At 33.3% G+C, this 100890-nt stretch carries 104 protein-coding genes, 3 tRNA genes and 1 pseudogene; 40 read left to right on the top strand and 68 right to left on the bottom strand.

What is annotated here, in order from left to right; all coding sequences use genetic code 11:
• Together CAP47_RS02670 and CAP47_RS02665 are read left to right on the top strand one after the other, a co-directional pair.
• A partial coding sequence (locus CAP47_RS02670) for a transposase (RefSeq protein WP_100775272.1) occupies window positions 1-419 on the top strand: 419 nt, incomplete at its 5' end.
• A gap of 26 nt (window positions 420-445) precedes the next feature.
• On the top strand, window positions 446-646 hold the full coding sequence (locus CAP47_RS02665) for a helix-turn-helix domain-containing protein (protein WP_238140935.1): 201 nt from the start codon (window positions 446-448) through the stop codon (window positions 644-646).
• A 169-nt stretch (window positions 647-815) separates the two neighbouring features.
• On the opposite strand, the gene CAP47_RS02660 is transcribed toward CAP47_RS02665, so the two are convergent.
• The gene (locus tag CAP47_RS02660) at window positions 816-1484 is read right to left on the bottom strand and encodes a ZIP family metal transporter (protein ID WP_100775271.1); all 669 of its coding nucleotides are present in this window, start codon (window positions 1482-1484) and stop codon (window positions 816-818) included.
• Between the two features lie 158 nt (window positions 1485-1642).
• On the opposite strand from CAP47_RS02660, the gene CAP47_RS02655 reads away from it, so the two are divergent.
• The gene (locus CAP47_RS02655) at window positions 1643-2803 is read left to right on the top strand and encodes a class I SAM-dependent RNA methyltransferase (protein ID WP_100775270.1); all 1161 of its coding nucleotides are present in this window, start codon (window positions 1643-1645) and stop codon (window positions 2801-2803) included.
• A 12-nt stretch (window positions 2804-2815) separates the two neighbouring features.
• Here CAP47_RS02655 and CAP47_RS02650 read toward each other — a convergent pair whose 3' ends face one another.
• From CAP47_RS02650 to CAP47_RS02635, 4 genes are all read right to left on the bottom strand, one after another.
• Window positions 2816-3535, bottom strand: coding sequence for a DUF6048 family protein (locus CAP47_RS02650; RefSeq protein ID WP_100775269.1), 720 nt, complete (start codon window positions 3533-3535; stop codon window positions 2816-2818).
• Window positions 3501-3983, bottom strand: coding sequence for a DUF6452 family protein (locus CAP47_RS02645; RefSeq protein WP_100775268.1), 483 nt, complete (start codon window positions 3981-3983; stop codon window positions 3501-3503). The genes CAP47_RS02650 and CAP47_RS02645 overlap by 35 nt, the downstream gene beginning before the upstream one ends.
• 4 nt (window positions 3984-3987) lie before the next feature.
• Entirely contained in the window at window positions 3988-5400 is a 1413-nt protein-coding gene (gene rlmD / locus CAP47_RS02640) for a 23S rRNA (uracil(1939)-C(5))-methyltransferase RlmD (protein ID WP_100775267.1), read from the bottom strand.
• A gap of 69 nt (window positions 5401-5469) precedes the next feature.
• Complete coding sequence (locus tag CAP47_RS02635) at window positions 5470-6909, bottom strand: SLC13 family permease (RefSeq protein ID WP_100775266.1); 1440 nt, start codon at window positions 6907-6909, stop codon at window positions 5470-5472.
• Window positions 6910-7210: 301 nt separating this feature from the next.
• On the opposite strand from CAP47_RS02635, the gene CAP47_RS02630 reads away from it, so the two are divergent.
• On the top strand, window positions 7211-7594 hold the full coding sequence (locus CAP47_RS02630) for a rhodanese-like domain-containing protein (protein WP_100775265.1): 384 nt from the start codon (window positions 7211-7213) through the stop codon (window positions 7592-7594).
• Between the two features lie 84 nt (window positions 7595-7678).
• Here CAP47_RS02630 and CAP47_RS02625 read toward each other — a convergent pair whose 3' ends face one another.
• The 6 genes from CAP47_RS02625 to CAP47_RS02600 form a co-directional block, all read right to left on the bottom strand.
• Complete coding sequence (locus CAP47_RS02625; protein WP_100775264.1) at window positions 7679-8686, bottom strand: ornithine cyclodeaminase; 1008 nt, start codon at window positions 8684-8686, stop codon at window positions 7679-7681.
• Window positions 8687-8905: 219 nt separating this feature from the next.
• Complete coding sequence (locus CAP47_RS02620; protein ID WP_100775263.1) at window positions 8906-9448, bottom strand: RNA polymerase sigma factor; 543 nt, start codon at window positions 9446-9448, stop codon at window positions 8906-8908.
• A gap of 6 nt (window positions 9449-9454) precedes the next feature.
• Window positions 9455-10564 (bottom strand): glycosyltransferase, encoded by a 1110-nt coding sequence (locus CAP47_RS02615; protein WP_192869924.1) that lies wholly within the window; start codon window positions 10562-10564, stop codon window positions 9455-9457.
• Window positions 10565-10572: 8 nt separating this feature from the next.
• On the bottom strand, window positions 10573-10776 hold the full coding sequence (locus tag CAP47_RS02610) for a membrane or secreted protein (RefSeq protein WP_093241958.1): 204 nt from the start codon (window positions 10774-10776) through the stop codon (window positions 10573-10575).
• Window positions 10777-10798: 22 nt separating this feature from the next.
• Window positions 10799-11776 (bottom strand): UDP-N-acetylmuramate dehydrogenase, encoded by a 978-nt coding sequence (murB, locus tag CAP47_RS02605; protein ID WP_238140934.1) that lies wholly within the window; start codon window positions 11774-11776, stop codon window positions 10799-10801.
• A gap of 32 nt (window positions 11777-11808) precedes the next feature.
• Complete coding sequence (locus tag CAP47_RS02600; protein ID WP_100775261.1) at window positions 11809-12999, bottom strand: pyridoxal phosphate-dependent aminotransferase; 1191 nt, start codon at window positions 12997-12999, stop codon at window positions 11809-11811.
• Between the two features lie 210 nt (window positions 13000-13209).
• On the opposite strand from CAP47_RS02600, the gene CAP47_RS02595 reads away from it, so the two are divergent.
• Window positions 13210-13668 carry a DUF1456 family protein gene (locus tag CAP47_RS02595; RefSeq protein WP_100775260.1) on the top strand — a complete coding sequence of 153 codons (459 nt, stop codon included), beginning with the start codon at window positions 13210-13212 and terminating at the stop codon, window positions 13666-13668.
• Between the two features lie 13 nt (window positions 13669-13681).
• On the opposite strand, the gene CAP47_RS02590 is transcribed toward CAP47_RS02595, so the two are convergent.
• From CAP47_RS02590 to CAP47_RS02525, 14 genes are all read right to left on the bottom strand, one after another.
• Window positions 13682-14173: a hypothetical protein gene (locus tag CAP47_RS02590; protein ID WP_100775259.1), complete on the bottom strand. Its 492-nt coding sequence runs from the start codon at window positions 14171-14173 to the stop codon at window positions 13682-13684.
• 103 nt (window positions 14174-14276) lie between these two features.
• Window positions 14277-14804, bottom strand: a complete 528-nt coding sequence (locus tag CAP47_RS02585) for a hypothetical protein (protein WP_100775258.1) — start codon at window positions 14802-14804, stop codon at window positions 14277-14279.
• Window positions 14805-14807: 3 nt separating this feature from the next.
• Window positions 14808-15389, bottom strand: a complete 582-nt coding sequence (locus tag CAP47_RS02580; RefSeq protein WP_100775257.1) for a PhnA domain-containing protein — start codon at window positions 15387-15389, stop codon at window positions 14808-14810.
• A 63-nt stretch (window positions 15390-15452) separates the two neighbouring features.
• Window positions 15453-16448: a metal-dependent hydrolase gene (locus tag CAP47_RS02575; RefSeq protein ID WP_100775256.1), complete on the bottom strand. Its 996-nt coding sequence runs from the start codon at window positions 16446-16448 to the stop codon at window positions 15453-15455.
• Window positions 16449-16482: 34 nt separating this feature from the next.
• Window positions 16483-17490, bottom strand: coding sequence for a lipoate--protein ligase (locus CAP47_RS02570; protein WP_100775255.1), 1008 nt, complete (start codon window positions 17488-17490; stop codon window positions 16483-16485).
• A gap of 107 nt (window positions 17491-17597) precedes the next feature.
• On the bottom strand, window positions 17598-18452 hold the full coding sequence (locus CAP47_RS02565; RefSeq protein ID WP_100775254.1) for a hypothetical protein: 855 nt from the start codon (window positions 18450-18452) through the stop codon (window positions 17598-17600).
• A gap of 332 nt (window positions 18453-18784) precedes the next feature.
• On the bottom strand, window positions 18785-20461 hold the full coding sequence (locus tag CAP47_RS02560) for a sodium:solute symporter (protein WP_100775253.1): 1677 nt from the start codon (window positions 20459-20461) through the stop codon (window positions 18785-18787).
• 107 nt (window positions 20462-20568) lie between these two features.
• Complete coding sequence (locus CAP47_RS02555; RefSeq protein ID WP_100775252.1) at window positions 20569-23049, bottom strand: PIG-L family deacetylase; 2481 nt, start codon at window positions 23047-23049, stop codon at window positions 20569-20571.
• A 21-nt stretch (window positions 23050-23070) separates the two neighbouring features.
• Window positions 23071-23586, bottom strand: coding sequence for a mechanosensitive ion channel domain-containing protein (locus CAP47_RS02550; RefSeq protein ID WP_100775251.1), 516 nt, complete (start codon window positions 23584-23586; stop codon window positions 23071-23073).
• A gap of 71 nt (window positions 23587-23657) precedes the next feature.
• Window positions 23658-24254 (bottom strand): Maf family nucleotide pyrophosphatase, encoded by a 597-nt coding sequence (locus tag CAP47_RS02545; RefSeq protein WP_100775250.1) that lies wholly within the window; start codon window positions 24252-24254, stop codon window positions 23658-23660.
• A gap of 90 nt (window positions 24255-24344) precedes the next feature.
• The gene (locus CAP47_RS02540; protein WP_100775249.1) at window positions 24345-25247 is read right to left on the bottom strand and encodes a T9SS type A sorting domain-containing protein; all 903 of its coding nucleotides are present in this window, start codon (window positions 25245-25247) and stop codon (window positions 24345-24347) included.
• Window positions 25248-25434: 187 nt separating this feature from the next.
• Window positions 25435-26280: a UbiA family prenyltransferase gene (locus CAP47_RS02535; protein WP_100775248.1), complete on the bottom strand. Its 846-nt coding sequence runs from the start codon at window positions 26278-26280 to the stop codon at window positions 25435-25437.
• Between the two features lie 47 nt (window positions 26281-26327).
• The gene (locus tag CAP47_RS02530; protein ID WP_100775247.1) at window positions 26328-26834 is read right to left on the bottom strand and encodes a KdsC family phosphatase; all 507 of its coding nucleotides are present in this window, start codon (window positions 26832-26834) and stop codon (window positions 26328-26330) included.
• Window positions 26818-27576 carry a Rossmann-like and DUF2520 domain-containing protein gene (locus CAP47_RS02525; RefSeq protein WP_100775246.1) on the bottom strand — a complete coding sequence of 253 codons (759 nt, stop codon included), beginning with the start codon at window positions 27574-27576 and terminating at the stop codon, window positions 26818-26820. Before CAP47_RS02525 ends, CAP47_RS02530 begins: the two co-directional genes overlap by 17 nt.
• A 153-nt stretch (window positions 27577-27729) precedes the next feature.
• Here CAP47_RS02525 and ccsA point away from each other — a divergent pair, with 153 nt between their 5' ends.
• The 7 genes and pseudogenes from ccsA (at window position 27730) to CAP47_RS02495 (ending at window position 38776) form a co-directional block, all read left to right on the top strand.
• Window positions 27730-30987 (top strand): cytochrome c biogenesis protein CcsA, encoded by a 3258-nt coding sequence (gene ccsA / locus CAP47_RS02520; RefSeq protein ID WP_100775245.1) that lies wholly within the window; start codon window positions 27730-27732, stop codon window positions 30985-30987.
• Between the two features lie 103 nt (window positions 30988-31090).
• Window positions 31091-32755, top strand: a complete 1665-nt coding sequence (locus CAP47_RS02515) for an outer membrane beta-barrel protein (protein ID WP_317042674.1) — start codon at window positions 31091-31093, stop codon at window positions 32753-32755.
• 8 nt (window positions 32756-32763) lie between these two features.
• Window positions 32764-33555 (top strand): annotated as a pseudogene (locus tag CAP47_RS12550) (outer membrane beta-barrel family protein); the annotation flags it as partial.
• 137 nt (window positions 33556-33692) lie between these two features.
• Entirely contained in the window at window positions 33693-35651 is a 1959-nt protein-coding gene (locus CAP47_RS02510) for an endonuclease (RefSeq protein ID WP_100775244.1), read from the top strand.
• Between the two features lie 3 nt (window positions 35652-35654).
• A complete protein-coding gene (locus CAP47_RS02505) occupies window positions 35655-36692 on the top strand; it encodes an o-succinylbenzoate synthase (protein WP_100775243.1) in 1038 nt (345 codons plus the stop codon).
• Window positions 36671-37582 carry a CPBP family intramembrane glutamic endopeptidase gene (locus tag CAP47_RS02500; protein ID WP_100775242.1) on the top strand — a complete coding sequence of 304 codons (912 nt, stop codon included), beginning with the start codon at window positions 36671-36673 and terminating at the stop codon, window positions 37580-37582. Before CAP47_RS02505 ends, CAP47_RS02500 begins: the two co-directional genes overlap by 22 nt.
• Before the next feature lie 75 nt (window positions 37583-37657).
• Window positions 37658-38776, top strand: a complete 1119-nt coding sequence (locus CAP47_RS02495) for an AMP-binding protein (protein WP_317042673.1) — start codon at window positions 37658-37660, stop codon at window positions 38774-38776.
• Here the strand turns inward: CAP47_RS02495 and CAP47_RS02490 are convergent.
• Window positions 38757-40409, bottom strand: coding sequence for a M1 family metallopeptidase (locus CAP47_RS02490; protein ID WP_100775240.1), 1653 nt, complete (start codon window positions 40407-40409; stop codon window positions 38757-38759). The two genes, CAP47_RS02495 and CAP47_RS02490, sit on opposite strands and share 20 nt — an antisense overlap.
• Before the next feature lie 11 nt (window positions 40410-40420).
• On the opposite strand from CAP47_RS02490, the gene CAP47_RS02485 reads away from it, so the two are divergent.
• Complete coding sequence (locus CAP47_RS02485) at window positions 40421-40720, top strand: carboxypeptidase-like regulatory domain-containing protein (protein ID WP_100775239.1); 300 nt, start codon at window positions 40421-40423, stop codon at window positions 40718-40720.
• A gap of 2 nt (window positions 40721-40722) precedes the next feature.
• On the opposite strand, the gene CAP47_RS02480 is transcribed toward CAP47_RS02485, so the two are convergent.
• Genes CAP47_RS02480 through CAP47_RS02465 form a run of 4 tightly spaced genes read right to left on the bottom strand, consistent with a single transcriptional unit; the run spans window position 40723 to window position 43349 of the window.
• A complete protein-coding gene (locus tag CAP47_RS02480) occupies window positions 40723-41271 on the bottom strand; it encodes a porin family protein (RefSeq protein ID WP_100775238.1) in 549 nt (182 codons plus the stop codon).
• A gap of 30 nt (window positions 41272-41301) precedes the next feature.
• A complete protein-coding gene (locus CAP47_RS02475; RefSeq protein ID WP_100775237.1) occupies window positions 41302-42360 on the bottom strand; it encodes a TlpA family protein disulfide reductase in 1059 nt (352 codons plus the stop codon).
• 46 nt (window positions 42361-42406) lie between these two features.
• Entirely contained in the window at window positions 42407-42706 is a 300-nt protein-coding gene (locus CAP47_RS02470; RefSeq protein ID WP_100775236.1) for a rhodanese-like domain-containing protein, read from the bottom strand.
• A 10-nt stretch (window positions 42707-42716) separates the two neighbouring features.
• Window positions 42717-43349 (bottom strand): Crp/Fnr family transcriptional regulator, encoded by a 633-nt coding sequence (locus tag CAP47_RS02465; RefSeq protein WP_100775235.1) that lies wholly within the window; start codon window positions 43347-43349, stop codon window positions 42717-42719.
• Window positions 43350-43389: 40 nt separating this feature from the next.
• Between CAP47_RS02465 and CAP47_RS02460 the strand changes: the two genes are divergently transcribed.
• The gene (locus CAP47_RS02460) at window positions 43390-43989 is read left to right on the top strand and encodes a pseudouridine synthase (RefSeq protein WP_100775234.1); all 600 of its coding nucleotides are present in this window, start codon (window positions 43390-43392) and stop codon (window positions 43987-43989) included.
• Here the strand turns inward: CAP47_RS02460 and CAP47_RS02455 are convergent.
• The 7 genes from CAP47_RS02455 to lpdA all read right to left on the bottom strand — a co-directional run bounded on the left by CAP47_RS02455 (window position 43976) and on the right by lpdA (window position 49809).
• Entirely contained in the window at window positions 43976-44419 is a 444-nt protein-coding gene (locus tag CAP47_RS02455; RefSeq protein ID WP_100775233.1) for a copper resistance protein NlpE, read from the bottom strand. The genes CAP47_RS02460 and CAP47_RS02455 overlap by 14 nt on opposite strands.
• Before the next feature lie 6 nt (window positions 44420-44425).
• Window positions 44426-45055: a PAQR family membrane homeostasis protein TrhA gene (gene trhA / locus CAP47_RS02450; RefSeq protein WP_100775278.1), complete on the bottom strand. Its 630-nt coding sequence runs from the start codon at window positions 45053-45055 to the stop codon at window positions 44426-44428.
• A 109-nt stretch (window positions 45056-45164) separates the two neighbouring features.
• On the bottom strand, window positions 45165-45770 hold the full coding sequence (locus CAP47_RS02445) for a class I SAM-dependent methyltransferase (RefSeq protein WP_100775232.1): 606 nt from the start codon (window positions 45768-45770) through the stop codon (window positions 45165-45167).
• Between the two features lie 2 nt (window positions 45771-45772).
• Window positions 45773-46411 carry an SDR family oxidoreductase gene (locus CAP47_RS02440; RefSeq protein WP_100775231.1) on the bottom strand — a complete coding sequence of 213 codons (639 nt, stop codon included), beginning with the start codon at window positions 46409-46411 and terminating at the stop codon, window positions 45773-45775.
• Window positions 46412-46499: 88 nt separating this feature from the next.
• Window positions 46500-47210, bottom strand: coding sequence for a pirin family protein (locus tag CAP47_RS02435; RefSeq protein WP_100775230.1), 711 nt, complete (start codon window positions 47208-47210; stop codon window positions 46500-46502).
• A gap of 171 nt (window positions 47211-47381) precedes the next feature.
• Window positions 47382-48284, bottom strand: coding sequence for a sterol desaturase family protein (locus CAP47_RS02430; protein WP_100775229.1), 903 nt, complete (start codon window positions 48282-48284; stop codon window positions 47382-47384).
• A gap of 121 nt (window positions 48285-48405) precedes the next feature.
• The gene (gene lpdA, locus CAP47_RS02425) at window positions 48406-49809 is read right to left on the bottom strand and encodes a dihydrolipoyl dehydrogenase (RefSeq protein ID WP_100775277.1); all 1404 of its coding nucleotides are present in this window, start codon (window positions 49807-49809) and stop codon (window positions 48406-48408) included.
• A gap of 176 nt (window positions 49810-49985) precedes the next feature.
• Here lpdA and nhaC point away from each other — a divergent pair, with 176 nt between their 5' ends.
• From nhaC to CAP47_RS02365, 11 genes are all read left to right on the top strand, one after another.
• A complete protein-coding gene (gene nhaC / locus CAP47_RS02420; protein ID WP_100775228.1) occupies window positions 49986-51443 on the top strand; it encodes a Na+/H+ antiporter NhaC in 1458 nt (485 codons plus the stop codon).
• A gap of 6 nt (window positions 51444-51449) precedes the next feature.
• Entirely contained in the window at window positions 51450-52166 is a 717-nt protein-coding gene (gene bshB1, locus CAP47_RS02415; protein ID WP_100775227.1) for a bacillithiol biosynthesis deacetylase BshB1, read from the top strand.
• Between the two features lie 52 nt (window positions 52167-52218).
• Window positions 52219-52294: transfer RNA gene (locus CAP47_RS02410), tRNA-His, on the top strand.
• 188 nt (window positions 52295-52482) lie between these two features.
• Window positions 52483-52929, top strand: coding sequence for a DsrE family protein (locus CAP47_RS02405; RefSeq protein ID WP_100775226.1), 447 nt, complete (start codon window positions 52483-52485; stop codon window positions 52927-52929).
• Window positions 52930-53145: 216 nt separating this feature from the next.
• Window positions 53146-55566 (top strand): type I restriction-modification system subunit M, encoded by a 2421-nt coding sequence (locus tag CAP47_RS02395; RefSeq protein ID WP_100775224.1) that lies wholly within the window; start codon window positions 53146-53148, stop codon window positions 55564-55566.
• A 102-nt stretch (window positions 55567-55668) separates the two neighbouring features.
• Window positions 55669-56718 (top strand): YhcG family protein, encoded by a 1050-nt coding sequence (locus CAP47_RS02390; RefSeq protein WP_100775223.1) that lies wholly within the window; start codon window positions 55669-55671, stop codon window positions 56716-56718.
• On the top strand, window positions 56711-57979 hold the full coding sequence (locus CAP47_RS02385) for a restriction endonuclease subunit S (RefSeq protein WP_100775222.1): 1269 nt from the start codon (window positions 56711-56713) through the stop codon (window positions 57977-57979). The genes CAP47_RS02390 and CAP47_RS02385 overlap by 8 nt, the downstream gene beginning before the upstream one ends.
• Window positions 57980-58012: 33 nt before the next feature.
• Window positions 58013-58381, top strand: a complete 369-nt coding sequence (locus CAP47_RS02380) for a four helix bundle protein (RefSeq protein WP_100775221.1) — start codon at window positions 58013-58015, stop codon at window positions 58379-58381.
• A 469-nt stretch (window positions 58382-58850) separates the two neighbouring features.
• Window positions 58851-61886, top strand: a complete 3036-nt coding sequence (locus CAP47_RS02375; RefSeq protein ID WP_100775220.1) for a type I restriction endonuclease subunit R — start codon at window positions 58851-58853, stop codon at window positions 61884-61886.
• Window positions 61876-62610 (top strand): M48 family metallopeptidase, encoded by a 735-nt coding sequence (locus tag CAP47_RS02370; protein WP_100775219.1) that lies wholly within the window; start codon window positions 61876-61878, stop codon window positions 62608-62610. The genes CAP47_RS02375 and CAP47_RS02370 overlap by 11 nt, the downstream gene beginning before the upstream one ends.
• Window positions 62611-62812: 202 nt before the next feature.
• The gene (locus CAP47_RS02365) at window positions 62813-63163 is read left to right on the top strand and encodes a DUF1801 domain-containing protein (protein ID WP_238140933.1); all 351 of its coding nucleotides are present in this window, start codon (window positions 62813-62815) and stop codon (window positions 63161-63163) included.
• A gap of 19 nt (window positions 63164-63182) precedes the next feature.
• Here the strand turns inward: CAP47_RS02365 and CAP47_RS02360 are convergent, their stop codons facing one another.
• Window positions 63183-63926 (bottom strand): hypothetical protein, encoded by a 744-nt coding sequence (locus tag CAP47_RS02360; protein WP_100775217.1) that lies wholly within the window; start codon window positions 63924-63926, stop codon window positions 63183-63185.
• Between the two features lie 430 nt (window positions 63927-64356).
• Between CAP47_RS02360 and CAP47_RS02355 the strand changes: the two genes are divergently transcribed.
• Window positions 64357-64707 (top strand): hypothetical protein, encoded by a 351-nt coding sequence (locus CAP47_RS02355; protein ID WP_100775216.1) that lies wholly within the window; start codon window positions 64357-64359, stop codon window positions 64705-64707.
• Window positions 64708-65049: 342 nt separating this feature from the next.
• On the opposite strand, the gene CAP47_RS02350 is transcribed toward CAP47_RS02355, so the two are convergent.
• From CAP47_RS02350 to mutS, 3 genes are all read right to left on the bottom strand, one after another.
• Window positions 65050-65134, bottom strand: a tRNA-Leu gene (locus CAP47_RS02350).
• Between the two features lie 7 nt (window positions 65135-65141).
• Window positions 65142-65213 (bottom strand) — tRNA-Gly (locus CAP47_RS02345).
• A gap of 122 nt (window positions 65214-65335) precedes the next feature.
• Window positions 65336-67942, bottom strand: coding sequence for a DNA mismatch repair protein MutS (gene mutS, locus CAP47_RS02340; protein ID WP_100775215.1), 2607 nt, complete (start codon window positions 67940-67942; stop codon window positions 65336-65338).
• 82 nt (window positions 67943-68024) lie between these two features.
• Here mutS and CAP47_RS02335 point away from each other — a divergent pair, with 82 nt between their 5' ends.
• Window positions 68025-68549 (top strand): RNA methyltransferase, encoded by a 525-nt coding sequence (locus CAP47_RS02335; protein WP_100775276.1) that lies wholly within the window; start codon window positions 68025-68027, stop codon window positions 68547-68549.
• A 46-nt stretch (window positions 68550-68595) separates the two neighbouring features.
• Here CAP47_RS02335 and CAP47_RS02330 read toward each other — a convergent pair whose 3' ends face one another.
• The 8 genes from CAP47_RS02330 to CAP47_RS02295 all read right to left on the bottom strand — a co-directional run bounded on the left by CAP47_RS02330 (window position 68596) and on the right by CAP47_RS02295 (window position 73948).
• Window positions 68596-68985 carry a DUF302 domain-containing protein gene (locus CAP47_RS02330; RefSeq protein ID WP_100775214.1) on the bottom strand — a complete coding sequence of 130 codons (390 nt, stop codon included), beginning with the start codon at window positions 68983-68985 and terminating at the stop codon, window positions 68596-68598.
• Between the two features lie 117 nt (window positions 68986-69102).
• The gene (locus CAP47_RS02325) at window positions 69103-69534 is read right to left on the bottom strand and encodes a DsrE family protein (protein WP_100775213.1); all 432 of its coding nucleotides are present in this window, start codon (window positions 69532-69534) and stop codon (window positions 69103-69105) included.
• Between the two features lie 4 nt (window positions 69535-69538).
• A complete protein-coding gene (locus CAP47_RS02320) occupies window positions 69539-69943 on the bottom strand; it encodes a DoxX family protein (protein WP_238140932.1) in 405 nt (134 codons plus the stop codon).
• Window positions 69944-69957: 14 nt separating this feature from the next.
• A complete protein-coding gene (locus tag CAP47_RS02315; RefSeq protein WP_100775212.1) occupies window positions 69958-71601 on the bottom strand; it encodes a bifunctional metallophosphatase/5'-nucleotidase in 1644 nt (547 codons plus the stop codon).
• 90 nt (window positions 71602-71691) lie between these two features.
• On the bottom strand, window positions 71692-72075 hold the full coding sequence (locus CAP47_RS02310) for a hypothetical protein (protein WP_192869923.1): 384 nt from the start codon (window positions 72073-72075) through the stop codon (window positions 71692-71694).
• A gap of 65 nt (window positions 72076-72140) precedes the next feature.
• Entirely contained in the window at window positions 72141-72533 is a 393-nt protein-coding gene (locus CAP47_RS02305) for an OsmC family protein (RefSeq protein WP_100775210.1), read from the bottom strand.
• 178 nt (window positions 72534-72711) lie between these two features.
• A complete protein-coding gene (gene ric / locus CAP47_RS02300) occupies window positions 72712-73443 on the bottom strand; it encodes an iron-sulfur cluster repair di-iron protein (RefSeq protein WP_100775209.1) in 732 nt (243 codons plus the stop codon).
• 70 nt (window positions 73444-73513) lie between these two features.
• On the bottom strand, window positions 73514-73948 hold the full coding sequence (locus tag CAP47_RS02295; RefSeq protein ID WP_100775208.1) for an RrF2 family transcriptional regulator: 435 nt from the start codon (window positions 73946-73948) through the stop codon (window positions 73514-73516).
• 131 nt (window positions 73949-74079) lie between these two features.
• Between CAP47_RS02295 and CAP47_RS02290 the strand changes: the two genes are divergently transcribed.
• From CAP47_RS02290 to CAP47_RS02255, 8 genes are all read left to right on the top strand, one after another.
• A complete protein-coding gene (locus tag CAP47_RS02290) occupies window positions 74080-74589 on the top strand; it encodes a c-type cytochrome (protein ID WP_093241754.1) in 510 nt (169 codons plus the stop codon).
• A gap of 25 nt (window positions 74590-74614) precedes the next feature.
• On the top strand, window positions 74615-76573 hold the full coding sequence (gene nosZ, locus CAP47_RS02285) for a Sec-dependent nitrous-oxide reductase (protein WP_100775207.1): 1959 nt from the start codon (window positions 74615-74617) through the stop codon (window positions 76571-76573).
• 77 nt (window positions 76574-76650) lie between these two features.
• Window positions 76651-77259: a hypothetical protein gene (locus CAP47_RS02280; RefSeq protein WP_100775206.1), complete on the top strand. Its 609-nt coding sequence runs from the start codon at window positions 76651-76653 to the stop codon at window positions 77257-77259.
• Window positions 77260-77262: 3 nt separating this feature from the next.
• Entirely contained in the window at window positions 77263-77691 is a 429-nt protein-coding gene (locus CAP47_RS02275) for a nitrous oxide reductase accessory protein NosL (RefSeq protein WP_100775205.1), read from the top strand.
• Between the two features lie 39 nt (window positions 77692-77730).
• On the top strand, window positions 77731-78984 hold the full coding sequence (locus CAP47_RS02270) for a nitrous oxide reductase family maturation protein NosD (RefSeq protein WP_100775204.1): 1254 nt from the start codon (window positions 77731-77733) through the stop codon (window positions 78982-78984).
• Window positions 78977-79684: an ABC transporter ATP-binding protein gene (locus tag CAP47_RS02265; protein WP_100775203.1), complete on the top strand. Its 708-nt coding sequence runs from the start codon at window positions 78977-78979 to the stop codon at window positions 79682-79684. Before CAP47_RS02270 ends, CAP47_RS02265 begins: the two co-directional genes overlap by 8 nt.
• Window positions 79677-80459 carry an ABC transporter permease gene (locus CAP47_RS02260; RefSeq protein WP_100775202.1) on the top strand — a complete coding sequence of 261 codons (783 nt, stop codon included), beginning with the start codon at window positions 79677-79679 and terminating at the stop codon, window positions 80457-80459. The genes CAP47_RS02265 and CAP47_RS02260 overlap by 8 nt, the downstream gene beginning before the upstream one ends.
• A complete protein-coding gene (locus CAP47_RS02255) occupies window positions 80460-81671 on the top strand; it encodes a hypothetical protein (RefSeq protein WP_100775201.1) in 1212 nt (403 codons plus the stop codon). It abuts the gene before it with no gap.
• Here CAP47_RS02255 and CAP47_RS02250 read toward each other — a convergent pair.
• The 11 genes from CAP47_RS02250 to CAP47_RS02200 all read right to left on the bottom strand — a co-directional run bounded on the left by CAP47_RS02250 (window position 81664) and on the right by CAP47_RS02200 (window position 88782).
• Window positions 81664-82449, bottom strand: coding sequence for a formyl transferase (locus CAP47_RS02250; RefSeq protein ID WP_100775200.1), 786 nt, complete (start codon window positions 82447-82449; stop codon window positions 81664-81666). The genes CAP47_RS02255 and CAP47_RS02250 overlap by 8 nt on opposite strands.
• A 21-nt stretch (window positions 82450-82470) precedes the next feature.
• A complete protein-coding gene (locus CAP47_RS02245) occupies window positions 82471-82935 on the bottom strand; it encodes a hemerythrin domain-containing protein (RefSeq protein WP_093241715.1) in 465 nt (154 codons plus the stop codon).
• A gap of 11 nt (window positions 82936-82946) precedes the next feature.
• Window positions 82947-83267 carry a phosphoribosylpyrophosphate synthetase gene (locus CAP47_RS02240; protein ID WP_100775199.1) on the bottom strand — a complete coding sequence of 107 codons (321 nt, stop codon included), beginning with the start codon at window positions 83265-83267 and terminating at the stop codon, window positions 82947-82949.
• Between the two features lie 2 nt (window positions 83268-83269).
• Window positions 83270-83620: a DUF488 domain-containing protein gene (locus tag CAP47_RS02235; protein WP_093241703.1), complete on the bottom strand. Its 351-nt coding sequence runs from the start codon at window positions 83618-83620 to the stop codon at window positions 83270-83272.
• Entirely contained in the window at window positions 83620-84009 is a 390-nt protein-coding gene (locus CAP47_RS02230) for a group III truncated hemoglobin (RefSeq protein ID WP_093241698.1), read from the bottom strand. The genes CAP47_RS02235 and CAP47_RS02230 overlap by 1 nt, the downstream gene beginning before the upstream one ends.
• 72 nt (window positions 84010-84081) lie before the next feature.
• Window positions 84082-84672 carry a hypothetical protein gene (locus tag CAP47_RS02225; RefSeq protein WP_093242264.1) on the bottom strand — a complete coding sequence of 197 codons (591 nt, stop codon included), beginning with the start codon at window positions 84670-84672 and terminating at the stop codon, window positions 84082-84084.
• Window positions 84673-84767: 95 nt separating this feature from the next.
• Window positions 84768-85328, bottom strand: a complete 561-nt coding sequence (locus CAP47_RS02220; RefSeq protein ID WP_100775198.1) for a helix-turn-helix domain-containing protein — start codon at window positions 85326-85328, stop codon at window positions 84768-84770.
• A 155-nt stretch (window positions 85329-85483) separates the two neighbouring features.
• Window positions 85484-86104 carry a hypothetical protein gene (locus CAP47_RS02215; RefSeq protein WP_100775197.1) on the bottom strand — a complete coding sequence of 207 codons (621 nt, stop codon included), beginning with the start codon at window positions 86102-86104 and terminating at the stop codon, window positions 85484-85486.
• Window positions 86105-86114: 10 nt separating this feature from the next.
• On the bottom strand, window positions 86115-86933 hold the full coding sequence (locus CAP47_RS02210) for a universal stress protein (RefSeq protein WP_153043477.1): 819 nt from the start codon (window positions 86931-86933) through the stop codon (window positions 86115-86117).
• A 1-nt stretch (window position 86934) separates the two neighbouring features.
• Complete coding sequence (locus CAP47_RS02205) at window positions 86935-88419, bottom strand: potassium/proton antiporter (protein WP_100775195.1); 1485 nt, start codon at window positions 88417-88419, stop codon at window positions 86935-86937.
• A 21-nt stretch (window positions 88420-88440) separates the two neighbouring features.
• The gene (locus CAP47_RS02200) at window positions 88441-88782 is read right to left on the bottom strand and encodes a DMT family transporter (protein WP_093242329.1); all 342 of its coding nucleotides are present in this window, start codon (window positions 88780-88782) and stop codon (window positions 88441-88443) included.
• 273 nt (window positions 88783-89055) lie between these two features.
• On the opposite strand from CAP47_RS02200, the gene CAP47_RS02195 reads away from it, so the two are divergent.
• From CAP47_RS02195 to CAP47_RS02185, 3 genes are all read left to right on the top strand, one after another.
• Entirely contained in the window at window positions 89056-92508 is a 3453-nt protein-coding gene (locus CAP47_RS02195) for a pyruvate carboxylase (protein ID WP_100775194.1), read from the top strand.
• 65 nt (window positions 92509-92573) lie between these two features.
• A complete protein-coding gene (locus CAP47_RS02190; RefSeq protein ID WP_238140931.1) occupies window positions 92574-94475 on the top strand; it encodes a M1 family metallopeptidase in 1902 nt (633 codons plus the stop codon).
• 5 nt (window positions 94476-94480) lie between these two features.
• Complete coding sequence (locus CAP47_RS02185; protein WP_100775273.1) at window positions 94481-95143, top strand: uracil-DNA glycosylase family protein; 663 nt, start codon at window positions 94481-94483, stop codon at window positions 95141-95143.
• A gap of 35 nt (window positions 95144-95178) precedes the next feature.
• Here CAP47_RS02185 and CAP47_RS02180 read toward each other — a convergent pair whose 3' ends face one another.
• The 7 genes from CAP47_RS02180 to CAP47_RS02150 form a co-directional block, all read right to left on the bottom strand.
• Window positions 95179-95427, bottom strand: coding sequence for a Rho termination factor N-terminal domain-containing protein (locus CAP47_RS02180; protein ID WP_100775193.1), 249 nt, complete (start codon window positions 95425-95427; stop codon window positions 95179-95181).
• An 82-nt stretch (window positions 95428-95509) separates the two neighbouring features.
• On the bottom strand, window positions 95510-95722 hold the full coding sequence (locus tag CAP47_RS02175) for a hypothetical protein (RefSeq protein ID WP_100775192.1): 213 nt from the start codon (window positions 95720-95722) through the stop codon (window positions 95510-95512).
• A 58-nt stretch (window positions 95723-95780) separates the two neighbouring features.
• Window positions 95781-96149, bottom strand: a complete 369-nt coding sequence (locus tag CAP47_RS02170; protein WP_153043476.1) for a hypothetical protein — start codon at window positions 96147-96149, stop codon at window positions 95781-95783.
• A gap of 42 nt (window positions 96150-96191) precedes the next feature.
• On the bottom strand, window positions 96192-96446 hold the full coding sequence (locus tag CAP47_RS02165) for a hypothetical protein (protein ID WP_100775190.1): 255 nt from the start codon (window positions 96444-96446) through the stop codon (window positions 96192-96194).
• Window positions 96433-96729, bottom strand: a complete 297-nt coding sequence (locus CAP47_RS02160; RefSeq protein WP_100775189.1) for a chaperone modulator CbpM — start codon at window positions 96727-96729, stop codon at window positions 96433-96435. The genes CAP47_RS02165 and CAP47_RS02160 overlap by 14 nt, the downstream gene beginning before the upstream one ends.
• Entirely contained in the window at window positions 96726-97622 is an 897-nt protein-coding gene (locus CAP47_RS02155) for a DnaJ C-terminal domain-containing protein (protein WP_100775188.1), read from the bottom strand. The genes CAP47_RS02160 and CAP47_RS02155 overlap by 4 nt, the downstream gene beginning before the upstream one ends.
• A gap of 91 nt (window positions 97623-97713) precedes the next feature.
• Window positions 97714-98217 (bottom strand): CIA30 family protein, encoded by a 504-nt coding sequence (locus tag CAP47_RS02150; protein ID WP_100775187.1) that lies wholly within the window; start codon window positions 98215-98217, stop codon window positions 97714-97716.
• A 119-nt stretch (window positions 98218-98336) separates the two neighbouring features.
• On the opposite strand from CAP47_RS02150, the gene CAP47_RS02145 reads away from it, so the two are divergent.
• On the top strand, window positions 98337-99194 hold the full coding sequence (locus CAP47_RS02145; protein WP_100775186.1) for a M28 family peptidase: 858 nt from the start codon (window positions 98337-98339) through the stop codon (window positions 99192-99194).
• Window positions 99195-99317: 123 nt separating this feature from the next.
• Here the strand turns inward: CAP47_RS02145 and CAP47_RS02140 are convergent, their stop codons facing one another.
• Window positions 99318-100145 carry a hypothetical protein gene (locus CAP47_RS02140; protein ID WP_153043475.1) on the bottom strand — a complete coding sequence of 276 codons (828 nt, stop codon included), beginning with the start codon at window positions 100143-100145 and terminating at the stop codon, window positions 99318-99320.
• 264 nt (window positions 100146-100409) lie between these two features.
• Between CAP47_RS02140 and tnpA the strand changes: the two genes are divergently transcribed.
• Window positions 100410-100841, top strand: coding sequence for an IS200/IS605 family transposase (gene tnpA, locus CAP47_RS02135; protein WP_100775184.1), 432 nt, complete (start codon window positions 100410-100412; stop codon window positions 100839-100841).
• Window positions 100842-100890 lie beyond the last annotated feature (49 nt).

The following is a 100890-nucleotide window of genomic DNA, read 5'->3' as shown; positions in this document are numbered from 1 at the left end:
GGATGCACGGGGAATATTGTTACTTATCAGGCACAAAATCCATTAAAGATGGAAAAGTTGACTTTTGCATTATAGTATCATTCAACAAACCAGATGAGGCACTAGAGTATTATACTAAAAGATGGCAGATAGAGAGCTTGTTCAGGGCTCTTAAAACCAGCGGGTTCAATCTTGAAGATACTCACGTTACRCACCCTGAAAGACTGGAAAAGTTAATCATGCTCGTGATGATAGCATTTGTGTGGTGTTATAAAATTGGAGACTTTATTGATACTCAAATAAAACCAATAAGAATCAAAAAACACGGAAGAAGAGCTATATCAGTCTTCAGATATGGATTAGACTATATCTCAAAATGCTTGTTATCAGGAACTAATAAATATGACCTTAATCTAATTCAATTTTTGTCGTGTACTTAAATCGTTTATTTAAAAAAGATTTAGGTATGTCTTTTATTAAATATTATACGCGATTAAGGATATTTAAATCTTTGGAACTTTTGATGAATCCTAATTATAATATTTCAGAAATAGCAAATAGAGTTGGCTATAACAGTTTACCGACTTTCAGTAATACCTTTCATGAAATTATGGGGAAAAGACCATCAGAGTATAGGAAATCAAAACAGGTTTATTTTGATGACTAATTTTATCTGCTAACTATAGGGTATTTTATACTATCTGCTTTCAAGCAGGTAATTATATAATAAATGGTTACATGCTCATAGAAACTTTAATGAGCTTCGCTCTTGCGATATAAACTGGCTTATTTTATTTATTTTTTATAAAAAAATAATTATGATAACCTAAAGGCTTTTAAATCAATAAAGCAATCACGATTCCTAAAAGAATCATCCCAAATTTGGATAAATTGAATTTATGATCTTTTGAAGATTCAAATAAAATTGTGGTTGAAACATGCAGAAAAATACCCACAACAAGGGCGTCAAAATAAATACTGTAAGTACTTATGAAATCAAAAGATTGTTGCATAAAAGCACCAAGTGGTGTCATTAGGCCAAACAAAATCAAAAAGAAACTAATTTTTCCTTTACTCATTTCTGTTTTAAACAAAAAAGAAGCAATGATAATGGCAACAGGAACTTTATGAATAATAACGGCATACATTAAATGATGTCCGTGATGTAAAGGCAAACCTTCTAAAAATGAATGTAAACATAAACTAACAAATAAAACCCAAGGGAAAGTCGTTTTGCTTTTGTCAATATGCAAATGACCATGCTCGGCACCTCCTGATAAATACTCCAAAATAATCTGTAATAAAAGACCAATTAATATATAAAAGCCAACATCAGGGTTTTCGCTTTCATAAATACTGGGTAAAAACTCTAAAACAGTAATAGAAAGCAAGAATGCACCACTAAAAGCCAAAAGTAAGTTAACAGAAAAATCTTTTTTATTAAGAAAGTAAGCAGCGATAAAACCAATACCTACAGCTATTATGGGTGGTAAAATAATATTCATCCAGAAAGTTAAGTGTTTGAAAAAAAATGCTTGCAAAGATATTAATTAATTTTTTTCTATTTCTATTGAACTTCGTAAAATGAAAAATTTTATAAAGTATTATTTCTTAAATAGAAGGAAGATTAAAGATACAAATGTATTTTTGTGCAAAATTTATAATGATGGAAAACTTTTCAATGACCGCCAAGTCATTACACGGATTTGAATCTGTTTTGGCTAAAGAAATTAAGAACCTCGGCGGAATGAACGTGAAAGAAGGCGTGAGACACGTGAGTTTTGAAGGTGATACAGGCTTTATGTATAAAGCTAATCTTTGCTTAAGAACAGCAATTAGCATTCTTAAACCCATCAAATCTTTTAGAATTGATAACGAACAAGATTTTTATCAACGTTTGTATGAGTTTCCTTGGGAAGATTATATTGACAAAAACGGAAGCTTTGCTATTGATTCAACCGTCAATTCTGAAGTTTTTAATCATTCACGCTATGTTGTTTTTAGAGCAAAAGATGCGATTGTTGACCGCTTTCGTGATAAATTTTCAACCCGACCAAATATTGATACTAAAGAACCAGACTTTCGTTTAAATGTACATATTGATCGTTTTCAATGCAACTTGAGCATCAATACTTCTGGCGAACCTCTTTTTAAAAGAAACTATAAATCTGCGACCAATATTGCTCCAATTAATGAAGTCCTTGCGGCAAGTTTGCTTTTAGCTTCTGGTTGGGATGGTCAATGTGATTTTCTTGACCCGATGTGTGGAAGTGGTACAATTGCGATCGAGGCAGCGATGATTGCTTGCCAAATTCCTGCAAACATTAACAGAGAAGATTTTGCTTTTATGAAATGGCCTGAATTTGATCGCTCTTTTTACGAAAAAATAAAAGCTTCAGCTTTAAAGAAAATCAGACCTTTTCATTTTAAAATTAAAGCTTATGATAAAGCGCCTTCTGCTGTAGAAAAAGCAATTCAGAATGTGAAAAACGCAAACCTTTCAGAATTTATAAATGTTGAAAGGAAAGATTTCTTTGAAACAGAAAAAGAATCTGATCGCCACTTACACATGCTATTCAATCCGCCTTATGGAGAGCGTTTAGATATTAATATTCCTGAATTTTATAGTCAAATAGGAGATACACTTAAACAGGGTTATCCTGACACAACGGCTTGGTTTATTGCTGTTGTAGAAGGTGGTGCAATGAAACATGTTGGGTTAAGACCTTCTCGAAAAATAAAAGTTTTTAACGCAAAACTTGAATCCCGATTATTGCGTTACGATATCTATAAAGGTTCAAAGAAAGCTAAAAAACAAGATTAATCATCTTGTTTTTTAGTCACTGTCTATTTTCTGAGATTTTGTTTTCGTAAATAGGGGTATCAAGTAACTGATAGAGTAACCCCAGCCAGCCCCTATGCTTGAACTATCATAAGTTCTGTGGAAACCTGGAATATAAAGATTATCAAAATTATGAAGTTCAGTTGAAGAAACTCCTACTTTGAGTTGCACATGAGCACCGAGGTAGAGATTTCTGAGAACTTCAACACGTAATCCCGCTTTTAATTCAACCCAAGTCGCTGTCAGGTTATCAAATTTCTTTTCATCAACTCTGACATCTGGATCAAAATAATTTTGAGATGCTGAAATTGTATATTCTTTTAAAGTCTGATTAAAACTAGAAAAACCAACGCGGCCACCAACATAAATAATGTTTTGCATCCCAATCCAGTTTTGATAAACATTGTAATTAACACCAGCTTTGATATAGCTTCCATCGGCAGTTGAAACTAAGTTTTTCTCATTATAAGTATATTCTTCATTACCAATTTCAGCAGCGATATAGAGATCTTTTGTGAGACGATAATCACCAAATATTTCTAAACCTTCATAATCATCATCCAAAAATGAACGCCCAAGTTTACTTAAATCGACGCCTAATGTTAAACCGTATCGTTCCTTATAAGTAATGGAATCTTGTGTTTGAGCAAAACTCATTTGACTTAAAAATAGGAAGCTACTAATGATATATATTGAGATGTGTTTCATTTTCATTATTGATATTTGATTCTTCCACTAAAACGCCTTTAATCCATTCATTAGAGTCGTTGATAAGTGTTCCTTGAAAGTCAAGATAAACAACTCTAAATCCACATGCGCGACTGACAAATTCATTGGTTCTTGCGTAATCAAAAATTAACCGGTCAACATTTGGACTATTAGATAATGATTTCTGAATAAAATCATACTCAGTCATATTTTCGCTTGTCTTTAATGGTAGCTTGATTTCAGATGTTGTATCAAAATCCAAAGTATCATTTCCAGGAGCAACAATTTTGAGTTTTGGAACATTTTTTAGAATTTCAGGATTAGAAACATCAAAAAACTGAATGACTAGCTGAGGTGTTTTTGGCGCATCTTCAGGACAAATGTCATCGCGTTCGCAAGCGCTAAAAAGCAGAAGCGTTAATGCAGTAATAAACAAATATTTAAAAGCTTTCATGTTTTTATTTTAAACTTAATCGTACAACATTCTCAACATGATGTGTTTGCGGAAACATGTCAACTGGTTGAACTTTGTCAACTTTATAAAGTGAATCTAGCAAAGCCAAATCTCTTGCTTGCGTTGCAGAATTACAGCTGACGTAAACAATTTTTTCTGGAGCTAATTTCAGAATTTGTGCAACAACATCAGCATGCATACCTTCACGTGGCGGATCAGTGATGATCACATCAGGTTGACCGTTTTTAGCGATAATTTCATCAGTAAAAACTTTTCGCATATCACCTGCAAAAAAACTTGTGTTATCAATTCCATTGGCTTTTGCATTTTCTTTTGCAGCTTCAATTGCATCTGGCACAGCTTCAATACCAACGACTTTTTTCGCTTTTTGGGCAACAAACTGAGCAATTGTTCCTGTTCCTGTATACAAATCATATACGAGTTCATCACCTTTTAAATCAGCGTAATCTCTTGTGATTTTATATAGCTCGTAGGCTTGTTCTGAATTTGTTTGATAGAAAGATTTTGCTGTAATTTTGAATTTTAAGCCTTCCATGCTTTCAAAAATATGATCTCGACCAGCATAACAAACAATTTCTTGATCGTAAATTGTGTCATTTGCTTTTTGATTGATGACGTAAAGTAAAGAAGTTAGGTGAGGAAATTCATCTTTAATATAATCAAGAAGTAATTCTCTTTCTTCTTTTAAATCATCGTAAAACTGAATGAGGACCATGGTTTCACCAGTTGAAGTTGTTCTGATCATCATGGTCCTTAGCAAGCCTGTTTTGTGACGTGGATTGAAAAACTCAAGATTATTCTGATCAGCAAAGTCTCTCACCTTATTTCTTAAATCATTGCTAGGATCTGCTTGAAGGTGGCATTTTTCAATATTTAAAATTTTATCCCACATACCAGGAATATGAAAACCAAGTGCATTTTTGTCATTGATGGTTTCTTCACTATTGATTTCATCTTCAGTAAGCCAACGGCTATCGCTAAATGAAAACTCCATTTTATTTCTATAGAAATAAATTTCTTGGCTTCCTAAAATTGGTTGCGTTTCAGGTAAATCTATTTTGCCAATTCGGTTGAGGTTTTCTTCAACTTCTTTTTGTTTATAAAAAAGCTGATGTTCATAAGCCATATTCTGCCATTTGCAACCTCCACAAACGCCAAAATGTTGACAAACTGGCTCTGTTCTTTTATCTGAAGCTTTAACAATTTCAGTGGGTTTAGCCTGATAATAAGCTTTTCGTTTTTTATAAGTTTGTACATTGACAATATCGCCAGGGACAACCTTATCAATGATTAAGACACGACCATCAGGTGCTTTTCCAATACCTTTTCCTTTACTTCCTGCATCAATCACTTCAATATCTTCGAAGGATTTTCTTTTATTTTTCTTTCTTGCCATGCCGCAAAAATAAGGCATTGTTTGGATTTGCTGTTTTTTAGTGTAAAATTCTTTTTAAGCAAATGATATTTAAACAAATAATTGCAAGAGGAGTATCCATGAAATCACGATAATAGGGCCTAAAAATCCGATTAAAATACCACCAAACCTAAAGTCTGATTGTTGTAATTTTCCTGTACTGAATGCAATCGCATTAGGTGGTGTTGACACTGGGAGTAACAATGCACAAGAAGCGGTTAAAGCGATAATTAAAGGAATAATTTCATCTGAAATTCCTGGTAAAGCTGCCGTGACCGAAAGTGCTAAAGGCACCATAATAGTTGTTGTTGCTGTGTTACTCATAAAGTTTGAAAAAACAACACTAATGATGGCAAATACGAAAAGTAAAACGTAATAATTCAGAGACTCTAAATTGATAAAACTAATGAAGTAATCGGTTAAGCCTTGCTGTTGAACGGCAATACCAAGAGACAAACCTCCAGCAACTAGCATTAAGGTATCCCAAGGTAATTTTCGCATATCATCGGCATCGAGAATTCTAAACATTGTTAATCCAACAATAGGAATTCCAGAAACACCAGCAACTGGTATGCCTGTCCATTGCGAAGTTAGCCAAAAAAGCAAACTTGTGAGTATAATGATAATTGTAACTCGCGTTTGTAATTTAGTAACTTCAGTTTTTTCACTGTCAATTTCAAGTTGTTCGTTTGCAAGAAAATCAAGGGATAGATTACTAGTTTTGATTTTATATTTCTGAAGTAAAGCCTGCCAAAAAAATATAATTAAAATCATAGCAACTGGAATACCAAACATCATCCACTCAAGAAAACTAATGCGGATGCCAATGCCATCTAAGGCTCCGACGGCAATGGCGTTAGGCGCAGAACCAATAATGGTTCCCATCCCGCCAATTGCTGCTGCAGAAGGAATACCAATCAACAAAGCTTTTGTCAATGGCGCTTTTTTGCCAAGTTTATAAATAATAGGAGAGATGCTCGCAATCATCATCGCTGTCGTGGCTGTGTTACTCATCAACATTGATAAGAAAGCAGTAATGATCATTAATCCTAATAAAATATTTTTAGACTTATTTCCAAAATAAGGCACTGAAAATTTAAGTAAAGCAATATCAAGAGCCGTTTTTTTCATAGCTTCGGCTATAAAAAAACCACCTAAAAAGAGCCAAATCACAGAGTCTGACCAAGTTTGAATGTATTGTTTCACGTTTTCTGATTCGAGATTACTCATCGTAAAAACCAAATAACCAATGATGAGAATACCGACGGCAAAAGGCGGAATTGCTTCTGTTACCCACAAACCGATTGCAAAAATAAGAATGAAAAGTACGGAGCTTTGCGCTTCATTTAGAGCTTCACCGCTGATGAAATAATTTAAAACCAAAGCAATTAAAAAAGAAGTTACAAATTGTATAGATCTGCTTTTCCAATTAATTGTCGAGTTGATTTTATTGAAAAACTTTCGCGAATATGATCTTGAGTCTTGATTCATTGAAAACTTAATATTATACCAAAATTAAATTTTATTTTAATCTAAAAACATGACTAAAGCCAGTTATTTTTCAATATGTTTTTTTAATGATATAAATTAAGACTATTTCAAAAAAAAATACTGTCATTAAAATAAACATTGTCTTAACTTTTCATCAGCTATTAAATCTCTATTTTTGTTGATACAATATTTAGATAGAACATTAGGAAATTTAAAATCCTTTGCTGAAATACAATTGCATAAAACCATTGTTTAAATTTTATTTAAAACGACGTTATCAACCTGAAAAATTATAAAACCAATGAGAACTCTTATAACAATAGTCGCTTTTTTATCATTTGGACTTTTATCTGAAATCCAAGCACAGGAAAAACATGAAATTTTAAGTCCGCAAGAATTTTGTGATAAAATGAAATCGGATGATGTTCAGATTATCGATGTTAGAACTCCAAAAGAATACAAAAATGGACACATCAAAAATTCAACTTTAATCAATTTCTTTGATGATGATTTTAAAGAACAACTTAGCAAGTTACCTGAAGACAAAGAAATATTAGTGTATTGCCGTTCAGGAAACAGAAGTGGAAAAGCTTCTGAAATTCTTGAAAATTTAGGTTACAAAGATGTTTCTGATCTTAGGGGTGGCATGTTGCTTTGGGAAAAAGCAAAAACTGACTGTTATTAAATTTAATTTTGAAGAAATTTCACCATAAAAAAAGCTGTCTCAAATTAATGAGACAGCTTTTTTAGTAAATATCAATATATATATTTATGACATTAATTGAAATAAATTTTTCACATCATCAAGTTCAGGAATAAAATTCATTTCAGTTCCTATGTTTAATTCTTTTGCTAAATCATAAGTTAATCTCAAAGCAGAGTAATCTTCGATAGCAAAACCAACAGAATCAAAAAGAATAGTTCCATGTGTTTCAACATTTACTTTCTTTTCTCCTCTCACAACTTCATATAACTCTGTACAAGTAAAGTCGTCAGCCAATTGTTGGATTTCACCTTCAATTTTACATTGCTCTAAAAATTCACAAACAATATATGATGATTCAACTAAATCTTTACCAATTTCAGTTTTTCCTGGGCAGTCTCCACCAATAGCATTGATGTAAACATCAGAAGTAATCATGTCTTTAGTTAAGATTGTCTGATATCTTTTATCAGCAGTACATACTGTAATAATATCTGCACCTTGAGCAGCTTCTTTAGCGCTTTCGCAACGTGTTAGTTTCATATCGAAACTTTTCATGTTACGCTCAAACTTATCCATTGCTTTAGCATCAGTGTCATAGTAACGTACTTCCTCAAGTGGGAAATATTCTTTAAAGGCTAAGAATTGGAATTCACTTTGTGCTCCAGTTCCGATTAATGTCAAAACTTTTGATTCTTTTTTTGCCATATATCTAGCAGCCATTACTGAGTTTGCAGCAGTTCTTAAAGCTGTTAATAATGTCATTTCTGTGTACATCAAAGGTGCACCAGTTGAAATTTCAGACAATTGCCCTGTTCCCATAACAGTCATGTGATTTTGTAATGGGTTTTTTGGGTGTCCGTTTACATATTTAAAACTATATAATTTGTCGTCAGAAATCGGCATTAATTCAATAACACCATCAGGAACGTGATTTGCAAGTCTAGGCGTTTTATCAAATGTTTCCCAGTTTGAATAATCTTCTTCTAAGGTTTTGATTAGTTTTTTATAGAATTTTGGGTATCCTATCGTACTAACTATTTTTTTAATATCTTCAATCTGTAAAGCTTTCATTTCGCGTATTTTAATTTAATTATTCTGGTGCAAAAGTAAGAAAAATTAATCCTTTTGAGACAGTTTTAAGCTTTTTTAGCGTTTAAGGAGAGACATTCTATGATTTTTAAGATAAAATCAAAAACTTTTTTTAAGGAGCTTCATTCTTAAACAGTTTAACTGTTTTTTAGAGTTGATAATAAAGTTGCGTGATGATGGAACTAATAAGAAGAATTACTTTCAGTCGATTTTTTTGATGCTTTCAGCCAATAGTTTTTTTGCTCTTAAAAGCTTGACTTTAACATTGTTGATGGGTTGATTCAATTCTTCAGCAATGGCTTTATAACTCAACTCTTTAAAGTATCTTAGATGAATCACTTCTTGATAATGTGGTTTGAGAGTTTTAATATGCTCAAGTAGTTTTGATAAATTTTGCTCTGTAATTATTTTATCCTCAACAGTGGGTTCAATGTCAGCAATTTGATAGGCGTTATTCGCATCAATATCAGATGTTTTAATATTCTTTTTACGATGTAAATCTATTTGAATATTTTTCGAAATTGTCAACAACCATGTTTTGAAGTTATATTGTTCTTGATATTGATCTAACTTATCAAAAGCACGTGAAAATGTCTGAATACAAATTTCTTCTGTGTCATAAACATTTTGTGTACGTTTTAATTGAAAAGCATAAACACTATCCCAATACTTATCAAGTAATTTTTTAAACGCAGTTTGATTGCCTTCTTTAGCTTTTTTGATGTTGATTTCGTCGGATGCCATTCTTACTTAAGACCAGAATTTAGGTTTGTGAAACAAGTTTTGTAAAATTATTAATGTTTGAAAGATAACTAAATTTAAATCCAATAGCGGCCAATACCACTTAATTTCTTGTTGATTGTTCAGCTTATGATGCTTCTTAAAAACAAATGATTTTATGATGATAAAAATTGCTACAAACCATAATACATTCATTGAATAACATAATACATTCATTGAATAAAAAATTAAGAAAATGCTTGATAACCAAAATAATAATAAACTTAGACCATTTAAAGAAAGTATAATTTGATCTTTTGGTATATAAGATGGAGCAGTGGTGTAATGTCTTCTTTTCTGTCGCCACCAGTTTTTGAGGCTTTGTTTACCTTGACTAAAAGTAAAACTTTCAGGTAAAGTTAAGATGTCAATATATTTTTGAGGTACACGCTGCACAAACATATCATCATCGCCTGAGGTCATGTTTTTATCAACTTCATATTGGCTATATTTTTGGAAAACTTGCTTTGTAAAAGCCATATTTCGACCTAAACCCATATAAGCCATTTGTTTTTTGGCAAAGCTTAGAAATTGAATTGCTGTCTGAAATGTTTCAATTTGGATTAATTGATTAACATAAGTTTTTTCTAAATAGTAAGGAGAGGCTCCTAAAATCAATTGCTTTTCTTGAGTGATTTTATTCAGAAATAAACTAGCCCAATTTTCATTTGCAGGTTGGCAATCTGCATCAGTGACCAAAATATTTTCATATGTGGCAGCCTTAACGCCAGCAGTCAAAGCTTTTCTCTTTGATTTTTGATTAGAATTGAGTTGAATACATTTTAAAAAAGGATTCTTTTTTTGAAAGTCTTTTAAAACTGAAAAAGTAGCGTCAGTTGAATGATCATCAACGACAATAACTTCAAATGAAACTCCTTTCTGATTAAGGAGCGAGTTTAGATTTTTATTTAGATTGTATGCTTCATCGTGAGCACAAACGATTATAGAAATTCCTGAATTATCATTTTCTTTTAAAACTTGACTTTTTGAAGTTAGCTTTGTTTTTAGAAAAAAGAGATTTAAGGCTATTTGATATAAAAATACCCCAACATAAATGATGAATAAAAAATTAAGCCACAAGACAGCGCTTATTTTTTATCAGAACCGTCGCAGTCTATTTGTTCCTCAGGTGTTTTTCCACAAAAACTACAAGATTGCCCTTCCTTATTTAAGTAAGGACTTTGACTTGCACATGTTCCTGCAAATTTACCATCTTTTTTACCCCAAATTTTGATTGCAATTCCTGCAACTGCAAGGCCTAATAATACGAGTGTAATTAATAATAATTTCATAATACAAATTTAATGAATCTAACTAAAATATGTTGACTTCTGGTTGTAATTCAATGTTAAAACGCTCTTTTACTTTGTTTTGCACAAGTTTTGATAGATTAAGAATATCTTTACCTGTTGCGTTTCCATGATTAACAAGAACCAAAGCTTGATTTTTGTGAACACCTGCATCTTCATCTCGATAACCTTTCAAACCAACTTGATCAATTAACCAACCCGCAGGTATTTTATAAGTGCCATCTGGCAATTCATAATAACGTAAATCTTCTTTTTCTGATAATTTTTTAAATTCTTCAACAGAAATAATGGGATTCTTAAAAAAACTCCCAGAATTACCAAGCTCGTTTGGGTTTGGTAATTTACTCGAACGTATCGCTATTACAGCATCAGAAATATCTTTAATAGTTGGAGATGAAATAGCTCTATTTGCTAAAGTTTCTTTTATAGTTCCATAATCAAGTACTAGTTTGTGGTTCTTCTTAGAAAGTCTAAAATTAACACTTGTGATGATATATTGATCTTTCAGCTTATTTTTGAAAACAGATTGACGGTAACCAAACTCGCAATCCTCAGCTGTAAACGTTTTAAAATCTGATGTTTGTCTATGAATCGCTCTACAAGACAAAAAACAGTCTTTAAGCTCAACGCCGTAAGCACCGATATTTTGAATTGGAGAAGTCCCAACATAACCAGGAATTAAAGAAAGATTCTCCAAACCTCCATAATTGTGGTTAACACAGAACATCACGAATTGATGCCAGTTTTCCCCAGCAGCAACTTTTAAGTCAATGTAATCATCAGTTTCTTCAAGGATTTCAATGCCTTTTAGGTTGATGTGAACAACTGTTTTTTCTATATTTTTGGTAAGTAACATATTGCTGCCACCGCCTAAAATAAAAATCTCAGACGCGTAAATGCGTCTGAGAACTTCTTGTAATTCTTCCTCTTTTGAAATAGAAATATATTGCTCAGCAAGAACATCTATTCCAAAAGTATTCATCTCTTTAAGAGATTTTTTTCTGATGATTTCAATCAACTTTTGTATGCTTTTAAAGCTTCTTCTAAAATAGAAACAGCATCTAAAATGTGTTTTTCTTCTAAAACGTAAGCAATTCTGATTTGATTTAAACCTGTATTTGGTGTCGAATAAAAACCTGCAGCAGGCGCAACCATCACCGTTTTTCCGTTGTGATCAAAATCAGATAAAAGCCATTTAGCAAAATCCTCAGCATCATCAACAGGCAATTCTGCAATACAGTAAAAAGCACCTTTTGGCTTTGCTACTTTAACACCTTCAACTTTAGAAAGTGCCTCGATTAATGTATCTCTTCTGCTAACGTATTCTTTATTCACCTCTTCAAAATACTCATTCGTTGTATCAAGAGCAGCCTCACTTGCAATTTGTGCAAAAGTTGGAGGGCTTAATCTTGCTTGAGCAAATTTCATAGCCGTTTTCATCAATTCTTTATTACGAGAAACGATGCAACCAATACGAGCTCCGCACATGCTGTAACGTTTAGAAACAGAATCAACCATAATGGCGTGGTTTTCTAAACCTTCAACGTTCATGATAGAATGATGCTTTGCTCCATCATAAGTAAACTCACGGTATACTTCATCAGCAATGATGAATATATCATGCTTAATTGCTAAATCTGCTAATTGCTGAACTTCTTCTTTTGTGTATAAATAACCAGTTGGATTACCAGGATTACACATCACAATTGCTTTTGTTTTTGAAGTGATTTGCTCTTCAAATTTTTCAATAGCAGGTAAAGCGAAGTTGTCTTCAAAGTTTGATTTAACAGCTTTAACAGTGACGTTTGAAGCTGTTGCAAAACCATTATAATTTGCATAAAATGGTTCAGGGATAATAATTTCATCACCTGGATCAGTTACACTTCCCATTGCAAACATTAATGCTTCAGAACCACCAGTAGATACAATGAGCTCATCTTTTGTAATTCTGATGCCATTTTTCTGATAGTATTCAGCGAGCTTTGTTTTGTAAGAATCAAATCCTGATGAAGGACTGTAAGATAAAATATCAAGGTCGTGATTTTTTACCGCATCCAAAGCATGTTTAGGTGTAGGAATATCGGGTTGACCAATATTTAAAAAATATATTTCTTTGTTTTGAGCCTTTGCTTGTTCAGCGTAAGGCGCTAATTTTCTGATAGGAGATTCAGGCATTAAAATACCTTTCTTAGAAATCTTTGGCATCTGTCTGTTTTTATGCAAAAATGCAAAATATAAATCTATTCTAGAAGCTTTAAGAACAGATATAAATCAGTTTTTGGTCAATATTATCATTTCAATTGATGTCTTTAACATATAAAGATTTTAAATTGAAATAAAGTGATCAAATTATTCAATGAAAATCTAAATCTCTATTGAGATTATTAATTTAACTTTGTCAAAAATTCTGATAAAATGACAAATAACGATATTTTGAGACGCCTTCGCTATACTTTTGATTACTCTGATGATCAAATGATCGAGATGTTTGCTCAAGCAGATGCTGAAGTTACTCGTGCTCAAATTAGCGATTGGATGAAAAAGGAAGAGGATGAAGCTTATGTGAACTTAACGGATAAAAATTTGGCAACTTTTTTAAACGGAATGATTAATAAATATCGTGGTAGAAGAGAAGGAGAGCAGCCGAAACCAGAGCAAAGATTAGATAATAATTTAATCTTTAAGAAATTGAAGATTGCGCTTAACCTGAAATCTCATGACATTTTAGCATTGTTTGAGCTCGCCGAAATGCCAATTACTAAAAACGAGTTAAGCTCATTTTTAAGACAAAAAAAACAGCCGCAATATCAGCAGCTGTTAGATCAATATCTTCGAAATTTCTTAACTGGTTTGCAGTTAAAGCATCGAAAATAGTTATTTTATCAATTTAGAATTGGTAACGAATACCTAGAGCGATGTCAAAATCTAAGTCATCATAATGATTTCCGAAACCGATTTCTGGTCTAAAGTCTAGCGATAACAATAATGGAATATCGAAGTTGTATTCGATACCAACATCACCTGCTAGAAGGAAAAAAGTATCACTACCACTGTCATAATAGTAATCATCATCATAATCATAAGAACCTAAACCTGCACCAGCACCTGCGTACCAGTTAAATCCGCCTTCAATGTTCCAAACCCATTGGTAAATACCAGCAAGTTTAAATCCATCATAATGGCTACCGCTTCTCAAACCTAAATCGATCTCTAATCTGTTATTTTCAGATAGAGCACGTTGGTAAGAAACTTCAGCTCCAAAACCGTCGTTGTCACCAATTCTTAAACCTAATGCGTTTTGTGAAATTGATTGAGCAAAAGCTCCATTAAAAGAGAAGGCTAAGATGCCTAAAATTAATAAATTTCGAAAAATTTTCATGATTATGTGTTTTAAGTTAGGCTTCAAAACTATCTTCTATTCACGAGATTTTAGAATTTATGAAGCCAAATAATTCTTAAACTATCTTAAAGCATGTTAATAACTAAGAACTAATTTCAAGCAGTTTCTCAATTAACTCTTTCTTCTTCTTAATCTTTTTTTCTGAAAATAAACGCGGTGAGTATGGAATGATTTCTAAATAAAACTGATCTGTGTAAGTGTGTGGTTTTAAATAATAACCAAAACGAGATGATAGTTGAAAGTAGTCAAATTTTTCGTGAAACTTGTAGATTCTATTCTCATGATCAACTACCGTCAGATGAAAATATTTTTTTAAATTTTCTTGAAACTTGAATGGATTGATCTCAATAGGAGGGAAGTAAGCAATAGATGTTTCAGATAAAGTGGATTTTGAATGATCAGAAGAGATAATGTATTGGTATCTTTTTCGGGTACTAAAAATAGTAAATAAAGTCGTTACTATTGTAGAGGCAGTAATAATTACTGTAACCATCTTTAAACTCAAATAACTATTTGAACCTAAAGCAAATTTTAAGACAAGTTGAAAAATGAACAAAACAATAATAGCCAATAAAATGTGTGCTAAAACTGTTTTAATAACAAATCTCATAACTTAAAGTTTTTTGACAAATTTGGTTAAAATAACAATTTGCTGTCCCTCAACGCGGCCTTCAATTTGTTCTTCATTATCATGAACCAAGGAAACGCGTCTAACAGCTGTCCCTCTTTTTGCAACCATACTTGATCCTTTTACAGGAAGGTCTTTGATCAAAACAACACTATCACCAGCATCGATTTGAACACCGTTACTATCACGATGAATGATTTGATTTGCATTATCTTCTGCCTCTTCGAGCGTTGTTTTTGCCCAAGCTAAAGTTTCTTCATCAAGGTAAAGCATATCAAGTAAATCTTGTGGCCAACCTTCATCAATGAGTTTGTGCAGCATTCTGTAAGCAACAACTTGTACAGCTGAAACTTCACTCCACATACTGTCGTTTAAGCAACGCCAATGGTTTGGCTCAATCTTATCTTCGTCATTGAGTTGAGTGAAACAGGTATTACAAGTTAATACCGCGTTTTCTGAGCTGACATTTTCAACAGGTGGAACTTCGTATATTTCTAATTGTTCTTTACTTCCGCAGAATTCACATTTAGAATCTGCACGCTGCATTAAATCTTGCTCTAAACTCATTTTTATAAATTTTAAAATACAAAGATAACCTTATATAAAGGACTTATTCGGATTTGATTCAACTTAATTTCCTTTGAGGCGACCCCATAATTCTTTAACTAACTTCTTGCCATCTTCAGGTTTCTTGTCTCGTTCTTTAAAAAATATAGTATCGTTTTTTTCTGAAATTTCGTAACTAAAAACAAAAGTTTTGGCATTAGGCGATAAAGACATCAACCCGAATCTCAAATCATTAAAATAAAGCTTTTTATTTTCCTTTGAAATGGCAAACCAATTTTCCGAAATTTTGATCATGCGTTGCATTTTGGGCTTATCCTTGATTTCATTAATCAATTCGTGATTCTTTGGGTAACTTTCAAAACTGATGGGTTCAGAATCAAAAAATGAATAATGGCCAATTAAATAAGCGTCATCTGTTTTGACGTTTGCCGTCCATAAAACACTATTAAAAGCACTGGGTTTGGTTTGCATATCAACATAATCTATGTTTTGATCCTTCAGTGCATTTTGAAATTTAATATAAGTAATTCCTTTCAAAATAAGTGTTAAGGCTAGATATGAAGAGCTAATAATCAGTCCGATTTTATTATACTTTCTTCTTTTAGGCGAACTTCTTTTTTGACGCATTGCCATGATCAGAAATATCAAAAAGGGTAAAGTATAAAGCGGGTCAATGACAAAAATGTTTTTGTATGCCAATCTTAAATCTAATGGCCAAAAGAGCTGCGTTCCCCAAGTGGTATGTGCATCTAGAAGCGGATGTGTAACAAATCCCCAAAAAAATAACCAAGAAAGTTTTTTCCAACTCGCTTGTTTTTCGAATAATGAAAAAAGCCATCCAAAAACAGGAGCGAATAAAACAGAAAATAAAATTGAATGCGTAAAGCCTCTGTGAATTTCAAGGGCGGAAACTGTATCAGTAAAGTTAGAAGCAATAACATCAAGATCAGGAATAGTGCCTGCAATAGCACCATAAAGCATCGCACGATTTCCGATTTGACGACCAGCAACTACCTCACCAACGGCAGCACCTAAAACAATTTGTGTTAATGAATCCATTGTGAAATTCTAAGAGTGCAAAGCTAATTGAATTTTACAACTCGTCTGGACCATATATGAGATTAATAAATTCTTCTTTATCAATTTCACCAAAATATTCATAAAGGTTGAACTGGTTGACAACCTTAGTGATATCAGATTTATCATAGCGGATACCTTCAAGTGCATCTTCAATTTTTTCTACAGGTTCTTTTCCAAAAAAGTCACCGTAAATTTTCAAGTTTTCAATTTGTCCGCCTTTCTTGACTTTGATGCGTAAATCAATTTCTCCACCTTTAAATCTTTTTGTACGTTGGATATCAAACTTTGGTGATTTGCCATAGTTCCAATCCCAATTATCGTACTTTTCTTTTTTAAGTTGATGCACTGCTTTCCACTCATCGTCTGAAAGCTTATAAGTTTCAAAATCTGTTTTCTCCTCAAATAGACCATCAAGTATTTTCTGACGAAATTCAGTTGTTGACATAGGCTCTTTTAAAAACTCGGAAATATTTGCAACACGGCTCCTCGCAGATTTATGACCTTTAGATTTGATTTTACTCATCTTGACATTCAAAGCTTTTGTCACTTCGCTTAAATCACAATCAAATAATAAAGTACCATGACTAAACATGCGCTTAACAGAAGAAAACTGTGCATTACCAGAAATCTTTTTATCATTTGCGACAATGTCATTTCTTCCTTTCATTTCAGCCGGAATTCCCATGTCGTTTAGTATTTTGACAATAGGCGCAGTAAATTGCTTGAAATTATTGAGTTTATTAAACTCATAATCTGTCATAAAACTAAAATTTAGATTACCAAAATCATGGTAAACAGCACCACCACCAGAAATTCTTCTGACAACGTGGATGTTATTTTCTTCAATATATTCTTGATTAATTTCTTCTAAAGTGTTTTGATTTCTACCGATAATAATTGAAGGTTCATTAATATAGAACAATAAATAATCAGAATTATTTGAAAAATTACGCAAAGCATATTCTTCTAAAGCCAAGTTGAGTTTTGGATCTGTGACACCTTCGTTATCGATAAAAATCATAATAAATTTGTTTAAAACTTTATAATTGCAATTTAATGAAGTTTTGATTCTTACTCAAAAATTTATCAAATTTATAATTGAGTAAAATCAGCTGTTATTTTTTGAAATTATATCCTGAAAATTCCACCAACAGAGAAAATAGTTTCAAAGTAAGTGAAAGAATGAGAAGCTTTATCAGCGCTGTTATTTGTTGTCCGTACATCATTCATATTAATATAACCGCCTTTCAGATCTCCTCTAACAAAAAAATGTTTAAAGAAGTGAAGTTGGAGCCCAGCGTTTAATGAAATCCCATAACCAGCAATATGAAATTCGTCATAACGCTCTTTTGATAGTAAAGTCGTATTTGTTCTCGGGTAGAGTAAACCACCACCTATTCCTTCAGTGATATTCACTTGAAAAATATCAGTATTTTGAATATTGAATAATGATGAAATATCATCAAATCTTGAAAATTCTGCATAAATATAATTTAAGCCATCAGTATGTTCAAACTCCAAAAAATCTTTAGTCATTTCTTGCGGTATATTTTCATAAACACCATTAAAGGTTGAGCCTTCTTCGTCGCTAGGAAGGTCAATGAAACCACTCATGTTGACCATTTGATTTTGATCCATGACGTATTTCATGTGGTCCATACCGATAGCAACAGAGTAATGATCTGAGATAAAATAACCGATTTTTGCATTAGTTTGCGGAATTGTCATTCTGCCAGGATTGATGTAGTCAATATGCCAGCCTTTAGGTTTATCTGATGCCTTGACATCTGATAAAGTGAAATCATAACCTGGGCCTCTAAAATGGATATCAGAATCTGAGAATTTCGCTCTATTTCCGCCCCAACTCACAAAGAATTTACCTTTATTAGAATTTGTGTAAAGGTCTGTATCTGGGTTTTGGGCATTTATATTGAAAACAACAAACAGCAGGCAAATGCCTACAATTGATTTAATAGGTAGCATATATTATTTTTAAATTTTAGAAAAAGGAATCTGTTACATCAGTATTAATCGATGCGCTTATTTATCTTAGAAAATGAGATAGAGATAACTATCCGCTTGAATTAGTATTGGAGGAAGCGAAGTTTAGTTTTGAAACTGAATAAATAGCTTTAAAAACTATTTCATTAATATGAATTATTGGAAACATAATTTTAACTTACAAAAGTGTATATGTTAATCCTGTTTTGTTATGTAATGACAACAAATAACACTCTATAATTTGAGTACAAACCTACACTATAAAAAAGCCTTATTTCTTATTATTTTCATAATTAAAAATGAAGTTTTATAAATTATATTTTTTGTAAGTTTCTAAAAATTATTTCTAACAGAAAAGCGATGCTTATGACAAGTAAACATCCAAAAATATTGAGCCATAAATAAGGCATCCAATTAAAAGAATAACCTATAATAACAATGACTTGTGTTATCAATGCGGCAACAAAAACAGCGTTGCTTTTGATGTATTTAATGAAAAATGCCAATAAGAAAATACCTAGAACGTTCCCGTAAAAAATGGATCCGATGATATTGACCAACTGAATGAGATTATCAAATAAATTTGCAGTGCTAGCAATAGCAATGGCGAAAATTCCCCAAACAAGCGTCATTAATTTTGAAGTTTTTACATAATGCTTTTCTGATTTTCCAGAAACATTTCTTTTATATAAATCGATTGTGGTCGTTGAGGCTAAAGCATTGAGTTCAGACGCGGTTGAAGACATGGCTGCAGAAAGTATAACTGCGATGAGTAAACCGATTAATCCGCGAGGAAGATTGTTAAGTATATAATGTATAAACACATAATCTTTATCATTTGTTTCTACATCTGCATCAACTTGACTGATTAATGCTGTTCCAGATTCTCTGATATCAACTTCTTTTTGGTTCAAGTCTTGAAGCTGATTTCGTTGATTCACATTGAGTTCATCTTGCGTTTTTAAATAGCTCGTCAGAGTTTGTTTCTCTTGCTCAACTTCCTTTAATTGATTTTGTAAGTCAATATATTCTTCTTTTTGAGGAGAAGACATCACGGCTTCTTCAGCAGCTGGATTAAAATTAAGAGGCGCTGAATTAAATTGATAGAAAACGAAAACCATGACGCCAACCATCAGTATAAAGAATTGCATCGGTATTTTAAGCATGCCGTTGAATAGCATTCCCATTTGACTCTCTTTCATGTTTTTAGCAGAAAGATAGCGTTGTACTTGACTTTGATCGGTTCCAAAGTAGGAGAGAGCCAAAAAAGTTCCACCGATGAGTCCGCTCCAAAGTGTGTATCGATTATCAAAATCAAAGGATAAATCTATAGCTTGCAGTTTACCGTTTGCTCCAGCAATTTTTAAGGCATTTCCAAAAGAAACATCTTCAGGTAAATTGTAAATTATTAAGAAAAAAGTTGTGATTAAACCTGCAAAAATAACAGCCATCTGTTGTGTCTGCGTGACACTTACAGCTTTTGTACCGCCGGAAACTGTATAGATAATAACTAATGCGCCAATGATAATATTCAGGTAAAACAAATTCCAGCCTAAAACTGCTGAAAGAATAATAGAAGGCGCAAAAATTGTAATCCCAGCAGCCAGTCCGCGCTGAATCAAAAAAAGTAAAGCCGTTAAGGTTCTTGTTTTTAAATCAAATCGGCTTTCTAAATATTCATAAGCTGTGTAAACATTAAGTTTATGATAAATAGGGATAAACACCAAACAAATAATGACAACTGCGATTGGTAAACCAAAGTAAAACTGGACGAAGCCAATGCCATCATGAAAAGCTTGCCCTGGTGTTGATAAAAAAGTGATTGCGCTGGCTTGGGTGGCCATGACTGATAAACCGACTGTCCACCATCTGGAGGTATTTCCGCCTTTGATGTAATCTTGGACGTTATTTTGTTTTCTAGTCTTATAGACACCATAAATAACTATAAAACTAAGTGTAAAAATTAAAACTAAGCCATCGATTAACTCCATTTTCTATAGGTTAAATGAGTTGGAAAAAATCCACAACAAAATGATGTAAATCGTATTTAAAATAAGGACGAGGCTAAATGATTTTCGCCAGACAAATTTATCTTTTTTCATAGGGCTATTAAATTTACAAGGAGTTTATATGCACCTTCTACATTGGCAGGTAATTGTCTAAAAAAACTAATTCCTGTATAAGTCACGTGTCCTTTTTTATATTTTCCGGTAAGCAAACTTCCTTTTTTTGGAGATTCATCAACATCATTCATACTGAAAATAGGCGTTAAATTTTTATCCCATTGATCAGCAAAATAAAGTCCGCGTTCTTGAACCCAATTTTCAAAATCTTTATGTGAAATTTTGTTAGGCTGATTTAAGACAGAATGTTTTGGTTCTAAAATCCTCATTTCTGCATTTTCATCAACAACACGATCACGAGAAATTTGAAAGTTTAGAGGTTCAAATTTGTCAACTTTCAGGTTACGATTTGTGTTGTATTGAATGATAAGGTGTCCACCTTTAGCGATAAAATCTTGTAATATTTTTTGCTTAAAATCAATTGATTTTGAGATGTTGTATAATCGTAAACCTGTGATAACAACGTCATAATTCTGAAGTAAACTTGCATTGATATCTTCCAAATTAAAGGCGTCAATATCAATCCCGATAGAGGATAAGTTATCAGCAATAAGAGAGCCTGCACCTTTAATGTAAGCTACTTTTTTGTCAGTTGTGTTAATGTTGAATTTATTCAACTCAACTTGACTTTTTCTGATAATTGTTTGTTCAGGAATATGAGGGTAATCGATTGTTTTTACAACAGAATTATTAATTTTATTACCTGTTTTCATTTCGATCTCTAAAGAAGAGGACGTGGCGTTTTGATTTGGTTTAATTCTAAATTTAAAAGATTTTGATTCGCCTTCATTAAGGGTGTTAATTTTAATTTTTTGTTGATTTATTGTCCATCCAATTGGAGATTTTATTTCGATCTGAGATGCTTCTTCAATATTTCTAAAAGCTTTTACTGTCACTTGAATTTCCTTTTCTTCAGTATCATTAAAATTTAAAGTTTTTGGATACATTTCAATAGAAACCTCGGGGAGTATTTTAAAATTTTTATAGACTTCACCTAAAGTGGGAGATTTATATTTATAGATTAAATCTTCTTCATAGCTGATTTTTTCACCTATGATATCAAATATAAATTCAGCTTTTAATTGTTTTGGTGTTTCAGGTAAACCGATGAAACTTTGCTGTTTAACATAGTAAGTTCCATTTTTAGGTTTCTGATTCAACCAATAAGGAGAAGAGTAATTCAAAGTATCTTCTATTTTAATGCTTAAATTGCTTTTTAAAACCTGATTTTCTTTGAGTGGCTCAATTAGAGTTGCTCTCTGGTCTTGTATGCCAACTGAATCTAAAGTAATTTGAATCGGACTTCTGTTAATCGCCTCCAGATCGATCTTTATTTCTTCTCCAAGAGTTGCATAATTTTTTTCTGCTTTAGCCTCAATGAATAAACCTAAACAGCTTTTAATCAAATTTTTGATTTCATTACTTTTATGATTGCGCCAATAGAGATCATCAATCTCCTTAATTTTTTTAAAAGCTTGAATCAATTCAGGAACAATGAGCCAAGGCTTTTGATGGTCGAATTTTTCTTCAAGCGGATATAAAATCTGACCGATTTCTTCACCGTCTTTTAATCGAGACCACTTTGTATTGATGCCTCCAAATAAAGAATCTGTTTGCATTTCTTGTCCTTCTATAAACTCAACATAAGTCATATTATCGCCACGAGAGCCGATCTGTCCAAAGCCTTGTGATTGATGTTGACTGCGACTTAAAGAAGCAATTTCGTTATTGGAAAGTCCGAGAAGTGGATAATAAACACCTGTATTAATTTTGATATACTTTGATTTATCAACTTTTTTAAAAGCTTCAGGGCTTCCATAAAAATACCAAGATGTATTGAAAAATAAACGTTTGGGTTTCCATGGTTTCACCTCTGAAAGTTGTTCAGGGTAGATGTTTTCATCTGCAGCCAAGTCAAAAGCCTCATGGCTTAATATTGCAGAAGATGTGTGATGTCCGTGTGTATTTCCTGAAGTACGATGATCAAATCGGTTAACGATAACATCTGGTCTAAATTTTCTAATTGTATAAATGACATCAGCTAGTATTTTTTCTTTGTCCCAGATCTGTAAAGTTTCATCAGGCGTTTTTGAATAACCAAAATCAACAGCTCGACTGAAAAATTGTTCACCGCCATCAATATTTCTTGCAGCTAGAAGCTCTTGTGTTCGTATTAAGCCGAGTTCTTCTCCGAGTTCGTTACCTATTAAATTCTGTCCACCATCGCCTCTTGTTAAAGAAAGATAAGCTGTACGTGCATTAACCTGATTTGAGAAATAACTGATGAAAGCAGTGTTTTCATCATCAGGATGTGCAGCGATATATAGAACATTTCCTAAGAAATTCAGAGATTTTAGCTGCTGAAAAGCTTCACCAGAAGTGGGTTTGCTTGGTTGTTGAGCAAAAGTGAATTGAAAAATTAAAATACTAAAAATCAGACTTGCTGAATATTTCATAAAAACTTAATTTCTAAATGATTAAATAACATCTTTTTCTAAGAGTGAAACAGGCTTTTGTAAAAATAAATTATTTGGATAAGTAATCAATTCATTTTCTTCTGTTCTTAAATGTAGTTGAAAAGCTTTAATGTCCTCAATTACAGCTTCTATTGGGAAGTCTTTATCGTGAATCTTGATTTTGTCGCCAATTTTATAAGGAAAATAAATAAACATAATCACGCCAGAAGTGATATTGCTAAGTACAGACCAAATCGCAAAAAAAGCGACACCGATTACAGCAAAAGTTGATGAAAAAATAAGCGCAACATCCGTGTAATCAATTCCCCATATCAACATAGCAACAAATAGGGTGATGATGAGAAGCAAAACATTGACATAGCGAATAATTTGTCTTGACCTTGCTTCATTTTTTTGAGCTTTACGTGCGATTTTAAGCGTAGAAGTTTTAATAATTAAGCGAAGAAGTAGCATAATTATGGCGACAGCTAAAGTAATTAGACTGGGTTTTATAAAAGTTGAAATAGGTTCAGACATTAATTTTGATTGAAATCCAAATGTAAATTTATAAAAATAAGATTGATAAATACGAAGGCTGAAATTTAAATCTAATCCGTTGATTTAAGGAGTTTTTCAAACGCCTCATAGATTTTAAGAGTTGGTAACCCCATAACATTATAAAAAGATCCTTCAATTTTAGTCACGCCAATTTGCCCAATCCATTCCTGAACGCCATAAGCGCCAGCTTTATCGTAAGGTTTGAAGTTGTTGACATAATATTCAATTTCAGATTTACTTAAATCTTTAAAAAAGACTTTGGTGACACCGTAAGTAGAAATCAATTGATCACTAGTTTTTAGGCAAACAGATGAAATGACTTCATGCGACTTTCCTGAAAGACTTTGAAGCATTTCCTTAGCCTCCGTTGAGTTTTTAGGTTTCCCTAAAGCTTTATTGTTATGCCAAACAACTGTGTCACCAGTAATGATGATCTCATTTTGATTTACCTCAAAAGTCTTAGCTTTAAGTTCTGCCAAGAAGATAGCAATTTCTTCTCTTTTTAAATGATCAGGATAAATCTCATCAACAGGCATGATTTTAACTGAAAAATCTAATCCTAACTCTTTTAAAATAGATTGACGACGTGGCGAAGCTGAACCAAGGATGATCTTAAATTGATTCATTTTTTGAATGACAGTAGACATGATTTATTTTTTGAAACAAAATTATATAAAAAAGCAGCATTTATAGAAAAAATGCTGCTTTGATCGTCAAATTAGTTTGATTGTTGAAAGTTAATCTTTTTTGATAAACTTAAAAGTTTTTGTGTTTTGATATGTTGAAACTTTAGCCATGTAAACGCCTGATTTTAAACTTTCAATATTGATTCTTTCCTTTTTTGAATCTAAATCTTTAGAAACAGCTTCTTGACCTAAAATGTTATAAATCACTATATTTTTTAAGGAAGAATTATTCTGAAGATGTAAATTATTTTGATTGACGAAATGAACAAAATCACCTTTATCAATTTGATTTGTTTTTAAGGTGTTTTCTGAAGTCACAATATTATCAGCATAACCTTTACCATTGCCTGTTTTTAAAAACCCATAACCCGTAAATTCTGATAAATTTAAAGATCCAGTATAAAGTAAATCGCCGTTGAGATAGTAAAGCGTTTCTTGGTTAATAAAATCGAATGCCATTTTAAGATTGTGAAACATGTCGTTTTCAATTTGCATATCAACAGCAGTTGAGAAGTCTGACATTTCAACAATTAATAAACGTTCGTCTGAAATAGCCATTGCTGCTCCAGGTAAAGCTTCGGTACCCATTTCTCCATAAATGTAGAAATCAATTTCGCCGCCATTACTAGATGAATCAAAATATAAATCAGCAGAAATTTCATAAGAGTCTGGATTTGAAGGGGCCAAATTGCTTATGTTTTTAATCGCTCCAGCAATACTGCCTCCAGGTATAATTCCAGTTTGATCAACATCGAGTTTAAGCGCATAATCACCCTCAGATGCTTGTTCATCAGTAATTGTAAATGCAGGTGATATGAAGCTTAAAACGTCCCAATCATTTTGGCCGTTAATTTCTCCAAGATTGTAGCCTTCATCTGCTTCAAAAGAAGTGTCTTGAGCATTGATAGTTACAGCAAAAAATAAAGCTGATAATAAAAGTAATTTTTTTCTCATTTTTTGAATTTTACACTAAACTATTAAATGTTTTGTTATAAAGTGCTTGTAGAATACGTTTTTTTGAAAAATAATTTAAAGTTTTTCTTAAATGAAGATAGGTTGCTTTAGTGGTCTAAAGTCAGATGTATGTTCTTCTTTTCATTTGTCAGAGTTTACTTTTATCAATGGATTTTAGTCTATTGAATTAAAACCAATAAAAAAGTAAAATACTCAGTAAGCCAAAACCTGCGTGAATCTTTAAAGCAAAGCTAATACGGGAATAATCTTTTTTAAATTTTGATTTACTGATTAAATAAGCGATGATAACTGAAGGAATGATCACAAATAAATAAGCAGAAAAAAGTAAATAGGCATTCTGTAAAAAGTAGAAAGTGTAAAAAAGTATGCTCACAATTGAACTGATCATCATAATGATAAATGATAAGTTTTTACTGCGTTCTTTCCCAATCATAATAGGTAGAGTCTCAAGACCAATGGCGTAATCACCCTTTATATCTTCCATGTCTTTAATGATTTCTCTAACTAAATTAATCAAAAAAGAACTCAAGACAAAGAAATAGAGAATACGTGTTGGATGGCTTTCAAAATTAAGTAAATCAATTTCAAAACTCGGGTAAATTAGAATTGCAAGACTAATCAATAAGCTTGTTGCTAAATTTCCTAATAATAATCTTTTTTTTAAATGAGAATTGTAGAAATGAAGTGTAACGCTTGCAAAAAAATAAGAGAATAAAGCAAACCAATTTGAATAAAGTACGGAGATAAAACTTCCTAAAACAAAACCAGTAATTAAAAGGCCAAAATAGAGTTTGTCAAAGTTAGAACTGTTTAAAAGCGAGATGTGCTTTTTAGTTTTTTGATTGATTGCATCTGTCCTTATATCATGTTTGTCATTAATCAAATAGCCTGCAGCGCTAACCATTAATAATGATAAATTGATTAAGAGGAAAGTTACAAAAGAGATATTTTGCTCAACTTTGAGAGCAGAAAAAAAAGACCAATAAATCAAGCACGTTGTCAAAAACAACATGAAAAGATTTATAGGTCTAATGGCGAAAAATAATTTCACTTATTTGATTAAACGTGCCATTTATTTTGAGCTTTCATCACTTGTTCGATTAAATCACGAACGCAAGCTTGGCCACCATTTTTATGTGACACATAAATTGAAGCCGCCTTAACTTCATTTACAGCATCTTGCGGACAAGTTGGTAAAGCGACTTTCTTCATCGGGTAAATGTCAGGAATGTCATCTCCCATATAAGCGACGTTTTCAGGTTTAATGTCATAAACGTCCAAAAACTCTTCTAAACATTCTACTTTATCATTGATACCTAAATGAATGTTTGTAATGCCTAAATCTTTGAGTCTGGTGCGTGTTCCTTCGTTAGTTCCACCTGAGATAATCAGAACTTCATAACCTTCATGAATCGCTTTTTTAAGTGCAAAACCATCTTTTACATTCATAGTTCTTAAAAGGTCACCTTCTAATGTTACATTGAGTTGACCATTTGTGAGAACACCATCAACATCAAACACAAAAGTTGTGATGTCATTGAGGACTTGTTTATAATTTTTTTCCATAATCGTTTTTAATGTGTTGACTGATTATTTTATAAATTTCTTTTTTTGAATCTTTTTTGAGTAGCTTAAGGTGCTGATTTATTGTTTCTTGATCTTGTCTTCTCGCTGGGCCTGTTTGCGCTTCTTCAGCATTTATATCTTTTATTTTTTCAAATGTTTCTTGAATGAGTGGCATCAGAATAGCTTCGTCAATATGATTTTCAATACATAAATCTTGACCTAATTTAAACATATAATTGCTAAAATTATTGACAAAAACTGCAGCCAAATGCATTTGTAATCTTTTTTTAGAATTGATTTTATAAACTGATTCTGAAATCGATGAGGCTAAACTTTCTAATATTCTTAAATCTTCTGCTCGCGTAGCTTCAATACAAAATGGAATTTTTGAATAATCCATTGTCTTGTATTTAGAGAAACTCTGTAAAGGATAAAAAACACCAGACCTTTTTCTGATTTTCTGAAGTGTTTTTGCTCCAGAAGTGTGAACGATTAAGCAATCTTTGTCAGCTAATTTTTTAAAATAGGATTCTATTAAGTCATCTTTTAAACAACAAATAATCAAATTAGCATCAACTAATTCATTTAAATTTGTTGTTGTTTCCGTCGCATTGCTAAAGTCAGATAAACTTTCATCACGGTGATTATACACCTGCACAACTTCCCAATTTTCGATAGAAGATATCGCGTGATATAAGTGATAAGCAACATTGCCAGTTCCGAGTATAATCAGCTTTCTCATAGGGGCAAATTTACGAATCTCTTTGATTTATCTCTTCAAAATATAAAGAACTTCTTGTTTCTTAATCTTGTCATAAATCGGATATTGATATCTTGTTTATTGTGATGAATATCATTTGTTTTTAAATATATTTGCTGCCACAAAATTATAGCTATGCTTCAAAAAAAAATTGCCAATATACTTTTCTCGACGAGATTAATGGCTGTTCTTTTTATCGTTTACGCTGTCGCAATGGCAGTAGGGACTTTCGTAGAAAACTCATTTGCAACAATTACCGCTCGAGAATGGATTTATGATGCTTGGTGGTTCGAGGTTATCATGGTTTTCTTTGTCATCAACTTCTTAGGAAACATCAGTCGATATAAATTATGGCGTAAAGAACGCTTGACAACTTTAGTTTTACACTTATCATTTATTTTGATTCTTGTTGGTGCTTTTATTACAAGATACATCGGTGAGGAAGGAATTATGCCAATAAGAGAAGGCGAGGTGACTGATGTGATGCTTTCTGAAAAAACATTCATTTCTTCATATATCGATGGCGAAATTGATGGCGAGCCAAGACGTAGAGTTGAGGATCATCAAATTGATCTAGGTCCAAAAATTAGTGTTGGCAAAACAATTAATACAGATTTTGATGGTGACCCAATTAAGTTTGAAGTTATCGGATTTATACAAAATGCTGAAGAAGGAATTCGTGAAGCTAAAAATGGCGACACTTACCTAAAGCTAGTTGAATCTGGCGAAGGTGACAGACACGACCATTATTTGAAATCTGGAGAGATTGCTAATATTCACAACGTTCTTTTTGCTTTCAATAAGCAAACCGATGGCGCTATAAATATTATTGGAACTAATGAATCTGGCTTTACAATAGACTCTCCTTTTGATGGCGATTGGATGCGTATGGCAGACCAAGTGAAAGGTCAACTTGTTAAAGATTCTGTTCAAGAACTCAAAATGCGCTCGCTTTATAATGTAGGGAAAATGCAGTTTGTTATTCCAGAATACACGATTACAGGTGTTGAAGATCTTGTGAAGATAGAAAACCCGATGGGTGAAAAGCCTGATGGTGTTAAAGTAAAAATCACTGCTGCTGATGAAACTGACACAATCAATTTAATTGGTGGCCAAGGAATGGTTCAGAATTTCAAGAAAACAAATGTCGGCGGTTACGATGTTCATTTGCGTTATGGTAGCCGTGAAATTCAACTTCCATTTTCACTCAAACTCGTTGATTTTATTGCAGAGAAACAACCAGGAACGGCAGATCGCTCAACGCCAAGTTATGCGGCATTTATTTCAGATGTTGAGGTTATTGATGGGAGCGATTCGTATCCGTATAGTATTTATATGAACCACGTTTTAGATCACGGTGGTTATCGTTTTTTCCAAGCTTCATTTGACCCAGATGAATTGGGGACAGTTCTTTCTGTTAACCATGACTGGTGGGGGACTTGGGTGACTTATATTGGATATTTCTTGTTATACTTAGGATTAATGTTGATTATGTTTGATAAAAATTCTCGTTTCGGAACGCTAAGAAAATCAATTGATAAAGTCAAAAAGAAAAAAGCGAGTTTGACAGCAATTCTGCTGATCTTTTTCAGTTTATCTTCTTTTGCACAAACTGATAACGGTAATGTTGTTGAAGAACAAAAAAGGCCAGAAACAGCTGTCGATTCTGTAGCTACAAATGATACTCATGATGATCATCAGCATGATAACTCAAGTACTTCAATGCCGCCAATGAACGACATTGATGAGGTTATTTCAAAAATTAAAGAATCAGCTGTTCCTAAAGATCATGCAAAGAATTTTGGAAAACTCGTGATTCAAGATTTTGGTGGACGTATGAAGCCAATCAATACTTACTCATCACAATTGCTTCGTAAATTAGGGAAGCAAGATTCTTATGAAGGTTTAAACGGAGATCAAATTATGATTTCTATGTTAGAAAACCCTATACTTTGGTACACAGCGCCAATCATCAGTCTTAAAGCTGATAACGATAGCATTCACCATATATTAGGTGTTGAAGATAAAGCTAAATATACTTCCTTAATTAACTTTTTTAACCCTGACGGAAGTTATAAACTTGGTCCTTATTTAGAAGCAGCTTATCGCGCTAAAGTGCCAAATCAATTTCAAAAGGATTTTAAAAATGCTGATGAACGCGTCAATTTGCTTTATAATACTTTGCAAGGCAAAATGCTTAAAGTTTTCCCTGTTCCAGAGCATCATAACAATAAATGGGTTTCTTATTCTGAATTAGATGAGGATACTTATTTTGTCGGAAATGATACTTTATATACAAAAAGTGTGTTGTCGTTATACTTACAATCTCTTCAGGAAGCAAAGCAAACTGATGATTACACTAAACCTGAAAGTATATTGACAAGCATCAATAACTTCCAACATAAATACGGAAAAGATGTTTTACCAACTGATAAGAAGGTAGAAGTCGAAATTTTATATAATGAAATAGACATATTTAATAGGTTGTTTAAATACTACTTATACGTTGGTGTTTTTATGATTGTTCTCGTTTTGGTTGAAATTTTTAAACCTTCAAAACCTTTGCGAATTGCTATTAACGCCAGTAAAGTTATTGTTCTGATACTATTTTTAGCACACACCGCAGGTTTAATTGCGAGATGGTATATTTCTGGACACGCGCCTTGGAGTGATGCTTATGAAAGTATGATTTATGTAGGTTGGGCAACAATGTTTTTTGGTTTAGCATTCGGCCGTAAAAGTGACTTAACCTTAGCTGCAACAACATTTGTTGGTTCAATTATTTTGATGATTGCACATTGGAACTGGATGGACCCTAGCATTGGCAACCTTGAGCCTGTTCTAGATTCATATTGGTTAATGATTCACGTTGCTGTTATTGTGGGTAGTTATGGACCATTTGCGCTTAGTACGATCATTGGATTATTATCATTGATTTTAATGATATTTATGACGAAAAGCAATCAGAAATTATTAAAGCTGAACATTAGAGAATTGTCGCTTATTAACGAAGTTTCATTAATTGTTGGTCTTGTGATGTTAACAATTGGTAACTTCTTAGGAGGTCAATGGGCAAATGAGAGCTGGGGTCGCTATTGGGGTTGGGATCCAAAAGAAACTTGGGCATTGATTAGTATTTTTGTTTATGCCTTTGTGATTCATATGCGATTAGTGCCAGGACTTAAAGGTGTGTTTGCTTTTAATTGGGCAACTGTTATTGCTTTTGCTTCTATTTTAATGACTTATTTCGGCGTTAATTTCTACTTAGCAGGATTACATTCTTACGCGAGTGGTGATCAAATAATAAGCTATAAATTTATTTTAATCAGTTTAGGAGTCTGGTTAGTTCTCGGCTTCTTTGCTTACAGAAAATATAAGAAATTTTACAAATAAGCTCAACGTTTTTATTAACGTAATTTTAACGGCTCTTCATTAAACGATGAAGAGCCGTTGTTGTCTTAATGCCAAACTAAAACTAAAACAAGTGATTTTAAAATTGAAGACCAGCGTAGTATTTTTCTTTCTATGCACATTGAGCATCTTCGCTCAAAAAAGTGAGTTAAGTGGTAAAGTTGTTGATGCAGATCAAAATTTTCCACTTGAGTACGCAACAATTTCTGTGATAGATGCAGAAACTAAAGAAACCGTAAATGGAGGAGTAACTAACATTCAAGGAGAATTTAATTTTAAAGTTCCGAAAGGTCTTTATAACTTAAAGGTTGAATACATTTCTTTTGAAACAAAGATGTTTGAAAACATTGATTTGACATCTAACAAAAACATGGGCACTATTAAGTTAGGTTTTGAAGCAGCAGATCTAGATGAAGTAGTTGTCACTGCTGAAACAACAACCGTTGATGTAAGGTTAGATAAAAAAATATATAACATAGGTAAAGATTTAACCACTTCAGGTGCTTCAATTACTGATGCTTTAGAAAATGTCCCTTCCGTAACTGTTGATGTTGAAGGTGAAATTAGTTTAAGAGGTAATGAAAATGTTAGGATTCTTATCAACGGTAAACCTTCTGCTATAGCCGGTTTTGGTTCAACAGACGTTTTACAGCAATTACCAGCCGATGCAATTGATCGTGTTGAAGTGATCACGAGTCCATCAGCAAGATATGATGCTGAGGGAACAGCTGGTATTTTAAATATCATTTTAAAGCGTGATAAAACTTTAGGTTTTAACGGCTCTGTAAAAGCTAGTGTAGGTACACCACTTAATCAAGGACTATCGGTCAATGCAAATGCAAGAACAGATAAATTTAATATTTTCACGAACTTAGGTTACACCAAAAGAAAGCCTGATGGAAATGCTTATTTCGAAAACGAATTTCTTTCTAGCACATCAGCATTTGATAAAGTTATCGAAGAAAGAGATTACAGACGTAACCGTAAAAGTTTTAATGCTAATATAGGTTCAACTTATTTTATCAATGACACAACCCAAGTGACATTGAGCTACTTTACGCGTTTTGGCGATGATGAAGATAGAACCTTTAATGAAACGACAAGATTTATCTCAAGTTCATTAGATAGTAGAACTTTAAGAACTGAAGAAGAATTTGAAGATGAAAATAGTCATCAAATTGCTTTAAATTTTGAAAAGAAATATAGCAGAGATGGACATAAATTAACCGCTGATGTTCAGTTTTCAATTGATAATGAAGAGACGGATAATTTCATTCAAGAAAATCAGTATTTCCCAAATTCTGAAAACATCGCTGATGAAAAACTAATAGAAAACTCTGACGAAAAAGATTTTTTAGTTCAAGCGGATTATGTTTTACCAATGGGAGAAGCACAGTTTGAAGCTGGATTTAGAGGAAGCTATAAAAACGATAAAACAGATTATGTTTTATTTCAAAAGGATATGAATAATGATTACGCCATTGATGAATCTGTTTCAAATATTTTTGATTATGATCGAAATATTACCGCAGTATATTCTCAATATGGTAATAAATTTGGTGATTTCTCTTTTTTGTTAGGTCTAAGGTTTGAGCATACACAATTGAAAGGAGAAACGACACCTTATGGTGATATCAGTGATATTGAAGATTTAGTAGGTGAAGATGTCGAGCTAAATTTTGACAAGAAGTTTAAAGGCTTTTCCCAACAGTTAACTTTACTTATGAGTTATCTGAAGACCAAAATGTAACTTTAGGTTATAACAGAAGAATTAACAGACCACGTTCATGGTATATCAATCCTTTCCCATCAAGATCAAGTCGTACAAACATTTTTCAAGGGAATCCTAGTTTAGAGCCTGCTTACTCTGATGCTTTTGATATAGGTTACCTCAGAAAATGGGATCGTGTGTTAACTTTAACGGGTTCTGTTTATTTTAATAAAGAAACAGATTCTTTTGAAAGAGTACAAGAGGAAACAGGACAAACAACTTCAGACGGAATTCCTATTGTTCGCTCAATACCGATAAACTTATCGAGCAATGAACGCTACGGAGCCGAGATAGGTGTGATGTACAATCCTGCTCGCTGGTTACGTTTAAATGGAAGTTTTAATTACTATAAATTCAAAAACGAAGGAGACTTTAACGGCGTTAGCTATGATGCTGAAAATGAAAGCTACTTTGCACGTTTGAGTTCTAAAGTAACTTTACCATGGAGTATTCAATGGCAAACAAACGCTTTCCATCGTGGAGCAAGTGAAAACTCACAAACAAAAACTGAACCGATAACCTCTGTCAGTATGGCATTGAGTAAAGATATTTTGAACGATAATGCGACAATCTCACTTAACGTTAGTGATCTTTTCAATACACGTAAAAGAGAGAGTAGAACTTTTACAGAAAATTTTAATTCATTTAGTGAATTTCAGTGGAGAGAAAGACAAATTACAGCGACTTTTGTTTATCGATTTAATCAGAATAAACAAATGGCTAGACAACAAAATAGAGATCAAGGAGATGGAGATGCCGGAGGAGAGGGTCAGTTCTAGAAAATTGATTAATAATATTACTTTTAAGCTATCATAATTTACAAAGCTGTTTCTTTAAGGAAACAGCTTTTTTTGTTTTTAAACAAATGCTATTCCACATACATTTTGTTTGATTACATTTGTGAAAATTATCAACTATGAAACATTTTTTACTTTTATTTTGCTTTGTTTTTACTGGCTTTACAGTCAATTCTCAGATTTTAATTAACGAACTTGATTCTGATACTGAAGGTGTCGATGATAAAGAATTTGTTGAACTTAAAACCCCAAACCCAAACACGCCTCTTGATGGTTATGTTTTGGTTTTATTCAATGGTTCATCAAGTGGTGGTGATAGCAGTTATTTTGCATTAGACTTAGACGGATTTGTCACAGATTTTAATGGTTTATTCGTTATCGGTGGACCAGAATTAAATCCATCTCCTCAATTTTTTGTGCCAACGAATACTTTTCAAAATGGTGCAGATGCAGTTGCAATTTATGAAGGTTCGAGTGCTGATTTTCCTGAATATACTTTAGCAACAACAACTAATTTAGTAGATGCTTTAGTTTATGGTACAAGTGATGCTGATGATGCTAATCTCATGAATTTACTCGGTGTGACTGAGCAAATTGATGAAGACGAAAACAATAATAAAGATTCAGAATCTATTCAGCGTGCTGATGATGGAACTTGGTTTGTAGCTGAGCCAACACCTCGTGAACCTAACGAAGGAGGCGGAATTCAGCCAATATTTATAGATTTAGAAGTATCTGCAGAAACTGTTGATGAAGGCGATGCTTTTGATATGACTTTTACAGCAAGTGAATTTCTAACAAGTGATTTAGAGTTGAGCTTTACATTGACTAACGGGACTTTTACAACTGATGATTATGTAGGTGATACATCATTAACAATTTTAGAAAATACGTCTTCAATTTCTCAAACTGTTTCTATTGTTGATGATAACGAAGATGAAGGAGATGAAGTTTTGTTGATTGACGTGACTGATTTACCAGCGCCTTATGTGCTCAATGCCAATAGAATTGAAATCATTGTTATCGATAATGATTTTGTTGTTGAAAGTTACGGAACACCGACAAATCCTACTTTTGGACTTATTTCTTCAACAGCGCCAGCAAATTATTACATCGATTTTAATGGTAAAGCTGATCAACAATTAAGAGAAAGTATTACTGCTTTGGTATCTGATCCTTCAACGGTTCAGGTTCATACCTATTCTGATATTTACACGATTCTTGATGAAGCTGACAAAAGTCCTTTAAACAGTAACAAAGTTTGGCTTTTATATACTGAACAACAAAAAGCTAAATTCTTAAAACAAAGCGGTTCTAATAGCGCAAATAAATGGAATAGAGAACATGTTTTTCCTAGATCTAGAGGAGGATTCTTCAGCATTGAAGATGATGATATTGCAACAGGAATGATGCCTGACTGGACAACAAATGCAGATTCTTTACGTCACGGAAACTCTGATGCGCATCATTTGAGGCCAGCTTTATCTTCTGAAAATAGCAGTCGTGGTAATAAAAATTTCGGTGATTACACTGGACCTTCAGGAAATCAAGGAAGCTTTAAAGGTGATGTTGCTAGAGCAGTTTTCTATATGGCTTTAAGATATAATGATTTATCACTTGTTGATGGATTTCCGACAACAGCTGATGCTGGTCAATTAGGAGACTTACAAACGCTTTTAGATTGGCATGAAATGGATCCACCAGATGATTATGAAATGAGAAGAAACAATGTCATTTATGATTGGCAAGTCAACAGAAATCCATTTATTGATATGCCAGATTTGGTCGATTACATTTGGGGTGATATGATTGGTGAAACTTGGAACAATACAATGTCAAATGAAGATTTTAAAACATCTGCGATAAAAGTTTATCCTAATCCGAGTCAAGGTCAATTGAATTTCATGAACTTACCTGAACAAGTTGAGATTCGTGTTTTTTCTTTAACAGGGCAGGAGCTTTTTCACCAAAAGGATTTTGATGAGAAAACTTTAAATCTTGATTTAGCACAAGGTATTTATATTTTAAAAATGAGTTCTGATCAAGAATCAACTTCCCAGAAAATCATTATCGAATAATTTATGAAAGCGACTTATAAACGCTATGTTCTTGAGTTTAAAAAACCTTCAGGAACTTCAAGAGGTGTTTTAAAAACAAAGGAAACTTGGTTTATTAAACTTCAGAAAGCTGACCAAATAGGAATTGGCGAATGCGGTATTTTAAGAGGTTTAAGCATTGATGATAGACCTGATTATGAAGAAAAATTGCAATGGTTATGTGATCATATCAATAGAAACAAAGCTGAATTATTTGAAGAATTAAAGACTTATCCTTCAATTTTATTTGGTTTGGAGATGGCTCTCAAATCTTTTGAAAGCTCAAATCCTTTTGAATTATTCCAGACTGATTTTGTCAACCAAAACAGAGGTATTCCTATTAATGGATTGATCTGGATGGGAACCAAAGAGTTTATGCTTGAGCAAATTAAAGAGAAAATGAATGCTGGATTTAGGTGTATCAAACTTAAAATTGGCGCGATTGATTTTGAGAAAGAACTAGACTTATTAAAATTTATAAGATCTAATTTTTCAGATGAAGTGTTAGAATTAAGAGTTGACGCCAATGGCGCATTTTCTCCTGAAACAGCAATGGATAAATTAGAAGCTTTAAGTCAGTTTAATTTACACAGCATTGAGCAGCCAATTAAGGCTGGGCAATTTTCAGCAATGCATAAACTGTGTCAAAAAACACCTTTACCAATCGCTTTAGATGAAGAATTAATCGGTGTTTTTGAAGAAAAAGATAGTAGTGAATTGCTAGATCAAATACAGCCGCAGTATATTATTTTAAAACCTAGTTTAGTCGGTGGATTTAAAGAAAGTTTAAATTGGATTGAACTCGCTGAAAAAAGAAATATAGGTTGGTGGATAACCAGTGCTTTGGAAAGTAATATTGGTTTAAACGCCATTGCACAATTCACAAGTATGCTAGATACAAAAATGCCTCAAGGTCTTGGGACAGGAAGTCTTTATACAAATAATATAACATCGCCATTAGAGGTGAAAGGTGATCAGATTTTTTATAAGCAAACTCAAAAATGGCAGAAAAATATTATTTAAAAGAAGCGAACTTCATTACTGAAGCTCAAAACAAAAAGGGTTCGTATTGGAAGTATTTGATTCCGAGTTTTTTGTTTTTTGGATTGATAGGAATTAATCTAGCTGTAATGATTGCTTTTGATATCGATCAATCTGCAATAATCAAAAAGCAAATTGATGAGATTGGTCGAAATATGACTTTTGTCTCTACCATTGCACCATTATCTATTTTTTGTTTATTGATTTTACTTTATGTCAAATTTGTACATAAGCAAAGCATAAGATCGCTAACAACGACAAGACCTAAAATTGATTGGTCGCGTGTTTTCTTTAGCTTTGCATTGATAACAGTTTTTTTAGTGAGCTTAACATTGATTGATTATGCCACAAACCCTGCTGATTACAAACTTAATTTTGAACTGATACCGTTTTTAGGTTTGCTCGGTTTAGCAGTTGTTTTGATCCCTTTACAAACGAGTTTTGAAGAATATTTCTTTAGAGCTTATTTGATGCAAGGCATAGGCGGATTTTTTAAGAGCCGTTTAATCGCATTAATTTTCACTTCTGTAATTTTTGGCCTTATGCATATTGCCAATCCTGAAATCGGTAAAATCGGTTACGTTTTATTGGTGACTTACATCGGGACAGGTTTTTTATTAGGTATTATGACATTGATGGATGAAGGCATCGAGCTAGCGCTAGGATTTCATGCTGCTAATAATTTGATCACCGTTTTGTTAGTGACAACAGATTGGACAGCATTTCAAACGAATTCAATTCTAATTTCTGTTGCTGAACCCAGTGTTGGTCTAGAAATTTTTATTCCTGTATTTGTGATTTACCCACTTTATCTCTTCATATTTTCTAAAAAATATAAGTGGTCAAATTGGAAAGAAAAACTTTTAAGATAAATTGAGCATATTTAATTTATAGACTTCACTTTATTTTTTAAATTCGTTTTACTAACCCACTAGAAATTTAATATGATGAAAAAATCACCTTACAAAGTCCATCCAGATTTTAAACTCAATGGAACGCATTTTAATGCAAAGGAATTGTACTCTGTGGCATATAGCTATATTAAAGAGGGCAATGAGTTTGAAGAACAAGTCGGTAATTTTTTGCTTGACTGGTTTAATGAAGATTACGATACAATCAAGTTGAGAACTTCAGGGTCAACAGGAACGCCAAAGGTCTATTATATCGAAAAAGAAAAAATGATTGCGAGCGCTTTGGCGTCTGACAAGTTTTTTAAACTGAAAAATAAAACAAAGGCGTTGATGTGCATGCCTGCTAATTATATCGCAGGAAGGATGATGCTGGTTCGCGCGCTAACTTTAGGTTGGGACTTGAGAATTATTCAACCAACAACGCATCCGCTGGACTCTATTTTTGAAGAGTTTGATTTTTGTGCAATGACACCACTTCAGTTGAGTTACTCTCTTGAAAGACTTCATTTTGTAAAAAAAATCATTGTAGGCGGAGGAACTGTTTCGCATAGCTTGGTGCAGCTCATTCAAGGTTTACCAACTAAAATTTATGAGGTATACGGAATGACAGAAACGATTTCACATGTTGCTGCACGCCGATTAAATCCAAAATCTGGTTTATCTTCTGAAAATGGAGAGTCTTTAAAACCTTTTAAAGCCATGCCTAAAATCAATTTTGGAACTGATGATAGGGGATGTCTAACAATCTCTTCTGACCGTATCTTAGATGAAACTTTGGTAACAAATGACTTAGTTGAGTTGATCAATCCGCAAGAGTTTTATTGGAAAGGTCGCATTGATAATGTTGTGAATACTGGTGGCGTTAAAGTTTTTCCTGAAACGATAGAAAGAAAACTTGAGAACTTGATAACAGACGCATTTTTTGCATCGAGTTTACCAGATGAAAAACTGGGAGAACGTTTGATCTTAGTTGTTCAAGAAAAGCATTCAGAAGAATATTTAAGCGATCTCAGAAGCGCAGTTCAAGCTTGTGAAACATTAGATAAATTTGAAGTTCCAAAGGACATTTATCTCATCGAAAAATTCGCATACACACCGACAGGTAAAATAAACAGAAAATTGACTTTAACTGAACTCACTGCGAAACTCGCTTAGTTTTGATGTAAAATGATGTCGTGTCAAAGTTTAAATCTTTATTTTTTTTGACTTTTAAATTTGTGTTTGTCCATTGATCCGATGAAATCATAGTCCGATGTTTGTCAGATTTTATAAAGTAGTCTATTGGCATCTGAAAGTCTGTGATAGGCGACTTCCATCTTAGTAATAATTCATTGTTTTTTGCTATGCGATATTCTAAAGTAGGAATCTCAGCTAAAGTGATATAATGTTCAAACACAGAACTTAAATTCATATCTAATTTTTCATTGAAGAAATTGATCACTTGCTTTTTATCAATCGTTTGATACTGAAAATTAAGATGGAATTCTTTTAATGTTTCCCACCATAACTCATCATTATTAACCACAGATCTGATCGTATGCAACATATTAGCGCCTTTATAATACATGTCGCTTGAGCCTTCATTGTGAACGCCATAAACGCCTTGAATTGGGGAATCATTTGCGATAAGTGGTCTCAATCCGTTCAGGTATTTGACAGCATCATCATAACCAAATTGGCATTCAACATAAACGCTCTCTGCATAAGTTGTAAAACTTTCATGAATCCACATATCAGCAATATCTGAAGAAGAAATACTGTTGCCAAACCATTCGTGAGCTGACTCATGGATGATGATAAAATCCCATTTTAGACCAACACCAGTGTTTGATAAATCCCGTCCTAAATAACCGTTTTTATAGCCATTTCCGTAAGCGACAGCACTTTGATGCTCCATACCCAAATATGGCGTTTCAATGAGCTTGTAACCATCTTCATAAAATGCATAAGCGCCAAATTTCTCTTCAAAACATGCGAGCATTGGTTTCACTTGCTGAAATTGCTTTTTCGCTTTTTCTAAATTGTACGACAGCACGTAATAGTCTAAATCTAAGTCATCAAATTGATCAGAGAAATGAGCGTAATCAGCGATATTGACAGAAATATTATAGTTGTTAATCGGATTTTTAACTTCCCAAGTGTATGCTGTAAAGCCATCTATCAGCTTTTCAGTATTGGTTAAACGACCATTAGAAACACCGATCAAATTTGAAGGATTGATGATTGTTACAGTCACTTCATCAGGTTCATCAGCGGGATGATCTTTATTAGGAAACCATAAACTTGCTCCAACACCTTGAACAGCTGTTGCGATAAAGTGATTTCCATTTTTGTCTTTATCAAAAACAAAACCACCATCCCAAGGTGCACGCTCAGCAACAATCGGATACCCTGAAAAGTAGAATCTGATGTTTTTTAGCTTATCTGACGCTTTTAACTCTTCCTTAAAATTGATAAAAACTGCATTAAATTTTCTGTCAAAGTCCATTTGATTTTTTTGATAGACAACGGAATCAAGATTCATATTTTCAAATAAATCAACTTGAATTCGATTGGTGTTTTCTTTTACAATGAAATCCATCCTGTTAACACCAGAAATATATTTTTTCCCTGGTTCAACCTTAACTTTTAAATCATATTTTTTAACATCATAGCTTATGCGTTCAGGTCTTAAACTTCCTCTTAAAGAATCTGCTTCAGAAAAATGATTTCTTTTTTTTGTTAAAATTTGACTTTGTACAGAAAAACTAAGGAGTAAAATCGAGATGATACAGTATATTCGAAACATAATTTAAAGCTATGAAGATTTTTACGAAAATAACATTTATTTTAGTTGTCATGACTTTATTCGCTTGCGGAAAAGAGTCGCAAATGATAAAGGGAACAATAACAAATGAAAGTCAGCAACCATTACAAGATGTGATGGTGCAAGTTGTTGGCACTGATTTATATGCAAAATCAAAGGAAGATGGTTCTTTTATGATTAATACAAAAAAAAGAGGCGATGAACTTTTATTTAATTTAGAAGGATACAAATTGTACTTCTACAAATTAGACAAAAACACATCTCCTCTTGAAATTGAGCTTCAGAAGAAATAGCTTTATAAAAAACTATAGCCTAAAGCTATAGAGAAATATTTGTTTTTTGACTCAATATCTCCAAATCCATCTATTCCTGAAATTGATTTTGTTAAACCAAAGTTGTAACGCGCATCTACTCTAAAAGAACCTAAGTGAGCACCAACACCAGTAACAAGACTGAAATCAGCATCTTTAGCACTTCCAGAAGGTAATTTGTCATCAGTTAAAAAACCAAATTGAGGACCAACTTGCACATTAAAAAGTCTTAGAAAGTGAATTTTAGCTAAAACAGGAACTTGAACATAACTTAGCTCTATGTCACCAAAGTCAGAATCGGCACCTTGCTCAGAATATAATAATTCAGCTTGTACTGAAAACATATTAAATCTGACAGCTCCAAATGCACCAGCGGTTACACCAGTTCTGTTGCTTAACCCACTGATGTCTGATAGTTCTGCAAAGTTTGCACCTGCTTTAAGACCAAGGTCAATTGATTGTGCTTTTGTGATTTGTGGTACAAAGCATAGTAACACAAAACTTAATCCGATAAAAATTTTCTTTAAATTCATGGTTGTATAGTTTTAAATAAAATTAAGATATTAATTTAAGATGAGATTCTGATATGTCTTAAGATTATCATAATTGACATTTTTTACAATGATATTTCCTTGATTATCAATTAAGTAGTTTTGAGGCAAATTGTAAATACCCATATCTGATGTAATCTGGCTTGTATAACCTTGTTCTGTTAATAAATTAACCCAGGGCATATTAGACTCTACGACATTTTGAAGCCAAATCTCACGATTTGTATTGAGTGAAATACTAACAACTTCATAAGATTTTGATTTATAAAATCTGTAATTATCAAGAAACTCCTGTGTTTTCATCATAGGTTCATCAGACCAAGTTGACCAAAATTCAACATAAATTAACTTTGCATCAATTTGCTTGAGCTCAACTGTTTCTTGCTGAAGATCTTTCAAATCAAAAGGGTAAAAAGCTTCTCCTTTTTTGTATTTCTTTCTGATTTTATAAAATCTCTCAAAAAGTTCAGCATCATCTCTCTGAAAATGTGAAGAATTGACTTGTTGCTTTAAAGACTTCAGATCTTCAAAATTCATTTTATTTTTTTGACTGATATCTGTCAAAATTTCACCAATCACCTGATGATTTGGGTATGATTTTAAAAAGTTACTAAAATCATCGCTAAAATCTTTAAAAGAAAAATCATCTTTTTGATAAGCAGCATAACTTGATTTGATACTGCTTTCAATAATTGGCGTCACTTGAGGAGTAGAAATATTATAAAAAAATTGATCTTCTATGCTATCCTTGTCAATCATTAAATTCACGGTTTGCAAAGTGTCTAAAGCAAGATAAAAGCGCTGAGATCCAGTAGAATCATTAATAAAAAGTTGAGCTGATTTTGAATGACTCAATGCGTCTTTAAAGTGAGCTTGACTATTGTTAACTTTAGAAGTTAAAGTTATGTCGTCAGTTTTTAAATAAACTTCTGAAGGATAATCACCAGATAGATTAACGGTTAAGTCAAAATGTTGAACCTTACTTTGTTTTTCTTTTTTTGCTTTCTGACAAGAAAATAAAATAGCAATAGCTAAAATTACTGTATAAGTTTTAAAATGTGAATTAATCATTTACTAATTCTTGAAAATTGTTGTGTTGTGAATAAGAATTTAGTTTTTACTTAATCCAATTCATATAGCCTCCTTCAAGATCGATGACTTTACTAAAGCCACGGTCAACCATTATTTCAGCTGCTTTCTGGCTTCTGCCACCGCTTTTGCAGTAAACATAAACAGGCTCTGATTTAGAATATGTTTCAATTTTTTCAATAAAATCTTGTGATTTGACATCTATATTCTCAGCATCTTTAATGTAACCCTCATTATATTCTTCAGGTGTTCTCACATCAACAAGCTGCACGTCATTTGAAATTGCCTTTTTGTAATTTTCTTTGTTTAAAATTTCACTCTTATTCATTCTATAATTTTTAAATATTGATAAGTTCTATACTATTTCTTTTCAGTTTAATCATTTTTTCTTTCTCAAGTTGTTTCAAAAGTCTTGAAACCACAACACGAGAGGTGTGTAAATCATAGGCGATATCTTGATGTGTACTTTGGATAATGTTGTTTCCGTCAAATTTTGCTTTTTCTTTAAGATAATGAAGCAGTCGCTGATCCATTTTTTTGAAAGCAATATTATCAACGGTGTCCATAATTTCGTTTAAACGATTATGATATGACCCGAAAATAAAACTTCGCCAACTTGAGTATTTTGAAGCCCATTCGTCAAGTTTTTCAACAGGAACCATAATTAAAGTTGAGTCTCTTTCTGCAATTGCCCTGATGGAACTTTTTGCGTTTCCTGTACAGCAACTTAGCGTCATAGCACAAGTTTCACCTCTTTCTAAATAATAGAGAAGAAGCTCAAAACCTTCATCATCTTCGCGTAAAATTTTGATAGCACCATGAAGAAGCAATGGCATACTTTTAATATATTGACCAATTCTGATCAATTCATCGCCTTGATGCACTTCTTTGTAAGTCCCAACATTGTTGATCTCTTGAAGTAAATCATCTTCAAAAAGATGGCCATAATTTTCCTTTAATTCTTTTAACATCGAATAAAATGATATTTTTGAAAAGCTAAAAATACAATTAATGCCCAACAATTCAATTCCTGAAGAGAATAATCATCGCTATTTTAAAATTTATAAACCTGATGGTTATTTAAGTCAATTTATTTACAATCAAAAACAACGACAAAAGAAGAAACTTCTCGGAGAATTAGGCGATTTTCCTGATGAAACGATGGCGGTTGGCCGACTTGATGAACCTTCGGAGGGCTTGTTGTTATTAACAACTGATGGCAAAGCTAGCTACAGAATTACAAGTACGGGTTTGGAGAAAGAGTATCACGTTCAAGTTGATGGCTTAATCACTGATGAAGCTATCAGAAATCTTCAAAAAGGAGTTGAAATCAGTATTTATGGCAAGCCTTATCAAACCAAATCTTGTGTGGTTGAAAGAATTGAAACACCAATTTATTTACCAGAGCGCAACAAAAGAATACGCGATGAACGTCACGGACCCACATCTTGGATTAAAGTGATAATCACAGAAGGAAAATACAGACAAGTCAGGAAAATGACAGCAAAGGTCAATTTCCCAACTTTAAGATTGGTGCGTTACAGAATTGACAACATCAACATTGATGATTTAAACAAAGCTGAAGTGAAAGAAATATCTAGTTTTCGTTAGTTTGTTTCTTGAGTGTATAATTTAAATCAGAATCAATTTTGTTACCTTCTTGATCAAGAAAAACAATTTGATTTTCCTCTATCTTGAAATAATATTTTTGTTTATCGACTTCACTATAAATACGTAAGCCATCATCAAGCCATTCAAATTCTGAATCTTCTATGAACTCGGTGTCTTTATCTTGATAAACTGATTTAATTTCGATGCTTTGATCTTCGCTGAGTTTAACAGTCATTTCAATCCCAGGGCAATCAGCACATGGTATGACACCTTGATATGTGCCAGCCCAATCTAAACTTATTTGTGATGTGTGATTATCAATAACCTCTTCCTGTTTTTCTTGCTTTTCTTCTTTCTGCTCTTGCTTTTTTGTTTTTGTACAAGAGGACAATAGCGTTGCAACTAATATGAACATCAAGATATTTTTCATGATTTTTTATTTAAGAATTGATAGAACTGCTAAGTAATGAAAAAAACAACCAAATAACACGAAAACATGCCAGATAACGTGATTGTACTTCCATTTTTCTTTAGCATAAAATATAACGCCAACTGTGTAGAAAAATCCGCCTAAAGCGATAAACAACAATTGATAAAAGCTCAATAATTCTATAACAGCCTTGATGTCAATCACAATCAACCAGCCCATAATCAGGTAGAGGAGAAGTGATATTTTTTCAAACCTGCCGGTAAAAAACAATTTTAAAAGCGTTCCAATCGCTGCAATTGTCCACACTAAAATAAATAAAAGTTCACCTTTTGATTCTTGTAAAACCGTTAAAACAATTGGTGTGTAAGTTCCTGCTATTAAAAGGTAAATACTGATGTGGTCAAAAACTCGAAAGACTTGTTTGAGCCTAGAGTTGCTGACATAATGATATAAACTTGAAGAAAGAAATAGCAAAAACATGCTACTGCTGTAAATCCAAACAGCATAAGTCGCAAGGGGATAATGATGATCGATATGAAACTGTAAATACCAGAAACCAATCACTGAAAATATCAGTCCCAGACCGTGCGTTAAGACATTATAAAGTTCTTCTTTTTGGGTTTGTATGCGGTTCAACTTTTTTTTCGGCAAAGTTAAGTATTACTCTACTTTAAGCTATTTATTTAAAACAAAAAAAGCTCAATTCTTTTAATTAAAATTGAGCTTCTTCACAATCAACCAAAAATTATTTTCTTGCAATAAATCTTGTTACATAAGCTTTACCGACGTGGAAATCACCTTCATTGAGGTCAATTTCTTTTTCTTCAGCCTTTATGACTTCTAAATCTTTGAAATCACCAACCAACATGGCTTCATCATAAAGCATATCGACTGTTTTTGGTCCTCCAGATTTATAAGCATCTTCAATCTGTTTAGGGTGAAAAACTTCCATCACTAAATAGCCGTCTTTTTTCAGTGCTTTGCTAATTTTTTTGTGCATTACAACGCGTTCCTTGGGCGCTAGATGTGCAAAAATTAAAAAAATAGCATCATATTTTTCAACGCCAAAATCAAAATCTTCGGCAGATGATACTTCATAATTAATCATCACATTGTTACGCTCACAGAGTTGAAGTGCCTTGTGTTTACCTTGTTCGGCATAATCAAAAGCATCAACCATAAAATTGTTTTGTGCTGCATAGCAAGCATTTCGGCCTTCACCTTCTAGTGGGAAAAGTATTTTTCCTTTAGGTAATGTTGGTAGAATTTCTCTAACAAAGTCGTTTGGTTCACTTCCGTAGACGTAATTTTTCAATGTATATCTTTCATTCCAGTGAGATGCGGGTTTCATAATTACAGATTTTTGATTGTGGTTAATATATCTTTTGATCCAGAGACAAAATTGAAAATTTTGCGGTCTGCATGGTTGTCATTTAAACAATACATCAAAGCATGTGCGACATCTTCACGAGGAATGGTTTCGCCTTGCGCTGGCTGATCGGTGAGTTTAATTTTTGATGTTCCTTTTTCGTCACTTAATGAACCAGGTCTTAATATTGAGTAGTTCAAGCCAGACTCTATTAAATGTTTATCAGCTGCTTTTTTAGCTTTTAGGTAAGTTTCTAATTCAGGAACTTGTTCTGGGCTCTCAGTTCCCATTGAACTGAGCATCACAAACTTTTTGATGCTGTGTTCTTTGGCGAAATCTATCGCTTTTATCGCACCTTTTTTATCGACGGCTTCAGTTTTATCATCACCTGTGTGTCCGCCAGAACCCGCTGCGAAAATAACTTTATTAATCCCTTCAAAACAGGATTTAAAATTTTGCTCTAAATCTCCGAGGCAAGTTTTGATATCTTTCTTTTCAAACAATTCTTTTTGACTTTCTTTTCTGACCATGGCGACAGGTTTATAAAAATCATTTTTAGAAATGATTTCTGATAAAATTCGACCTGTATTTCCATTAGCGCCTATAATAAGTACTTTTTCCATAAATCTTTATTTTGAAGTCAATTTAATGAAATTAAACTCGCAACTTATTTAAGAAAGCATTAAAAAAAATTAAAAAGCGTTAAATTGTTTATGACATTGGAACTTCTATCAACAAGATTTTAGAATTCTCATCACAATCAACCTCGATGGATTTACAATCCCAAACACCTAAAGCATCACGCCTTTCTAAATGGAAACTGCCAACTTTTGCTTGTCCTTCTAAAGCAAAAATAAAGACACCATTTGATTTTTGATTCAATAAATATTCTTGAGTCATTTTTTGATCGAAATGTCCTAAATGCAACCATGCATCTTGATAAATACTTAAGCCTTCTTTGTCTGAATAAGGTGAGACTAGTTTTTCAAATCTATTAAGAAGTTTGTCGCTATCTATTGATTTTTGAGCGTAAGATGGCTCAACATTTTTCTTGTTTGGTATTATCCAAATTTGTAAAAAATGAACTTCCTTAGTTTCGCTTGCATTGGCTTCGCTGTGCTGTATGCCTGTGCCAGCACTCATCACTTGTACATCCCCTTCCTTAATAATACCTTCGTTGCCCATGGTGTCTTTATGTTTCAAACTTCCTTTTAAGGGTATGGATATAATCTCCATATTCTCATGCGGATGCTTCCCAAAACCCATTTGTGGTGCAACTTCATCATCATTTAAAACTCTTAAACTTCCAAAACTCATGTTTTCAGGATCAAAATAATTTGAAAAGCTAAAACTGTGAGCACTTTTTAACCAGCCTAAATCAGAGGTTCCGCGTTCATTTGATTTCTTAAAAATTGTTTTCATGATTTTTAATAGTTATGAGATTTAGTGAAATGTAAATTTATCAACTTTTATTGCTTTATCAAACTTGTTACAATCACCTGTTGATAAACTAAAAACCTAAAATAGATAAATAAAAAACACATCAAGTCGATATGTCCTGATGCGTTTTTCTATGAAATATGATGTTTTAACTTATTCCTCAGGAACAACTTCTGCATCTGCTTTTTTAGCCATTTCTCTTTTGTGGTAATCTACTGGACTGCCGATAATTGTTGTCCAGGCTTCTTTAAGACTTTTAGCTCTAAAGATGTCTTTAAAGAAAGCAATCCACTCATGAAATATTAAATAAAGAGGATTATATGTATCCACAGGCATTGTAATTCCATATTCTGGTTTTTCTTCTTCAACTTGAAAAGTACCAAACATTCTGTCCCATATAATCAATGTTGATCCGTAGTTTTTATCGATATACTTCTCATTTTTGGAATGATGAACTCTGTGGTGAGAAGGTGTTGTGAAAATATATTCGATAGGTTTAGGTAATTTTTTGATATATTCTGTATGAATCCAAAATTGGTATAAAACAGCCAACTGATGAACCACTAAGAATACGAAAGGGTGGAAGCCCATCAAAATAACAGGCAAAAAGAAAACAATCTTTAAGTTTTGTGTCCACGATAATCTGAAAGAAGTCGATAAATTATAATATTCTGAATTGTGATGCACCACATGTGTTGACCACCAGAAGCGTTGCTCGTGAGCGAGTCTGTGTGACCAATAACGCATAAAGTCTAATGCAATAAAACAAATTAAATACGACCACCAAGTTTGTGGTATGCGAAATGGTGAAATATTATAGAAAAATAAGAAAACAGCAAATACGCCAAATTTCATAAAACCATTCAGAATAATGTTTCCTAAGCCAATAGAAAGAGAGGCCATAAAATCTTTACCACCATACAACTTTTTCTTCTGTCGATAGCTGAAATAGGATTCAAGCGCAACTAATAAAAACATCAAAGGTGCGGCAATCCATATAATTGTCGTAAAGTCTAAATCAGCGACATCTTCAAATGTCAAAGTCTTTTTGTCCATAAATTTTAATCAGATTTTGATACAAACATAATATTAATGATTACTTAAGCTACTAAAAAGTTCATAAAAAAAAGGATAAACTATCGAATATCCCTTTTATAAAAATTATTTTGAAATCAATTTATACATGAATAGCACGGTCGCCAGTGGCAGCCATTGCAGCTTCTTTTACAGCTTCAGCGTAAGTTGGGTGTGCATGACTCATGCGTGCAATGTCTTCTGCACTTGCTCTAAATTCCATCGCTGTGACAGCTTCCGCAATTAAATCGGCAGCACGTGCACCGACCATATGGACGCCTAAAACTTCATCTGTTTCTTTGTCAGTGAGTATTTTGACAAATCCATCAATATCGCCACTTGCACGCGAACGGCCTAAAGCTCTCATCGGGAATTGACCAGATTTATACTCTACTTTATCTTCTTTGAGTTGCTCTTCAGTTTTCCCAACAGAAGCAACTTCTGGCCATGTATAAACAACGCCAGGGATAAGGTTATAATCGATATGTGGTTTTTGTCCAGCCAAGATTTCAGCAACTAGGCTTCCTTCTTCTTCAGCTTTATGCGCCAACATCGCACCTTCAACAACATCACCAATGGCATAGATATTATCTACTGATGTTTTTCTTTGTCCATCAACAGGAATCTGACCTTTATCGTTGGTTTCAATACCTACATTGTCAAGGCCTAGACCTTCCGTGTAAGGTTTTCTTCCAACAGAAACCAAGCAGTAATCAGCTTTAAACTCAACTTCTTTTCCTTTTTTATCATCAGCTTTGATGATCACTTCATCGCCTTTACGCTCAACCGATTTGACTTTGTGAGAAGTTTTAATTTTGACTTTTTGTTTTTTCAAAACTTTCTGTAATTCCTTACTTTGTGCCTTATCCATCGTTGGGATAATTCTGTCCATATATTCAATAACAGTGACATCAGCGCCTAATCTTTTATAAACTTGACCAAGTTCTAAACCAATCACGCCACCACCAATTACAACAAGGTGTTTTGGGATTTCATCTAAAGATAAAATTTCAGTTGATGTGATGATTCTTTCTTTATCAATTTCTATAAAAGGTAAAGTAGAAGGTTTACTTCCTGTTGCAATGATGCTGTGTTTAGCTTCAATTTCAACAGTTTCTTTATCATTTTTAATTTCGATATGGGTTTTGTCTTTAAAAGAGCCAACACCTTCAAACGAAGTGATGTTGTTTTTGTCCATCAAAAAGTCGATACCTTTTGTTGTTTGCTCAACAACCTGACTTTTTCTCTTCATCATATTTTTGATGTTGACTTTGACATCACCAGAGATATCAATTCCATGCTCATCAAAATCTTTCACAGCACTTTCATAGTAATGTGAAGAATCGAGTAAGGCCTTTGAAGGAATACAACCTACATTGAGGCAAGTTCCGCCTTTGACACTATATTTTTCGATAATTGCAGTTTTCATTCCTAATTGTGCGCAACGAATAGCTGCAACATATCCACCAGGTCCTGAGCCGATGACGACTACATCAAAAGAATCCATATTTTTTATTTGTAAGATTTGGATAACAAAATTAATCATATAATAATTAACGACCAATAGAATCTATATAAAAACCAGCTTGCAAAGCGACGATTCAACATCTTCTTAAAAGCTTCTGAAAGCATTTTTTGTAATTGTTAATTCAAAATTGTAACATTACAATCAATTTTATATTTATGAGCGAAATGTATGAGTCTGAACAGCAAAACAAGCCTAGCTTAAGTATCCTTGCTGCTGTTATACCCGTGATTGCATTAATTTTAATGTTAGCCTATAATGTTTTTATATATGGAGATGATTCTTTAGGCGGATCTAACCAGTTCATCTTATTAATGGGAGCGACCGTTGCAGCAATTGTTGGCGCTTTTAATAAAGTGGATTTTGAATATATGGTGGAAGAGGTTTCCAAAAACATCAAAGCCACCACAGGTCCGATTCTTATTCTTTTAATGGTTGGTGCTTTAGCCGGAACTTGGCTGATTAGTGGCGTGATTCCAACCATGATATATTACGGACTTCAAATTTTAAACCCAACCATATTCCTTGCCGCTTGTGTTGTGATTTGTGCTGTGATTTCCATTGCTACAGGTTCTAGTTGGACAACTTCAGCAACTGTTGGTATTGCTTTAATAGGTATTGCAGGAGCGCTTAATATTCCGTTAAGTATGACGGCTGGTGCCGTTTTATCCGGCGCTTATTTTGGAGATAAATTATCACCGATGAGTGATACAACGAATTTAGCTCCAGCCATGGCAGGGACAGATTTGTTTACACATATCCGTTATATGATGATTACCACTGTGCCAACAATACTAGTCACTTTGGCTGTATTTATTATTATCGGTTTAACCAGAGAGACTTCTGGCGTGATTGAAACAGACCAAATTTTAGCGGATATAAAAGCTTCTTTTACAGTGTCACCATGGTTGTTTTTAGTTCCCGTTGTTGTGATTGGTCTGATTGTTAAAAAAACACCGCCTTTAATTGCCTTATTAATCGGAACACTCTTGGCTGCTGTTTTTGCCCTGATTTTTCAACCAGATTTAGTACAAATGATCGGTGGCGGAAAACAACTTGATGTACACACAGCTTATCGTGGAATTATCGATTCAATTACAACAGGAATTGTGATTCCAACAGAGAATGAAACTTTAAAAGATTTGTTTGAAGCTGGCGGAATGGGAGGCATGCTTGGTACGATTTGGCTGATTATCTGTGCGATGGTTTTTGGTGGAATTATGGATGCCATCGGCGCTCTTGAAGCCATTAGTAAAGCTTTACTAGGCTTGTTTAAATCGACTTTTGGACTTTTTTCAAGTACAGTTTTAAGTTGTGTCACTCTTAACGTCACAGCTTCAGATCAATATTTGGCAATTGTTGTGCCTGGTAAAATGTTTGCCAAAGCTTATCGCGATAAAGGCTTAGCGCCTGAAAATCTCAGCCGTACGCTTGAAGATTCGGGGACAGTAACTTCGGTTTTAATTCCTTGGAATACTTGTGGTGCATACCACAGTGGAGTTTTAGGTGTCCCAGTTGTTGATTATTTCTTTTATGCAATGTTTAACTACTTGAGTCCTATCATGACACTTATCTTTGCAGCTATTGGATATAAAATCAGAAAGATTGCAAAATAATAACAAATGAAATTAGATATATTAGCTTTTGGAGCACACCCAGATGATGTTGAACTCAGTTGCTCAGGAACGCTTGTTAAAGAAGTTTCACGCGGTAAAAAAGTGGGCGTTGTCGATTTAACACAAGGCGAACTCGGTACTCGCGGCACAGCAGAAACCCGATATGAGGAAGCGACAGCCGCTGCTGGCATATTAGATTTATCGGCACGAGAAAATCTTAAATTTAGAGATGGTTTTTTTATCAATGATGAAAAACACCAATTAGAAATCATCAAACGCATACGCCATTACAAACCTGAAATCGTCTTTTGTAATGCGATTAAAGATCGACATATCGACCACGGAAAAGGAGGAGAGCTCGTAAGCAATGCTTGTTTTTTAAGCGGTTTAAAAAAGATAGAAACTGAGTTTAATGGCGAAAATCAAGAAGCCTGGCGACCAAAAATCGTTTATCATTATATTCAATGGTTAGAGATTGAACCTGATGTTGTGGTTGATATTTCAGGATTTATGCAAAAAAAAATAGCTTCGGTTGAAGCTTATCAAACACAGTTTTTTGATCCGAATTCCAAGGAACCTGAAACACCGATTACAAGTTCAAATTTTTATGACTCAGTGACTTACAGAGCGCGAAATTTAGGACGTATGATTGGCGTTGATCATGCAGAAGGATTTACCGTTGAACGTTATCCTGCAGTTGATTCAATTTTTGATTTAATTTGATGAAAAAAATTTTGTAAAACCATAAAATTAATTAAATTTGCATTCGCAAAATGGTGGTTGTAGCTCAGTTGGTTAGAGTATCGGTTTGTGGATCCGAGGGTCGTGGGTTCGAATCCCACCTGTCACCCAAGAAGCCTTGAAGAAATTCAAGGCTTTTTTTGTTTCCATACTTTTCTTCACTTTTCTTTTGATCACTTTTTTTGAATAAAATGCCGGCGCATGATATAAAGCTTCAGTAACCTATGTTACACTGTACTTGTTTTGATATGCTTAAATTTGTCGTTAAATTGAATAACTCATATTAAATACGATCTAAATGAAAGGCTTTAAAAACTTCATGTTCTTATTTATCCTCATGCTTTCAATGCCGATGATGCTACAAGCACAAACTGACAGGATCGAGAAAAGTACAGTTGAGATTTTAAACAAATCAGATCATTTTGCGATGGGTGTTACAAATGCACGTGGTCTAAAAGGCGCTTACGGCATGTATCAGAAATTTCAGAATTCTGGCGTTAAGCTGAAACGATTTGAAGTTGTTATTTGGGGAGCTGTTGTGAAGGATTTAAAAAAAGGAACTGAACTTCACGATTACATCAAAGCACAAGAAGTTAAAGGTCTTCAAGTGACTGTCTGCCAAATCGCTTTAGATTATTTTGATATTTCTAAAGAAGATTTACCTTATGATATTAAAGTTGTCCCAGATGCACATGTGCGTTTGTTTGAACTTCAAGCTTTAGGTTATAACTTAATTGTGATTTAAATTTTTTATAAAAATAACTTTTAAGTGATAAAACTTAAAAGTCAAGATTAGGGTTAGATGAGGGAAAGTCAAGTGTTTTATATGCTTGGCTTTTTCTTTTTTATAGAGGTAAATTCTTGCTGAAGCGAAGGCTTTATTTATCTTTAAACTTTCAATAACCTCTTTATAAAATATATGTAAATAGGTTGGTTTTATCATTTAAAAATCTTAATAAGAATGGCCATAAAAAAATCCGAATTATATAGCTCATTATGGGCGAGTTGTAACGAACTGAGAGGTGGAATGGATGCCTCGCAATACAAAGATTACGTCTTAACGATGTTGTTTGTGAAATATGTATCCGATAAAAATGCAGGTGATCCGATGAGCTTGATTGAAGTGCCAAAAGGCGCTTCTTTTGAAGATATGGTGGCACTGAAAGGTCAAAAAGATATTGGAGATCGCATCAATAAGGAAATCCTAAAACCACTTTTTGCAGCCAATGGCTTGGAAGGTTCAATGGAATTGGCAGATTTTAATGATGATGATAAACTTGGGAGCGACCAAGAAAAAGTGGATCGACTCACAAAGTTGATTGCTATTTTTGAAAATCCGGCGCTCAACTTTAAAAATAATAGGGCAGAAGATGATGATATTTTAGGTGATGCCTACGAATATTTGATGCAGCATTTTGCTACGGAATCTGGAAAATCGAAAGGACAATTTTATACGCCAGCCGAAGTTTCTCGAATTTTGGCAAGAGTTATTGACGTGGATAAAGCAGATAAACCTTCATTTACAGCGTATGACCCAACATGTGGTTCGGGATCTTTGTTGATGAAAGTTGCTGAAGAATCTCAAAATGGATTAACGATTTACGGTCAGGAAAAAGATATTGCAACTCGTGGTTTGGCCATTATGAATATGTGGCTGCACGGCTATCCAGAAGCAGAAATTGCAGGGAAAAATACGATTGCTTATCCTCAATTTAAAGAAGACGATGATTCCTTGAAGCGTTTTGATTTTGTAGTAGCCAATCCTCCATTCTCAGTAAAAAACTGGACCAGCGGAATTGTACCGATGGACGATGAGTTTAATCGTTTTGCGGAATATGGTGTGCCACCAGAAAAGAATGGTGACTATGCTTTCTTATTGCACATCTTGGCTTCTTTAAAAAGCACTGGAAAAGGAGCGATAATTTTACCGCACGGTGTTTTGTTTAGAGGAAATGCGGAGGCGGAAATTCGTCAAAATATTATTGAACGCAAGTGGATCAAAGGAATTATTGGATTGCCTGCCAACTTGTTCTACGGAACGGGAATTCCAGCGTGTATTATTGTGATTGACAAAGAAAAAGCTGAAGATCGCAAAGGAATCTTTATGATCGATTCTTCCAAAGGATTTATCAAAGACGGAAACAAAAATCGTTTGCGTGAACAAGATTTACACAAAATTGTAGATGTTTTTAACCACCAAAAAGAAGTAGAAAAATATGCGCGTTTTGTTCCATTTGAAGAGATTGAAGAAAACGAGTTTAATCTAAATATTCCGCGTTATATTGATACACAAGAGGAAGAAGATATACAAGATTTGGATGCGCACTTGAATGGCGGAATTCCAACAAAAGATATTGATGGACTTCAAGGTTTCTGGAAAGTGTATCCAACATTGAGAAAAGAATTGTTTTCTCCTTTACGAGAAGGCTATGCGCAGTTGAATGTAGAACCGAGTGCGGTTAAAGAGACCATATACAATCATCCAGAGTTTGACGCCTACAGTGTGAGCATTGGGAAAGCATTTGAAGATTGGAAAAATGAAATCTATGAAGATTTACAAGGAATAGATATCAATACTGCTCCTAAAAAGTTCATTAAACATATTTCTACGGCATTGCTCAACCAATATGAAGGAAAAGCCTTGATTAGTCAATATGATATTTACCAGTATTTAATGAATTATTGGAATGAGACCATGAAGGATGATACGTATTTGATTCTTGAAGAAGGTTGGAAAGCAACAGTGAAACGTATTCTTGAAAAGAACAAGAAAGGGAAGGAAATTGATAAAGGTTGGACGTGTGATTTAATTCCGAAAGAACTCGTAATTCAAAAATTCTTAGCCAACGAGAAGAATGAAATAGATGAATTGGAAGCTGCATTAGAAAATATCCAAGCTGCTATTTCACAGCACGAAGAAGAGCACGCTGGAGAAGATGGATTGCTCAATGAAGCAACAACGGACAAAGGGAATGTTACAAAGACAACCATAAATAAATTCATCAAAGAAAATAAAGCGGATGCCGATGAAAAGGAAGCGGTAGAACTCGCTAAAACTGTGCTAGAATTGTTTAACACAGAAACAAAGCTCAAAAAGGACATCAAAGCCAAAGAAAAAGAATTGGATGTAATGACCCTCGAACAATTTCAAAAACTCACAGAAGCGGAAGTAAGAACGTTAGTAGTGGATGACAAATGGTTAATTGCTATCCAAAATGACATTCAAGCTGAAATTGATGGGATTTCTCAACGTTTGACAGCCCGTGTAAAAGAATTAGCAGAACGCTATGAAAATAAATTGGGCACACTAGCAACAAAAACTGAAGAACTGGAAGCCAAAGTAGCTGCTCATCTTGAGAAAATGGGATTGGTTTTTAATTGACAATTAGTAGAGAGTTTTGCAGTCGTAAATTGCAACCAGTTCAATAAAGCACCAGATAGTAAATGAGGGGTATGGAATTGATGATTAGAAAATCAGATGGGTATGGAGTTAGAAAATCAAAATGAAAAACAATTGTATGCTGATGTTTGTAGTTTGGTATCAAATGCCAAATCACAACTCGCACAGTCTGCTAATGCATCGCTTACTTTGATGTATTGGAAAATAGGTGAGCGCATTAACAATGAACTTCTTGATGGTGAGCGAGCTGAGTATGGGAAGCAAATTGTCGTATCGTTAGCACGACAATTGACAATTGATTTTGGTAAAAGTTTTGAAGAGAAAAACTTAAGAAGAATGATTCAGTTCGCACAAGTTTTTCATGATGAACAAATTGTCGTATCGCTAATACGACAATTGAGTTGGACGCATTTTATTGCTTTAATTCCAATTAAAGATGAATTAAAACGTGAATTCTATGCTGTTATGTGTCAGTCTGAAGGCTGGACTGTTAAAACATTGCGTGAAAAAATTGACGGAATGTTATTTGAGCGCACTGCCATAAGCGATAAACCAGATGAGCTCATTAAAACCGAGTTAGAAAGCCTGCGAAAAGGAGAAGCTATCACTCCTGATTTAGTTTTTAAAAGCCCATATTTCCTAGATTTTACTGGCTTGAAAGGGATGTACAGCGAAAGAAGCCTGGAAGACAGTTTGATTGTTTCTTTGGAGCATTTCATAATGGAATTAGGCAACGGATTCTCATTTGTGGAACGCCAAAAAAGAATGATTATTGATGGAGAAGATTTTTATTTGGACTTGCTTTTTTACCATCGAAAACTAAAAAGGCTCATAGCAATAGAGCTCAAACTAGGAAAGTTTAAAGCGGCCTACAAAGGTCAAATGGAGCTATATTTACGTTGGCTTGATAAAAATGAAAAGCAAGCAGGAGAAGAAACACCATTGGGGTTAATACTCTGTGCAGAAGGAGGAAAAGAACAAATAGAATTGTTGCAACTAGAAAAATCTGGAATTAAAGTAGCCGAATATCTTACTGAATTGCCTGATTTAAAACTGCTTAAACAAAAACTAAAACATGAACTTGAAATTAAACGCCAATTAATGGACAATCATAAAAACTACCAAGATGAATGAATTAGCAACAATTAAAATGAAACCTGGTTTTAAACAAACGGAAGTGGGGTTGATACCTGAGGATTGGGAGGTTGAATCAATTAAAGATATTGCTTCTATTACTACAGGAGGAAGTGACACTCAAGATAAGGTTCAAGATGGGAAGTATCGATTTTTCGTTAGGTCTTCAACTATTGAAAGAATTAATAAATATACGTTTGATGGTGAAGCAATACTAACTTCTGGAGATGGCGTTGGTGTTGGAAAAATATTTCATTATGTAAACGGTAAGTTTGATTTCCACCAAAGAGTTTACAACATATACAATTATAGACATGATGTTAATGGGAAATATTTGTTTTTTCAATTTTCAAATAATTTTTTTGACAGAGTAATGTCAATGACTGCGAAGTCTTCTGTTGATTCTGTTAGAAGAGAAATGATTGCAGAAATGCCAATCCCACTCCCTCCCCTCCAAGAACAAAAAACCATAGCCACCGCTTTAAGTGATGTTGATGCATTAATCCAATCTTTGGATGCCTTAATTGCCAAAAAGAAAGCGATTAAACAGGGCGCAATGCAGGAGTTGTTGACGCCACCCCATTCGACAAGCTCAGGGCAGGCCCAAAAAGGAGGAAAAAGATTGGATGGATTTAGTGGGGAATGGGTTGAGAAAGTGCTAGGTAAAATTGGAAATACTTTTGGAGGCTTATCTGGAAAGTCTAAGAAGGATTTTGGGAGTGGAAATTACCACTACATTACTTTTATGAACGTTATGTTTAACACTATAATAGATACGACTATTTTAGAGAAGGTAAATATTAAAACTGGAGAACAACAGAATAAGGCTAGAAAAGGAGATTTATTTTTTAATACTTCTTCAGAAACACCAGAAGAGGTAGGTATGTGCGCTTTGTTGAATGAAAATATCGAAGATCTATATCTCAACAGTTTTTGTTTTGGTTTTCGAATAAAGGAAGAGTTTAGAATTGATGGATTATTCTTTTCTTATCTAATGAATTCAAATGTTGGAAGGAATTTATTTTTATCACTTGCGCAAGGGGCTACTAGATATAACTTATCTAAAAGTAACTTTAATAAACTAAATATTGTTATACCGCAAACAATCAAAGAACAAAAAGCCATTGCTAAAATCCTTTCTGACATGGATTTAGAGATTGAATCTTTAGAAAGAAAGAAGGAGAAATACGAGGAGATAAAGCAAGGGATGATGCAGGAATTGTTAACGGGGAGGGTTAGAATTGTGAATGTTGAATTGTGAGTTATGAATTATGAATTGTGAATTTTTTGAATTATGGGAAAGAGACCAAATGTAATTAGAGATAAGAGTTTTGCTTTTGCATTGCGGATTGTGAAGTTATTCCAGTATTTACAATCAGAGAAAAAGGAATATGTATTAAGCAAGCAATTACTCAGAAGTGGAACGGCTGTTGGTGCTTTGGTCAGAGAAGCAGAGCATGCAGAAAGTAGAGCTGATTTTATACATAAATTAGCTATTGCTCAAAAAGAAGCCAATGAATCAATTTATTGGTTGGAGTTGTTACATCAATCTGGTTACATGGAAGAGATTCAATTTAATTCAATCACAACTGATTTAATAGAAATAAATAAGCTATTGGCATCAATTATAATAACATCGAAAAATAAAAAGAATGGAAAATAGGACTTGTATAATTGTGAATTGTAAATTATGAATTGTGAATTAAGGGGAAAACGAGGTTGGTATGAGTGGGGAGTTAGGGAATATTGAAAAGACCATAAAAAGACCATAAAAAGACCATAAAAAGACCATATTTGTTGTTTTTCTATTCTTTAAAATGGTTAAACCTCTTGTATTAGGGAGTTTATAGTTGTTTTTAAATGACCATAAAATGACCAATAAAAGATCCAGAGATGACCATAAGACGGAGAACTCTTTTGTCGACTATATTCATAGACATAGATAAAAATGTTCTCTTTTCGGCTGAATAGTTACAGATTTTACCTTTTTGGTGTTTTTCTTAAATAAGGAGTTTGTTAATTAAGCTTTAAGGTGCTTTTCTTAAATAAGGTTATATTTGTTAAAACGTAGAAATCGAAAGATTACAGTTAGATTTTTCTAAAAAAAACCTAACCATCAATACAAAATAATTATGAACACAATCGGTAAATCAGAAAGAACATCCCAAGATCGCATCATAAAACTTTTCCAAACGGAATTGGGTTATGAATACCTCGGTAATTGGCAAGACCAAGAACGTACCCAACCAGTTGAGGAACAATTGCTGTTTCAGTTTTTAACACAAAACCAAGGCTATTCTAAAGTTTTAGCCAATAAAGCCATTCACACTTTAACACAAGCCGTGAATAATCTTTCTGAAGGATTGTATGAAGCCAATAAAAAGGTGTACAAACTGCTGCGTTATGGGGTTTCTGTAAAAGAAGAAATAGGAAAACCCAATGAAACGGTCTGGTTAATTGATTGGAAAAATATTGAAAACAATCATTTTGCGATTGCGGAAGAAGTTACTGTTCACGGAAAATATCAAAAGCGTCCTGATATTGTTCTTTATATCAATGGAATTGCAGTAGGTGTTATTGAATTAAAACGCAGTAAATCTGGTGTTGAAGAAGGAATCCGACAAAATTTAGACAATCAAAAGCCGGAATTTATAGAGAAATTCTTTACCACCATGCAATTGGTCATGGCGGGAAATGATTCGCAAGGTTTACGTTATGGAACCATTGAAACAACTGAAAAATATTACCTCCAATGGAAAGAAATTTCAGCTAAAGATTATGATTATGTTCTGGATAAGCACGTTGCACAATTGTGTAATAAAGAACGAATACTCGAATTTATCAATGATTTTGTTGTTTTTGACAAAGGCACCAAGAAGTTAGCCAGACCCAATCAATATTTCGGAGTAAAAGCGGCACAGCAAAGTGTGATTAACCGCCAGGATGGAATTATATGGATGTCGCAAGGCTCAGGAAAAAGTTTAGTCATGGTGTGGCTCGCCAAATGGATCCGTGAAAATGTAAAAGACAGCCGTGTTTTAATTATTACCGATAGGGAAGAACTAGATGAACAAATAGAAAAGCTTTTTGTGGGTGTCGATGAACATATTAAGCGCACCAAAAGCGGAAGAGGATTAATTCAAGTGCTTAATGAAAAAAAACACTCCTTAATTGGTAGTCTTGTTCATAAATTTGGACGAAAATCAGAAGAAGGAGATTTTGATAGCTTTATTGAAGAAATTAAATCAAATATTGCATCAGATTTCAAGGCTAAAGGAGATATATTCGTTTTTGTGGATGAATGTCACAGAACGCAAAGCGGAAAACTGCATGATGCCATGAAAATGATACTTCCCGATTCTATGTTTATTGGATTTACAGGAACTCCTTTATTGAAAAAAGACAAACAGAAAAGTATTGAAGTTTTCGGCCCTTATATCGGAACGCCTTATAAATTTGATGAAGCTGTTGAAGATGGAGTAGTGCTAGACTTACTTTATGAAGCCAGAGATGTAGCTCAGTTTGTAACCGACCAAGATAAGATTGACGAATGGTTTAACACCAAAACCAAAGGCTTAACGGATGTTGCCAAAGTTGAGTTAAAAAGAAAATGGGGAACCATGCAAAAAGTTTTGGGTTCTAAGTCAAGATTGGCAAAAATCGTGAATGATATTGTGCATGATTTCGATACGAAACCACGGTTATATACAGGAGAAGGAAATGCGATGCTGGTTTCAGGAAGTATATATCAAGCGTGTAAGTATTATGAGCTTTTTCAGTCGGCAGGTTTTAAAGAATGTGCCATTATCACTTCTTACGAACCACATCATGCTGATGTTAAAGGAGAAGAAACCGGAGAAGGAAGCTTGACCGATCGTTTGTTGAAATATGAAGTTTATACGAAGATGCTCAATGGAAAATCAGCCGAGCAATTTGAGAAAGAAGCGAAATCTCAGTTTATCAATGAGCCCAACAAAATGAAGCTCTTAATTGTAGTGGATAAATTACTGACCGGATTTGATGCGCCATCTGCTACTTATCTATACATTGATAAGAAGATGCAAGATCATGGATTGTTCCAAGCGATTTGTCGTGTTAACAGAGTAGATTCGGAGGATAAAGAATACGGATACATTATTGATTACAAAGACTTATTTAAAAGTTTAGAAAGATCGATTCAAGATTACACATCAGAAGTTTTTGATGGATTTGACGAAGCAGATGTTCAAGGCTTGTTGAAAGACAGGCATGAAGAATCAAAAGATCGATTAGAAACCAGTTTAGAAAGCGTACGTGCAATTTGTGAACCTGTTCATCCAAAAGAAGAACCCAATTTTATTCGCTATTTCTGTGGAAATACTGAAAACTCTTATGAATTAAAATCTAACGAAGAAAAAAGACTTGCACTATACAAAGCTGTCGTTTCATTGATTAGGGCGTACTCGAATGTAGCCAATGAAATGAATAGGTTGGGTTATTCCGATGCACAAGCAGAAAAGATAAAAGAGGAAGTCAAGTTTTACTCTGACTTAAGAGACATCATTAAAAGAGCGAGTGGAGATCATCTAGATTTAAAAAGATTTGAACCAGGTATGCGTCAATTAATGGATAGATATATTGATGCCAGTTCAAGTAAAAAGCTATCTGATTTTGAGAATGAATCTTTAACAGACTTAATTGTCAATTTAGCAGAAGAACCACGAGAAGAATATGGTGCAGCTAAAAAACAAGAAGCGGTTGCAGAAACGATTGAAAACAATGTGCGTAAAGTGATCAATGAAGAAGCACAAACGAATCCAAAATATTATGAAAAATTATCTCAGTTATTGGATGAAATCATTCAATTACGAAAGAGTGAAGCTTTAGCATACGAAGCCTATTTGAAAGAAATCAAAGAGTTGGCAGCAAAAGCATCAAGACGAAGTGAGAGCAATAGTTATCCGCAATCTATTGATACAAGAGCCAAACAAGCCTTATATGATAATCTCAATCAAGAAGAAGGACTTGCCAATACTTTACATTCAGTGATTGAAGACAATAAACTCGATGGTTGGAGGGATGGTGGAATTAAAGAAAAGAAGTTGATGTTGGCTGTTTTCTCTGTACTTAAAGATCAGGATAAAACATTTGAGTTAATGGAAATAATTAAAGCTCAAAATGAATACTAGTTTGAACAAAGAGAAAATTGAGATAGCTAATATTGAGATTGATGTTGTTCGTAAGAACATCAAGAATATGCATTTAGCTGTTCACCCACCAAATGGAAAGGTAACAATATCCTCACCAAATACAACGGATGAAGAGGTAATACGCTTATTTGCCATTTCTAAGCTAGGTTGGATCAAGAAACATGTAAAGAACTTTCAAGCGCAACCTCGTGAAACCAAGAGAGATTATGTTTCTGCTGAAAGTCATTATTATTTTGGGCAACGTTACCTTTTGAAATTGGAAGAACGGGAAGGGTATGCTAAAGTAGAACTAAAAGGTACTAAGTACATTAACTTAAGAATCAAACCCAAGGCCACGGTTGAGGAAAAATCCAGAGTAATGAAAGAATGGTACAGAAAAGAACTGAAAGCAGTTATTCCAGCTTTAATTGAAAAATGGGAAGGTATTATTGGAGTAAAATGCAATGATTGGGGCGTAAAGCAAATGAAAACCAAGTGGGGAGCGTGTAACATTAAAGAAAAGCGCATTTGGTTAAACCTTGAATTGGCTAAGAAACCACCAATTTGCTTGGAGTATATTATTGTTCATGAATTAGTTCACTTATTGGAAAGGAATCACAATGACAGATTTATTAAATACATGAATAAGTTTATGCCAAAATGGAGATTACACCGAGATGAATTGAATAGTTTACCCGTGGTGCATAATGATTGGGGGTATTGATTTTAATTCATTTTATGATTTGAATATCTTGTTTATAATGATTAAGCGTGGAATCTAGAAAATAAAACCAAAAACTCGCTGCTGTACATGATTGGTTGTTACCTATGCTGATGAATGGGCAAGTGAAGCTAAGGCGTCATGATGAGGTTGAGGTTCGAGATCAAGATAAAGAGATCCTGAATCAAGTTCAGGATGAGAAATATTGGCATTAATAAAAAGTTTGATATTATTATCTTCTTGTCATCCACCAAAAATGTGGGGGGCCACCATCGTTGGATTTGGTAAATATCATTACAAATACAAAAGCGGTCGAGAGGGCGAGGCACCTATCCTCGGTTTTTCTCCCCGTAAATCAGCAATATCACTTTATGTTTATGCTAATACAGAAAAAAGTAAAGCCCTTTTAAAAGATTTAGGGAAATTTAAAATGGGGAAAGCCTGTATATATGTCAAAAAACTAACAGATATAGATTTACAAATATTAAAACAGCTCTGCCAAGAAAGTATCACTTACATCCAAGCGCATCATCAATCCGCTTGTCATGATAAATAATCAAATTATTTGTCAGGTTTTAAGTAGCTAACTCTATTTTAATAACTTTAATGATCTGAGCCGGGTGCATGCTTTTATGATTGATTGGAATTCTGCTCACAAGTGAGTCTTCTTTATAAAAGAGTAAGCAAGCAGAAACAATAACTAAAGCATCTGAGGTTATAGGAGTAGAGCTGTAATTTAAGGCTGTTACAGAAGAATTAAAAAATGATATTTCTTTTTTGAAAACTTCTTGATTTTTAATTCTTAAGTCATCTTTTCCAAAAACGCTCATTAAAAAGCATAATTCAGCTTTAAAGATGCTTTCTGGCCATTTAATATACTTTTTAGGATCTAAAGAAACGACTTGTATTTTTATTTTATGATCATGACTCATCGAAACCCCTATATTTAATTTTAAATAATCAGAAAATAAACTAGTTAAATTAAAATCAAATCCATTTAGAGTTTCAATGTCACTCATCCAAAGGCTTTTCTGACCTCTTGAAGTTGTCATATTCTTTTTAAAAATATTTAGAATACAGCTTCTTAAGCGCGTATGCATCTTGTTATCATGATGGTTGAAATAGATGCTTTTAAGGCTTATAGTCAGTTTTTTAGCAGTCGTAGAAGCTGTGCCAAAATCAGTCGCTGATTCTTTTGTAGCTTTTGTTTGCTTTAATTTTTCAGGTTTTGCTTGTATGACGTTTTTATCATCTAATTGCCTAAAGACAACATTACCCAATGCACCCCTAATTATGTTGTTTTTGTCAAGATATGCCATAATTTATAGTATTTAAATTTAATTCATCCTTATCTTTTATTTAGATTCTTTGCATTTTAAATGCATGATGAGTCCATGTTTTATGATGAAATAATGGACTTTTTATGGACTCAACATGGACTCACTATGGAGTCATTATCTTATAAGTATAAAATAACTTATCAGTATCTGATGAGAATCATGAGTTTAATATGTTTGTTGAAGATAGACGATTTATATTTTAAAAGCAAAAAAATAATAAATTAAACACCTGATAATATGTGTTTTATAATTTAATTTATTATTTTGTTTATAAATAATGATGAAAAACTACAGGATGTCGTGTGATTTAAAAAAATAATATATTATGAAATATTTTAATTTATTGTTAATTTAGTATAGATTTATTGAAAATATGAATTAATAAAACTTCTGTAAATCAATAAATTTTATGAAAAAGGTATTTATTATATTTTTAATCGGAATTCTGTTTTCTTCTTGCTCTTCTAGTAGGTTTTTTGATGAAAACAATACAGAAATCAGCAAATCTAAATTTAAGGAACAAATTTCTACATATAAATATTTAGAAATTCCTGGAGACTCAGTTAATCATAAAAAATTAATCAAAAGAGAAGTGAGAGGGAAAATCAATAATAGGGAAGAGCTTCAAACACTTTTAGAGAATGCAACACATAGAAAGATTGATTCTAACAAGCCAATTGTGGTGATATACTATCCTCGTAAAGACAAATGTAATACAACTGGACTTAATGTTGATGAATCTCTAATTAGAAGTTTCTAAGTTCAAGTAATAAGTGCAAAAATAATAAAGGTTTAAAAAAACATGAAAGGGTTTTTAAATGGACGAAGGATCCTGAAGGTATATTTGAAAAAACGTTTTTTAAACACTATTACCCACCATGCTCAAGTTATGTTGTGATTTCAAAAAATGGTGAATATATCAGTTATTTAGGAGAGTTTGCAAAAGAACATGTTTGGGAATCAACTGAAGAAATTATGAGTCAAAACTGAAAATCAATCAAAGTTTTTATGAGATGGAAGAAATAAGCACAAGACATTTTCTCTTCTTAAACCAAAACTTTTTTAAATAAAAAAGCCTCTTAATCATTGATTAAGAGGCTAGTACTCGGAGCGGGAATTGAACCCGCACGACCGCAATGGTCATTGGATTTTAAGTCCAACGTGTCTACCAATTCCACCATCCGAGCGCGTCTGAGCGAAAGACGGGATTTGAACCCGCGACCCCCACCTTGGCAAGGTGATGCTCTACCCCTGAGCTACTTTCGCAGTATTTTTAAGAACTTTATTGCGGGTGCAAATTTACTGCTTTAATTGAGTTTTCAAAACTTTTTCAAGAAAAAAAGATGCTTTTTTTTGAAGTTTTTTATATCTCATTGATTTAAAATCGCTTAGCCTTTTTGTTTGATCATTCTTTTTATTTCATTCAGCTTCATCAAGGCTTCTACTGGGGTGAGCGTGTCAATATCTAATATTGATATCTCATCTCTGATCTGTTCCAATAAAGGATCATCAAGTTGAAAAAAACTGAGTTGATCTGTTTGTTCAGCTTGTTGTTCTAGCTTTTCTTCAATTTCATCTTGTCCATGTGTGGCTTCTAAACGTTTTAAAACCGTATTCGCTTTTGAAATCACATATTGAGGCATGCCAGCCATTTTGGCAACATGAATTCCGAAACTGTGTGCGCTGCCACCTTCTTTTAATTTTCTAAGAAAGAGAACAGTGTCTTTTAATTCTTTGACAGAAACATTGAAATTTTTGATTCTTTCAAAGTGTGATGTCATTCCATTAAGTTCATGGTAATGCGTCGCAAATAAAGTTTTGGGCTGATGCGGATGTTCATGTAAATATTGGCTAATCGCCCAAGCTATCGAAATACCGTCATAAGTACTTGTCCCACGACCGATTTCATCCAGAATGACTAAACTGCGTTCAGAAATATTATTCAGAATACTCGCCGTTTCATTCATCTCTACCATAAAGGTGGATTCGCCTTGAGAAATATTATCACTTGCGCCAACTCTTGTAAAAATTTTATCAACAATTCCGATATTAGCAGCTTTTGCAGGAACAAAACAACCGATTTGCGCTAATAAAACAATCAAAGCTGTTTGTCTTAGAATTGCAGATTTACCACTCATGTTTGGCCCAGTAATCATGATGATTTGCTGACTTGCATTGTCCAAATAAATAGAGTTGCTAATATAACTTTCATCGTGTGGTAATTGTTTTTCAATCACAGGGTGACGTCCATCTTCAATAGAAATAGCTAAACCATCATTTAAGCTTGGTTTTCTGTAGTTTTCAGTTCTTGCTAATTCTGAAAAACTGGCTAAACAATCCAATTGTGCGATGGTTAAAGCATTCTGCTGAATGACTTTAATGTAATCTTGCATCGCAATGACTAAATCAGAAAAAAGTTGCTGCTCTAAGCTTTGTATTTTTTCCTCGGCACCCAATATCTTGGCTTCATATTCCTTGAGTTCCTCAGTAATGTATCGTTCGCTGTTCACCAGTGTTTGCTTGCGAATCCATTCCTCAGGGACTTTATCTTTGTGCGTGTTTCTGACTTCAATATAATAGCCAAAGACATTATTACTCGAAATTTTCAAGCTCGAAATTCCTGTTTTTTCTGTTTCACGTTTAAGCATTTCATCAAGATATTTTTTTCCAGAATTTGATAAATCTCTGAGTTCATCCAATTCTTGAGAGTAACCTTGAGCAATCGCTTGTCCTTTAATGATATTGACAGGCGCATCTTCTTGAATGGCTTTGCTAATCGTGTTTTTTAAACTTTCACAAGGGTTTAAATTATCTAAAATAGCATTTAAACTCTCGTGTTTATTTTCTTCTAAAAGCTTTTTAATTTCGCCTAAAGCATTTAGCGAATTTTTGAGTTGAACAACTTCACGTGGTGTAATTTTTAAGGTGGCCACTTTTGAAATCAAGCGTTCAAGATCATTGATTTGTTGAAGTTGATTTTTAATATTTTGATGTAAATCTGTTTTATTCTTAAAATAATCAACAACCGCGTGTCGACTTTCAATCGCTGATTTTTGTTTTAAAGGTAAGGCGAGCCATCTCTTTAATAAACGGCTTCCCATGGCTGATGAAGTTTTGTCAATCACATCTAAAAGGGTGATGGCTTGTGATGTGTTTCCTTGATAAAGTTCAAGATTACGAATGGTAAATTTATCCATCCAGACATAATCGTCACGGACAATTCTTGCAATCGAGCTGATATGTTTTTTATCAGTATTTCGGGTTTCATTGAGGTAATGAATGATTGTTCCTGCTGCGATTTTTGCTTCATAGAAATCTTCAATCCCAAATCCTTTTAATGATTTTGTTTCAAAGTGCTGATTGAGGATGTCTTGTGTATAATCAATTTTGAAAACCCAATCTTCTAAAAAGAAAGTGTTGAGATGCGGATCAAATTCTTCCTTAAAAGTATTTTTAAGTTTTTTAGAAACTAAAATTTCGCTTGGCTGAAAGTTTTGAATTAGCTTTTCCATATAAGCTTTATCACCTTCAGCGACGAAAAATTCGCCAGTAGAAACATCTAGAAACCCGATGCCGTAATGATTTTTACGCCAAAAAATCGCTGCTAAAAAGTTATTAGAGTTGCTGCTTAAAACATCGTCGTTATAAGAAACACCAGGCGTCACTAATTCCGTAACACCGCGTTTGACAATTTTTTTGGTTTGACTCGGATTTTCAAGCTGATCACAAATGGCAACACGTTCGCCAGCTCTGACGAGTTTTGGTAAATAAGTGTTTAATGAATGATGCGGAAAGCCTGCCAACTCAAGTTTTTCATTTCCATTATTTCTGTTGGTCAAAACGATGTTGAGAATATGCGCTGTTTTGATGGCATCTTCTCCAAATGTTTCATAAAAATCACCCACACGAAAGAGCAGTATAGCATCAGGATATTTTTCCTTGATTGCGTTATATTGCTTCATTAAAGGTGTTACTTTTGCAGCTTTACTCAAAATCTATTTTTTTGCTAAAATAAGATTTCTAAAGTAATAAAAAACAAAATTGAGCGAGCTTAATACGAAAATGAAGCAGATGAAAATGAGAAAATTAAAGAACAGCGAATTAAACAGATTGAGCGTTGATGATTTTAAAAAAACAGACAAAACACCGATAACTGTTGTATTAGATAATATTAGAAGTTTAAACAATATCGGTTCTGTATTTAGAACCTCAGATGCTTTCTTGGTTGAAGAAATTATGCTTTGTGGCATCACAGCTCAGCCACCACATCGCGATATTACAAAAACGGCTTTGGGTGCGACTGATTCAGTTAATTGGCGTTATTTTGAAACCACTTTAGAGGCACTTGAAGAGCTGAAAGATTATCAGATCGTTTCTGTGGAGCAGGCAGAAAATTCAGTGATGCTCAATGATTTTCAACCCGCAAAAGATCAAAAAATTGCTTTGGTTTTTGGGAATGAAGTGAAAGGTGTGCAACAGGAAGTTGTTGATAAAAGCGACACCGTTTTAGAGATTCCGCAGTTAGGTACAAAACATTCTTTCAATATTTCAGTGAGTGTTGGCATTTGCCTTTGGGATGTTTTTAGTAAACTCAAATCATAAAAAAAAGCTCCGATTAGCAGAGCTTTTATAAATTACAGAGTAAATTTTAGATTTCTTCTAAAACTTTTTCAAGTTTATCTCTTACTTCTTTTGCATGTGCGTTGACTTTTTCATTTTCGATCATTTGCATTGCAACAGACGGATCCATCGCTGCGACTTCAACATCGCCATTATCAAGCTCTCTTAAAGTGACATTGCAAGGGAGAAGCGTACTGACTTGAGGTTCTAAACTGACAACTTTATCAGCATATTCAGGGCTGCAAGCACCAAGAATGAGATGTGGTAGATAATCTTTATCAAGTTTTTTCTTCATTGTGGCTTGAAAATCAATTTCAGTTAAAACGCCAAAACCTTGACTCTTTATAGCTTCTTCAACTTTTGGTCGTAGTTCTTTAACACTTGTGTTTTTAAAAATTCTATTTTTATAATATGTCATGTTTTTGTTTTTTAAGTTGTTTAAAATTAATGTTTTAAGGTTTAATTAGACTTAAAATCGTATTAAAAGTTAGAAGAGTTAACTTTTTTAAAAGTCAACTCTTCTAATAAACTTAATCTATAATGTAATACTTTTAAAACCTTTCTTTTGGAGTTGGAAATTATAGAGAATCCCGTTTTCGACAATTTCCATTTCTTGAGGTAACTCTGAAGCTTTCACACCAAATTTTTTCATAGAAAAACCACAAGCAAATATTTTGACGTTATAATTCTTCGCTAAATCTAAATAGCTTTTCATTTGTACATGATCTTTAGTTTCTAAAATTGTTTTTCCGCAAATCACGACGTGGAACTCACCAAAAGTGTTTCCATCTTGCATAGCTAAATCTTTTGCAGCATAAATGATAGGTTTGAGTTGGGGAACTTTTCTTGTTAAAACGATATAGTTCTCTTTTTCATTATGCGGAAGATGTGAAGTTTTTTGAGCTAATAGGTTTTGAGTTCCTAAAAAACTAAAAAAAGCGATTGTTATTAAAATTAAATGTTTCATTGTTTTATGATTTTTGTTTTGAAAAATTATTTAAAGCGAAAATTAAAAGTCCTCCTAAAATGGCTACATTTTTAAAAAGAGGCCCTAAACTGCTGACTTGTCCAATTTGAATTGTCAAGGTAATCGGAATTAAAACGATAATTAAAGCGATGGCTGCTAATTTGGTTTTGAAACCAATCAATAAAGCTAAACCCGCTATTAACATAATGATTCCCGAGGTGATTACAGCAACTTCTGGCGGTCCCATCAAGTTGCCAATCATTCCAAATTTTGCAGATTCAATGCGACCTACAGTTTTCTCGAGTTGAAGTAGATGACTTATGCTGGCAACGATAAAAATTAAACTGAGCATCATTCTTAGGAGCACAATAGAAAGTTGGCTGACTTCAATTTTACTAGATTTTAACATTTTTATATTTTTAATTAATGGAATTGATAATTCGTTCCTGGCAGTTGAGAAAGAACATTCTCACCTAAATCAAGAGCCTTAGCACGCCCATCAATTTCTGGAGCAATATTTTCATTTTCTTTGAGGTACTCAGCCAAGACATCATGAACAGTATAGTCATGGATTTCAGGATCAATAGCATTTGGCATACGGCACATCATATGATCAGGCTCTCCTTCGCGACGACAAGCTGAAATACTATATTCTTTATCTAGTCTGAGAGGTTCACCACCAACAGTGATTGAGACAATGCGTTCTCCTTTTTGTTTTTGTGCATTAAATTTGAGTTCCATACCAGAAAAACGAACTAGCCAACCTCCGAATCGTTCTTCAGGATTCTTGGCAAAAACGTTGTGTAGCTCTTGCTCAAGCCAATCGTTTATTTGTTTTCCAGTTGCTTTACCTGTTTTGACATATTCATTAACAGGCAGCATGTTCCATAAGTAAGCTCTTGTAATCTCTGCTTTACCATTTTTATATTGACTTGGATCGAGTGGTGGGCTAAAACGAAAACCATTTGAAAAAGAGATGTCTACACCAGTTTTTTCTCGCATTGCATCGGTAATAAAATTGTCCATGGGATTTTCAACAACAAAGTAACGGTAGAGAGGTGTTGTTGTGTAGCCTAGAACTTCATTGATTTCTTTATGGTAAGGCTCAACAGCTTTATCAATAATTTGAGCTAATTCTTTATCAGCAGGATATTTTTTAGGGTCAACTTCCATCAACTCATAGTTTTCTTTAACGATTTCATTACCATCAAAGATTAACTCTAACTTTCCTACAAATGAAGCAAAAGCACCTGGTTCTGTAATTTTAGAATATTCTCCTTTTAAAGGTTGGCGGATACGCTCGTGTGTATCATTCCCAAGGATATAATCTACTCTTTCAAAACTTGGATGATTGGCTAAATTATATTGTTTACTAATTCCGATATGGGAAACAACAAAAAGAACATCAACACCCTCTTCATCTTTAAGCTTATCGATTAAGATTTGTAAATTATCATGAATTTTATTAAATCTAATTCCTTTACTAAAAGAAGGGTTTTGTCTGACAGGAATTTCAGGATCGTTGTATGAAATAAACCCTATTTTCTTTCCTTTCATCTCTTTGATAAAGTATGGAGGGAATAAATGTTCTTCAGTTTTGTCATCATACATATTAGCGGCAACAACAGGAGTTTCGTATGCATTAAGGACATCTAACATCGTTTTCTTACCATAAACAACTTCCCAGTTCCCAGGAATGAGAAAGTCATAATTCATGTTTTTAATGATAGGAGAGAAGGCTGAACCTTTTGATAAAGCAGCGACTGCGCTCCCCTGGATCAGATCACCGCCATCGAGAATTAATGTTCCATCTGGGTTTTTTTGGCGTTCAGTTTCAAAAAGAGTTTTCATATGTGCTAAACCTCCTAGGCGTTTAAATTTAATTTTACCATCCTCCCAAAACAATTCGTCATGAGGGAAGATTTGTCCGTGAATATCTGCTGTTTGTAATATTGTAAGCGTATCGTTTTCTAGCTTATCGGATTCTTTTTCTTGTACTTCATTAGCTTTTGTTGTACAAGATATTGTCAGGCCTACTATTAGACCCATAAATAAAATACGTTTCATTATTGTTTATATTTAAAATAAATATGTTTTTTAAAATGATGCTATACTCATAACATCATGAATTCAGTTTTTTGATCTTTTAAATAAAAGTTAACTGATAAAACATCGCATATTTTGGTACAGAATATAAAGCGGAACTGCTTGTAATTTGGGAACTTCTCGGTCAATAATAACCAAAGGAAGTTTGATGATAAGAGGTTTTTGAAAAGATAAATCAGTGTGTACGCCTGCAAAAAGAAATTGCTGATGATTATAAGGCTTAGATTTTGTAACTCTTGTTTTGTTAAAATCAACTCGGCAGCACTTTTGAGCTTGTGTTTTTTGTATTTTGAGTTGACTTGAGGCATTAGATTTATCAAGATTGAGATTAGCCTCTATGGTGTGACGAAGAGAACAATGCGAAAAAATAAGCATCAAACTCATTAAAATGAGTTGAGCTGTCATTATTTTTATAGTCGCATTGTTCTTTATCATGTCACAATAATATACTTAATCTGTGAGTACATCTGTGACATAAGTTACAAATCGATAAGACTTACTTATTTTGTAATTGTTTCAATCTCTAAACCACTTGCAAGCATTTTATGTACTGGGCATTTGTCTGCGATTTGATATAATCTTTGGCGTTGCTTTTCATCGAGATCACCTGTGACTCGCAATGTTTTAATAATGCGGGCATCTTTAAATTTATTTTCAATTAACTCAATATCGGTGTGGACATCTTCCAATGGCCATTCTTTTCTATCGGCATACATTCTTAGTGTTGCACCAGTGCATCCCGCAAGCGCTGAGATTAGAAGTTCTGTTGGCATCATGCCCAAGTTTCCGCCATCGAGATCTTTGGGTTCATCTGAAATGATATGGTGTCCAGTTTCTGATTTAATATCAACCTTGTATTTTTGGTTTGTCCCTATTGATGTGATTTTTGCCATTTTAATTTTGTTTTAATTTTCACTAAAATTATTTAAATCTATTGAGCAATACTTGCTTTAGTTATTAAGATTTTACTAATCTTTTTTAGGACAATAAAAACGCCTTACCAGCTCATGAAAACCAGTAAGGCGACAAACAATAAAACAAATGATCATTGTGGTGTTATCCACAAATCAATCAAACACTAACATTAAGTCTTTTTTCTAATTGAATAGATTTAGGAAACAAAATGTTATTTTCAAGATGGATATGTTTATGTAAATCCTCTTCAAATTCTTTAAGCATCGCATAAGTCACGCGATATGTATTACAAGCATCAGCTGGTGGTTGGTAACTGCTTGTTTCTTTTTCGATGATACGCAGTAAATTCCCAGCAGTTTCATGTTCGTGCTCCATCATGTCAATTGGGTTTTCTACACTTCCAAAGTGAGGCTGTTCAATTTCTTTACTTGTCAATTCAGCCTGAACTAATTTTTTGATAAAAGGGAAGAGGATGAGTTCTTCTTTCTTCATGTGTGAAGCCAGTTCTTGTGCTAATTCTTTAAAAGCAGTATTGATTTTGAAAAGCTCAGGATGTCTTTCACCATGAACTTTACAAAGTTTGTCTAAAAACTGAAGCAAAGGTTGTGATTTACTTTCGACATATCTGTGATGCGTTTTCTCAACATAATCAGCTAACAAATCCAGTGGCCATTGTTTGAAGTCAGGCTCTCCAGTAGATTTAGCATTTAAAATAGCATCAAGTTCAGCTTCTATTTGCTCTGCATTGATTTTCTTTTTGGTGCAAACTTCATCAATTTGTCTGTTTCCTTTACAGCAGAAATCTATGCCGTAATTTGAAAAGATTGCCGCAGTTCTATAGTCTTGTGCGACGAGTTCGCCGATCTGTTTTTGAAGTAATTGTGTCATAATATTTATTTTAAGATAAAATTGTCCGAATTATAATTAAATTTTTTTTAGTTGTTTATATTAAGTTTTTTTAAATTTTAAGGAAGCTGATGCCGCTTTCAACATCTGTAGCTAAATCATGTAAGCTCGTTTGATGTAAAACAGATTTGAGATTATCTCTAATCGATTTAAATTGAAAGTGCATCGGGCAGGGTTTATTTTCGTCACATTTTTTAAAACCTAATGCACATCCGTTATAGATGTTATCACCATCAATGGCAAAAACGATATTGTAAAGTTTTACATTCTCGATAGCATTGTCCTCAACGTAAAAACCACCATGAGCGCCTCGCATGCTTTTAATGATATTTTCACGTGCTAAAATCTGTAATACTTTAGCTGTGAAGGCTCTCGGGCTATTTATTTCATCTGAGATTTCTCCAAGACTAGTTCTCTGGTTTAGCAAACTCTTTTGAGCGATAAACACAGCAGCTTTAATTCCATACTCACAGGCTTTTGAAAACATAGCTAATTTATTTACATTGCAAATATATAATATTTAATCAGGACTTATTAGTCTTAATTATGACTTTTGTCATATTTTACCTAGATTAATGTTTTTAAGTTTGTACTGTGTTTAATCTAAAAATCAAAAACATGAAGAATTATTTGAATTTAGCATTTGTATTGATGCTTTCAATCTTCCTTGTTAACTGTGGTGGTGAGCCTCAGAAAGAGTCTGAAAAAGACAACAAAGTAAGTTTGAAAAAAACAACAAAAAAAGAAAGTAAAAAGTCAGACACTAAAAAGGTAAAAGCCTCTGAAAGAGTTGTGCTTGATAACAAAGGTGTAGGCCCAATTAAAAATGTTGACTTGGCTGATGATGTCAATCAAGAGATGGCTGATAACGGTAAAGCAGTATATGACAAAATGTGTACAGCTTGTCATAAAATCGATAAACGTTTTATCGGTCCAGCACCAACAGGTATTTTAGACAGACGTGCACCTGAATGGGTGATGAATATGATCTTAAATCCTGAAGAAATGGTTCGTAAAGATCCATTAGCTAAAGATTTATTAATGGAGTTTAATGGTTCGCCAATGGCAAATCAAGGTCTTACTGAGGAAGAAGCAAGATCTGTATTAGAATACTTCCGAACACTATAGTAACATAATTTAATCCTAACACAGTATGAACTTAAAAAATTTAGGAATCGGTTTACTATCAATTTTCTTCGCAGTAAGTTGTGGTAAATCAGAGAAAAAAAGCGGAAGCAATGGCGCTTTAAATAAGAGCCATGCTGAGCAAGTTTACGTCGCTCCAGGTGAGCACGATGATTATTATGCATTTATTTCTGGAGGCTATAGCGGTAACCTATTGGTTTACGGTTTACCCTCAGGAAGAATGTTTAAAGAAATCCCAGTTTTTAGCCAATTCCCAACTTCTGGGTATGGTTATTCTGAAGAAACAAAAGCAATGTTAAACACTTCACATGGATTTATTCCTTGGGGAGATTTACACCACCCTGATATTTCTCAAACAGATGGTGTAACTGATGGACGTTGGGTTTTTGTCAACGAAAACAACACACCGCGTATCGCACGTGTTGATCTAGAAACTTTTGAAACTGTTGAAGTTATCGAGGTGCCAAATAGTGCTGGTAACCACAGTTCATCTTTTGTCACTGAAAATACAGAATATGTGGTTGCAGGAACACGTTTTTCAGTTCCTTTCCCACAACAAGACATCAGTATTAAAGACTACAAAGGAAAATTTAAAGGGGCTTTATCATTCATCAAAGTAGATCAAGAAACTGGTGGAATGGATATCAATTTCCAATTAATGATGCCAGGTTTCAACTATGATTTATCACACCCTGGTCGTGGTCAATCTCACGGATGGTTCTTCTTTACAACATATAATACTGAAGAAGCAAACACTTTACTTGAAGTAAATGCTTCTCAAAATGATAAAGATTTTATCGCTGCTGTTAACTGGAAGAAAATTGAAGAGTATGTTGCTAATGGTGGTGGTGAAATGATGCCAGCAGAGTATGCGCATAACACTTACGATCATTATACACATGAAGGAAAATCAGAAATGAAAAAAGAGGTTCGTATAGTGAATCCTTCAGACGTTCCTGGTGCAGTATTCTTTTTACCAACACCAAAATCACCTCACGGTTGTGATGTTTCACCTGACGGTCAATACATCGTTGGTAACGGTAAATTGTCAGCTAACTTAACTGTTCACTCATTCCCTAAAATGATTAAAGCGATTGAGAATGAAAGTTTTGATGGTGAAGCTTACGGTATTCCAATCTTAAACTTTGATGAAACTTTAGCTGGTGTTGTTGAAAATCCAGGTTTAGGACCACTACACACAGAGTTTGATGATAAAGGTAATGCTTATACAACATTCTTTATTACTTCTGAAGTTGTGAAATGGGAGCTAGGCACATGGGAAATTAAAGATAGAAAACCAACTTATTATTCTGTTGGTCACTTAACAATTCCTGGTGGTAACTCACGTGAACCAGATGGTAAATATATGTTTGCTATGAACAAGATTACAAAAGACCGTTACTTACCAGTGGGTCCAGAACTTGAGCATTCAGCACAGCTTTATGACATTAGTGGAGATAAGATGGAGTTAATTTCTGACTTCCCAACGCACGGTGAACCTCACTATGCAGCTGCGATTAAAGCAGATAAGGTTGCGCCAAACTCAAGAAAAATTTATAGACTTGACGAGAATGAACATCCTTATGCTGTGAAGAATGAAGGTGAAACAAAAGTTGTAAGAGATGGTAAAACAGTTCATGTTTACATGTCAACAATTCGTAGCCACTTTAATCCAGATAATATAGAAGGAATCAAAGTCGGTGACAAAGTATACTTCCATATCACTAACTTAGAGCAAGACTTTGATGTCCCTCACGGATTTGCAATGATAGGGCAAAATAACTCAGAGTTATTAATTATGCCAGGTCAAACAAAAACAACGACATGGGAGCCAGATAGAGTGGGTGTATGGCCATTCTATTGTACTGACTTCTGCTCTGCACTTCACCAAGAAATGCAAGGTTATATAAGAGTTTCTCCAGCAGATTCTGATATTGAGTTAAGCTGGTCTCTAGGTGAAGAATAACACCTGATCACTGAATTTTAATTATCAAAGGGCGAGTCGATTCACATTGCTCGCCTTTTTTACTAAACTAGAGAAGTATGAAAACGGCTAGTACAATTATGATCATCGGTTCAGCTTTACTTTTGAGCCTGTTCATCTATCCTTTATGGATTGTGGAACTTGAAGCACCGCAATATCCAGATGGATTAGGAATGTTTATTCACTTAAATGGTCTTCAAGGTTTTTCTGAGTTTGATTTACAGAATATTGATGGTTTAAACCACTACATCGGGATGCAAACTTTACCAAAACCTAATGATATGTGGGAGTTTAGTGTCTTCCCAATTGTTGTTGGAGGTATGGCGATTCTCGGAATTATTGTTGGTTTTTTAGGATTTATTGGGAAAATATCATATAACTGGTTCTTATACTGGTTGATCCTCATGACAGTTTTAGGAGTCTTAGGTATGTTTGATTTTAATGCTTGGATGACAGATTATGGTTCAAACCTTGATCCAAATGCAATCATCAAAGTCACAGAGGCTGACGGAACACCATTTAGCTATAAACCACCACTTTTAGGCTCAAGAGATATTCTTAACTTTACTGCGATTTCTTACCCTGGAATAGGCGGTATATTATTAACTATAGGAATGTTTTTAACTTTTGTTGCCTATTTAGTTGGCTTAAAAACAAATAAAAAATAAGTTATGAAAAATGTTTTCACGTTATTGATTGTTTTTGCATTAAGCAGTTGTTCTAATGAGAAAAAACCTATTGCTTATGGAGATGATGCATGCGACTTTTGTAGAATGAATATTGTCGATAAAATTCATGGCGCCGAAATTGTAACTCAAAAAGGAAAGATTTACAAATTTGATGCTGTTGAATGTATGATTAATTTCAAAGACGATATGACAAAAGAAAAAGTTGATATGTTTTATACAAATCATTATCTCAAGCCAGAGGAACTTATCAGAGCAGAGCAAGCAACATTTTTAATTAGTGAAAATATACCAAGTCCAATGGGTGAATTTATCACTGCATTTCCTTCAAAAGCTGAAGCTGAGAAAGTTCAAGCTGATAAAGATGGAAAACTTTATACATGGGAAGAGTTGTTAAAGCAACAAGCAAATTAAATTAAACGCATTGACAATCATCAATTTATTTTAGATTATATGTCTATCAAATTTTTATTTAAAATCACTTCTTTTCTGAGCATTGCTTTTTTGACAAGTCTATCAAGTCATGCTCAGAAAATTGAAGTGTGCAATACTTGCGAAGTCACATCGATTTCTGATGCGATTTCTAAAGCCAAACCTGGAGATAAAATTATTGTGAAAAAAGGTGTTTATAAAGAACATCAAATTATTGTCGATAAGCCAGTCAAAATCATTGGTGAAAATTTACCAACGGTTGACGGAGAAGATAAAGGCGATATTTTTCAAGTTTTTGCTGATTCTGTAACCATCGATGGCCTTAAACTCATAAACGTAGGTTCGAGTTACACATCTGATTTTGCAGCGATAAGATTAAGTCGAGTAAAGAATTTTTTAATTCAAAATCTTGAGCTAAGAAAAATTTTCTTTGGCATTTACTTAGAAAAATCACATCACGGAACAATCAGGAATAACAACATCCTTGGCGATGCAGTTAATGAACACAATTCAGGAAACGGCATACATTTATGGTATTCTAAAAATGTAAAAATTGAAGACAATCTCATTCAAAAAGTGAGAGATGGTATTTATTTAGAATTTGCTGATGATTGTGTTATTTCTAATAATAAAAGCATCGATAATTTAAGATATGGCCTGCATTTTATGTTCTCGAATGATGATGTTTATCGCGACAATATTTTTGAAAATAATGGCGCTGGCGTCGCTGTGATGTTTTCTAAAAGAATTGAAATGATCAATAATGAATTTAAATATAACTGGGGAACAGCAGCCTACGGACTTCTTTTAAAAGAAATTAATGATGCTACGATTGAGCATAATATTTTTGAAGAAAACACGACAGGAATTAATGTTGAAGGTTCAAACAGAATTACATACACCAAGAACGATTTTAAGGACAACGGAACAGCAATTAAAGTATTGGGTGCTTGTTACGATAACATTTTTACACTCAATAATTTTCTGTATAACTCTTTTGATGTCAGTTTTAATAGCCGATTAAATTCTAACCGATTTCATCGAAATTATTGGAGTGAATACACAGGTTACGATTTAGATGAAGATGGTTATGGCGATGTGCCTTACAGACCTGTGAAACTCTTTAGCTACGTTGTTAATCAAATTCCAGAAGCGATTATATTAATGAGAAGTCTTTTTGTTGATATTATTGATTTCTCTGAAAAAGTATCACCAGTTTTTACACCCGATAATCTCTTGGATGAAGAACCTTTAATCCGAAAATATAATGATTAAGATAGATAACCTACATAAAAAATTTGGTAAAAATGAAGTCCTCAAAGGCGTCGATTTAGAGATTCCAGAAAAAGGTATTTTCGCAGTATTAGGGCCAAATGGATCAGGAAAAACGACTCTGATCAAATCTATATTAGGAATGGTAGTCCCTGATAAAGGCAAAATTTTTATTAAAGGAAAAGAAACTCAACAGAATGGAGAGTACAGAGCTGATATAGATTATTTACCTCAAATTGCTAATTTTCCGAGTAATTTAGGCGTTAAGGAATTGATCAAGATGATTAAAGATTTGAGAGGTGTCAACGCAGAGTATGATGAATTGATCAAGGTTTTTAAGCTAGAACCTTTTCTCAATAAAAAATTAAATAACCTTTCAGGCGGAACCAAGCAAAAAGTGAATATTGTTTTGACATTTATGTTTAATAGTCAAATTGTCATTCTTGATGAACCTACAACTGGTCTAGATCCTGTTGCTTTAATTCACTTAAAGAATTTAATTAAGAAAGAAAAAGAGAAAGGAAAAACCGTTTTAGTGACTTCTCATATTATGAGTTTCGTAGAAGAAATTTCAGACGAAATTGTTTTTATCCTTGAAGGAAAAATCTATTTCAAAGGAAATCTTCAAGAACTCCGTGAGAAAACAGGAGAAGCAGATTTTGAACATGCCATTGCTAACCTTTTAATGAAAGACCATGCTTAAGATATTAAAATACAGTTTTTTTGATTTGATTAGAAGCCGATGGAGTTACGTGTATTTACTCTTCTACTTGCTTTTAGGCTTTGTGTTACTTTTCTTAAATGAAGATTTATCAAAAGCCGTGATCACATTAATGAATGTCATTATCATTTTAGTTCCGCTGATAGGAACCATATTTGGCGTGATGTATTATTATGATTCCAAAGAATTTACAGAACTCTTACTGGCGCAACCCATTAAAAGATCATCAATTTTCATAGGTCAATATCTTGGCGTTTCTCTTTCACTTGTGATGAGCTTAGTGATTGGTTTAGGTTTACCATTTGTATTTTATGGCTTATTTCAATCATCAGCTATTTTCGATTTTAGTTTATTGCTTGTAACTGGAGCTCTGCTAACATTAGCTTTTACAGCCATTGCTTTTAATATTGCATTATATAATGAGAATAAGATTAAAGGCTTTAGTTACGCCATTTTGATGTGGTTATTTATGGCTGTGATTTATGATGGCTTATTTTTGATGTTTTTAGTGATATTTGATACTTATCCTTTGGATAAATTTTCATTAATTGCTACGATGTTAAACCCAATTGATTTATCGAGAATTTTAATTTTATTAAAGTTGGATATTGCAGCATTATTAGGTTATACAGGTGCAATTTTTAAGCAGTTTTTCGGAACAAATACAGGTTTGTTCTCCGCTTTAGGCGCTTTATTAATTTGGGTTGTATTACCAGTTTTTAATATTTATAGAAAATCTAAGAAAAAGGACTTCTAAGTGAATTTATCTCTTAAAAAACAAACCAATATAGCCTTAAGTTTTTTCTTAATTGCAGCGCTTATCGGTTTGTTTTTACGTTTCTTGTTTATCGCTGATGTTGAGGTTGATTTTAAATATTTTCTTCATGCGCACTCCCATGTTGCTTTGATGGGGTGGGTTTATTTAGCAATGCTTGTTTTGATTCGTTTGTGTTTTTTTGACACTAAAAAAAATAAAAAGCAATACAATGGTATTTTTGTTTTTACCTTAATTACTGTTGTTGGTATGTTGTGCAGTTTTCCGTTTCAGGGCTATGCTGCAATTTCAATCACATTTTCAACTTTGTTTTTATTTGCAAGCTATTGGTTTTATTGGTTCTTTATAAAGCATGCATCTAAGCAAACAAGACAACTCCATTCTTATCGCATCCTCAAATACGCTTTAATCTATATGCTAATTTCTAGTATTGGACCGTGGGCAGTTGGCGGAGTGATGGCAACTTTGGGATCAGGATCAGTGTGGTATCGTATTGCTATTTATTTTTATTTACACTTTCAGTACAACGCTTGGATTATTTTAGGTTTGATAGGCATATTTATGTATATCCTAGAAAACAAAGGTATTTTGATAGAGAAAAAATCAATCAAAGTTTTTCTGATGTATTTTAACTCAGGACTAATTTTCACTTTTTTCTTATCAATCTTATTTGTTGAACCTCACGGAATTTTTTATTTAATATCAATAGCAGGAGGAGCTTTGCAATTGGTGAGTTTATTTTACGTCAAAGAAGCCATACCTGACTTAAAAACAAAAGTCAAAAAAATATTTTCTCATTTAGAATTTACTCTTCTTAAATGGATATCAATTCTTTTACTGATTAAATTTATCATGCAGTTTTTTGCAGGGTTCAAACCTGTTGCTGATTTAATTACAAATTATAAAAACCTGACAATTGGTTTTTTACACTGGACATTTTTAGGCGTCATCACGCTGAGTCTTTTCGTTTTGTTGAGTTATTTTAAACTCATAAAAATCAATAAAGCAGTCATCTATTTCTATGCTTTAGGTTTTCTTTTAACCGAAGCTTTGATATTTTGGAGACCTATTTCGTTTATTTTTAATTTAGACTTTTCGATACCTCAATACATATTGTTGTTTATTGCAAGCTTTTTGCTTGTTATCGGCATCTTTATTATTATGCTGAAACAACTTGTGAAAAAGCCTAATTAGAAACAAAAGTTTCAATAATTTCTTGGTAATCTTTTTCACTATATAAATCAAAACCAGACTCCTTTAGGTTTAAAAAATCATTTGATGTTGGTGAGGAAAAATAAGAACCTTCGTCAAGGTTTTGACGCTGAGTTTTTATAAATGAATTATTTTTAATTTGCTTTAAAGCCTGAATTATGAGATCTGTTCCACCACTGTAAATATTTGCGATATGCCACAAGAGGGATTTGTTTGTGTTCGTCTTTAAAGAAGATTGACTGATAATCTCTCCTGTATCTATACCTGAATCTGTTATTTTATGTAAGGTGCATCCGATTTCGTCATTCCGATCAATTAAAGCGTGTAAAGTTGCCATGATACCTCTGTAGTGAGGAAGAATTCCAGAGTGAAGGTTAAGTAAACCATGCTTAGGAATGGCTATGATGTCATCTTTGAAAATTTGACCAAATCGTATTGAAATGAATATGTCAGGCTGCTCTTTTCTCATGAAATCAACAAACTCTTTTGAATTGACTTTTTGAGCTTTCTTAAATGGGAAGCTTTTAAAAGAATCATCTAAAAATTCAAAATTTGAACACGAATGCTGTGATGTTACTTCATTAAAAAACCTTTCTTTTTCTAAGTATTCAATTTGTTGAAGTATTTCAGATCTTTTAGAAGAGTGACCAACTTGATCAGTGTAATAAATTTGAACTTGATGTTTTAAAAGTTCGGGTTTTAATAACTGATATGCAATATTTGCATGCATATCTTTATTGAGAAACAATACAATTTTCATGATATAATGACGATTGATGATTTACAACCAAAACTGATCAGTGGTATTCTCTTCAAATTTAATCTCGTTGTGTATATCTTCTATTTTCTGAAGTTCTTCTGGAGTTGCATCCGATTGGATGGCTTTAAACAATTCACGTTCTTCGTAACGTATATGCGCTTCGAGTTCTTCTTTAATGCTTTTTAAAGAAGCTTCAATGTTCTCTTTTTCATTAAATAGAGAAATCAATCGCTGATGGTCGGCGAGCGCCTTCTTAACCATTGGATGGTTATTTCCTAAAATTGGAAAGATGTACTTTTCTTCTTCTTCGAAATGTTCTAAAATATGATTTTTAAAAAACCAATCAGTATATTTCTTGATGCGTTCTGGTGCGATATCTTTTGAAAATCCCATTTTGATTTTCCAGCCTAATAGTAAGCTGTGGTGGTGTTCTCTGCTAAAAGGAATAAGGGCGCTATGCCTTTTAATAGGTTTTGGTTTTGACATGCTATTTAAAATTAAAGATGTTTTTCTAGTTCTTTGACAATTTTTGATTTTTCGCTATCTGCATAAATACCGTAAGCATTGAGAATCATTCCTTTCACCTTATGCTCATCAGAGCTGATGGCGTAAAGTATCATTTGGTCACCAGGATCAGTTTCACCTTCGAAACGATAGATTTCATCTATTGTAAATTCATCTGCAGATAAGCTTAAGTTTTGTTTATTACAAACGATGCAATCTTCAGCTGCTTTTAAACTAAAGTCTGTTGTATAGCCACGCTTCATTAAATCGTTCATTGCTTCAGAGACAGTGTCGTATGATTTTCTATTTTCCATAATTAATTATTTTCTAAGTACTCTTTAAGAACAACAGCTTGATTAGATTCTTCATTTTTGGCGCCAAACAATAAACAGAGTTGATGATCTTTCCTAATTTTGTTGATGCGTTTAACATCTTCTGAATTTTCTTTGAGTTCTTTTTTGTACTTCACTTTAAACTCATCAAACTTTTCATCATCGTGGTCAAACCACTTTCTCAAATCTGTAGATGGTGCAATTTCTTTATTCCACTCATCTAGATTTGCATCTTCTTTACTCACGCCACGTGGCCAAACTCTATCAATGAGCATGCGATAGCCATCATTTTGACTGGCATCATCGTAAACTCTTTTTAAGATAATTCTTTTCATCAAACTAAAGGATTTGAATTATTCTGTCTATGGTGCTCTATTTTAAATAAAAACATCTGTGCCATTTTATTGGCTCTCCATCGCGCTTCTTCAGCTATCTCACCCTTGAAATGTTCATCAAGAGTTTCTTCAAACAAACTCAACCATCTTTCAAAATGTCTTTTATCAACAGGCAAATGGGCGTGAGGTCTAAAGGGTGCACCATAATAAGTATGTTCATCTAATAAAACTGTTTGCCAAAACTGATACATTTTCTCAAGATGTTTTGGCCAATTATCCTGAATAATTTCATTAAAAATATTGGCCAAAAGTCCGTCATTACGAATTTTTGTATAAAACGAATCCACAAGAAGCTTCACGTCATCAAGATGTGTGATATCTTTCTTCATAGCTTTATTTTTCTATCAAATTTAAGCTTTTTGAATGATAAAGGATAAGCTTATCCGATTAAATCCTTGAAATTAATGTGGCGTAGAAACCATAATGTGAGCTCTATGAGTTCCAGGATCCATCAACCATGGCATGCCAGGTGCATGCGGTTTTGCAGGAATTCCTGTTTCTTCAACAGTGGCATAAGGAATGTAAATCACATATCTGAATTTACCATCTTTAAGATGTCCAGTTTCAGGATTAAGATTTTTATCATCACCAGTAAAAACATAAAGCATGCTTGGTTCGTCAGGCATTTGAAGTTTGCCAGCTTCAACTTCTTTTTTTCTGATATCTCTTATTTCTGTGACGCTTTTACCTTCATTTTTGAGGTCACGTCCTCGTGACATAAAAGGTTCAAGTTTCGTGCTATAGCAATCAATTTTAACGCCTTCTTTGTTTGGGTTATCAGCTAGGCAGATCAAGTTGTTTGTCCCTTTTTTTAGAAGAATAAGTTCGCCTTTTTGATCATAGCCATATACAGTTGCATTGGCTTGGCTTTCTTCAGGAGCAACTTGTAAAGCCATTTTGATTTGTACTTCTTTTGGTAAAACTTTTGAGCTTTGCGCAAAAAGAGCTGTTCCAAATAGGAGTAAAAATAATGTTGTGATGTTGGTTTTCATGATGTTAAATTTTGTTTTCATGAAATATACAAAATATCTCACACAAGGTATGAGAGTCATTAAATTACTCTGTGACTGAATCTAATTATAAATTTTTAAAATTTACTTTTAAAAAAATGGTGTCCGAAATTTAAGATAGCTAAACCAATGAGAAGGCAAGGGAAGAGGCCTGAAACAAAACCTTTGGGAAATCCAAAACTAAGAATAACGATAATGAAATAAACGAGATAGCCTGAGCCAAACTTAAGTAGGCGTTCAAAACCGTTCATTTTTTTAGTAAAAATGACAATAAAAAAATGAATTAAAAAACTTAATAAAAAGGCTGCAAAAACACTATTTGGATTGGCATTTGAATCTAAAGTTAGATATCCAAATATGCCCATTAGAATCATGTTTATAACAATTAAGAAGAAGTAATTGATAATTTTGGTACCAATTCGTTTATGATATCTTTGATGATCTCTTGAAAGTATATCTTCAACATTAACTTCTAAAACATCACAAATTAATTGAAGTGTTTGAGTTCTGGGTTCACTTTCAGAATTTTCAATACGTTGTATTGTTCTTAAATTGACTTTGGCTTGCTCAGCTAACTCTTCTTGTGTGAGTCCTTTAATTTTCCTGTGTTCACTTATTTTCTTAGCTAAAAGATTCATGACATTTTTACATTGATTCAATCATAAATATAAAAATAGAAAGTTTTAATTACTATTTATTTATAGACATTCATGCGTCATTTGCTTTGTCAATTATTTGTCGTTAAGATTGTAGAGGTTGTCGTACTGTGTTTTTAGAAGTTTATTGCTCAGTTTTATTTACAAGTTGGTTTTAGGCTTCTTTTTCCGTTTTCTTCAGTTAATTCGTAGCCATTATCTAGCATTGGTTGAATACTTTTTCTACCATTTGTATGCCATAGTAAATAGCCCCACAGACATTTTGAAATCCGTCCTTTATCTAATTCAACTTTCATAATATTTTCGATTTCTTTCCAATATTTTTTTGGTGAATGAATGAAAATAATGAATGGATTAAATTCAGGATCGATAAATTCTTTAGTGTAATATTTTTTAATTCTTTTCAAACTAGGAAATCCATATTCCTTGGTGATTTCTATTAACCTTTTGGTGTGTTGAGCATCTTTTGGATTGATGTAATTTTTATAAATATTTATAGTTAAACTGTCTGATTCAAAACTTATTTCTGATATTTCTTTTGACTTTAAACTATCAGGTAAGTTTTCAATTCTATTGGTTTCAGATTTATCAAAAGTTTTATAGATAGTATATTCTCTTAAGGTTTGATCATAACCATACATAAATTCCATTTCTTCGACCAGTTCAATTATATCTTTTTCAAATGCTATTTCCTTGTCAATTTGAGAGAAACTTAAGTTGCTCAAAAGCAATGTTAAAATTATAATTCTAATTTTCATTATGGATATTTTAGGGGAGTACAATTAAAGGTGTTTCTCCTTCGAAAACCAAGTCATTTATCAAGAATCTTCTAAAAAGTTTATCTGTTAAATGTCGAGAGCCTTTTTGAACAATAAGCAATTCGTCAACCTTGTTGTTAATAATTTTTTTGATGTCATTAAAATAGGCATTTTTTTCATAAATTTTATAATCAACATTATACTGAGCAGAAAAAAGAGTGGTTAAGTCACGTAATTTCTTCTCTATAAAGTCCGTATCCTCATTATAATCAGATAAATGGAAAAAGGTAATACTTGTTTCTGTTTCATCAATAAAACTTAAAAAATTATTTAATTCTAAAATATTAAGCGGATGTTTTTCTGTGACAGCAACAAAAATCGTTTCATGAGAAAATTTTGTCATTTCTTTAGGCATAGCGACAAAAGAGTTTTCAATCTCGTTGATAAGTTGAATGGCAGTGCTACCAAGAAATATTTTTTTTCGTAAACTCGTTTCTTTAATGCCTACAAATATTAAATCTTCAAAACCTGTATTTAAGTGCGCTTTTAAAGTGAAGTTTAAATTTTTATCAGAAACATCGTAATTGAGTTGTGCCTGATTTGGAAGAATATTTTCAACAAAACTTTTGACTTGATCAAGCATCTTCAGGTTGATTTCTTGCGTAAATTTCTCACGTGTTTTGATGTCGGCTAAGGTTGGTGTAATCACTTCTGTTTGATGAATGATGAGAAACTCTGTTTCAATTTGAAGACTCCAATCATAAGCATACTTTAGCAAGCTTTCAGAATGTTCTGAAAAATCAATCAATAATATAAAACGCTTTTTCATTTTAAGCAGGTATTTGAGGTTGATCTTGTTGTTTAATCCATTGGCTAACGTTTTCCATACTTTCATGGTTTTCTGATAAAACAATCAAAATATCGTTTGCTTCTATTGTTGTTCCACCATTTGGCAAATGATATTTATCATTGCGTTTGATCATTGCGATAATGGTGTCTTTAGGAAATTCTAAATCAATAATTTGCTGACCAACAGCAGAGTAATGAGGTAAAATTCTATATTTTTTCATCGCTGACTTAGGAATGTTTAAAATGAGTTTATCTTTTTCGAGAATCTTCTTTTCTTCATCAGGAAGAGCAACATTGAGCCATTTCGCGACTACTGATAATGTTGTTCCTTGAATTAAAACAGAGGTTAATGAAATAAAGAACACAATATTAAAAATCATATCTGCTTTATCAATTCCGGCAAGAAGCGGATAGGTCGCAAATACAATTGGCACTGCACCGCGTAAACCAACCCATGAGATATAAATTCTGCGTCGCATTTTCATTTTAAAAAATGCTAAACTCAACATCACACTGACAGGTCTTGCGATAAAAATCAAGAATAATGAAATGATGAGTCCTGTTCTTATAAAAGGTACAATTTCATTTGGGAAGACAAGTAAACCCAAGGTTAAGAACAAAACAATTTGCATTAACCAAGCTAAACCATCATACATTTTAAGGATGGTTTTTTTATGAATCAGATCTTGGTTACCTAAATAAACAGCACAAATATAAATGGCCAAAAAGCCGTTACCTCCAATGAAATCTGTTGCTGAAAATGTAGCAAACATCAACGAAATAACCAAGACAGGATAAAGACCTTCAAAACCAAGTTTTATTCTGTTGATGATGTATTTACTTATTTTCCCAAAAACAAAACCAGCGATTGCGCCCAGTAACATTTGTTGTAAAAATAACGGAATGATTGATGCCACACCTGCATCTTGATTTATCACCAAGCTTAAAAATGCCAAAGTGAGAACATAAGCCATAGGGTCGTTACTTCCGCTTTCCAGTTCTAATGTTGGTCTTAAATTTGTTTTTAAAGCGATGTTTTTAGAGCGTAAAATCGAGAAAACTGCAGCTGCATCTGTTGATGAAACAATTGAACCGAGCAACATACTCTCATAAATCGTAAAATCTGTTAGAAACCATACAAATGTTCCTAGACTTACGGCCGTAAGCAATACGCCAAGGCTCGATAAAACAATTCCTTCTTTTAAAATGGGTTTGACGGTAGGCCAACTTGTGTCTAAACCTCCTGAAAATAAAATAAAGTTGAGTGAGATGATACCAATAAATTGAGCGATTTTGGGATCGTCAAAATAAATTCCGCCTATGCCATCAGCACCGGCTAACATCCCAATAGCAAGGAAGAGGATTAAAACAGGAACACCGTATTTATAAGATGTTTTACCTGCAATTGTACTGATAAATAAAAGTAAAGACCCGACTAAAAGTATGTTTTCAATGGTTAAATTCATGAACTTATATATTGTGTTATTTTAAGCCTCGCTACTCACAATTTGTAAGCCTACAACGGATGCAACTAATGTGGTTAAGAAAAAAATTCGCCAAAAAGTGACAGGTTCCTTAAAAAATAGAATTCCGGCAAGAACAGTTCCGGTTGCACCTATGGCACCCCATACTGCATAAGCTGTGCCTACAGGAATAGCTTGTTCGCCTCCCATTGCTTTATAAAGAAAGTACATGCTCACGCTGACACAAATCACAAAAGAAAGCATCCATAGCCAAAATTCTTTACCTGAATGTTCTTGAGCCTTCCCTAAACTAACAGCAAAACCTGTTTCAAATAAACCGCCAACAATTAATAAAATCCAGTTCATATTCATTTTTAGTTCAGTTTTTTATAGCCCATAATATACGATTTGATTTGTTAATTACTAGCCAATTTTGAATCTAAAAAACATAAAAAATATTCTAAGTAATTTCATTCTTCAGCTGATAAACGATTGGCTTTTTTGAATTAATGATATTATTGAAAATAGATATTAATAAGGCTAAAAAATTTAAAAATTAAAGTGTTCTATCTAATTTTTATTCATAATTACCGATATTGAGCGCAATTTAATAACAACACAACATAAAATTCCTATCTGATGAAAATTAAAAAAGTATTGGTTGCCAATCGAGGTGAAATTGCCATCCGTATATTTAGAGCCTGTTCTGAAATCGGACTCAGAACTGTCGGTATTTACACTTATGAAGATCGATATTCTCTTCACCGTTACAAAGCTGATGAAGCTTACCAAGTTGGTGAAGATGAAGAGCCACTCAAGCCTTATTTAAACATAGCTGAAATTATAAGAGTTGCAAAAGAAAATGACATTGATGCCATTCATCCTGGTTATGGTTTTCTTTCTGAAAATGCTGATTTCGCTCAAGCTTGTCAAGACAATGGGATCATCTTTATCGGTCCAGATGTTTCTGTTTTAAAATCTTTGGGAGACAAAGTCACAGCAAAACAAGTGGCGATTGATAATGATGTTCCAGTCATTGAAAGCAACAAAGAGGAATTAACTTCTGTTGAAATCGCATTGAAAGAAGCTGAGAAAATCGGTTATCCCGTCATGCTTAAAGCTGCTTCTGGTGGTGGCGGAAGAGGAATGCGTGTGATTCGTGATCAAGATCAACTTAAAAAGGCTTTCCCTGAATCTAAACGTGAAGCAGCAAATGCTTTTGGTGACGACACTGTTTTTATAGAAAAATTTGTTGAAAACCCTAAACACATCGAAATTCAGATTTTAGGAGATCATCATGGTGATCTCGTTCATTTATTTGAAAGGGATTGCTCAGTACAACGCCGTTATCAAAAAGTAATAGAGATTGCACCTTCAATTGGATTGTCTGATGAAGTGAAAAACAAACTTTATGAATATGCACTGAATATCGGTAAAGCTGTTAACTATAGTAATGCAGGAACTGTTGAGTTTTTAGTTGATGAAGATCAAAGTATTTACTTTATTGAAGTGAATCCGAGAATTCAGGTTGAGCATACAGTCACTGAAGTTGTCACAGGGATCGATATTGTCAAGTCGCAATTGTTTATCGCCGGAGGTTATCATCTTTCCGATCAGCAAATTAAAATTTATGGACAAGATAAAGCTCATACCAACGGTTATGCTGTTCAATGCCGAATTACAACAGAAGATCCTAAAAATGATTTTAAACCAGATTATGGAACTATTACAACTTATAGAAGTGCGAGTGGCTTTGGTATTCGTTTAGATGCAGGAAGTGTTTATCAAGGCGTTACCATTTCTCCTTTTTTCGATTCTATGCTAACTAAAATTACTGCAAATAGCCGAACGCTGGATGGTGCTTGCAGGAAAATGAGTCGTACGCTTGCAGAATTTCGTGTGCGTGGTGTAAAAACGAATATGGCTTTCCTGAATAATATTCTAAATGATTCAACTTTTAGAGAAGGAAAAGTGACCGTTAATTATATTCAAAATACACCTGAACTTTTTGACATTAAAGAGCCAAGAAACAGAGCGACTAAAATGCTTAACTTTCTTGGAGATGTGATTGTAAATGGAAATGAAGATGTAAAATTTAATGATCCAAACAAAAAATTAATCAAACCAAATGTCCCTAAGTTTAATAAAGAACAAAACCATCCGAAAGGAACAAAAGATATTCTGACAGAATTAGGACCTGAAGGATTCTCAAAGTGGTTAAAGGATGAAAAGAAAATCCATTATACCGATACGACAATGCGTGATGCACACCAGAGTTTATTAGCAACACGAATGAGAACTTATGATTTGCAGAAAGTCGCTGAAGGTTTTGCTAAAAATCATCCTGAAGTTTTCAGTATGGAAGTTTGGGGCGGTGCTACTTTTGATGTTTGTATGCGTTTCTTAAAGGAAAATCCTTGGGAGCGTTTACGTATTTTAAGGGAAGCCATGCCAAATGTTCTTTTACAAATGTTGTTGCGTGGCTCAAATGGTGTGGGTTACACAGCTTATCCTGATAATTTAATTGAGCGTTTTGTTGCTGAATCTTGGGAAAATGGAATTGATATTTTCAGAATTTTTGATTCTCAAAACTGGATGAAATCAATTGGCCCAACGATTGAGCATGTTCGCAAGCATACTAAAGGAATTGCTGAAGGTTCAATGTGTTACACTGGCGATATTCTAAATCCTGATCACAAAAAATATACTTTAGATTATTATTTACAACTCGCTAAAGATATTGAAAATGCTGGTGCCCATATTTTAGCCATCAAAGATATGGCTGGCTTATTAAAACCTTATGCTGCTAAAGAATTGATTACAGCTTTAAAATCTGAAGTTGATATTCCGATTCATTTACATACACACGACACATCTTCAATACAGTCGGCAACTTACCTCAAAGCGATCGAAGCTGGCGTTGATGTTGTTGATGTCGCTTTAGCTGGATTGAGCGGATTAACATCTCAACCAAACTTTAATTCATTAGCTGAAAGTATGCGTTATCAGCCAAGAGAAAATGAATTGGATATTCAGAAACTCAATGAATATTCAACTTATTGGTCTGATGTGCGTGAATATTATTATCCATTTGAATCTGGCCTTAAGTCCGGAACGGCTGAAGTTTATAAACATGAAATTCCTGGCGGTCAATATTCTAACTTAATTCCGCAAGCAGAATCTTTAGGTTTAAAAGATAGGTTTACAGAAATCACGGATATGTATTCTCAAGTCAACGAATTATTTGGAAATGTTATTAAAGTGACGCCAAGTAGTAAAGTTGTTGGCGATATGGCGCAATATTTAGTGAGTAATAATTTGAGTATTCAAGATTTTATGGAGAAAGGAGATAGCTTGTCTTTTCCTGAATCTGTCAAAAGTTTCTTTAAAGGTGATTTAGGTCAACCTGTTGGCGGATTCCCTGAGGATGTTCAAAAAATTGTTTTGCGCGGCGAAAAACCATACACTGATAGACCAAATGCACATTTAGAATCTATTGATTTTGATAAAGAATTTGATGCTTTCAAAAAGGAATTTAATGAAGGCATGGATAGAGAGTGGGAGATGACAGACTTTTTGTCTTATAAATTATATCCAAAAGTGTTTACAAACTTATATAATCATTATGTGAAGTTTGGAAAAGTGATGCAAATTCCGACTAAAAATTTCTTTTACGGGATGAAACCTGGCGAAGAAATTATTGTTGAACTTGATAAAGGAAAAACACTTCTCATCGAACTTGTTTCAACTACTGAAGCTAATGAAGATGGGGAAAAAGAAGTTTTCTTTAAAATAAATGGACAAACAAGAAGTAATCTCATCAAAGATAATTCGATTGATGTTGAAAAAATTGTTCATCAAAAAGTGGATAAAAATGACCCAAAACAAGTTGGCGCACCATTACAAGGTTCATTGGCTTCCACAATGGTGAAGGAAGGCGATACTGTTGATAAGAATCAGCCGCTTTTTGTGATTGAAGCGATGAAGATGGGAACAACAATTACATCAAACACAAGTGGAAAAATTAAGAAAATCTACCTCTCTGAAGGGACAATGGTTCACAGTGACGATTTGGTTGTTGAGATGGAATAGAAAATAAATCTTTCTCAGACCTAAATTTTAAACAAATCCCATAACTTTGAGGGTTTCATCAAAAAATGCTCAAAGTTATGGTTTTAAGAAAAGTTGTTTTGACAATTTCTTGTGTTTTAGTCACAGGATTTATCAGTGCTCAAGATTTATATCAACCCAGAAGTGTCAAACAAGCTTACGAAAAAGGAACGCGTTCAAAAGACGGACGCCCTGGAGAAAATTATTGGCAAAACGAAGCTGATTATGATATCCACATTAAAGTCAATCCGCCGAGTAGAAAAGTTGAAGGCACGGCAAAAATAACCTATACAAATAATTCTCCTGACACATTAAAGTCATTAAACTATAAATTGATTTTAAATCATCATAAACCTGGTGCGCCAAGATTGAGACCAGTTTCTGAAGATTATTTAACATCAGGGATGCAAATCACTTCTTATAAAGAAAACGGTGTTTCAAAAGAGTGGAATAACAATAACAACAATAATAACAGCATTAATCAAATGGTGAAGCTCAATAAAGCTTTATTGCCAAATGAAAGTATAGAATTAGATTTCGAATGGAATTTTGAGCTGTCAAAGCAAAGTGGAAGAGAAGGCGCTATTGATTCGACTACTTTTTTTCTAGCCTATTTTTATCCAAGAGTCGCTGTTTATGATGATTATGAAGGTTGGGATAAAATGACTTTCGCAGGCTCAAAAGAGTTTTATAATGATTTTGGTGATTACAATTTTAAAGTCACAGTTCCTAAAGATTATATCGTTTGGGCAACAGGTGATTTGCTTAATCCTGAAGAAGTTTTACAGAGAAAGTACGCTGATTTATTAGAAAAATCAATGACGTCAAACAAAGTCATTCATATTGTTGATCAGGAGGATTTAGAAAATGGTAAAATTACTAATCAAAGTAAAACAAACACCTGGCAATGGAAGGTTGAGAACATTACAGATATTGCCATCGCTTTAAGCAACACTTATAATTGGGATGCTGGAAGTGTTGTTGTTGATCAAGAAACAGGAAGAAGAGCAAGTGTACAAGCAGCTTATGATGAGCCTTCTCAAGATTTCAAAAAAATGGTTGATTACGCCAAATATGCTTTAAAATGGTTTTCAAATCACACACCAGGTATTCCTTATCCTTATTCAAAAATGTCAATCGTAAGAGGTTTTGCGGATATGGAATACCCGATGATGGCAAATGATAGCTCTCGTGAAGATCCTGATTTTACAAGATTTGTTGCAGAACATGAAATCGCTCACACTTATTTTCCATTTTACATGGGAACCAACGAAACAAGATTTGGTTTTATGGATGAAGGTTGGGCAACTGCGCTTGAGTATTTAATAGGAAGTGAAAATTTAGGAAAAAGAAAAGCTTCAGAAAATTTCAAAAAATTTCGTGTAAAGCGTTGGATTAACAATCCGTCTTTAGAGCAAGATTTACCAATCATCACACCTTCAAATATGTTGAGTGGTAGTGGTTCAGGGACAAATCAATACGGAAAAGCCGCTTTAGCTTATTTAGCGCTGAAAGATTTATTAGGTGATGAGGTTTTTGAGGAATCACTGAAAACTTACATGAAGGATTGGAATGGGAAACATCCGATTCCTTGGGATTTTTTCAATAGTTTTAACGAGTCAATAGGTCAAAACTTAACTTGGTTTTGGCATGCTTGGTTTTTTACAAATAACTACATTGATTATGCTATTAAAGAGGTAGAGTTTGGAAATGATAATGTCAATGTTACGATTGAGAATGTTGGCGGAATGCCAGCACCATTTGATGTTGTGATAAAAATGAAAGACGGAAGCGAGAGAATCTTCCATCAATCACCAGAAATTTGGAAAGAAAATTATAAGGAAGCAATAATTGAATTAAAAGGTCTTAAGAATATTTCTGAAATAAGAATTGAAAACGGCATTTGGATGGATGCAAATCCTGATGATAATCAGTGGCGAAAAAAATAAATTCCATGTTTAAACATCAACATCCTTATCTGCCCTTTATTCCTGATGGAACTGAAAAATTGATTGTTGGTACATTACCGCCTCCACGTTTTACCACTGGTGATTTAAAGCCAGATGACGTTGACTTTTGCTACGGGAGTCGAGATGGTCAATTGTGGGAGATTATCAATCGAATATTTGATTTGAATTTGGTTTTTGAAAACACAGAAGAAGCAAAGCAGCAACGTATAAATTTTTTAAAAACGAATAAAATTGGGGTCTGTGATATGGTCGATTGTGCTTATCGTGACAAAATAGATGCTTCAGATTTAGGAATTCAAAACGCTGAATTAAGACCGATAATTTCAATTTTAAAAAGTCACCAATCAATAAAAACGCTTTTGTTTACAGGAGGAAATTCTAAAAATGGACCAGAATATTTTTTTAGAAAACATTTAAAAAATTATCCAGAAATAAAACTTAAAAAAATAAGTGATGAAGTGCCGAGAATTCATCAATTTCAAATCCATAACAGAATTATAAAAACTGTATCGTTAACAGCGCCATCAGGCGCAGCTAATAGAGCAGTGGGAAGTATGACTTTGTATAAGAAACTCAAAAGTGAAAATCCAGATATTAATACACTAGATTTCAGAGTCATGCAATATGCTCCTTATTTTAAAGAATAATCATAAGGCTCTGAAGCTGTCAAAGGATTTTTTGATTAATGATTTCTGAGCTCGTCGATCAGTTCATCTTTAGTCATTTGAGAGTAGCCTTCAATACCGATTTCTTTAGCCTTTTCATCTAATTCTTTTTTGGTGCGTTTTTCATATTTCTTGCTTTCTCCACCTTTTTCACCTGCACCTTCTGTATTAGCTATACGCGCGGATTTTTCCTTGCTCATGCCTTCATCTCTGAGCGCTTCATATTGCTCATCGTTTTTGATTTGATTTCCGTGGTCTTTTACCATTTTGATTTATTTATCAATAAAAATAGAAAGATTTTGTTTCTTTTATCATTAAAGAAATGATAATAAATATGTTAAAAATCCTTTAAGAAGAAACTTTATCAGCTCTCATTCTTTTGAAGAGAAATTGGCCAAAGAAATAAATTGGAGCGATCAGAATAAATAAAATAATAAACATGCCGAAAAACTCGGTAAATCTCATGAGCATACTTGGCTCTTTGATATCTCCATCCATTAAAAAACCAACTGTGGTTAACGCAGATGATAAAATAGCGATATTTCTAATTTTTTTTTTCATAAGTCGCAAGTCATTTTAATTAGTAAATATAATTCATTTTTTAAGTTAAAAAATCATACTAAAGATATAATTCTGCATTATAAGTCGGCGTTAGTATTTTGACTTTTTTGAGGTTTCTATTTTTGAGGTTCAATTGAATTCCCTTTTTATAAAAACTTTCTTTTTCAGTTTTATAAATCTCTTGATTATTCTCACAATCTTCAAACTCCTTTTTATAATTTATCTGACCAGTTGACAAGTTAAAATCAAAACTTGCCCAATATTCGCATAATTTTCCATAATGACTTGAATATCCGATAAGTTCAAATTCTCCGTTTTGATATCTGTATTTGTCAGTTCTATTCCATTTCCAGCTGCTTCCTCCACTTTGATTAATGATCAAAATCCCTTTGATAATTTTTATTTCTTCAAATGGATCGCCCATCATTCCACCTTCTTGATTTTTCAGAATTGCATTTTGAGATTTTTTTCAGATCTTCCAAGTATCATTAACTGATTTTAGAACATAAATATCGCGAACAAAACCAAAGTCTGTTTCTTCATCAGTTTCAACCACTATAACTTTTTCATCAATTTGATCAGCATTTAAACCTCCAATAATTTCACTGATAATTTGATGTCCTTTTGGTAATGAAAACTCTTGAGCTGATGAAGAGAAACCTATTACGGCTATACAAAAAATCAATAAATATTTCATGTTAAATTGAGTTTCAGTTATTTTCATAAAGCTTTAATTTATTCCTTAAACTGATCACTTCTTGCTTGAGTTGTCTCTCTTTTTCTAACATATTTAGAATAACATCAATGCCTTCAAGGTTAACATTGAGTTCATTTCTTAACCTTATTATTTTTTCCAAATGACCTATTTCATCTTGATGAATGTAAGGTTTTTGTTCTATAATTTCAATATTGATGAGTCGCATTTCGTATAAAGTATCGATCAATGAAATTTCAATATTATAATTTAAACAAATCGTTTTTGTACTTATAAAATCTTGTTCTTTCATTTTGTTTTTATTTTTTGTAATTCTTTAAATAAATCAATCTCCTTGTTACTCAGGTTTTTTGGTGTTTCCAATTGGTAAGTGACAATTAAATCTCCATAGCTTCCTTCTTTTTTGTAAACAGGAAATCCTTTTCCTCTTAATTTGACTTGAGTTCCGTTTTCTGTTTCAGGTTTGACTTGTAATTTTGCTTTCCCATCAAAGGTGACAATTGTGATTTCGCCTCCTAAAATAGCAGTATAGAGATCTAGATTTAAGTCTAAATACAAATTATCTCCTTGACGTTTAAACTGAGTGTTATTATCGATAATAATTTTGATATACAAATCTCCATTTGGTCCATCATTAATACCTGGTGCACCTTTACCTTTTATTTTAATGGTTTGACCGTTTTCAACGCCAGCAGGAATTGTGAGTCTGATTTTTTTATCATTTAAAGTTAAAACTTGCTTTTGAGAAGTGTAAACTGACCTTAAATCTAAATGTAATTCAGCATTAAAATCTTGACCTTTAAATTGTGTACTTCGCTGATAACCTCCAGCAGCGTCACCAAACATAGATTCAAAAAAGTCTGAATATTCTTCCTCTGAAAAACTTTGCTGAGACTGCTGCTGTGATTGATATTGTCTTTGTTGCTGTTGCGCTTTTTCATGCGCCTCACCATGTTTCCAATCTTCACCGTATTGACTGTATTTATCATACTTTTTTCGTTTTTCGGGATCGCTCAATACTTCATTGGCTTCATTAACTTCTTTAAATTTAGCCTCGGCTTCTTTATTATCCGGGTTTAAATCTGGATGATATTTCCGAACAAGTTTTCTAAAAGCAGTTTTGATTTCTTTATCAGTTGCAGTTTTAGAAACTTCTAAAATTTTATAATAATCTTTAAACGCCATAAAATAAATTGATTTAATGATTTCAAATAAAGTGAATAATTTTTAATGGATATAAGCCTAGCTCTCTCAAAGGTAGTAAACAAGCAGTTATTTACATCAAATAAATTTGGTCAATGAGAAGTTTGAAATTTTCTTCCTTTTTGTTTGCAATCAAAAATCCAATTTCTTCTAAATGTTCTCCTGAAAAGTTGGCCATATCAAGTTTTTGACCTCTAAAAGTTGGAGACATTTCTTTTAAAGGGATTTTAACTTTTTCCCATTCTTCAGGAGCTTTGAAATGCGCTTTATAGGCATGTTGATCATCCGAGTTTTTTCTAACTCTTAACTGATACTCTTTTTTGTCTCCACAAAGTCTAATCATCAGATGTGAGTATTTTTTAATGTTTTTCTGTCTAAAACGATAACGCACTGAGGAAAACCCGCCATTATTTTTCAAAGAAACTTTGCCTTCAAAAACTCCGCTTCCTTGATCATTAATATTAATTTGGCTTGTAGATTTTCCACCCATAACAACATCGTCAACTATTGTCCAGTTTTCAAGTTGTGCTTCTTGTGTAAATTTAAAAATGAGTTCTGTTTCTGTTGAATTTTTCATAATTTGAATTTACTAAGAACGTTGATTTGAAAGTTGTTTTTAACATGCATTTAGTGAGCTTTTATTTTGAATATTCTTAATTTGTAATAGAAAGTATGAAAGATTTCTCAAAGATAAATATGGAGGCAAGCAAACAAAATTTATATAATACAGTCGATTTTTTAACTTCCATTTATCCTTATCGAAACTATAAAAATAATGAAAGTCTCTCAAAAGCCGCTGATTATATCGAATCCGAATTGCGCAAAACCAACTTGAATGTGAGTCGCCAAAAATGGAAAGCAAAAGACCAAGAATACGAGAATATCATAGCGCGTTATCAACCAGAAAAGAAGAACCGTTTTATTATTGGCGCACATTATGATGTTTACAAAGAACAGCCAGGCGCCGATGATAATGCGAGTAGTGTCGCGGGGTTGTTGGAGATTTCACGTATGTTGACGCAAAGCAAATTGACTTTAGATTACGGAATTGATTTTGTTTCTTTTTGCCTTGAAGAACCTCCTTTTTTTAAGAAAAAAGAAATGGGAAGTTTTATTCATGCGAAATCTTTAAATATATCTGAGAAGAATTATTTAGGAATGATTGCTCTTGAAATGATTGGTTATTACCGTGACAATAAACATTCAGAAAATGCAGAACATGAGAAAAATAGTTTGATTGTTTCAGGGATTAAAAAACATATCAATTTTAATAAAAAGATTTCTTTATTATTAAAATATCAAGATAAAATAGGTTCTCGGCACCTAACTTACGCTGATGATTATAAAAATAATGGGCCGTCTGATCACCGGAACTATTGGCAATTTGATGTTCCTGCTGTGATGGTGATTGGCACTGGAGGTCACGGAAACCCAAATTATCACAAATCAAGTGATACCATTGAAACTTTAGATTTCGATATTATGAAAGATGCAGTTGAAAGCATCGCTTTTACATTGTTTAATTTTAAGAATAAATCTATAGAATTTAAATAGGAGAGAGGTTTTAAGAATTTTCACTTTTTAAATTATATTCTTATCAACTTATATTTTTAAAGAAATATAAAAAGCCATCTTCTATATGAATTGAGATGGCTTGATGTGTAGATTAATCTAATTTTATTCAGCTCTTCCACTAGCAACATAGCCACTTAACGCTGCGATGCTCACTGCTATTTCAGGAGTTTCAGATTCCCACAAAATACTTTTAGAGCCTAAAGATGAAAGTTTAATCATATCAATGATGATTTCTCCATTTGATTCTTCTTCCTTGCGTGTTTGATTGAACCAGTAAACGGCAGTATGTCGCATAATAGAGCTAGTTACTAATTGATTTCTTTTTTGTATGTCTTCTAGCTCTTCATTTTCCATTATATTACTTTCTTTTTCTATCATGAGGTTGATAAAGTTGATAACTCTATCACGAGGTGAAACATCCTCATTAGGATTGAGTGCTTCCTCTTCATCAGGATAAGTAAAACATCTTTCTGGGTAAAGCTCACATTCGTGTTTTGGGCTTACCATCTCTAAGCTTGCAATGATGTCTAATTGCATAAATAATTGTTCTTGAGAGTGTGTATTTATCGCTATATTTGACTGATAGTATTGCATTGCTAAGTCATTCAAATTTTCTAAATTCCACCCGTTTTCTGGTTGATTTCTATTTATCTGACCAACATTCCATTCTTTAGCACCTCCGTTATATTCGATTAATTTTGGAATATTCCAATCACCCAAAGTTTGTTCTTGCTGCATAGAATTTAATAATCCTGTATAAATTTCTCCTTGATTTTCATATGGGTTATTATTGTTTTGAATTTCTTGAAGCGAAATAGCTTCTTCAATTTCCTTTTCGTCAATAATAACATTTTTGTCGTCGTCATCGCATGATGTAAAAATTGCTAATGCCATAAAAGCAATTGAACTCACTTTTAATAAATTTTTCATGATCATTTAGTTTTGATTTTCTTACTCTATTTAGGTTTTTCGGATTTCACCTCAAGACTTTTGTCTTACAAGCTTATATCAGCTCAAGAGTAAAATTGTTACCCTTTATATTGTAATAAATTTTAAGACTTAAATAAAGTAATTATTTGATGAGTATGATGATAGTTGTTGCAACTGACATTTATTGGTCTCAAAAAAGGGATTTAAACCCTGCAATTTTATTGCAGCACTTTAGTAGTGCGAAAAAATCTATATTTTCGTACTATGAGTTATCAAAGAAAAGGCTCCCATACGGTAAGTTATTTAACGTGCCATATTGTTTGGGTTACAAAATATCGGTACAAGGTACTTCGCGGAGATGTTCAAACTCGTTGTCGTGAGCTTTTAATCCAAATATGTGAAGCCGAAGGTATAGAAATACTGAAAGGAGTAGTGAGTTCGGATCACGTTCATATGCACATTGAATATGCTCCAAAATTGAATGTAAGTAGTATATTGAAAAAGCTCAAAGGGCGAACCTCAAGGAAACTTCAACAAGAGTTTCCAAAACTGAAAGAGCGTTATTGGGGGCAACATTTTTGGGCAAGCGGTTATGGAGTATGGAGTACTRGGAATATTACCGATAAAATGGTCAACGAATATTTGGAACATCACCGTCGAGATTCGAGTGATAATTCCAATTTTATATTGGAATAGTAAAGTGGGACTTTTAGTCCCCAGTCTTAATAAACCTCTGCACTTTCAG

Origin of the sequence: Psychroflexus sp. S27, assembly GCF_002810405.1 — a bacterium.
Taxonomy (GTDB): domain Bacteria; phylum Bacteroidota; class Bacteroidia; order Flavobacteriales; family Flavobacteriaceae; genus Psychroflexus; species Psychroflexus halocasei_A.
This window is presented reverse-complemented; position numbering and strand designations above follow the sequence as displayed.

What these genes read in the sequence shown, in the direction of transcription:
- CAP47_RS02665 (WP_238140935.1), top strand. Translation starts at nt 446, where the DNA reads ATGTCTTTTATTAAATATTATACGCGATTAAGGATATTTAAATCTTTG.
- CAP47_RS02660 (WP_100775271.1), bottom strand. Translation starts at nt 1,484, where the DNA reads ATGAATATTATTTTACCACCCATAATAGCTGTAGGTATTGGTTTTATC.
- CAP47_RS02655 (WP_100775270.1), top strand. Translation starts at nt 1,643, where the DNA reads ATGATGGAAAACTTTTCAATGACCGCCAAGTCATTACACGGATTTGAA.
- CAP47_RS02650 (WP_100775269.1), bottom strand. Translation starts at nt 3,535, where the DNA reads ATGAAAATGAAACACATCTCAATATATATCATTAGTAGCTTCCTATTT.
- CAP47_RS02645 (WP_100775268.1), bottom strand. Translation starts at nt 3,983, where the DNA reads ATGAAAGCTTTTAAATATTTGTTTATTACTGCATTAACGCTTCTGCTT.
- rlmD (WP_100775267.1), bottom strand. Translation starts at nt 5,400, where the DNA reads ATGGCAAGAAAGAAAAATAAAAGAAAATCCTTCGAAGATATTGAAGTG.
- CAP47_RS02635 (WP_100775266.1), bottom strand. Translation starts at nt 6,909, where the DNA reads ATGAATCAAGACTCAAGATCATATTCGCGAAAGTTTTTCAATAAAATC.
- CAP47_RS02630 (WP_100775265.1), top strand. Translation starts at nt 7,211, where the DNA reads ATGAGAACTCTTATAACAATAGTCGCTTTTTTATCATTTGGACTTTTA.
- CAP47_RS02625 (WP_100775264.1), bottom strand. Translation starts at nt 8,686, where the DNA reads ATGAAAGCTTTACAGATTGAAGATATTAAAAAAATAGTTAGTACGATA.
- CAP47_RS02620 (WP_100775263.1), bottom strand. Translation starts at nt 9,448, where the DNA reads ATGGCATCCGACGAAATCAACATCAAAAAAGCTAAAGAAGGCAATCAA.
- CAP47_RS02610 (WP_093241958.1), bottom strand. Translation starts at nt 10,776, where the DNA reads ATGAAATTATTATTAATTACACTCGTATTATTAGGCCTTGCAGTTGCA.
- murB (WP_238140934.1), bottom strand. Translation starts at nt 11,776, where the DNA reads ATGAATACTTTTGGAATAGATGTTCTTGCTGAGCAATATATTTCTATT.
- CAP47_RS02600 (WP_100775261.1), bottom strand. Translation starts at nt 12,999, where the DNA reads ATGCCAAAGATTTCTAAGAAAGGTATTTTAATGCCTGAATCTCCTATC.
- CAP47_RS02595 (WP_100775260.1), top strand. Translation starts at nt 13,210, where the DNA reads ATGACAAATAACGATATTTTGAGACGCCTTCGCTATACTTTTGATTAC.
- CAP47_RS02590 (WP_100775259.1), bottom strand. Translation starts at nt 14,173, where the DNA reads ATGAAAATTTTTCGAAATTTATTAATTTTAGGCATCTTAGCCTTCTCT.
- CAP47_RS02585 (WP_100775258.1), bottom strand. Translation starts at nt 14,804, where the DNA reads ATGAGATTTGTTATTAAAACAGTTTTAGCACACATTTTATTGGCTATT.
- CAP47_RS02580 (WP_100775257.1), bottom strand. Translation starts at nt 15,389, where the DNA reads ATGAGTTTAGAGCAAGATTTAATGCAGCGTGCAGATTCTAAATGTGAA.
- CAP47_RS02575 (WP_100775256.1), bottom strand. Translation starts at nt 16,448, where the DNA reads ATGGATTCATTAACACAAATTGTTTTAGGTGCTGCCGTTGGTGAGGTA.
- CAP47_RS02570 (WP_100775255.1), bottom strand. Translation starts at nt 17,490, where the DNA reads ATGATTTTTATCGATAACGAAGGTGTCACAGATCCAAAACTCAACTTG.
- CAP47_RS02565 (WP_100775254.1), bottom strand. Translation starts at nt 18,452, where the DNA reads ATGCTACCTATTAAATCAATTGTAGGCATTTGCCTGCTGTTTGTTGTT.
- CAP47_RS02560 (WP_100775253.1), bottom strand. Translation starts at nt 20,461, where the DNA reads ATGGAGTTAATCGATGGCTTAGTTTTAATTTTTACACTTAGTTTTATA.
- CAP47_RS02555 (WP_100775252.1), bottom strand. Translation starts at nt 23,049, where the DNA reads ATGAAATATTCAGCAAGTCTGATTTTTAGTATTTTAATTTTTCAATTC.
- CAP47_RS02550 (WP_100775251.1), bottom strand. Translation starts at nt 23,586, where the DNA reads ATGTCTGAACCTATTTCAACTTTTATAAAACCCAGTCTAATTACTTTA.
- CAP47_RS02545 (WP_100775250.1), bottom strand. Translation starts at nt 24,254, where the DNA reads ATGTCTACTGTCATTCAAAAAATGAATCAATTTAAGATCATCCTTGGT.
- CAP47_RS02540 (WP_100775249.1), bottom strand. Translation starts at nt 25,247, where the DNA reads ATGAGAAAAAAATTACTTTTATTATCAGCTTTATTTTTTGCTGTAACT.
- CAP47_RS02535 (WP_100775248.1), bottom strand. Translation starts at nt 26,280, where the DNA reads ATGTTGTTTTTGACAACGTGCTTGATTTATTGGTCTTTTTTTTCTGCT.
- CAP47_RS02530 (WP_100775247.1), bottom strand. Translation starts at nt 26,834, where the DNA reads ATGGAAAAAAATTATAAACAAGTCCTCAATGACATCACAACTTTTGTG.
- CAP47_RS02525 (WP_100775246.1), bottom strand. Translation starts at nt 27,576, where the DNA reads ATGAGAAAGCTGATTATACTCGGAACTGGCAATGTTGCTTATCACTTA.
- ccsA (WP_100775245.1), top strand. Translation starts at nt 27,730, where the DNA reads ATGCTTCAAAAAAAAATTGCCAATATACTTTTCTCGACGAGATTAATG.
- CAP47_RS02510 (WP_100775244.1), top strand. Translation starts at nt 33,693, where the DNA reads ATGAAACATTTTTTACTTTTATTTTGCTTTGTTTTTACTGGCTTTACA.
- CAP47_RS02505 (WP_100775243.1), top strand. Translation starts at nt 35,655, where the DNA reads ATGAAAGCGACTTATAAACGCTATGTTCTTGAGTTTAAAAAACCTTCA.
- CAP47_RS02500 (WP_100775242.1), top strand. Translation starts at nt 36,671, where the DNA reads ATGGCAGAAAAATATTATTTAAAAGAAGCGAACTTCATTACTGAAGCT.
- CAP47_RS02495 (WP_317042673.1), top strand. Translation starts at nt 37,658, where the DNA reads ATGAAAAAATCACCTTACAAAGTCCATCCAGATTTTAAACTCAATGGA.
- CAP47_RS02490 (WP_100775240.1), bottom strand. Translation starts at nt 40,409, where the DNA reads ATGTTTCGAATATACTGTATCATCTCGATTTTACTCCTTAGTTTTTCT.
- CAP47_RS02485 (WP_100775239.1), top strand. Translation starts at nt 40,421, where the DNA reads ATGAAGATTTTTACGAAAATAACATTTATTTTAGTTGTCATGACTTTA.
- CAP47_RS02480 (WP_100775238.1), bottom strand. Translation starts at nt 41,271, where the DNA reads ATGAATTTAAAGAAAATTTTTATCGGATTAAGTTTTGTGTTACTATGC.
- CAP47_RS02475 (WP_100775237.1), bottom strand. Translation starts at nt 42,360, where the DNA reads ATGATTAATTCACATTTTAAAACTTATACAGTAATTTTAGCTATTGCT.
- CAP47_RS02470 (WP_100775236.1), bottom strand. Translation starts at nt 42,706, where the DNA reads ATGAATAAGAGTGAAATTTTAAACAAAGAAAATTACAAAAAGGCAATT.
- CAP47_RS02465 (WP_100775235.1), bottom strand. Translation starts at nt 43,349, where the DNA reads ATGTTAAAAGAATTAAAGGAAAATTATGGCCATCTTTTTGAAGATGAT.
- CAP47_RS02460 (WP_100775234.1), top strand. Translation starts at nt 43,390, where the DNA reads ATGCCCAACAATTCAATTCCTGAAGAGAATAATCATCGCTATTTTAAA.
- CAP47_RS02455 (WP_100775233.1), bottom strand. Translation starts at nt 44,419, where the DNA reads ATGAAAAATATCTTGATGTTCATATTAGTTGCAACGCTATTGTCCTCT.
- CAP47_RS02445 (WP_100775232.1), bottom strand. Translation starts at nt 45,770, where the DNA reads ATGAAACCCGCATCTCACTGGAATGAAAGATATACATTGAAAAATTAC.
- CAP47_RS02440 (WP_100775231.1), bottom strand. Translation starts at nt 46,411, where the DNA reads ATGGAAAAAGTACTTATTATAGGCGCTAATGGAAATACAGGTCGAATT.
- CAP47_RS02435 (WP_100775230.1), bottom strand. Translation starts at nt 47,210, where the DNA reads ATGAAAACAATTTTTAAGAAATCAAATGAACGCGGAACCTCTGATTTA.
- CAP47_RS02430 (WP_100775229.1), bottom strand. Translation starts at nt 48,284, where the DNA reads ATGGACAAAAAGACTTTGACATTTGAAGATGTCGCTGATTTAGACTTT.
- lpdA (WP_100775277.1), bottom strand. Translation starts at nt 49,809, where the DNA reads ATGGATTCTTTTGATGTAGTCGTCATCGGCTCAGGACCTGGTGGATAT.
- nhaC (WP_100775228.1), top strand. Translation starts at nt 49,986, where the DNA reads ATGAGCGAAATGTATGAGTCTGAACAGCAAAACAAGCCTAGCTTAAGT.
- bshB1 (WP_100775227.1), top strand. Translation starts at nt 51,450, where the DNA reads ATGAAATTAGATATATTAGCTTTTGGAGCACACCCAGATGATGTTGAA.
- CAP47_RS02405 (WP_100775226.1), top strand. Translation starts at nt 52,483, where the DNA reads ATGAAAGGCTTTAAAAACTTCATGTTCTTATTTATCCTCATGCTTTCA.
- CAP47_RS02395 (WP_100775224.1), top strand. Translation starts at nt 53,146, where the DNA reads ATGGCCATAAAAAAATCCGAATTATATAGCTCATTATGGGCGAGTTGT.
- CAP47_RS02390 (WP_100775223.1), top strand. Translation starts at nt 55,669, where the DNA reads ATGGAGTTAGAAAATCAAAATGAAAAACAATTGTATGCTGATGTTTGT.
- CAP47_RS02385 (WP_100775222.1), top strand. Translation starts at nt 56,711, where the DNA reads ATGAATGAATTAGCAACAATTAAAATGAAACCTGGTTTTAAACAAACG.
- CAP47_RS02380 (WP_100775221.1), top strand. Translation starts at nt 58,013, where the DNA reads ATGGGAAAGAGACCAAATGTAATTAGAGATAAGAGTTTTGCTTTTGCA.
- CAP47_RS02375 (WP_100775220.1), top strand. Translation starts at nt 58,851, where the DNA reads ATGAACACAATCGGTAAATCAGAAAGAACATCCCAAGATCGCATCATA.
- CAP47_RS02370 (WP_100775219.1), top strand. Translation starts at nt 61,876, where the DNA reads ATGAATACTAGTTTGAACAAAGAGAAAATTGAGATAGCTAATATTGAG.
- CAP47_RS02360 (WP_100775217.1), bottom strand. Translation starts at nt 63,926, where the DNA reads ATGGCATATCTTGACAAAAACAACATAATTAGGGGTGCATTGGGTAAT.
- CAP47_RS02355 (WP_100775216.1), top strand. Translation starts at nt 64,357, where the DNA reads ATGAAAAAGGTATTTATTATATTTTTAATCGGAATTCTGTTTTCTTCT.
- CAP47_RS02335 (WP_100775276.1), top strand. Translation starts at nt 68,025, where the DNA reads ATGAGAAAATTAAAGAACAGCGAATTAAACAGATTGAGCGTTGATGAT.
- CAP47_RS02330 (WP_100775214.1), bottom strand. Translation starts at nt 68,985, where the DNA reads ATGACATATTATAAAAATAGAATTTTTAAAAACACAAGTGTTAAAGAA.
- CAP47_RS02325 (WP_100775213.1), bottom strand. Translation starts at nt 69,534, where the DNA reads ATGAAACATTTAATTTTAATAACAATCGCTTTTTTTAGTTTTTTAGGA.
- CAP47_RS02320 (WP_238140932.1), bottom strand. Translation starts at nt 69,943, where the DNA reads ATGTTAAAATCTAGTAAAATTGAAGTCAGCCAACTTTCTATTGTGCTC.
- CAP47_RS02315 (WP_100775212.1), bottom strand. Translation starts at nt 71,601, where the DNA reads ATGAAACGTATTTTATTTATGGGTCTAATAGTAGGCCTGACAATATCT.
- CAP47_RS02310 (WP_192869923.1), bottom strand. Translation starts at nt 72,075, where the DNA reads ATGATAAAGAACAATGCGACTATAAAAATAATGACAGCTCAACTCATT.
- CAP47_RS02305 (WP_100775210.1), bottom strand. Translation starts at nt 72,533, where the DNA reads ATGGCAAAAATCACATCAATAGGGACAAACCAAAAATACAAGGTTGAT.
- ric (WP_100775209.1), bottom strand. Translation starts at nt 73,443, where the DNA reads ATGACACAATTACTTCAAAAACAGATCGGCGAACTCGTCGCACAAGAC.
- CAP47_RS02295 (WP_100775208.1), bottom strand. Translation starts at nt 73,948, where the DNA reads ATGTTTTCAAAAGCCTGTGAGTATGGAATTAAAGCTGCTGTGTTTATC.
- CAP47_RS02290 (WP_093241754.1), top strand. Translation starts at nt 74,080, where the DNA reads ATGAAGAATTATTTGAATTTAGCATTTGTATTGATGCTTTCAATCTTC.
- nosZ (WP_100775207.1), top strand. Translation starts at nt 74,615, where the DNA reads ATGAACTTAAAAAATTTAGGAATCGGTTTACTATCAATTTTCTTCGCA.
- CAP47_RS02280 (WP_100775206.1), top strand. Translation starts at nt 76,651, where the DNA reads ATGAAAACGGCTAGTACAATTATGATCATCGGTTCAGCTTTACTTTTG.
- CAP47_RS02275 (WP_100775205.1), top strand. Translation starts at nt 77,263, where the DNA reads ATGAAAAATGTTTTCACGTTATTGATTGTTTTTGCATTAAGCAGTTGT.
- CAP47_RS02270 (WP_100775204.1), top strand. Translation starts at nt 77,731, where the DNA reads ATGTCTATCAAATTTTTATTTAAAATCACTTCTTTTCTGAGCATTGCT.
- CAP47_RS02265 (WP_100775203.1), top strand. Translation starts at nt 78,977, where the DNA reads ATGATTAAGATAGATAACCTACATAAAAAATTTGGTAAAAATGAAGTC.
- CAP47_RS02260 (WP_100775202.1), top strand. Translation starts at nt 79,677, where the DNA reads ATGCTTAAGATATTAAAATACAGTTTTTTTGATTTGATTAGAAGCCGA.
- CAP47_RS02250 (WP_100775200.1), bottom strand. Translation starts at nt 82,449, where the DNA reads ATGAAAATTGTATTGTTTCTCAATAAAGATATGCATGCAAATATTGCA.
- CAP47_RS02245 (WP_093241715.1), bottom strand. Translation starts at nt 82,935, where the DNA reads ATGTCAAAACCAAAACCTATTAAAAGGCATAGCGCCCTTATTCCTTTT.
- CAP47_RS02240 (WP_100775199.1), bottom strand. Translation starts at nt 83,267, where the DNA reads ATGGAAAATAGAAAATCATACGACACTGTCTCTGAAGCAATGAACGAT.
- CAP47_RS02235 (WP_093241703.1), bottom strand. Translation starts at nt 83,620, where the DNA reads ATGAAAAGAATTATCTTAAAAAGAGTTTACGATGATGCCAGTCAAAAT.
- CAP47_RS02230 (WP_093241698.1), bottom strand. Translation starts at nt 84,009, where the DNA reads ATGAAGAAAGATATCACACATCTTGATGACGTGAAGCTTCTTGTGGAT.
- CAP47_RS02225 (WP_093242264.1), bottom strand. Translation starts at nt 84,672, where the DNA reads ATGAAAACCAACATCACAACATTATTTTTACTCCTATTTGGAACAGCT.
- CAP47_RS02220 (WP_100775198.1), bottom strand. Translation starts at nt 85,328, where the DNA reads ATGAATCTTTTAGCTAAGAAAATAAGTGAACACAGGAAAATTAAAGGA.
- CAP47_RS02215 (WP_100775197.1), bottom strand. Translation starts at nt 86,104, where the DNA reads ATGAAAATTAGAATTATAATTTTAACATTGCTTTTGAGCAACTTAAGT.
- CAP47_RS02210 (WP_153043477.1), bottom strand. Translation starts at nt 86,933, where the DNA reads ATGAAAAAGCGTTTTATATTATTGATTGATTTTTCAGAACATTCTGAA.
- CAP47_RS02205 (WP_100775195.1), bottom strand. Translation starts at nt 88,419, where the DNA reads ATGAATTTAACCATTGAAAACATACTTTTAGTCGGGTCTTTACTTTTA.
- CAP47_RS02200 (WP_093242329.1), bottom strand. Translation starts at nt 88,782, where the DNA reads ATGAACTGGATTTTATTAATTGTTGGCGGTTTATTTGAAACAGGTTTT.
- CAP47_RS02195 (WP_100775194.1), top strand. Translation starts at nt 89,056, where the DNA reads ATGAAAATTAAAAAAGTATTGGTTGCCAATCGAGGTGAAATTGCCATC.
- CAP47_RS02190 (WP_238140931.1), top strand. Translation starts at nt 92,574, where the DNA reads ATGCTCAAAGTTATGGTTTTAAGAAAAGTTGTTTTGACAATTTCTTGT.
- CAP47_RS02185 (WP_100775273.1), top strand. Translation starts at nt 94,481, where the DNA reads ATGTTTAAACATCAACATCCTTATCTGCCCTTTATTCCTGATGGAACT.
- CAP47_RS02180 (WP_100775193.1), bottom strand. Translation starts at nt 95,427, where the DNA reads ATGGTAAAAGACCACGGAAATCAAATCAAAAACGATGAGCAATATGAA.
- CAP47_RS02175 (WP_100775192.1), bottom strand. Translation starts at nt 95,722, where the DNA reads ATGAAAAAAAAAATTAGAAATATCGCTATTTTATCATCTGCGTTAACC.
- CAP47_RS02170 (WP_153043476.1), bottom strand. Translation starts at nt 96,149, where the DNA reads ATGATGGGCGATCCATTTGAAGAAATAAAAATTATCAAAGGGATTTTG.
- CAP47_RS02165 (WP_100775190.1), bottom strand. Translation starts at nt 96,446, where the DNA reads ATGAAAATAACTGAAACTCAATTTAACATGAAATATTTATTGATTTTT.
- CAP47_RS02160 (WP_100775189.1), bottom strand. Translation starts at nt 96,729, where the DNA reads ATGAAAGAACAAGATTTTATAAGTACAAAAACGATTTGTTTAAATTAT.
- CAP47_RS02155 (WP_100775188.1), bottom strand. Translation starts at nt 97,622, where the DNA reads ATGGCGTTTAAAGATTATTATAAAATTTTAGAAGTTTCTAAAACTGCA.
- CAP47_RS02150 (WP_100775187.1), bottom strand. Translation starts at nt 98,217, where the DNA reads ATGAAAAATTCAACAGAAACAGAACTCATTTTTAAATTTACACAAGAA.
- CAP47_RS02145 (WP_100775186.1), top strand. Translation starts at nt 98,337, where the DNA reads ATGGAGGCAAGCAAACAAAATTTATATAATACAGTCGATTTTTTAACT.
- CAP47_RS02140 (WP_153043475.1), bottom strand. Translation starts at nt 100,145, where the DNA reads ATGAAAAATTTATTAAAAGTGAGTTCAATTGCTTTTATGGCATTAGCA.